The following is a 112372-nucleotide window of genomic DNA, read 5'->3' on the forward strand; positions in this document are numbered from 1 at the left end:
GAACACGACGATGGCGGGAACGCCGACCTGACGGGCGAGCAGGATGTGCTCGCGGGTCTGCGGCATCGGGCCGTCGGCGGCCGAAACCACCAGGATCGCGCCGTCCATCTGGGCGGCGCCGGTGATCATGTTCTTCACGTAGTCGGCGTGGCCTGGGCAGTCGACGTGCGCGTAGTGACGGTTCTCCGTCTCGTACTCGACGTGCGCCGTGTTGATCGTGATGCCGCGCGCCTTCTCTTCCGGAGCCGCGTCGATCTGGTCATAGGCCTTGAACGTCGCGCCACCGGTCTCGGCGAGCACCTTGGTGATCGCCGCAGTCAGCGACGTCTTGCCGTGGTCAACGTGACCGATCGTGCCGATGTTGCAGTGCGGCTTCGTCCGCGAAAACTTTTCCTTGGCCATCGCTTCGTCTCTCTCGAAAGGTTTGATGGGGCCTTTTCGTGCGCTGCCCCCGAACCGGGGCGGCCGGTCGGCGGGTCGAATAGTGCCTTTTAACGCAAGGTTCAAGCCCTGATTAGCGCCGCTCTCCCCGCAAAGAGCAATCGGCGCCAAGGCTGAGCCATATGGACCGCTTTCCTTGAAATTTCAAGCTCGCCACAGGGCTAAAGTCTTGCTCGCCGCACGCCCGCCGCTCGCTCACCGACGCGGCGGCGAAAACCGATCCTTGAAAGGGCTCGCCGGCTCCGGGAAATCGAGGCCGCGGGCGGCATCTCCCATGCGCGCCGTGCCGAATGCCGGAGGAACGCGCGCGTGCCGTTGCTTGAACATGTTCAGCATTCGCAAGGGGAAATAACCGGTTCTTAATGGGCATGGCGTTTAGGTGGGCAAGAAGAGAGCCGGTGCGCAGGGCGGACAAGCACGCCAACCGGGATTTCGGACGCCTCGATGAACCAGCAGTTCTCTCTATTCCTGTCCCGCGTCGTCGCTTCCCTGTTGGCAATGGTTCTCGCCCTGTCCGCAATGGGGGCGTTCCTGGTGTGGGTCGCCCGCTCGGTCGACAACGAGGACATCCGGCGACAGGGCGAAATCGCCGGCTATGCCCTGCGGGAAATTCGCACCAACCTCGCGCACAACCAGGAAAGCTCCACCTTCTGGGACGAAGCGGTCGAGAGAACCGCCACGAGCGGCAACGAGGAGTGGATCGACGGCAATCTCGGCACGTGGATGCATTCGTTCTTCGGCTTCGACGAAGCCTATGTCCTCGACGGGCAGGAGCGTCCGATCTATGCCTTTGCCGAGGAGCAGGTGAAGCCGGCCGCCTTCTTCGAGTTGCGCCGCGACCTTTTGAAGCCATACCTGCAAGCGTTGCGGTCGAAGCTCGCCGCCGCCGAGACCCCACCCGAGGGAAGCCAGGAACAGTCCATCGGCGTCACCGACTATGTCTACATCGCCGGTCGTCCGGCGGTCGTCAGCGTCAAGCCGATCCTCTCCGACTCGGGAGAGCTGGAACAGCCCCTTTCGTCAATTCGGGTTCACGTCGCCGTGCAGTATCTGGATGGCTCCATCATCGACAGGGTTGGGCAGGCGCACGTCCTTGAGGATCTGAAGTTCGTTCCGTCGGATCAGCAAGATCCCCGCCATGTGTCGATATCCCTGTCCAGCGACGGCGGAGACGTCGTCGTCGCGTTCCAGTGGCTGCCCTTCCGGCCAGGCCAGCGTCTTCTCGCCTCGCTCTCGCCGGTACTGGCCCTGGTGGGATCGGTGTTGCTGGTCGGCACGCTGATCATCTCGTCGGCGTCCTACCGGCGCAAGCTGGACCGGCTCAGGAACGACGCCCATATCCGCTACCTTGCCTCCCACGATCCTCTCACCGGCCTGCTCAATCGCTCGGCCTACGAACGGGCGGCGGACGAAATGATCGAGCAGTTCTCCAACCGCCAGCAGCCCGATCCCCTCGCCTTCCTGTTCATGGATCTCGACCGGTTCAAGCAGGTCAACGACATCCTGGGGCATCAGGTCGGCGACGCCGTGCTGGTGGAATTTGCCCGGCGAACGTCCGAGATCCTGCCGGCCAATGCACCGATCTACCGCGTCGGTGGCGACGAGTTCGCCGCCCTGATCCCCAACAGGACCCGGCGCGAGATCGAGCAGCTCTGCGGCCGGCTCGTCGAAAGTCTGGCCGAACCGATGGACATCGACGGCCGGCGCGCCTTCGTCGGCGTTTCCATCGGCGTGTCGATGGCGCCCTACGACGGAACCGACCGGGCGGAGCTGAACCGCAAGGCCGACGTCGCCCTCTACCACGCCAAGACGGCCGGGCGCCGGCGCTTCTCGATCTTCGGCACGCAGATGGACGATGCCATCCAGAACCGAGCGGCCCTGGAGACAGAGCTTCGCGAGGCGCTTCGGACCAAGGCGCCCCTGTCCGTCGTCTACCAGCCGAAATTTGCCGGCCATGGCGGCCACATGCTGGGCGTGGAAGCGCTCGTCCGCTGGCAACATCCGGACCGCGGGGCGATTTCACCCGCGCAGTTCATTCCGATCGCCGAGGAAGCGGGCCTCATCGCCGACCTGGGCCTGTGGGTGCTGGAGACCGCCTGCCGGGACGCGATCGCCTGGCCCGTCGAGCATCTGGCCGTCAACGTGTCGCCCGTCCAGTTACGCGCCGCCGGCTTCGCCGAGACCGTGCTGGGCACCCTGGAGAAGATCGGATTCCCGCCCGACCGGCTCGAACTGGAGATCACGGAAACGGATTTTGCCGGCACCGAGGAAGTCGGCATGCTGAACATCAGGACGCTGAACGCGGCCGGCATCGCCATCGCCATCGACGACTTCGGTACGGGATCGTCGACCTTCGAGCGGCTGAGGAACATCGACTTCGATCGCATCAAGATCGACCGGAGCTTCGTGACGAGCATCACCGAATCCGAGGGCGATGCGGAAATCGTCAAGGCCATGATCTCCATGGCGCACGCCAAGGGCCTCAAGACGACGGCGGAGGGCGTCGAGACGGCCGAACAGCGGGAGATCCTGCGCGCCTTCGGCTGCGACGAGCTTCAGGGCTACCTCCTCGGAAAGCCTATGCCGCCGCAGCAACTGTCGGCGATCCTGAGCGGCGCCGAGACCATCACCCCCTAGAGGCGCCCCTTCCCCTACCCGCGCCGCGCGCCCGGACGACCGGCGCTCACCGAAATCTCCTCCGAACGTGATCGCACGGGCCATTTACTCCCGGCCTAGGTAATATACTTATTCGGTTGCAACGGACTGGCAGTTCGGCAGCGATGCACCGCCCCGGGCCCGGAGCGTTCGTCGACCAGATCGAGACATTTGGTCACCAGGCGAAGGTTCACGGTTGACCTGGCAGAGCAGCCGCCAATCCACGAGGGCTTTCCGGAGAATGACAATGCAGATCGGAATGATGGGACTGGGCCGGATGGGCTACAACATGGCGCGGCGGTTGATGGCCAGCGGCCACGAGGTGGTCGCCTACGACCTCAACCGCGACAGCGTCGCCGCCCTCGAAAAGGAAGGCGCCGTCGCCGCCGCCTCGGTCGACGATCTGGTGGCGAAGCTGAAGCCGCCGCGCGCCGTCTGGCTCATGCTGCCCGCCGCCGTCACCGAGAGCGCCGTGCGCGACCTGTCGACTCGGCTTTCGCCCGACGACACGATCATCGACGGCGGCAACTCCAACTATCGCAAGGCCGTCGATCTGGCCGGCGAACTCGCCACCGCCCGGATCCACTTCCTCGACGTCGGCACGTCGGGCGGCGTCTGGGGCGCCGAGCGCGGCTACTGCCTGATGATTGGTGGCGACACCGACGCTGTGGCCCGGCTGGACCCGATCTTCGCTTCGCTCGCCCCCGGCGGCGATCCGTCGTTCGGCACGGCCGAGCGCGGCTATCTCCACTGCGGCCCTGCCGGCGCCGGCCACTTCGTCAAGATGATCCACAACGGCATCGAATACGGCATGATGGCGGCCTATGCCGAGGGGCTGAACGTGCTGAAATCGGCCAATGCCGGCGCCGTGGCGCGCAAGGCCGACGCCGAGACCAGCCCGCTCGAGGAGCCGCAATACTACCGCTACGACTTCGACGTGGCCGCCATCACCGAGGTGTGGCGACACGCCAGCGTCATCAGTTCGTGGTTGCTCGACCTGACGGCGTCGGCGCTGGCAGCCGACCCGAACCTGACGTCCTACCAGGGGCACGTCTCCGACTCCGGCGAGGGGCGCTGGACGCTGAGGGCTGCCATCGACACCAGCGTACCGGTTCCGGTGCTGTCGTCGGCGCTCTACAGCCGCTTCGCCTCGCGCGGCAACGACGAGTTTGCCAACAAGGTGCTGTCGGCCATGCGCCAGGCCTTCGGCGGCCACATCGAAAAATCTGGGGAGGGCCACTGACATGCCGAGAGCCATCAAGGAAACCCGTAACGGCCGGTCGGACGCGCTGGTCATCTTCGGTGCCACCGGCGACCTCGCCCGCAAGATGATCTACCCCTCGCTCTACCAGATGGTGCGGCGCGGCAATCTCAATGAGCCGATCGTCGGCGTCGCCCGCGACGGGTGGAGTGTCGAAAAGCTGCTGGAGCGGGCGCGGGAAAGCATCGCCGCCAGTTGCGGCGACATCGACGAGGCGACCTTCGCCAAGTTCGCCGGCCTCATGCGCTTCGTCCCGGGCGACTACCAGGATCCCTCGACCTTCACCCGCCTCGGCGAGGCGCTGTCGGACCGTCGACGCGTGCTCTACTACCTCGCCATTCCCCCGTCGATGTTCGTCTCGGTGACCGCCGGCCTCAAGCAGGCCAATCTCTCGGCCGGCGCGCGGCTGATGGTGGAGAAGCCGTTCGGCCGCGACCTTGCCTCGGCGCAGGAGCTCAACCGTGTCCTGCACACGGTCTTCAGGGAAGACGAGATCTTCCGCATCGACCACTATCTCGGCAAGGAAGCGATCCAGAACCTTCTCTATTTCCGCTTCGCCAACTCGTTCCTGGAACCGCTGTGGAATCGCAACTACATCGACAGCGTCCAGATCACCATGGCCGAGAACTTCGGCGTCGAGGGGCGTGGCCGCTTCTATGAGGAGGTGGGGGCGCTGCGCGACGTGGTGCAGAACCACCTCATCAACATCCTGCTGCTGCTCGCCACGGAGCCGCCGGTCAACGCGCTGTCGGACGACCTGATCGACGAGAAGGTGCAGGTGCTGAAAGCCATCCGCCCGCTGGAAGAGCGCGACGTGGTCAGGGGGCAGTTCGAAGGCTATCGCGACGAGCCGGGCGTCGCTCCCAACTCGCGCGTCGAGACCTTCGTGGCGGTGCGCCTCTTCGTCGACACCTGGCGCTGGCAGGGCGTGCCCTTCTACATCCGCGCCGGCAAGAACCTGCCGGTGCGCGCCACCGAGGTGGTGGTCCGCTTCAAGCGCCCGCCGCTGGAAGTGTTCGACCCGATCCGGCCGGGCGAAGCCAACTCCATGCGCTTCCGTCTGGGGCCGGAGGTGTCGATCGGCATCGGCGCCCGCCGCAAGGCCAACGGTGGCGACATGGTCGGCGAGGCGGTGGAGCTCACCGCCGTCAGCGACGGCATGGACAACGTGCTGCCCTACGAGCGGCTGATCGGCGACGCGATGAACGGCCGCCGCCAGCTGTTCACCCGCGAGGACATGGCCGAACTCGCCTGGCAGATCGTCGAGCCGGTGCTGGAAGCGAGCACCGCCCCGTCGCTCTACAAGCCCGGCACCTGGGGCCCGAGGGAGGCCATGGCTGGCTTCGAGCCCGTCGGCGGATGGGTCGATCCCAAGAGCTGATCAAGGCGCATCGTCCGGTCCGTTGAACAGCCGGAGAGAGAGAACCAACGACTGCGGCAGCGGGGTCCACAGCCCCGACCGCAGGCCGGCCGTCCGCAAGGCGGCGGCCGTCCAGGTGTTGCAGCCGATCAGAACATTGAAGAAGCCCCTGGCCTCGAAGAAGCGGTCATAGCGCCCGTAGCCGGCGTCCGGGATCGCTACCGTACCAGTCTCCAGGGCGAAACTGCCGGCAACGAAAGCGATCAGCCGCGCAAGGCTTTCCGGGGCTACATCGAATGCCGCAACGCCGGGCTGGGCTGCAAGAGCGCTTCCCGCGACATCGACATGCAGCACCGACCTGTCGACGGTCAGGGCGCGCAACACCGGCAGCGGCTTCAAGTCGGCCCAGGTCGGCGTTTCCAGATAGAAGGCACGGCCGCCCCAACCGACGATCAGCCATCGCGCCTCCGGGTGCCCGACGGGAATGCCCGCCGGGGCGAGAAACGGGAAAGCCGAGCGCGTCGCGTCGTCGAGCGGAATGGCGATGTCGGAATGGATCGGCCCGGAGAGCACGAGAATGCGTCGAAGGTCGTCGGAACCGGACGATGCCTTCACCGGTGCAAGAAACGGCCGCGGAATGACGGCGCCACAGACCAGCAAGAGCAAAAGCAGCAGCACGCCGCTCAAGGCAAAACGTACGGATCTCATGGCGTCTCGTCTTGTGCCTTCCGATATCGAAGCCAAACCTCAAGCCGAAAGGCCAAGGCGCCCAGGGCGTACGAGGCGGCTCTGTCAGGCGAGTTCCACCCGATTGCGGCCATTGGCCTTGGCGCGGTAGAGCGCGGCGTCGATGCGCCTGAAGAAGTCGCCGGCGTCTTCGCCTTGGGCGGCCTCGCCCACGCCGATGCTGACCGACAACCCATCCACGGACAGCCCGGCCTCGGCGACGGCGCCGCGGATATCGTTGGCAAGCGCCGACGCCAGACCCAGCGCCGTGCCCGGCAGCAGGAGCGCGAACTCCTCGCCACCCCAGCGCGCGACGCAGTCGGACTGGCGGGACCGGAGCCGAAGGGTATCGGCCACGCGGCGCAGCACGTCGTCACCGGCGTCATGGCCATGCCGATCGTTGAGCTGCTTGAAGTGGTCGATGTCGATCACCATCAGCGAGTAGGGACTGCTGGCGGCGGCTTGGCGCTTTTCCGCCTCCTTCAAGGCGATCTCGAAATGGCGCCGGTTGCGGAGACCGGTCAGCGGATCGGTCAGGGCGGCATCCTCCAGGCGGGCCTCCAGCAGCTTGCGGTCGGTGATGTCCAGGAGCACGCCGTTGAACACGACGTCGCCGTTGGGCTGGCGGCGCGTGCTTGCCCGACCGAGCAGCCATCTGCCCTCGTCGGCGCCCTTGATCGGGAACTCGCGCTCCCAGGCCTGGAGCCGACCGGCGGATCGCCTGAGGCTGCGCAGCAGATCGACCCAGCCGGACCGCGTCAGCAGCGGCGAAAGCACGGCGGCCGACGTCGGATCGTCACCATCGGCAAGACCGAGGAAGCTCTTGGCGGCGCCGTTGAAATAGGTGATCTCGAAGTGTTTCCCCGGCTTCATCACGGCCTGAAAGACGGCGCCGGGTATGGCGTTCATGAGGTCGGCGACCTCGTCCTCGCGCTCTCTCTCCCGCGTCAGATCGGTGAAGCTGATGACTGCCCCCTTCACCTGATCACCGACGCGGATCGGGCTCGCGACGAGTCGGACGGGAAAGGGCGTGCCGTCTTCCCGCCGCATCATGCATTCCAGCCCCTGCACGGCCGTTCCCGTCGCCACGGCCTCGAGAACGCGATGCGCCTCGCCGTCCAGAGGCCGGTCGGCCTCGCCGAGAAAGCGATGAATGCCGAGCTTGATGACTTCGCTTTCGTGAAGGAAGCCGAAGGCCCTGACCGCCTCGGGATTGACGAAGGTGAACATCCCCCCGCCATCGATGCCGCAGACGCCGATGTTGACGCTTTCGAGCAGCAGACGATTGAACTGCTCGGCCTCGATCACCTGGGTGATGTCCTGAATGACGCAGAGCAGCAGCTTCCGGTCGATCAGATCGACGGGGCCGGCATAGACCTGCACGTCGCGCACCGTTCCGTCGGCCAGCCTGTGGCGGAAGCGCTGCGGATAATGCCCGCCCGACCAGGAGGAGATCTCGCGCATCACCGGCAGCACCGACCGGCCGAGCGTGTTGATGTCATAGACGTGAAGTTCCCGGAACTCTTCCCGGCTGTAGCCGTAGAACTCCAGCGCCTTCCTGTTGGCATCGACGATGGCGCCGTCGCTCGCGGGGTCGATCAGAACGATGGGCGCCGAGTTGGTTCCGAACAGCGTGTCGAAGAGGATGCAGCGGGTATCGTTCATCGTCGGGCAGCGCAACAGCATCCGAGTGCATTCGGATGTGGCGCAGGCGGAGGCCGGATCCCGTGTTTCCGCCCGAGAGAAATGCCGCTCGTCCATCGCCGAACCTCGTGATCACAGGCCGCCGTCGCACAGCCCTGATACCTCTCCCTGGACATTAAGCTAACCGAGAAACTCTTAAATTTCCATATGTTGGATATCACTTCGCCGTTTGGCGACGGCCGCGCCGGCATCGCCGCCTCGGCCCCGGAAACACGCCGCTTCCCCGGCGTCGGAGGCCCCCAGACGCCGCTCCTGGCGGCGCATGCCGGACCTGTCCCGGCGCTCGGGCGACCTGCGCCTATTCCAAACCGCGCCGTTCACCTTTCGAACACGGCTTCGCGACCAGCGATCAAATCGACCGCCCGCAAGTGTCATCCAAGGGCCATTTGAGCGTGAACGGAAGCCACCTAAATGACGGTCATCGGGCAGCGATAAAGACCTCCCCGCTGCCAGACACGAAACAAGACATATACGGAAACTGGAGTTTTGAAATGAAGACCTCCCTGATTGCCTCGCTCGCCTTCGCCGCCGTCCTGGTTCCCTCCCTCGCCAGCGCCGGCTCGCTTTCCTTCGACCCGGCGGCCGGCACCAACGATCCCAACTTCGTTGCGGCCCCCGCCAACGTCAACAGCGCCAACGCGCTTGCCGCCAAGGCCGACGCGGCCCGCTATGCCGAAGCCGCGCAGGCTGCGAAGTCCGGCGCCGTCATCGGCACCCATGGCTCGGCCACCGGCGCCCGCGTGGTGACCACGTTCGATCCGGCCGCCCGCGACAACGACCCGCAGTTCAGCAGCACCGTCGTGATCGACAACCCGGCCAACGCCGAGGCTGCCAAGGCCGATGCCGCCCGTTATCCGAAGCCCGTCTTCTACCGCAACGCCAGCGAAGAATGGGAACACAACCTCCGCGGCTGATCTCGATCTAGGAGATCGCCCGGTTGAGGGAGGGGCCGGCCGTCGACTCCAGCGGCCGGCCAGCCCCCGATCCACTTCGAGTAGCACTGGAGTCACAGCAAATCGGTCGTCCGCGAGGGCGGCCGATTTCGCGTTTCGGGGCGGCGCTTTCGGATACCATCGTCCGGATACGACAAAGCGCCCGAACCGGTCAGGTGTCGAGCGCTGGACGTCATCGTGATCGATGGCGGCGACAGGGCCGCCGTGCCATCAGAAGCCGAGGGTGCGATTGCGGCGGATGAGGTTGCGCTCGCGGGCCTCGAGATCGTAGCGGTCGCCGGCTTCGTAGATGTAGGCCAGTTCCATCTCTTCGGTGGTCGGAACGCGGAGGGCTTTGGCGGCACGCTTCAGGGTGGCGAACAATTCGTTTTTCCTTTCCTGACCGGAGGTTTCCGGCCTCTTTCTCTCATTTCTTTCGACGCCCAAAACATAGCTCCAAAAGTCTCTGCGACCTAATCGCAAGTTCTGAAAGCCACGTTCAGATTCTCTGTCGGTCGGCCGTGGGGCGATGACTGTCGCTCGCCGGTCAGGCAAGAACCTTGGTATGGGCAATTTTACTTAGAAAGCCATTGCCAATGTTGAGCTTTCCGTGCAGATGATGAGGTGTCGACAAGAGCCCCGGGGAAGGCCGATCATGAAGCGATATCTATTTGGTGCCGTTGTTTTCTCGATGGTTGCCGTTCAGGCATCCCTTGCGTCCGCCGGCGGATGCGGAGACATGAAGCCGCCATCGCCCGAAACGAACATTCCAACCGGCGTCCGGTTCACCAACGACACCAACTCCATGGTTCGCATCTATTGGTCGGACTTCGACGGCCAGCTGAAGGACTACGGCCTGGTTCAGCCGCAAGAGACGGTCGGCTTCCAGACCTATGTGCATCATCGCTGGTATGCGGAACTCTACATGTCGGACGAGGCCCTCTGCGCCGGGCCGATTTCCGCTCCCGACACGGAAACCTGCGACATGCGTCTCATGTTCGATGGAGAACGGGGGATGATCGACATGGATGGGGGCTACTGCGATTACTGACGGAGGGTAAGGCGGCTCCATCGGCTTCCGGCTCGCAATGCCTCGCGTACGACAAAGCGCCCGAACCGGCCAGGTTTCGAGCGCTCGATGTCGGTTTGCGTGCCGGCGTGGCCGGTCGATCCTCAGAGACCGAGGGTCCGGTTGAGGTTGCGGCGGCTGAGGTTCCGCTCGCGAGCCTCGAGGTCGTAACGGTCACCGGCCTCGTTCAGGTAGGCCAGATCGCGCTCGGCCTGGGTGGGAACGCGGAGGGCCTTGGCGGTACGCTTGAGGGTGGCGAACATCTCGGTTTTCCTTCTCTCAGACCGGAGGTTTCCGGCCTCTTTTCTCTCATCTCTTTGACGCCCTCAATATAGGCGAGGAAAGGCTTGCAACCTAATCGCAACTTCTGAAGGACGGCTTCAGATTCTCTTTGGCGAAGCGCTGTCGTCGGGGCCGGTCGGCCTGGCCGCGTCGGGCCACCGGCCGAACGCCCCGAGGCCGAGTGCCCCGAGAATGTCGGCCGGCACCTCCCGCCGCGGCTCCGGCGGCACCACGCGCTCCGGTTTGCCCGCCAGGAGCCGCCGGTAGCGCCATAGCGCGCCGCGCATCTTGGCCAGTTCATCGAGCGCCAGCGCGCGGAGCTGGGGCGGCGATGGCGGGAAGGAGAGGTTCGGCTTGTCGCCAAGGGGAGCCACGTCGCCCTTGATCCAGCGCTTGGCCGCCACCTCGACCGCCCAGGCCGGCACGTCTTCGAGGGCGATGTCGTAGGCTTCCGAGCGGGCATCGATGACCGCGTCGCTCATGTTGCCGGCGGGGAACGCGGCGAGGAGCTTGGCGACGTGCCTCAGCGCACTGAACGCGTCGGGCTTGGCCTCGGCATAAGGGGCAACTTCATCCACCAACTGCGACAAGATCGATCGTTCGTCCGGCGTGAGAGCCCGGCTCAGGGTCGGGGTTCGGCTCGCTGCCTCCGTGGGCTGCAAGGTGCGCTCCAGCTCGGCGAGCGAAGGCGGCAAGGAGAGCGTCGTGGGGCGATGCTGGAGAAGGTTGGCAAGGGCTGCGGGAAGTGCGGGAGGATTGGGCACGGTTCGGCTCCGGTGCGGGTTTCAGACGATTGTCGCGGGCCTGGTAGACGGCTTCGGTGAAGTAGCTCCAGGAACGGATGCTCGACGGTCCGGCCCGACTGCAGCGGGCCCGGATGGTCGGGAGAATGTCGGCGCGAAGGTCGCAGCCGTTGCGGATCCAGTTCATCGGCTCGGAGAGGACGAGGAGCCCCGGCGCCGAGGCGGGCTTGGCAAGCGCCCCTCCCCCGGCTTCCGCCAGTTCATCGCCCAGCGTATCGCCATCCGGCTTCGAAATCGGTCGCGGTTCGGGCTCCGGCCCTGACCGACGTTCGGAAACCGGGTCGCGTGCCTCGTCCGGTGTAGTCTGGGGGGATATAGGGGGGTGTTTGGGGGTGTGGGGGAAAGAGGGGGGATGGGGGGAGCCCTGAGACCGTCCGGTGACCGTCGCGTGACCGTCACGCTGCCTGTCACGCTGCCGGCGCTTGCGCTCGGTCGCCCTGGCGCGACGTTCCGTCTCGACGGCATTGCCCTCCTCCACCGCCCGGACGGCGATGACGATGGCATCGATGGGCGCGCCGGCGGCGGCCATCTGTTCGATCAGGCCGGCAATGCTCATCGATCGCCCCCGCTTGCCCGCATCCGCATGCCCACCTCCCGTTCCAAGAAGGAAACTGTCCATTGCAAGGCGTGGTGCGCTTGCGATGTGGCTGATTCATACGGGAGAAGGGGTTGTCATACTCAAGCGAGGACCGACGCCACTTGTGAACCGCACCGGCAAGACGTATTTATATGCGCATCGGGAGAGCACTCGGTGGAAACCAACAGCAGGGACATCATCAAGCGTCTGGAGACGGACGGCTTCGACTTGGTGAAAGTCACCGGTTCCCACCACAAGTTCAGGAAAGGCGACAAGATCGTCACCGTTCCTCATCCCAAGAAGGATCTACCTGTCGGCACGGTCCGGAACATCTACAAGCAAGCCGGATGGCTGTAGGAGGCCTCTCATGCGCCACTATATCGGCGTTGTGCATAAGGACGCGGACAGCGCCTTCGGTATTCACTTCCCCGACGTTCCCGGCTGCTTCTCGGCGGCCGATGAGATGGACGACCTCTTGAGCAATGCCAGCGAAGCGCTATCGTTGCATCTTGAGGGGGAGCCCCTGCCCGAGGCCCGTCCGTTGGACGTCATTCGCGAGGACGAAGAGGTCAAAGAGGATCTGGCGGCAGGCGCCTTTCTGCTGGCCGTTCCGCTGATCAGCCTGACCGGGCGAACGACAAAGGCCAACATCACCATGGACGCCGGCTTGCTGGCCGCCATCGACCAGATCGCCAAGGCGCGCGGACTGACGCGGTCAGCCTTTATCGCCGATCTCGCGCGCCGCGAAATCGAAGGAAAGCGCGCCTCGGCGGCGTGACGGGCAGACAGCTCCCGCTTACTTCGACGCCGTCTCAATGAAGTCGGCCGTCTTGTCGATCAGTTCGTCGACCGTGACGTGGTCCTGGAAGGAGTTGAAGGAGTGATCCATCGGCCGGGTCCAGAGCTCCCCCGGCCCCTGATGATAATAGAGGAAGACCTGGGCGGACTCCGGCTGGGGGAAGACGATGGCGTCGTTGAGGCCTGCGGTCACCAGCAACGGGCCGTGATAGGCAACGCTCTCCGCCACCGGATCGATCTGCGTCAAACTCCTGAAGAAGGGCTCCTTGAGGCTGACGGTCGAGCCCCAGGGCAGCTTGGCTTCCAGCGGAACATCCCCTGTCGCCAACCCCTTGCTCACGGCATCCGTGCCCATCAGGAAAGCCATGGCGTTTGCCGGGTTGTTGGCGGGCTGCCAAAGCGAGACGGAGGCGATCGGCGTCTTGCTGCGTCCGGCAACGACGGCGCTGACCGTGCCGCCTAGGCTCCACCCGACAAGCGAGATCTTCCTCGGGTCGATGTCGGTGCGCGCGCCAAGAAAATCCACGGCGGCCATGGCGTCGGCGACCTGCCCCTGAAGCGTCGTATCGGCGTAATCGCCCTCGCTGTCACCGCTGCCCAGGAAGTCGATTCGCAGGCTGGCGATCCCCCGGTCGGCAAACATGCGAGCGGTGCGCCGGAAGATGCCCTCGTTGTCGGCCGAGGGGATGGCGAGTTCGTCGCGGCTGCCGGTGAATCCATGCAGCAGAAGGGCCACCGGCGGCGTCTCGACGTCGTCGGGAATGTTCAGCGTTCCGACAATCTTCCTTCCGTCGACCTGGAGCGTGACGGTCTGCTCGGCGGCGAGCGCGCTGGGGACTGAAAGAACGCAAGCCAAAGCCAAGGCAGTAACGGTTGCAAACGCAGTCTTGCTCATGAGCGGCTCCTCGTGGCGACCTTGCCGGATGAATCCGTCGCGTTCACCGACGCCCGGCAAGGGCTTATGAAATACTAAAATGCAATGAATTAAGCGCTTTGCAGCGGAGATGCTTGTCATTTTCACCGAGCCTAGCTCAGACCATTTCCGTTGGCGATAGCCAAATTGCGGGCAGGCGTGGTCAACGCCCGAACGCACCCTCGCGCCCTTCCCTGCGCTCCGGGATTGCCCCCGAGGCGGCACGGGTCGTCCCCCCGCATCGCCCTTCGGGGAGCCTTACGCTCATCCCTTGCTCTTGATGGCCTTCATGAGTTCGCCGAAATGCGGGCGAAATTCCTTGAGGAGCGGATCGTCCCGGCGGGCGAGCAGCGCCTCGCCGAACAGCTTGAGGCCAACGAAGAACAGAAGATCGTCGTCGCCGGATTTGCCAATGCGGTCGGCGAGCGCGATCAGATCGTCGTGACTGTCGAACTCGAAAACAAGCGGTCGCCCTGAAGCCTCGGGAGTGGCGTCGACGGTGACGCGGAAGCGATGTTTGGCCAAGATCTTCCCTTTCGGCAATCGGCGCTCACCCTTCCGGCGAGCGGCGTTGTTCGGGGAACAACTGTAAATCCGGCGCAGAGCCAAACAAGCCCGCCTAACGCCATTGTGATGGCCGTCGGGTGTAGCGCGCAAGAACAAATGGCACTTTTAGCTTATTGGGCTTTCTGGATATTTTCCAAAGCGTTGGTAGCTTTTGTTTGTGATTTCGCGCAAGAACAAATGGCATTGCCGTTTGCGTCTGAAAAAGACTCTAATTCACTGAATAATATAGACTATAATTATCGCCATTTGATCTTGCGCGCGCTGCCATTTGATTTTGCGCGCTACAGTACGCAACTGGCGATCTAAAATGCTCGAATCGGGCTGTATGAAAGCGCCCTCGCACGGAACGTCGCACGAAATGAGCTAAGTGCTGGAGCGGGTGAAGGGAATCGAACCCTCGTATTCAGCTTGGAAGGCTGCTGCTCTACCATTGAGCTACACCCGCTTCGAGGACCGGATGTTTAGGGAGGTGCGGCCGCCTTGTCAACGTCAGGGACGCAGGGCGGCGGCGATGGCCGAGATCATGGCGTGAACCACGACGGAATCGGCGCGGCGGCCGGTGTGGTTGAGGCGGATGAGACGGTCGGCCCCGGCGCCGACGCCGAAGGAGAACTCGGGATCGGCGGCCTTGAGGCTTTCGAGAAGGGCGGTGGCATCGACGCCGGGGGGCGGCGCGAAGGCGGTGATAAGGTGGGAGGCCTCCTCCGGCACGGCCCACGCCACAAGGCCCAGGGCCTTGAGGCCGTCGCGCGCGGCGAGCGCCGCCTCGGCGTGGCGATGGACGATCTGCGCGATACCCTCGGCCTCGACGCGATCGAGCGCGGCTTCCAGCGCCCAGAGTTCCAGCGGCGACGGCGTGCCCGGCAGCGCGCCGCGCCCGGCGTCCAGCCACAGGCGCTTCTGGTCGACCAGCGACAGGGTGGACGTCACCGGCGCGTCCGGCCGGTCGATTTCGGCCCAGGCCCGTTTGGAGACGGCGACCGCGGAGATGCCGGCTGGCCCGCCGAGCGCCTTCTGCGGTCCAGTGACGACGATGTCCGCCCCCAGCTTGTCGGCGGCGAAGACATGCCCGCCCAGCGAGGCGACGGCGTCGACGACGCTGATGATGCCGCGTTCGCGGGCGAGCCGAAGGATGGCCTCCAGCGGATTGCGGATGCCGCTCGCCGATTCCGCGTGAACCACCGCCAGCAGCTTGGCGTCTGGGTGGGCATCGAGCGCCGCCGCCACCGCCCGCGCGCTGACCGGCCGCGCCGCCTCGGCGCGAATCTCGACGACGCTGGCGCCAGCCCGGCGCAGCCAACGGCCGAACCAGACACCGTAGGGGCTGGTGACGACGTTGACCGCCTTGAAACCCGGACGACCGAGGCTGGCAGCCACCGCCTCGAGCGCCACCACCGCCTCGGCCTGCACCAGCAGCACGTCGCCCGACGTGCCCATCAGCCGGGCGAGGCGATCGGCTAGGCCGGCCACGCGCTCTGCCGGGAACGGCGGCGGATCGAGAAGGCTGGCGGAATCGAAGTCGCTCATGATCGCGGGTTCCGGTTCAGGCGCGGCACCGCGCCGATCAGGTCGATGAGAACGTCGGAAGACGGCGCGGCGATGACGCGGGCCGCCGGCCCCTCCTCGACGATGCGGCCCGCCGCCATCACCGCGATGCGGTGCGAGACGGCGCGCACCACCGCGAGGTCGTGCGAAACGAAGAGATAGCCGACACCGGTCTCCCGCTGCAGGCCGACCAACAGCTCCAGTATACGGCCGCGCACCGAAACGTCGAGCGCCGATACCGCCTCGTCGAGAATGACGAGGCGCGGCCGGACGGAAATGGCGCGAGCGATGGCCACCCGCTGGCGCTGGCCGCCGGAAATCTCGCGGATCGACCGCCCCAGAAGGTCGGATGGCAGGCCGACGCGCTCGACCAGGCGCGCCACCTCCTTCGGCCGCTCGGCCCTGGGCACCACGGCGTGAATGCGCAGGGCATCGGCGATGACGCCGCCGACCGTGGCGCGCGGGTTGAAGGCGGCGAGCGGGTCCTGGAACACCATCTGCATCTGTCGGCGGGCGGCCCGCAGGCGGGCGCCATCCAGCGCCAGCCAGTCTTCGCCCATGAAAGCGATGGAGCCAGCCTCCGGCGCCATGAGACGGGTCAGCACGCGCGCCAGCGTCGACTTGCCGCAGCCGGAGCCGCCGACGAGCCCCAGCGTTTCGCCGGGCGCGATGGTCAGCGACACACCGTCGAGCGCCAGAACGTGGCGGCCGCCGCTCGTGAAGCTACGGCGAAGGTCGCGGGCGACGAGGAGCTGTTCGGTCACGACGCCTCCCCGATCAACGGTGGCGTTGCGAGGTCGATGTGGGCGGCGACCAGCGCCGCCGTCTCGGCCGCCTTGGGCATGCCGACCACCTCGGAGGTCGGGCCGAGTTCGACGAGGCGACCTCCGGCCATCATGGCGACGCGGTCGGCGATGCCGGAGGCCAGCGCCAGATCGTGGGTGACGAAGACCAGCGTCATGCCGTCGGCCCGCACCAGCTCGACCAGCAGCTCGACGATGGCCGCCTGCACCAGCACGTCCAGCGCCGAGGTCACCTCGTCGGCGATGAGGAGGCGCGGCCGGGCGGCGATGGCGGCGGCGATGGCCACTCGCTGGCGCTGTCCGCCGGACAGTTGGTGCGGATAGGCGCGGGCGATGCGCTCCGGCTCGGGCAGGTGAACTCGGGCGAGAAGGCGGACGGCTTCGGCATCGGCGGCGCGGCGGTCGAGGCCGAGATGGCGGCGGGCGCCCTCCCCCGCCTGTTCGCCGATGGCGAGCACCGGATTGAGGCTGGAGCCGGGATCCTGGAACACGTAGCCGATGTCGCGGCCGGCGCGCGGGGCGCCGTCGAGGCCGGGCCAGGCGAGATGGCCCGCGACGCTCGTCCGCTCCGGCAGCAGGCCGGCGATGGCGCGGGCCAATGTCGACTTGCCCGAGCCGCTTTCGCCGATGATCGCCAGGATCTCGCCTGCCTCGATGTCGAGCGACACGCCCGTGAGCGCCGGCTGCGGGGCGCGGCGATAGGTGACGGCGAGATCGGCGATGCTGGCGAGCACGGTCATGGCCGCCCTCCCCGCCCGAGCGCTTCGCCGGCCGCCTCGCTGACGAGGTAGACGCCGAGCACGGCGGCGACGAGGCCGATGCCGGGGATCACCGACAGGAAGGGCGCGGCGCGCAGCACGTTGCGCCCCTCCGAGATCATCGAGCCCCAGGTGACGACGTTGGGGTCGCCGAGACCGAGGAAGGACAGCGCCGCTTCGGTGAGGATGGCGGCGGCGACGATGACGGCGGCGAGCGCCAGCACCGGCGGCAGGGCGTTGGGCAGGATCTCCTTGAAGGCGATTTCCAGCGGATGCATGCCGATGACGCGGGCAGCCGCCACATAGTCCCGTTCGCGGATCGACAGCACCTCGGCGCGCACGAGGCGGGCCGGCTGTGCCCAGGCGCTGAGCGCGATGGCGAGGATGACCGTGCCGAGCGAGCCGCCGGCCACCGACACGAAGGCCAGCGCCAACAGGAAGCCGGGCACGATCTGGAAGGCATCGACGACGCGCATCAAGGCCTCGTCGACGAGCCTGCCGGCGAAACCGGCGACGGTGCCGACGATGGAGCCGATCAGCACGGCGGCGGCGGCGGCGGCGAGGCCGACGATCAGCGAGGTGCGGGCACCGTGCAGCAGGCCGGCCAGCACGTCGCGGCCGAGGCGATCCGTGCCGAAGGGCAACGCCGGATCGGTAAAGGGCGGCAACAGCGCCGGGCCGGCGATGCGCAGGGGATCGCCGGGCGACAGCCACGGGGCGAGCAGCGCCGTGGCGGCGATGACGCCGAGCAGGGCCATGCCGAGGGCGCCGGTGGGGCTGGAAACGAGGCGGCGGAAGAAACTCATCCCCTGGCCTCCGAGGCGCCGATGCGCGGGTCGAGCACGGCGTAGACGAGATCCACTGCAAGGTTGACCAGGATCACCAGCACCGCCGACGTCAGGATGATGCCGATGAGGAGCGGCGCGTCGCGTCCTGCCACCGCCTCCTGGGCGAGGCGCCCGAAGCCGGGAATGGCGAACACGCTCTCGATCACCACCGATCCCCCCAGCATGCCGGCCGATTGCAGGCCGAGCACGGTGACGAGCGGCAGCAGCGCCGCGCGCGCCACGTGCCGCCAGACGATGCGGTGGCGCGTCAGCCCTTTGGCGCGGGCCGCCAGCACGAAGTCCTGCCGCCAGATCTCGGCCATGGCCGAGCGCATCACCCTGAGGAACAGAGCTAGATAGATGAAGCCGAGGGCCGCCACCGGCAGCGCCAGATGGCGGGCGATGTCGACGGCGCGGGCAAGGCCGTGCTTGCCGGAGGCGATGGTCTCGATGCCGGCGATGGGCAGCCACCTCAGCGACACCGAGAAGGCCAGCACCAGCACGAGCCCCAGCCAGAAGCCGGGAATGGCGTAGAGCGTCAGCGCGCCGATGGAGAGCGCCCGGTCGCGGAAGGAACCGGGGCGGCTGCCGGCGACGACGCCGAGCAGCGAACCGAGCCCGAAGGACAGCGCCGTGGCCGAGCCCATCAGCATCAGCGTCGTCGGCAGCCGTTCGGCGATGAGCGCCAAGACCGGCCGCTCGAAGGCGACGGACCAGCCAAGATCGAGCCGGCCGAGGGCCGTGATGTAGAGAATGAGGCGCGAGAGAAGCGACTGATCGAGGCCGTATTGGGCGCGCAGGCCGGCGGCCAGGGCCGCGTCGCCGCCACCGGCGGAGAGCAGGTAGGCGTCGACCGCGTCGCCCGGCGCCGCCTCAAGCATCAGAAATGTGGCGACCACGACGATCAGCAGCACGGGAATGGCGCTGATGGCCCGCCGCCTGACAAGGGTCAAGGCGCGACGCAAACTTCAAGTCTCCCGGCTCGATCCGGCCCGGATATCTGGAACATCATCCTTGAAGAGCATCGGGCCGTATCAAGGCAAGGTAAAATATTCTCCCGCTCGGCCTTGGCAGGCGTCTGCCGTTGCGTCACCTCGCAAAAACGGACATCGTCCACTGCCAACGGAAGGAGACGATCCGACATGACGTGCGACTATACCGTGACCGTCGAGACACCTGGCGTCGAGGATTACTGCCGCCTGCGCCGGGTCGCCGGCCTGACGCCGAGAAGCGAGAAAGCGGCGGCGGCCGGCCTGCCGAACACGGTGGTGGCGGTGCTCGTCCGGCATGATGCCGAGGTCGTGGGCATGGGGCGCGTGATGGGCGACGGACTCTGCTACCAGGTCGTCGACATCGCCGTGGAACCGGCCCACCAGGGGCGCGGCCTCGGCAAGGCGATCATGTCGACCCTGATGAAGGAACTGCGGCAACTCGCCCCGGCAGAAGCCTATGTCAGCCTGATCGCCGACGGAGACGCCAAGCACCTCTACGCCCAATACGGCTTCGAGCCGACGGCACCCGCGTCCATCGGCATGGCGCAGTGGATTGGGAAATAAGTACGTCTGGATTGATGGTGCCGGCGGAGAGGATCGAACTCCCGACCTTCGGTTTACAAAACCGCTGCACTACCGCTGTGCTACGCCGGCGCGGAGTTTCGAATAGCCGAAGGCACGGTCAGGTGCAACCCTGGACGCATCTTCATCAGCCGCCTCAGAGCTCGACTCGAAACTCGCTGGGGCGAGGCAGATGGCGATGGTTTCGAGAACCGGAGCGCAGCGGACTTAAAGGTCCGTGAGCACCGGAAGCGCAGAAAGCGAAGCTAGATGCCCATCCCAGTAGAGTTTCCACGTCGGGCTCTCAGCCGAGCGCCTTGCGGACCATGTAGAGCGACAGCACGGCGGCGTTGGAGACGTTGAGGCTCTTGATCTCGCCGGGCATGTCGATGCGGGCCAGCACGTCGCAGAGTTCGCGGGTGCGCTGGCGCAGCCCCTTGCCCTCGGCGCCGAGCACCAGACACACCGGCGCTGAAAGGCGGACCTCGTCGAGCGATTCCGGCGCTTCCGAATCGAGGCCGACCACCGTGAAGCCGGCCGCCTTCATTTCCTCCAGCGTGTCGCCGAGGTTGCGGACGGAGGTCACCGGCACGACATCGAGCGCGCCGGAGGCCGATTTCGCCAGCACGCCCGACTCGGCGGCGCTGTGGCGCGTCGTCGTCAGCACGGCATCGACAGCGAAGGCGGTGGCCGAGCGCAGGATGGCGCCGACGTTGTGCGGATCGGTGACCTGGTCGAGCGCCAGCACAACACGGGCGCCGGCCATTTCCAGCGTGGTCAGCGGCTTGAGCGGCTGGACCTCCAGCGCACAGCCCTGGTGCACGGCCTCGGAACCCAGCAGCCGGTCGAGCACGTAGGGAGACGCCTCCTCGGCGGCGATCGGCAGCTTGCCCTCGGGGAAGCGCTCGGCAAGGCGCGCCTGGGCGTTGCGCGTGGCGAGCAGGCGCAGGGCGGCGCGGCGCGGATTCTTCAGCGCGAACTCCACCGTGTGCAGGCCGTAGAGCCACAGCGCCTCGCCGGCCTCGCGCTCGCGCTTGGGACGGGGGCGGAAGTCGCGCGGGCCGGATTTGCCGTCTGGCCGGCCCTGCGGGCGGCCGGGCTTCCTGAGGGGGCGCTTCTGAGAGGGTGTATCGTCGGACATGCGGCGCTTATAGCCGTGGCGCCCGGCCGGCGCCAGTGGCGCGGCTTTTTCTTGCGCTTCCGCTATCGGCGTGCCCGAGCGTTTCCGCCTTCCTACGCGGGACAATCGCATTGTCGACAAAACAATCGGGCCATGGGGTTGACAGCGCCCGGCATGGTCGCCATAAGAGCGCCCGTTCGGCCGACGCCTTCGGGCACCGGCGGAGCGGGATGGGAGAATGTCCCGAGCGGCAAAGGGGGCGGACTGTAAATCCGCTGGCTAGGCCTTCGTAGGTTCGAGTCCTACTTCTCCCACCATTTCCCCCGCAGCTCCTTGTGAGCATCGAACTGTGACGCCGGGTTGACGGGTGCTTCGCGTACGCCTGCACCTTGATGCCAGGCGGCAAAGTGCCAGCTAGCGGACAGGCATTGTCAAAGGCCTCAATACCCGACGCTTCGATAAAGCAACGACACCAGCTCGCCTTGTCTGTGAACTCCAGCCTTCTGAAAGATCGCCCGAAGGCGGAAGCGGGCCGTCTCGAACGTGATGCCCGTCGCAACAGCGATGTCCTTGACGGCGATACCCATCATCAGGTGGCGGCAGAACAGCTCCTCCGCCGGTGTGAGCATGAGCATGCGGGCTGCGTCGGTAAGCGGCTGGACCGGCGACACCGCTGACAGGTTTCGCGCTTGCAGCAGAATGAGAGGCCGGGAAAATACAAGAGGATTCGCTCTCGACCCAGCCACCAGCGAGAAGTGGACAATCCAGTGTCCGCTGTCCAAATGGGCCCCCACGGACGCGACTTCGGAACTCGCCGACGCCGCGATGCTCCTGACAGCCGCTGGGATCGCTTCGGCCAACCTGCGGTCGCGAAACGTCAGCTTGCCCTGCCTGTCCCACATAACATCGGACCTGACCAAAGCACTCACCGCTGCCTTGTTGGCTTCGATGATCTTCATCTCGTTGTTCACGACGATGGCCAGATCGTTCGCCCTGTTGGCCAGCGCAGCTCGTGCAATCTGCAGGTTGTTCTCATCCTCTCTGGTGAGAATGCCATTGGCAGTTCGTCTCAGGACACCTTTCAACCTCGAGAGCGTCCATTCTGCCCACGGATCGTAGCGTTCGGCATAGGCTTTCGAATAATGAATCGGAATTCGAAACGTCGTATATGGGTCAACATCCAGGGACAGCCCAGTGGATGCTTCGAAATTTGGAATACGTTTGACAAAATCATTATAAAATTCTGTATTCTCGATGAGTTTTACAGGAAAATCCCTTTCCGATACAGCACAAGCGCCATCAGGGAGGAAATCCCACACCTTCAGCCAAGGATTGCGGAAGGCAAAGTGCTGCGCGTATGCGTCAACATAACGCTGCTCTATGTTGATCGCCTCTGATTGCCTTAGTGTCTTCGTTACCTGGTCTTCGCTTAATATAAAGCAGGATGCCCCAGGGAATCCCTCCGAAAGACGCAATGCGACATCGGCCCATGAAGAAAGACCGAACGCAGCCCTTTCTATTTCCTCGGACACGACAGCCAGAACTCTGCTCGCATCGGCCTGGTTCATTTATCGGCACCCTACGGTACTCGGATTCCTTCTGCTTCCGCCTCAGTCCAACGGCGTGTAGGAGATGGTAGCGAACTCTGCATACTTGGGTATCTATTCACCCATGGAAATCACGAAGTTCATTCCAAGTAAATTCAACATTCCCCTATCTGCAGGATTCACTACCAAAGTCGTTACTTTCCTCTCCTCCACCTCGTTGGCTTGACATTTCCGCGCGACTACCAACGTCGTCGGTCGCCCTGCTTCTGGCCACTGATTTTTACATGCCGCGGCGGCGCTCCGGACGACTGGAGATCGTCTTCGACTCCGGATCACCGAGATCACTGCTCGATTAAACTGCAGGACGAATGAACACATCCCCCATTTGGGAGATGCGCCGCTGCAACGTTGTTCACTAGAAAGTGCAAGTCATCGCAGGGAGGAGGCAACGGCTCGGATGAGAAGCACGATGCCGCCTCCCTGCCACATCTCTGGAAGCCGCCACCACCATTGCGCGTGAAGGGATAATCATGAGTGCCGTATCCGCACTTATTGCCGGAGTCATGGCTGCCTATACGATAGGTCCCGCAGGGTTTTACCGCATGTGCCTGGACAGCCCATCCGACTGCCGCCCAGTCGTACAGACGCGCGTTCTGTCGGTGGAGGAGGTTCAGGACGTCAACAGAATCGTCAACGCATCCATCCATCCCAAGGCTGAATCTCCTGGCAAGGACGACTGGCGGATGGGTCCAAAGGATGGCGACTGCGAGGACTATGCAATCACCAAACGACGCCTTCTCATTGCCAGGGGCGTCGGCAGTGCCAATGCCCGCATTGCCGTGGCGGAGTTCAAGGGCGGCGACCACGCCATCCTCTTGGTCACGCTCTCCGGTCAGACCTATGTCCTCGACAACTTGACCGACGCCGTGCAGCCCGCCGAACAGTCGACCATGCGGTTTACCTCGATCCAGTCGGCCAAAAACCCCCGCATGTGGCTAAGACCGAAGTGACATGGACATCTTCGGTATCTGTTCAAACTCGTCGCCTTTTCTCCGACATCACGCCGCAGATCGAAATCTAGCGGGCCGAAGTACATCGAAAGGGTCTGGCATGACGATCCTGACTATTATCGCCGTCAGTACGGTCTTCTCGCTTGGCTTTCTGCTGGGAGTGGCCGTGGGCGCCCATAAAAAGGGGATCGGGTAGCGGGACCCCGTCTTGCCGCCTACGCCCCCAATCCGGCAATCACCGATTCCAGCTCCGGGCGGGTGGAAAGAGCGGCGGCGGCTTCCCAGACGGCCGAGAGGCGGTCGGGCGGGGTTTGTTTGAGGTCGGCGACGATGCGGGCCGGGCGGCCGGCCAGGACGACGATGCGATCGGCGAGGCTGACGGCTTCGGTGAGGTCGTGGGTGACGAAGAGGACCGCCACGCCGGTTTCGCTGGCAAGGCGCCGCACCTCGACCTGAAGGTTGCGCCGGAGGCCCAGGTCGAGCGAGGCGAAAGGTTCGTCCATCAGCACCAGATCGGCCCCGGTGGCGAAGGCGCGGGCGATGGCGACGCGGGCGCGCATGCCACCCGACAGCTGCCGCGGCCGCTTGCCCATGTCGCCCTCGCCGAACCCGAGGCGCCTCAGCCAGGCAGCGGCGATTTCGGCGCGGCGGGAGGGTTCCTCGCCTTCCAGCACCAGCGCGACGTTGCCGAGGGCGGTCGCCCAGGGCATCAGGCGCGGCTCCTGGAACACCATGGCGGTGCTGGCAAAGCCATTGACCACCCTGCCCGACCAAGGCTGGGAGAGGCCGGCGGAGAGGCGCAGCACCGAGGTCTTTCCGACGCCGGAGGCGCCGAGCATGACGACCAGCTGACCGGGCGGAATGGTGAGGTCGAGCTCTTCGAGAACCGACTGATGTCCGGCCTGCCAGGTGGCTTTCTCGAACCGCAGCATCAGCCTCGTTCCTTGGCGTAGCCGATGCCGACGCAGGTCGGGCCGGCGGCGCGGGCGGCGGCGTCGGTGGCCCGGTTGCCGCGAATCCAGCGCCGGAGCGGGCCGAGCAGCAGGCCGTCGGTCACCAGCAGGAAGACCACGACGAGCCAGATCCACGCCATCGCCTCGGCGAGGTCGAGATGGGCGCGGGCGGTGGCGAAGGCGCCGCCGACGCCGCTGCCGTCGCCCAGCACCTCGGCCGTCAGGGCCACCTTCCAGGCGAGGGCGAAGGTGGTGGAGAGGGCGGGCGCCACGTGGACCGCCAGCTCCGGCAGCAGCAGGCGGAACAGCCTCGTGCGGCGCGACAGCCTAAAGACGTCGGCCATCTCGACGAGGCCCCGGTCGCGCGCCTCGACGCCTTGCAGGGTGGAGGCGAACAGGATCGGCGCGGTCGTCACAGTCACGGTGAATAGCGGACTGAAGAGGCCCGGGCCGAACCACAGGAGCGCCAGCACCACCCAGGCGACCGGCGGGATGCCCAGAACCGTGACGGCCATCGGCCGCAGGGTGGCGCCGACGGAGGGCCGCAGGCCGCCCGCAAGCCCGAGACCGAAGCCGATCGTCGTGCCCAGGGCGGCACCGCCCACGGCGTGAAGCAACGTGGTTCCAAGCTCGCGGCCGACGCTGCCGGAGGCGAACAGGGCGAGGAAGGCCCCGGCCGTATCGCCCAGCGACGGCAGCACGAACGGGCCGGACACCCGATTGACGACGCTCCAGCCGACGGCCAGCAGCAGCAGGCCGAGGCCGCCGAACAGTCCGTCACCGGCCAGGAAGCTTCGGGGGTTCATCCCGGCAGGTCCATGTAGAAGTCGTCGGGCGGCAGTTTGCCGCCGAGCGAGGCCGGCTCAAGCTCCAGAAGCGCCTCGTAGAAGGCGATGAGCTCGCCCTTGACCGAGGCAGCGGAGACGACGTCGATGTTGAAGTGGTCGAACGCCTTCTCGAACAGCTGCGGCTTCATGTCCATGGACTTCTCGGCCAGGGAGGCGGCGGCCTTTCGGTCGGCGAACACGCGATCCCTGGAAGCGCGAAGCCCGCTGCCAAGGGCGGCGACCACCTCGGGCGCGGTATCGATCAGCTTCTGGTGCAGTGCGACGGCGACCATTGGAATGCGCGCCTTTCCCTTGTGGGCGCCCCAGAGGTCGTTGAGGTTGAGCACCCGCTTCAGCACCCGCCCCTTCTGCCCGGCCATCATGATGGCGGCGGTGGCCGGCGGCTCGGACAGCACGGCGACGTCGACCTTGCCGGCGGCCAGCATCTGCGCCGCCTCGGCGGGTGTCTGGACGTATTGCAGATCGAAGTCCCTGTCCGGGTCCATGCCCTCCAGGCGGGCGATGGCGCGAAACACCAGGTCGGGCATGTCGTGGCGGAAGAAGCTCAGCACGGTGCGGCCGGCAAGATCGTGCATCGACGTGATGCCCTCGTCGGCGGCGACCACCGACAGGTGGCCCATGCCGATGATGGCGGCGAGCTTCAGCGGCATGCCGCGATTGACGAGGTTGGCCGGCACATGGCTGGGCGTCGAGTAAAGCAGGCTGCTTTCGGAGACGATGGCCGCCCTGAGGTCGTCGGTGGTGCGCCACAGGCGAAAGCCGGCGTCGGGTGCTACCTCGTCGAGGCCGCCGTTGGCCACGAGGTCGGAGAGCACGATCGTCGCTCCGTTCGGCGCGCCGAGCACCTGCAAACCGGCAAGCGGACCGGCAAGGGAGAGGCGGCTTGCGCCGACCGCCGTGAGCGTCAGTCCAGCGCCGACAAAGGCGCGTCGCGTCAAGAAAGCCATTCCGATCCCCTTCTCGCGGAAGCGGCTCGGCGCGCCGTCCCCGGACCTGCGTCCGTCGTCGAAATCCAGTGGCGGGAGCGGCCGCCGAACCGCCGAATACGTTATATCATGAAGTATATAACGATAGGTCGAATGGGGCGTCAATTGCAACAAGACCTCCGGATTGCCCATTTTCCCGGCGCTTTCCCGCTCCCGGTGCAACCCGGCGGGCGGTTTCCGCGTTGAGGGTAAAGGCGACCTTCAAGGAGACGACGATGAGAATCCGCATCATGCTCACATTGCTGATCTACCTGATCGTGCAAGGTGTCCTGTTCGGCATCGGCATGGTCATCGTCATGGCGACCCCGCTGGAAGAGCAGGCGGACGTGCTGGTGCCATGGGTGGTCGGCCTGACCTTCATCATCGCCGTGCCCGTCGCCATGGGCATCGCCCCGAGGATGAAGGCCTGGCGCGAAATGCGCAGCCGCAGACGCACCGAGGAAACAAGGCTTTAGGGGCCTTCCAGCCGAGACGCTATCGCGCCGGTCAGATGTTCGCCCCCGTTTCGAGGCTGCCGTAGCTTGCCTTGGCGAGCTTCATCAGCGTGTCGCGCGGCAGGCTGCCCACCAGCACGCAGCCCAGCGCTTCAACCTGCCAGGAGACCGCCGTGAGGTCGCCCTTCGTGGTGAAGCGCATCGCCGTCTCTCCGCCCGCCTGGGGCACGACGTAGAGCGTGACGCGGGCTCCTTCGACGTTCTCGTACATCAGGAGCGCCGCCGCGCCGCGCGCCGCCGGCAACAGCCGGCCGCCGACGAGGGAGAAGCCTTCCGGCGCGAGATCGGGAATGATCAGGCTGCGATCGAGGCGCTTGGACAGCCACTTGGTGAGATGTGCGCCCTCCTCGCCGCCCACTTCCACCGGGTGCAGCACTTCGGGCGTGTAGAGGGTGTGGGCGGCTTCCGCCTCGCTCACCAGCGTCATCTCGGTCGCATCGGGCATGACGAGGCCACGGCCGACCCAGCCACCGCCGGCACCGACAACGACAAGCACCAGCGCCGCCGCCGTTGCCATCGCAACGCGCCGCAGGTTTCGGCGTCGTTCGGCGGCCAGGCGCCAGGGCGACAGCCGCAGCGGCGGCGTTTCCTCGGCCAGGTGCCCGTAAAGGGAGCGCAAGGTCGCGGTCTGGGCCTGCCAGGCGGCGACGCGCTCGCGATCGCTCGGATGATCGGCGAGGTGGGCTTCGATCGCCGCCAGCCGCTCGGGCGTCAGTTCGCCGTCGACATAGGCGTTGAGATCGGCCTCGGTGATGGTGGTCTTGCTGTTCATTTCACCGACCTCAGTCTCGGTCCCGGTCCGTCCACCATGGCTCGCAAGGCCTCACGCGCCCTCGATATGCGCGACATCAGGGTGCCCACGGGTATGTCCAGCGCGCCGGCCGCCTCGGCGTAGCTCAGTCCTTCCAGCGCGACAAGCAGCAGCGCCTCGCGCTGTTCGGCCGGCAGACGATCGAGCGCCGCCGCCGTCTCGGCGAGGGCGAGGCGCGCGCCTTGCGTGGCCGGGCTTGCCGGCTCGACGGACAGAAGCTCCAGCGCTTCCGGCTCGGGGGAGCCGCGCCGCCGGCGGTGGTCGTTTCGGTGGAGGTTGATCATGATCCTGTAGAGCCACGGGCGGACCGGGCCGATGGGCCGCCACAGGCTTTGTTTGGCAATCGCGCGCTCAAGGCAATCCTGGACGAGATCGTCGGCCCGGTCGGCATTGCCGGTGAGCGCCCGCGCATAACGTCGCAAGGCGGGCACCAGCGTTTCGATATCGTCCAGGAAGCCCGGCATGATCGACCTTATAACAACTCGCGAAGATGCTGACGCATCCGCTCATTGAGGCCATTGCGGATTTCTCATTTGCATCAGGTGCATGAGAAATCCGCAAGCGGAGTACCAAGAGTCATTTTCAATGCGTCTTGGTATTACTCCTTGGCGAGGTGCCAGACGCCACCCACGCCGTCGCCGCTGACGTCGCCCGGCTTCTTGTCACCCTGCCAGAGGTAGAGCGGCATGTCCTTGAAGGCCCACTGCTGCGAGCCGTCCTTGCGCGTCACCAGCGAGAAGTCGTCAGCGGCCATGGCGCCGGCGGCGGCCGTCACCGGCGGCCACTTCACGGCGCAACCGTCATAGCAGTTGGAAACGCCCGCGGCATCCTTGTCGAAAGTGTAGAGCGACATGCCATTGGCGTCGGTCAGGACCTCGCCCTTGGCCGTCTCCATGGTCTTGATGGCGCCGGAGACATAGTCCTCGGCGAAGGCCGGAGCGGTGGCGGCGGCAAGGCCGGCGAGCAAAGCGGAGACGATCAGTTTGTTCATGGGGTAACCCTCCTCGGGAGACGCTAAGGATCCAGCTCCCGAAGACAACAACACCGCCCGCTACGTTTTATTCCGTATGCCCTCGTCTTTTTCGGGACGGCCGATCCGGTGCGCGTCCGCGTCTCAAACGGCGGGCCGCCAGCCGTCGCCCGCGCGCTCCAGAAGCGGCGTCGCGAACGATCCGACAACACGCTCCGGCCATGTCGGCGAGAGGTCGGCAAGGGCCGCCCGCCAGCGGTTCGTCTGAAGCATGGCGGCGCCGATCGCCACCGGCTCGACGCCGACGGTTGCCATCAGGCGAAGGCCGGCGACGATCGAGGTGCCGGAGGAAATCACATCGTCGACCAGCGCCACCCGCCTCCCTTCGAGGAGCGGCAGCATGCGCGGGTCGACATAGAGACGCTTCACATGGTGTGTGGTGACCGAACTCATCGGCACCGACAGTTCCTCGACGTACCAGAATTTTCGTGATGTGCCGCAGGGAACGTAGCGCGAATGGCCGAGCCGCTCGGCAACGGCGGCGGCCAGCGTCAGCCCCAGCGTCGGCAAGCCGACCACCACCTCGGGCGCAAAGGGCCGCAGCCGGGCGGCGAGATCGTCGGCCAGTGCCGACAGCACCTGGAAGCTCGCCTGGTTGACGATCAGCGAGGCCAGCCCGTGCCGGCCATCGGCGAGCGTGCGTATGGGCAACAGCAGTTGCCGGCCATCGGCGAGGCGGGCGGCATAAGCGTCCGAGAAGGGTTCTCGGCCGGCATCGGCGCCGGCCGGAAGGATGGTCTGCCAGAAATCGTGCGGCTGCATGGAAGGCCCCGGTTGTCGCTCCGGTGTACAGGCAAGTTACTGCCATGAAAAGCGGAAGGAATTCGCGTGGGAAAGGGTCGGCACGGCCTCTTGCAGAGCGTGCGCCGCCATAAATCCGCTTCAAGCGAAAAATAGTTCTCGGCACCGTTGCCGCCCGCAAATTCATCCCTGTAACATCCACGCAGGCGGATCGACAGTGTCACCACGATCGCATCCGCGACCGTCCGATCGCCGAAGCTTTCGCCGGAGTCCCCCATGACCCTTGCCGCCCTTTCCCGCCGTGGCCTCATCAAGGCTTCCCTGCTCCTCGCCGCTTCGACGGCTCTGTCCACCACCCGCCTGCTGGCACAGGAGAAGACGCGCCTGGTGGTGGCCGCCGACAGCGAGCCGAAGAACCTCAACCCTGCGGTCGTCGCCTCCAACGGCGTGTTCTTCCTGTCGAGCAAGGTGATCGAGCCCTTGGCCGAGGCCTCCTTCGACGGCGAGAACGGCCTTGCGCCGCGCCTTGCGCTCTCCTGGACGGGCAGCGATGACGGCCTCTCCATCACCTTCAAGCTGCGCGAGGGCGTCACCTGGCACGACGGCCAGCCCTTCACCTCCGAGGACGTCGCCTTCTCGGCACTGGAAGTTTGGAAGCCGCTGCAGAACCTCGGGCGTTCGGTGTTCGCCAACCTCGAAGCCGTCGATACGCCCGATGCGTACACCGCCGTGTTCAAGTTCTCCAAGCCGACGCCGATCCAGCTGATCCGTAATGCGCTGCCGGCCGTCACCGCCGTGCTGCCCAAGCACGTCTTCGCCGGGACCGACCTCAAGGCAGCGCCGGGGATCGACAAGCTGATCGGCACCGGCCCGTTCAAGTTCACCGACTACAAGCCCGGCGAGTATTACCTCCTCTCCAAAAACGAGAGTTACTGGGAGACGGGCGAACCCAAGGTGGACGAGATCGTCTTCCGCGTGCTGCCCGACCGGGCCGGCGCCGGCGCGGCGCTGGAGGCCGAGGAAGTCCACCTCGCCGCCTTCTCGGCGGTGCCGCTCGCCGACCTCGATCGCATTTCCAAGGTTCCGGGCATCCAGGTGATCTCCAAGGGGTATGAGGCGCTGACCTACCAGCTCGTCGTCGAGATCAATCACCGCCGCAAGGAGCTTTCCGATCTCAAGGTGCGGCAGGCCATCGCCCACGCCATTGACCGCGATTTCGTGGTCAACACCATTTTCCTCGGCTATGCGGCGGCTTCCACTGGCCCTGTGCCCAAGAACGCGCCCGAGTTCTACACCGGGGACGTGCCGACCTACGAGTTCAGCGTCGACAAGGCCAACGCGCTGCTCGACGAGGCCGGCTACAAGCGCGGCGAGGACGGCACCCGCTTCCAGTTGAAGCTCTTGCCGGCGCCCTATTTCAACGAGACTCGCCAGTTCGGCGACTATCTCCGGCAGGCGCTGGCCGCCGTCGGCATCGACGCGGTGATCGTCAATAACGACGCGGCCGGCCATCAGAAGGCGGTCTATACCGACCACGCCTTCGATCTCGCCGTGGCGCCGCCGGTATTCCGTGGCGACCCGGCCATCTCGACCACCATCCTGGTGCGCTCGGGCACCCCTGATGGAGTGCCCTTCTCCAACCAGGGCGGCTATGCCAACGCCGAGCTCGACGCGCTGATCGACAAGGCGGCGGAAACGGTGGATACCGCCGCCCGCACCGAGCTCTACAAGCAGTTCCAGAAGGACGTCGCCGCCGACCTGCCGCTGATCAACGTCGCCGAGTGGGGCTTCATCACCGTGGCGCGCGACAGCGTCGAGAACGTCGCCAGCAACCCACGCTGGGCGGTCTCCAACTGGGCCGACGTTGCCTTGAAGAGCTGACGCGAGAAAGGGAGCCTCGCAAATGAGGCTCCCCTACCCGCCGGTCGTGTTCATGTGCCGCCCCTTGACCGAGGGGATGCCGGTGCGGTCGATGACGAAGTCATGGCCGCGCGGCTTGTGGGCGATGGCCTTGAGGATCGCTGCGTCGAGCAGATCGTCAGCCTCCGAGGCGCGGAGCGGCGCGCGGAGATCCACCTTGTCGTCCTGTCCCAGGCACATGTAGACGGTGCCGGTGCAGGTGACGCGCACGCGGTTGCAGCTTTCGCAGAAATTGTGGGTCATCGGCGTGATGAAGCCGAGGCGGCCGCCCGTTTCACGGACGGTGACGTAACGCGCCGGGCCGCCGGTGCGATAGGTCGTATCGTCCAGCGTGAAGCGACGGGCGAGATTGGCCCGCACCTCGGTCAGCGGCAGATATTGCGACAGGCGATCGCCGTCGATCTCGCCGAGCGGCATGGTCTCGATCACCGTCATGTCGAAGCCGCGCCCGTGCGCCCAGGCGAGCATGTCGGCCAGTTCGAACTCGTTGACGTCTCTCAACGCCACCGTATTGATCTTGACCTTGAGCCCGGCGCGCACCGCCGCGTCGATGCCGGCGAGCACCTTGTCGAGGCTGCCGGTGCGGGTGATCGCCCGGAACTTGTCGGCGTCGAGACTGTCGAGCGACACGTTGATGCGGCGGACGCCGCAGGCGGCGAGTTCGTCGGCAAAGCGGATGAGCTGCGAGCCGTTGGTGGTCAACGTCACTTCGTCGAGGCTGCCGTCGTCGAGATAGGCCTTCAGCGAGCGGAACAGCGCCATGATGCCGCGCCGGACCAGCGGTTCGCCGCCGGAGACGCGGATGCGGCGGACGCCACGGCGGATGAAGGCGCCACACAGTCGATCGAGCTCTTCCAGCGTCAGAAGGTCGCCGTGCGGCAGGAACGTCATGTCGGTGGACATGCAATAGACGCAACGGAAGTCGCAGCGATCGGTCACGGAGACGCGCAGATAGTCGACGCGACGGCCGAAGGGATCGATCAGGTTGGATGCCTGCTGCATGGGGCTGCGCTCACCTTAAACCCGGACTGACCGGGGCAGTCACGATAGCCCAAGCGGCCGGTCGAGAAAACCTCCAACCGACGCTCATCTTTGAGCGCGTCGGAGCTAGACCTGCTTGTCCTTGTCGAGCGGTATGTAGGACAGTGGCATGGCCGTGGTGTACTTGATCTGCTCCATGGCGAAGGCCGAGGAGACGTCGGAAATGTCGATCTTGGCGATCAGCCGCTTGTAGAAGGCGTCGTAGGCCTCGATGTCCGGCACCACCACGCGCAACAGGTAATCGACCTGCCCGCTCATGCGGTAGAACTCGACCACCTCGGGGAACTCGCGGATCAGCTCGGCGAAACGGCGCAGCCATTCCTCCGAATGCTGGTTGGTGACGATGGAGACGAACACCGTCACCTTGGTGTTGACCGACTTGGGATCAAGCAGCGCCACCCGGCGCAGGATGACGCCGTCCTCCTCGAGCTTCTGGATGCGCCGCCAGCAAGGCGTGGTCGACAGGCCGACCCTCTTGGCCACCTCGGCCACGGGAATGGTGGCGTCCTCCTGGAGGATCGAGAGAATTTTCCTGTCCAACCGGTCCAGCATGATCGTGCGCCCCACCTTCGTCCGAAATGACTTTCTATTTTGCAAGAAAATGTAACGTTAAATAAGAATTTTTTTCCCATCCTTGTCAAGCCCCGCCTGACTCGACGAGCTCCTTCCCGGCTCCGAATACCAATCATTAACCATAAGAACGAACCGGGCGTTAGGGAAAATGGGGCTTAAGTGTGGCCGAACAATTGGCTGGAAGTTGGCATCACGCATGATCCTGGGCTCGGACCAGTCGCAGACCGCTCGCCTGGAGCAGAACAGGCAACGATCGATGCGTCGGCGCGACGTGACGCGTGCGGTGCGGGACGTTCGCGAACGCCTGTCATCGGAGTCCGGCACGCGACCGGCCTTCGACTACGAGATCCTGCTGGAGTATGCCCGCAACCGCCTGTCGAGCTGGCTGCCGGTCGGTCTGCTGATCCTGGCGCTCGGCGGCACCGCCGCCTACTGGATGGCCTACCGGTATGTGGCTATCTGGGCCGGCGCGGTGTTCATCGCCCACACGCTCATCGGCCTCACCGCGCGACGCTTCAGCCAGACGCCGGCAGGGGCGGTAAGTCTCAAGTACTGGCGCCGGCAGTTCATGATTGCCGAGGGGCTATTCGGCCTCGTCTTCTCGTCCCTGTTTTTCCTGCCCGGCGCGATCATCGGCGGCACCGGCACCTTCGCCTTCGGCGCGCTGCTCACCGCCATCGCCGTGCTGGCCATGGTGGCGAGCAACCTGCCGCGCGCCGTCGTCCTGAGCACGCTGCCGATCGCCATCGGCGGCGCGCTGAAACTCGCCATGGGCCGAGGCTTCGTCGACTACTCGATGGCCAGCTTCCTGGTGCTGGCGGAAGTCTTCTTCGTGCTGCTCGCCTATCGTCTCTACGAGTCGACGCTGACGATGATGGAGTTCCGCGTCGAGAAGGACGCGCTGATCGTCGAACTCGAACAGGCCAAGGTGATCTCCGACGACAGCCGCCGCCGGGCCGAGGAAGCCAACCTCGCCAAGTCGCGCTTCCTCGCCACCATGAGCCATGAGCTCCGCACCCCGCTCAACGCCATTCTCGGTTTCTCCGAGATCATGATGAACGAGGTATTCGGGCCGGTCGGCAACGACCATTACAAGGGATATGCCGCCGACATTCATACCTCCGGCCAGCATCTCCTCAAGCTGATCAACGAGATCCTCGACCTGTCGCGCATCGAGGCCGGCCGCTACCAGATCAACGAGGAAGCGGTAAACCTCTCCTTCCTCGCCGAGGAATGCCACCACCTTCTGAAGCTCAAGGCCAAGTCGAAGAACCAGACGATCATCGAGCAGTTCGAGCCGGACCTGCCGAAGATCTGGGCCGACGAGCGGGCGGTGCGCCAGATCATTCTCAATCTGCTCTCCAACGCGGTAAAGTTTACCCAGCCCGGCGGCGAGATCCTCATCCGTCTCGGCTGGACGGCCGGCGGCGGCCAGTATGTGTCGGTGCGCGACAACGGCCCCGGCATTCCCGAGAACGAAATCCCCATCGTGCTCCAGGCCTTCGGCCAGGGCTCGCTGGCCATCCAGACCGCCGAACAGGGCACCGGTCTCGGCCTTCCCATCTGCGTGGCGCTGATGCAGATGCACGACGGCACGCTCGATCTTCAGTCCAAGCTTCGCGAGGGCACCGAGGTGACCATCACCTTCCCGCCGTCGCGCGTCATGGAAGTGATGCCGCCCATCGAGGAAGGCTCTTCCGGGCGTGGGAAGCGGGCCGGACAACGCCGCTACGCCTGAGCGCCATTTCGTCCTTTCCAACAATAGGCTATCACTGACACCCGAACCGGAGCCGGTGACGCCATGGATGAGCTTCTGCTTTTCGCCGCCCTCATCGTCCTGACGATCTTCGTCGGCTCGGTGCTCGGCATCATCGCCTTCTCGCGGACCCGGGAACTGCGGCAGCGCGTCGAGCACCTGGAAGCGGCATTGCGCGCGGCGAGACCGCCGGCGCCGCAGGCGGAACCGACCTCCGCGCCCCTCCCCGCCCAATCCGTCGTCGCCGAGGAACCGGAAGCGGCGCCCGAACAGGTCGAAGCCATCGCCGAGCCCGAGCCGTCGGAAGAGCAAGAGGCCGCAAGCGAGCCCTCCCCACCGAACGAGGAAGAAACGCCGGCCGCCGCTCGCACCTCGCTCGAAGAAAAGATCGGCAGCCGCTGGGCCGTCTGGGTCGGCGGGCTGGCGCTCGGCCTCGGCGGCATCTTCCTCGTCCGCTATTCGATCGAAGCCGGGTTGCTCGGCCCGGCGGCGCGCGTATTGCTCGGCCTCGTCTTCTCCGGCCTGCTGCTGGCCGGTGGTGAGTGGCTGCGCCGCTCCGGTTTTGCCGAGGACTCCGGTCCGGCGCGACGCGCCTATGTTCCCGGCGTGCTGGCCGCCGCGGGCGCCGTGTCGGCCTTCGCGTCGGTCTATGCCGCCTACGGCCTCTATGGCCTGATCGGCCCGGCCTTCGCCTTCGTCGCGCTTGGCGCCGTCGGCGTCGCCACATTGGTGCTGGCGCTGCGGCACGGACCGGCGCTGGCGGCGCTCGGTCTCCTCGCCGCTTATGCGACGCCGCTTCTCGTCTCCAGCAACGAACCGGCATTGTTGCCGCTGGTGATCTACCTCGCCGTGGTCTCCGCCGCCACCTATGGCGTCGCGCGCCTGCGCCTGTGGCGCTGGCTGGCTGTGTCGGTGACGGTCGCCAACATCCTGTGGTCACTGCTGCTGTCGGCCACCGTCGTGACCGTCAGCCACGCCGCCGACCAGCTCTATGTCGCCGCCCATTTCCTGATATCGCTGCTCCTCGCCGCCGTGGTCTTCGTGACCAGCCACGCGCCGCGCGATCGTACGGCGGATACTGCCTTCGACAGGACGGCCCTCGTCGTCCTCAGCCTGTTCGCGCTGCCGCTCATCGCCTTCGTGGCCGCCGCCGGAACGGGAACGCTCACCGTCACGCTCATTGCCATTCTGGCGCTCTTGCTGATGGCGCTCGCCTCGGAATGGCCGGCGGCGCGCGGTCTCGCGGTGACGGCTCTCGTCGTCACCCTCCTCGCCTACGGCCTTCTCAACGTGACGGTGTCCAACATCGTCATCGATCCGGTCACCGGTGAGCCGACCGTAGCCGACTTTGCCGACCTTCTGGCCTCGCCTTCCAGCAGCGACTATCTCGGCATCGGCATCCTGCTCGGGCTGATCCTGACGGTGGCGGGCCTTGCCGGCGCCATCGCCGCGCGCGGCCGACCGCAACTTTCCGTGGCCGGCGCCTTCGCGTCACCGGGGCTGATCGCCTTCGCCTACCTCAACACCAGCCGCGACCTCACGGCCTCGCCCGCCTTCGCCGTCGCGGCGCTGGCGGCAGCCATCTATCTCGCCTCCGTGACCGAGTATCTCGGCCGCCGCCTCGCCTCGGACGCCAAGGGGCGCGACGGCGCCATCGCCGCCTATGCCGTGGGCTGCATCACCGCGCTGGGCGCGGCGCTGACCATCGCCTTCGAGCGAGGCATGCTGACCGTCTCTCTGGCGCTGCTCGTCGCCGCCATCGCCTGGGTCGAGACGCGACGCCCGGTGGCCGCGCTGCGCCCGACCGCACTGGCCGTCGCCGTCGTGGTGGTCGCCAGGATCGCCTGGGACCCGCGCATCGTCGGCGACGATCTCGGCACGACCGTGCTGTTCAACCCGTTACTCTATGGCTATGGCGTGCCGACGCTGGCCTTCGCCTACGCCGCCTGGCGCTTCGGCCGCACGCCCGGCGACCCGCGAACCGTTCCGGTGTTCGAGGCGCTTGCCGTCGTCTTCACGGCGCTGACGGCAACGGTCGAGGTCCATCATGCCATGAATGGCGGCGACCTGTTCGCCCCGGTGTCCAGCCTTGCCGAGCAAAGCCTGCTGACCATGGTGATGCTGGCGATCTCGCTCGGCCTCAACTGGCTCGGCGCCCGCCGGCCATCGCCGGTGATGATCTGGGGCGTTCCGCTGTTCGGCGGCTTCGGTCTGGTGATGGCGGCCATCGGCCTTCTCATCGTCAACAACCCCGTGCTGACGGGCGAGCGGATCGACGGCGGCGCCTTCGACGGCACGCTGCTTCTCGGCTATCTCGGCCCGGCGGTGCTCGCCCTCCTGATCGCCGGGGTGGCGCGTCGTCGCACCGACCTGCCGGGCTATGCCGTCGCCATCGCCGCCACGGTCGGCGGCCTGCTGATCGCCATGTGGGCGACGCTCGCCGTACGCGCCGCTTGGCACGGCGGCAACCTCGGCTGGGGCGGCGTGGAGGAAGGCGAACTCTACGCCTATTCGGCCGTCTGGCTGGTGCTGGGCCTCGTCGTGCTCACCGCCGGTTTCGTCACCGCCAGCCGGACGGTGCGCACGGTGGCGGCGGTGATCGTCGCCGGCGTGGTGGCCAAGGTGTTCCTGATCGACACCGCCGGTCTCACCGGTGCGCTCAGGGCCCTCTCCTTCATCGGCCTCGGCGGCGTGCTGGTGGCCATCGGCCTCGCCTACCAGACGATACTGCGTCGCCAGCGAGGTGGCTTGCCGAAGAGCTGAGGCGGACGTACCCTCTCGGCCCGTTCATCAAGGCCCTCGCCATGGTTCCCACCCTGCCGCTCAGGCACCTGCGCCGCCTCGCCGGCATGAAGCAGTCGCACCTCGCCGACCTGATGGGCGTCACACAGTCCACCGTGTCGCGCTGGGAGAGCGGCAGCCTGTCGCTGACGGTGGAACAGGCGCGCGCCTTGCAGGCCATTTTCGCGGCGCGGCCCGATCCGGCGCAGGACGCGGCGCTGAAACGGCTGGTCGAGACGTCGATGAGCCCGGTTCATCTCATCTGCGACCGCACGCACCGCCTGCTGGCGGCGTCACCGGCTCGCGCCGCAGACTGGCGGGCCAACATCGACGACTATCTGGGACGGTCGCTGCTGGTCTATGCCTCGGACGAGATCCTGGCGGCGGAGGCCCGCCTCAAGGACATTGGCTGGTACGACGGAGAGCTCGGATCGCTCGCCTTCGACACCAGCGCCAACGGCGACCCCGACATTCCCATCCGGCCCGGCCCGATGCTGTGGGAACGGGTGCGGCTGTCCGACGGTTCGGCCGGGCGGCTCGTCACATCCTTCTATGAACGGCCCGCATAAAACATGCGTGGAATCTGACTGAAGGCGTTGCTAGCCGTCGTCCAAAAGGACTGACGATGATGACCGGACGCTGGCCGACCATTCTTCTCCTCTGGTTCGCGGGGGTGCTTGCCGCCGCCCAACTCGGCAAGATGGCGGCACTGATACCGGCCATTCGCGCCGATCTCGGCCTCTCCCTGACGAGCGCCGGACTGATGGTGTCGCTGATCGAAGCCGGCGGCGCCAGCCTCGGGGCCGTCGCCGGCATCCTGGCCGCCCGCTTCTCCGGCCGCGCCGTGCTCGCGTTTGGCGCGATCCTCGTGGCGACGGCCGGCATCGCGGCGGCCCTGGCGCCCGATGCGACGCTGCTTTACGCCGCCCGCCTGATCGAAAGCATCGGTTACCTGATGGTGGTCATCGCCGCGCCGAGCCTGATCGCCATGACGGCCGGCCGTGACAGCGGCGCGGCGCTGGCCCTCTGGAGCACCTTCGTGCCCATCGGCATTGCCTCGGGCACCATCCTGTCCGGAGTTGCCGCCAGCTGGGTCGACTGGCGTCTGATGCTGGTGTTCTGGGCGCTGGCCATGCTGACAACGCTGCCGGGCACCCTCCGCCTGCCGGCCATGGCCGAGCATCGCCAGACCGGGTTCGCGGTGCCGCCGCTGGCAATCTGGGCGCTCGCCCTCGGCTTCGGCTTCTACACCACGCTGGAGGTGGGCGTCCTCGGCATGTTGCCGGCCTATCTGTCGGACGCCTGGGGCCTGTCGATCGGCACGGCCGGCGTCATGACCGGCATCGCGTCGGCCGCGACGATCGCCGGCAGTTTCGCAGCGGCGCGCCTGATCGGAAACGGCGATGACGCGCAACGTCCGCTGGCGCTGGTCGCCATCGGTCTCGTGGTGCCGGCAGCGCTGTTCTTCGTCGGCTTTCCCGGCGAAGGTCTTGCGTCGGCGTTGTCGGGTTCGGCCGTCGCGGCGGCGGTGATCGCCGCCAACGCCGTCTCCGGCCTCGTCGCCGCCGTCGCCTTCGCCCGTCTGCCGATGCTGTTGCGCAGAAGCGGCGCGGCCCTGTCGCTGATCACCGCCTCGAACGGCGTGTTCGCCCAGTTCGGCGCGGCGGGGTCGCTGATCGGTCCGCCGCTCGTCGGCTACGTTGCGAGCCGCTGGGGATGGTCGACGGTGGCGCCGGTGGTGGCCGGCCTGTCGATCCTGTCGCTCGCGGGCTTCGCGTTCGGAGAGCGGCTCGCAGCCAGGAGGTGAGGACCGTCACGCCATCAGATGCTCGCGGAGAATCAGGCAGCCCAAGCCGATCAGCACCAGGCCGCCGACCACCTCGGCCGACCGCCCGAACCTGTTGCCGATCAGCCGGCCCATCATCACGCCGCCGGCCGACATCAGGAAGGTGGTGGCACCGATGGCGGCCACGATGACAAGGATATTGGCCTTCACGAAGGCAAGCGAAACGCCGACGGCCATGGCGTCGATGGAGGTGCCGACGGCGGTCAGCACCAGCGTCACCGGGGTGCCGATGAAGCTCGCCTCCGGAGCCCCCTCCTCTTCCTCGCGGAAGGCGAGGAGCACCATGCGGCCGCCGACCAGCGTCAGCAGGCCGAAGGCCAGCCAGTGGTCGAAACTTGCCACGTAGGAACTGGCGGCGGCGCCCGCCGCCCAGCCGAGCAGCGGCGTGATCATCTGCACGATGGCGAAGACTGCGCCGACCAGCAGGGCATCGCAGAAGCGGCACTGGCGCCGCAGGCTGGCGCCACCACCGACGGAGGCGAGCAGGCTGTCGATGGACATGCCTACGGCGAGCACGGCGATGGAGATCGGAGACATCGGCGGGTACCAGTCGAGCGCAGAACCGGATGGCGTCGTCACATCTCGCCCGTAGATGGCGCCACCACGGTCTTGCCGGACCTTTCGGCCGACCGCGCCACGCAATGAGTGCGAGCATGTTGACGCGATCCCGTCTCAATCGACGGTGGCTACTCCCCGATGGGGTTCGGATACCGGCCACCGTCCTCAAAATCAAGCAATTTCAAATACTTATATGAAAATGACATTCATTTGCAAGTAGTGCTCCACATGAGAACAGGTGACCCCAGTCGCTATCGCCCTGACAAAACTGTCCTTCTCGATTCATCTATCCATCCCCCGGATACGATTGGGGGACAGCCCTGCGGCAGGTGAATGGCACCCATGCCTGAAGCGGCCAGCGACACCAAGGCACCGCTGACCGATTCGATTCTTCGAGATCACTTCTCCAGTCGGGAAATGAGGCTCGACGTGTCCCACCGGTTCCCGCCGGAAGCCTGGACATCGGCATAGAACTGATCGACCAGGGCGGTGAGCGGCAGGCGGGCGCCGGTCCGGCGCGCCTCGTCGAGCACGATGCCGAGGTCCTTGCGCATCCAGTCGACGGCGAAGCCGAAGTCGAACTTGCCGGCCGTCATGGTCTGCCAGCGATTCTCCATCTGCCAGCTCTGGGCGGCGCCCTTGGAAATGGCGGAAATGGTCTTCTCGACGTCGAGGCCGGCCGACTTGGCGAAATGGATGGCCTCGGCAAGGCCCTGCACCACGCCGGCGATGCAGATCTGGTTGACCATCTTGGCGAGCTGTCCCGAGCCGGATGGCCCCAGATGAACGATCATCTTGGCATAGGCGTTCATCACCGGTTCGGCCGCCGCGAAGCTTTTGTCATCGCCACCGACCATGATCGTCAGCGCGCCGTTCTCGGCACCGGCCTGACCACCGGACACCGGCGCGTCGAGGAAGTCGAGGCCCAGGGCGGCGGCCTTTTCCTGAAGCTCGCGGGCGACGCCGGCCGAGGCGGTGGTGTGATCGACGAAGACGGCGCCGGGCTTCATGCCGGCGAATGCACCGTCGGGGCCGAGCACGACCGAGCGGAGATCGTCGTCATTGCCCACGCAGGCGAACACGAAATCGGCGTCGGCCGCCGCTTCGCGCGGCGTCGGCGCGGCCCGCCCGCCGAAGGCCTCGACCCAGGCCTGCGCCTTGGCGGCGGTCCGGTTGTAGACCGTCACCTCGTGCCCACCCCGCGTCCGGAGGTGACCGGCCATCGGGTAGCCCATCACGCCGAGCCCGAGAAATACGACCTTTGCCATCATGAACCTCATCTATTCATTTGCAGTGTTTTCGCTTATTGTCGCAGGCGCTTGTTCTTGCCGCATCTAGCAAATGACGCGGTGGCAAACCAGATGGCGGCGATGCCGCGGCGCGGGGAACCCTTTCGCCGCTGACGCGTTGAAGTCACCGACAGGACCAGATTTGGAGGCAATCATGAAAGTTCTCGCTACAGCAGTTACCGTGCTGGCACTCGGCCTTGGCGCCTGCGCCAACCAGACGCCCACCCAGCAGCGCGTCACCACGGGCGCGGCCGTCGGCGCGCTGGGCGGCGCGGCGGTTGGTGCCATTGCCGGCGGCGGCAAGGGAGCCCTGATCGGCACTGCCATCGGCGGCATCGGCGGAGCTGCCATTGCCGGCGCCACCGCGCCGCGCGAGGACTGCATCGCCTACGACCGCTACGGCAAGCCCTACCGCACCGCCTGCCGCTAAACGATCCGGCGCTCTTCCCGACGTCTGCAAGGCCCGAGGCACCCGCTTCGGGCCTTGTCGTTTGTAGCCTTCAGCGCCTGAGGTGGCGGGTCAGGCGACGCTCCATCATCTCCCACAGGCGTCGCAGCACCTCCACCGTGATGAGGTAGATCACCGCCGCCCAGATGTAGATCTGCAGGTCGTAGCTCTTGGAGAAGGCGTAGCGGGTCTGTCCCATCAGGTCGAGAACGGTGATGATCGAGGCGATGGCCGATCCCTTGATCATCAGGATCACTTCGTTGCCGTAGGGGCGCAGGGCGGTGATCAGGGCCTGGGGCAGGATGACCTTGAACATGGTGGTGAAGGGCCGCAACCCGAGCGCGTCGGCCGCCTGCCACTGGCCGGACGGCACCGCCCGGATGGCGCCGGCGAGAATTTCCGCCTGATAGGCCGCCGTATTGAGCGAGAAGGTGAAGATGGCGCAGAAGTAGGCGTCCCGGAAGAACACCCAGAGACCGGCGGCTTTCAGCACGTCGGTGAACTGGCCGGCGCCGTAATAGACGAGGAAGGTCTGGGCCAGAAGCGGCGTGCCACGGAAGAAATAGGAATAGCCGAAGGCGATGCCGCCGATGATCGGATTGTGCGACAGCCGACCGATGACGACGGGGATGGAGATCAGCGCGCCGAGCACGATGGACATCGCCACCAGCTTCACGGTTACCCAGATTCCGCTCAGGATGCGCGGACCGTACTTGGTCACCTTCTCCGGGTCGTAGCCGGAGACGAGCATGTAGACGATCGAGAGGCCGAGGGCCGCCCACAGCATCATCAGGAGCAGCCCAGTGATCCGGGCGCTCGTCCATGTGCGGCGCTTTGCCGCCGGGGGCCGCTCGGTGGAGGGGGCGTCGATATAGGTCATCAATGCCTCCCCTGCCCGCGCTCCGCCCAGGCCGAGACGCGGCGCAGCCCGACGGACGAGATGATCGACATGACGAGGTAGAGCGAGCAGGCCACGAAGAAGAAGAAGAAGGCCTGCTTGGTGACGCCGACGGCGATATTGGTGTTGCGCAGCAGATCGGTGAGGCCGATCACCGACACCAGCGACGTGTCCTTCAGCAGGATGAGCCACAGGTTGGACAGCCCCGGCAGGGCCAACCGGACAAGCTGCGGCAGGATGATGAGCAGCATGGTGCGAAAGCGCGACAGACCAAGGGCGTAGGCGCCCTCGTATTGACCGACGGTGATGCCCTTGAAGGCCGACAGGAAGACCTCGCTGGCATAGGACGAGAACATCAGGGCCAGCGCGATCATGCCGGCGAGATAGCTGTTCACCTCGAAGGGATGTCCGAACAGCAGGCGCCAGAGCGCCGACATGGCCATCTGGCCGCCGTAGTAGATCAGGAACAGCGTGAGCAGTTCGGGAAGGCCGCGAAAGATGGTCGTGTAGACGTGGGCGGCGTTGCGCAGGAGCGGTTCGGACGAGTTCTTGGCGACCGCGATCAGGAAGCCGATCAGCAGGCCGAGCGGCAAGGTCGCCAGCGCCAGCGTCACCGTCACCAGCACACCATGCGCCAGTTCGTCGCCCCATCCGCTGTCGCCGAAGGCCAGCAGTTCCATGTAATTGGCCATCCGGCCGGTCTCCCCGTCCACACCCCTGCCATGATGGCCCGTTCCGCCACCACGTTTTCCCGTCGTTGCGGGACTCTCGCCTTACAACAAGCGCGGGACTGCCGTCAAAAAGCAAATCCCGCGCCGTTTCAATCGGTGATTATGAGTACTCGTAATCAGCCGCCGTAGACGTCGAAGTCGAAGTACTTCTTGTTGATCTCCTGGTACTTGCCGTTGGCGCGGATGGCCTTGATGGCGGCGGAGAACATGTCGCGCAGGTCGGTGTCTTCCTTGCGCACGCCGACGCCGGCGCCGGGGCCATGGATCTCGAGGACCGGGGTGACCATGCCGACCAGCTTGCAGCAGGCGCCGGCCTCGGTCTTCAGCCACTCGGAAAGGACGACGCTGTCGTCGTTGGCGGCGTCGAGGCGGCCGTTGGCGAGGTCGAGCTTGTACTCGTCGGCGGTCGGATAGGTCTTGAGCTCGCTCTCGGTCAGCTTCTTCTCGACATAGTCGGCGTGCATGGTCGACACCTGCGCGCCCACCGTCTTGCCGGCGAGATCCTCAGGCGTGACGCCCTTGATGTCGGTGTCCTTCGGGGCGACGATGGCCGGCGGCGTGTTGTAATACTTCTCGGAGAAGTCGATGACCTTCTTGCGCTCCGGCGTGATCGACATGGAGGCGATGATGCCGTCGAACTTGCCGGCGAGCAGTGCGGGAATCATGCCGTCCCAGTCCTGGGCGACGATTTCGCACTCCACCTTCATCTCCTCGCAAAGGGCGAGCGCGATGTCGACGTCGAAGCCCTTGAGCTTGCCGTCGGTGTCGACGTAGTTGAAGGGCGGATAGGCGCCCTCGGTGCCGATGACGACCTTCTTCCACTCCTTGGCCGACGCGCCGCCGAGCGACAGCGCGAGCAAGGCGGCGGCGGTGACGAGTGTCTTGGCAAACTTCATGATTGTCCCCTCTGAACCTGTTTGATCGACCGCCCCATCCGGCACAAGCGATCGCCCCGACGATCGTTGCGGCCGACAGGCGGCTCCCTGTTCGTTCTCGGCGCGGCCATCGGAGGAACTGGTGTCCTTCCTTGACGTGACCTGCACTGCCAAACCTTCGGCGAACCGACGCTCTGCCTAAACCTTGGGCTGACGGCGATCCGCCTGCATCTTCATCTCATTCCGCGATCGGATGCAACGGGAGACATTATTGCGGCTGCCCAGATTCTGCACGCCGGGAGGATCACGGACGACCCGAGCCGATCAGTTCGGCGGCGAAGGAAAGGTCGTCGGGCGTGTTGATGTTGAAGAACGGATCGACCGTCCCGGCGCCGATGCGGATGGGCGCGAACGGAACGCCGCGCGCGCCCTCGGCGGCGAGAAACGCCCCAACGCGCCGCTCCGTCCCGCCGTCGAGGAACGCCCGAAGCCTAGGCGCCACCGATAGCGGCCACAGCGCGCAGAGCCGCGCCTTCCCGCTCGGCCCCTCGGCGAACAGGATGGTGTCCGACCCATCGGCGCCGGCCGCGAGCGCGTCGGCCAGCCCGGTGGGCAGGAACGGCAGATCGACCGGGACGGTCAGGAGATGGGTGGGAGATGACGGCAGGGTCATCGCGCGAACCAGGCCGGCGAGAACGCCGGCAAGTGGTCCGTCGAAGGTGGTGCTCTCGTCATGGACGACGGGAAGCGCCAGATCGGGCAAGCCGAGGCCGGGCGGCAGGTTGATGGCGAGATCGCCGACCTGCGGCGCCAGCGCCGCCACAGCGCGCGCCAGCAGCGTCGTGCCGGCGAGTTCGATCAGGGCCTTGGGCATCTCCCCGCCCATGCGACTCGAGCGCCCCCCGGCGAGGATGAGACCGGCAAATCTGTTCATCGGGCGATAGAACGGCATAGGAGGAAAACCGGCAAGCCCTCCGGAGTCATCCGCATGATTGCCCTGTCGCAAATACACTCCCGATCGCTCGCTTTATGGATTAGGTAAGAGCCAAACAAATCGGAGCACGCCATGCCAAGCCTCAAGGAACAGGTCGCCGCCGCCCTCAGCAAGCTCTCCATGCCCGGAACCGGCAAGGATATCGTCTCAGCCGGCGCCGTGTCCGACATCTACGAGAAGGACGGCAAGGTGATGCTGTCGATCTCGGTGCCCGCCGACAAGGCAGCTCGGTTCGAGCCCATCCGCGCCGCGGCGGAAGCGGCGGTGAAGGCCATCCCCGGCGTCGTCAAGGCAACGGTGGCGCTGACCGCCGAGGTGGCGCCCGGCAGCACGCCGCCCAAGGCGCCCGCGCAGGACCACGGCCATTCCCACGCCATGCCGGCCAAGAACGGCATCCCCGGCGTCAAGTCGATCATCGCCGTCGCCTCCGGCAAGGGCGGCGTCGGCAAGTCGACCACGGCGGTGAACTTCGCGCTGGCCCTTTCGGCGCGCGGCCTCAAGGTCGGCATTCTCGACGCCGACATCTACGGCCCGTCCGTGCCGCGCCTGATGGGCCTTTCCGGCGACAAGCCCGAGGTCAACGAGGACCGCACGCTGGCGCCGCTCGAAAACTACGGCCTCAAGGTGATGTCGATCGGCTTCCTGGTCGACGAGGAAACGCCGATGATCTGGCGGGCGCCGATGGCGGTTTCCGCCCTGACGCAGATGCTGCGCGAGAGCGCCTGGGGCGATCTCGACGTGCTGGTGGTCGACATGCCGCCGGGCACCGGCGACGTGCAGCTGACCATGGCCCAGCAGGTGCCGCTCACCGGCGCGGTCATCGTCTCCACGCCGCAGGATCTGGCGCTGCTCGACGCGCGGCGCGGCGTCGCCATGTTCCAGAAGGTCGAGGTGCCCGTGCTCGGCATTGTCGAGAACATGGCCTATTTCATCTGCCCCAATTGCGGCACCCACCACGACATCTTCGGCCATGGCGGCGCCGCGCAGGAAGCCCGCCGCATCGGCGTGCCCTTCCTCGGCGAGGTGCCGCTGGAGATGAAGATCCGCGAGACGTCGGACGCCGGCCTGCCGGTGGTGGCGACCGAACCGAGCGGCCCGCACGCCGAATCCTACCTCGCGATCGCCGACCGGGTCCTCGACACGCTGGCCGGCAAGCCCGAGCGGGCGGCGCCGCGCATCGTCATCGAGTAAGGGCAAACGAAACCCCGGCAAGAAAGGGGCGCTTCCGCCAATCGGCGGGGCGCCCTTTTCCTTTCTAGACCGCAGGATCGGCCCGGCTGGCGAGCGTCTGGTGGCGGACCCGCTCGCGGTAGAAGATGTAGATGCCGGAGCCGACGACGATGGAGATGCCGACAAGCGTCAGGAGGTCGGGCACGTCGCCCCAGATGATCCAGCCGAGCACGATGGCGAAAGGAATGGTCGAATAGCGGAACTGGGCGACCAGCGAAATGTCGCCATGCCGCATGGCGTCGACCGAGAACTGAACGCCGAAGATGCAGGTGAGGCCGGCGATCACGATCAGCCCGAATTGCATCATCGTCATCGCCTGCCAGACCTCGGTCGCCGACAGCAGGCCGCAGGCGATGGTGACCATGATCTGGGTGGTCAGCGTCACCACCGCCGAGTTGGTGTCCGGCGCGATAAAGCGGGTGGAGAGCTCGCGGACGGTGACGAAGGCCACCGACAACAGCGGCAGCAGCGCCCAGCTGTTGAAGCCCTCGGGACCGGGGCGAACGATGATGAGGATGCCGAAAAAGCCGACGACCACCGACATCCAGCGCCGCCAGCCGACGAACTCGCCGAGAACGAGGGCGCCGGCAGCCGTGATGGCCAGCGGTGCCCCTTGCGAGATGGCCGACGCGTTGGCGATCGGCAGGTGAACGAGGCCCGAGAGGTAGACCACCGTCGCAAAGCCCTCGCAGATCGAGCGCGTCACCACGAAGCGCGACATCTGCGTCCGCATGCTGGGCAGGAGGCCCATGCGCCAGACGGCGGCGAACACGATGGCCGTCGCAATCAGCGACCGGATGAAGAGCACCTCGCCGATCGGCAGGTCGTCCGCCACGGCTTTGACGATGGTGTCGTTGATGAGAAAGAAAAGGCAGCAGAGCAGCATCGCAACGATGCCGCGCAACGTGTCGCGAAAGTCGGTCATTTGGTGGGAGGCGCCTTCAAAGCGGTCGATTCGGCGCACTATCGTTCATGGAACGATTCACGGCAAGCCGATCGTTCTCACGACGTCTCGGAGACGGATCTCATCGGTCGCCGATCGCCACCACCGTCCGCCCGGCGATGCCGCCGTCGGCGATGCGTCGGGCGGCGTCGATCGCTTCAGGCAATCCGATCACCCGCGTCATCGCCGCGAGGCGGTCACGATCGACGATATCGGCAAGCCGGCTCCAGATCGCCTCACGCCGCGCCGTCGGCACATGGACGCTGTCGACGCCGACAAGGCTGACGCCGCGAAGGATGAAGGGGGCGACGCTGGTCGGAAGATCCATGCCGGCGGCGTTGCCGCAGGCGATGGCCGCGCCGCCCGCCTTCAGCATCGACAGCACATGCGCCAGCACGGTCGAACCGACCGTGTCGAGGGCGACAGTCCAGCGCTCGTGGGCAAGCGGCTTCACCGCCCCGGCGAACGCCTCGCGGCCGATCACCTCGGCGGCGCCGAGCCGGCGCAACCGTTCAGCCTGTTCGGGACGCCCGGTCACCGCCGTGACACTCCATCCTGCCCGCGCCAGCAGCATGACCGCCAGGGAGCCGACGCCGCCGGCCGCGCCGGTCACGACCGCCGGGCCGTCGGCAGGCGCAAGACCGAAACGGCCGAGCCTGTCGAGCCCCTCGGCAACGGTAAGGCCGGCTGTGCCCAGCGCCATTGCCTGCACCGGCGACAGCGTCGGAGGACGACGGACCAGCCAGTCACCCGAAACGCGCATCCGCTCGCTCCAGCCGCCGAGATGCGTCTCGCCGACGCCCCAGCCGGTCAGGATCACCTCGTCGCCCGGCCGCCAGCGCGCGTCTTCCGAGGTCGTCACCGTAGCGGCGACGTCTACGCCGGGTACCATCGGCCAGCGGCGCACCACAGGAAGGCGGCCTGTCATGGCGAGGCCATCCTTGAAGTTCACCGCGGAGGCACGGACGGCAAGCGTGACGTTTCCGTCCATCAGGTCGCTGTCGGAAAGACGGCCGAACCGCGCCTCAGTCTTCCCTTCCCCATCCTGTTCAAGCACCACCGCAGCAAAACCCGTCATACTCAGTCCTTTCAAAGTCATCCGGTCATTTACCACGATGACCTGTCTGCCGATATCCTCAAACCATTAGGCGGTCGGCGTTTATCGCGGAAACCCGCCGCGGCCGTCCCATCGGCCAGAGCGCATTAACGGCTTTTCAAGGTTAATCCGGCAACGTCAGCGCAGGGAGCAGTTTCGTTTCCGTCGTCGTTTGTCCCAGTCCTGTTCCCGCCGGAGGCCGTCAGTCCATGCGTCGCGTTCCTCGTACCAGAGTCCGGCCCGGACACGGGCGCGTCGGGCTCGCCGCCGCAGGCGCATTGTTCGTCGTCGCGGTCGCCTTCCCCACGTCCGTCGCCTATCAGGACATTGCCAGTCTCGTCGTCAACTCCATCAGCCCCGAGACCCGCTGGGCCGTAACGCTCGGCGTCGGCCCCGGCGGAGAAAGCAAGGTGGTCGCTCCCCGCCTCGGCGAGGTCGACGGTTCATCGGCACGACTGGAGATGAACGACGGCTCCATCGTCATCGAAGGCATGGGCGACGTCATCACCGGCGCGGTAAGCAACTCGGCCTTCGTCCCCGACGAGGACCGCATCGACCGCAGCTGGAAGGGCGATCTGCCGATGAGCGTCACCACGCCGCCAACGGCGCGGGGCTTTTCCGCCGGCTCGCTCACGCTCGGCGACGCCAGCCGCCTGACGCCGCCGTCCGTGCTGCCGACCATGGCCTTTTCGGCGTCGTCGGCGCCGCTGTCGGTTCTGGCGGTGTCGCGCTTCATCGGCCCCAAGCCGACGACCGCCGTCGCCGATCTCGCACCGACCACCCTGCCGCAGCCCAAGCCCGACCAGACGTTTCTTGTGGCCGCGAGCTATCCGTCCCGCGCCTATGCGCCCGCCGAAACCGGCGCCGCCGCTTCGGCGCTGCTCGCCGCCTACGCGCCGGACAGCTCGGTAGTCAGCCAGGACATGTTCGCCTCGCTGTTCGCCATGCCGGGCGACAAGCCCGAGCCGCCGCCACCGGTGGTTCGCCCGGGCGATCACTGGTGGGCGGCCAATCCGCTGCCGGCCAACGTCTGGGACGACGCCCAGCAGAAGTGCCTGGCCGAGGCGATCTATTTCGAGTCCCGCTCCGAACCGCGCAAGGGCCAGATCGCCGTGGCGCAGGTGGTGCTCAACCGCGTCAAGAACCCGGCCTATCCCGAAACCATCTGCAAGGTGGTCTACCAGAACCGCGACATGCGCAACGAGTGCCAGTTCTCGTTCGCCTGCGACGGCCGACGCGACGTCATCTTCGACAAGGCATCCTGGCGGCGGGCCAAGCAGCTGGCCGGCGAGGTGACGAGCGGCGCGGCCTGGCTGGACGACGTCGGCACCGCCACCCACTATCACGCGACCTACGTGCGCCCGAACTGGGCCAGCGTCTTCAAGAAGAAGGCCAAGATCGGCCTGCACGTCTTCTACCAGACGATCAATGGTGGCTGGAGCTGAGCCGAGAGGCTCGGCCGGCCGGTTTTGGTGACGATCCATCGGGTTTCTTGTCCATTCGCGCGTCTATTCGGGGATGACATTTTTCCTCGAACCGACTAATCAGACGCAGCATTGCAAGACGACCGGCGACAGGCCGGGAGGACCCGAGGACCACCATGCCCGATCTTCTCATTGAGCTCTTCTCCGAAGAGATTCCCGCCAGCATGCAGGCGAAGGCCGCCGACGATCTCAAGGGTCTGGTGACGAACGGTCTGGTGAATGCCGGTCTGACCTATGAGAGCGCCGGCGCCTTTGCGACGCCGCGCCGGCTTGCCCTCACCGTTCACGGCCTCAACACCCGCTCGCCCGACATTCGCGAAGAGAAGAAGGGCCCGCGCACCGACGCGCCGGCCGGCGCCATCCAGGGCTTCCTGCGCGGGGCCGGCCTCGACGACATTGCCAAGGCGCGCGTCGTCTCCGATCCGAAGAAGGGCGACTTCTACGTCGCCGACCTCGTCAAGCCCGGCCGCGCCGCCGAGACGATCATCGCCGAGCTGATGCCGCAGGTCATCCGCAGCTTCCCCTGGCCGAAGTCGCAGCGCTGGGGTTCGGGCAGCCTGACCTGGGTGCGGCCGCTGCACTCCATCGTCTGCACCTTCGGCCCCGAGACCGAAGAGCCCGTGGTCATCGACTTCGAGGTCGAGGGCATCCGCTCGGGCAACGTCACCTACGGCCATCGCTTCCTCGCCCCCGAGGCGATCAAGGTGAAGCGCTTTGCCGACTATGTCGAAAAGCTCGAGAAGGCCAACGTGGTGCTCGATCCGGCCCGCCGGCGCGAGATCATCCTCGCCGACGCCCGCAACCTCGCCTTCGCCGCCGGTCTTGAGCTGGTCGAGGACGAGGGGCTGCTCAACGAGGTCGCCGGTCTCGTCGAATGGCCGGTCGTGCTGATGGGCGCCTTCGATGCCGCCTTCCTCGACGTGCCCGACGAGGTGATCCGCGCCACCATCCGCGCCAATCAGAAGTGCTTCGTGCTGCGCGACCCCAAGACGGGCCGTCTCGCCAATCGCTTCATCCTGACATCGAACATGGCCGCCACCGATGGTGGCGCCACCATCATCGCCGGCAACGAGCGCGTCATCCGCGCCCGCCTGTCGGACGCCAAGTTCTTCTGGGATGGCGATCTCGCCATTCCGCTCGAAACGCTGGTACCCAAGCTGGAAGGCATCACCTTCCACGAGAAACTCGGCAGCCAGGGCGACCGGGTACGCCGCGTCGTGGCGCTTGCCCGCGACATCGCGCCGCTGGTCGGCGCCGACGCCGACAAGGCCGCCCGCGCCGCCCTGCTCGCCAAGGCGGATCTGCTCACCGGCGTCGTCGGCGAGTTCCCCGAAGTGCAGGGCCTGATGGGTCGCTACTACGCCACCCATGCCGGCGAGGATGCCGCCGTGGCCGCCGCCATCGAAGAGCACTGGAAGCCGCAAGGACCGTCCGACCGCGTTCCGGCGGCGCCGGTCTCCATCGCCGTGGCGCTGGCCGACAAGCTCGACACGCTCACGGGCTTCTGGGCGATCGACGAAAAGCCCACGGGCAGCAAGGACCCGTTCGCGCTGCGCCGCGCGGCGCTCGGCGTCATCCGCATCATCCTCGACAACGGGGTGCGCCTGCCGCTCTCCGCCTATGCCAGCAAGACGCCCGATCTCCTCAACTTCTTCGCCGACCGGCTGAAGGTGCAGTTGCGCGAACAGGGCACCCGCTTCGATCTGGTCGACGCGGTTTTCGCGCTCGGCGGTCAGGACGACCTGCTGCTCATCGTCAAGCGCGTCGAGGCTTTGGGAGCGCTCCTCGCCACCGACGATGGCAAGAACCTCCTGGCCGGCTACAAGCGCGCCGCCAACATTCTCAAGGCCGAGGAGAAGAAGGGCACCACCGTCGCGGACGCCGTCGACGCGAGCCTGTTCAAGGAAGCCGAGGAGAAGACCCTCGCCGCCGCCATCGAGACGGCCGCGCAGGCCGCCCACGATGCCGTCGACGCCGAGAACTTCGAAGGCGCCATGAAGGCGCTCGCCACGTTGCGCGCACCGGTCGATGCCTTCTTCGACAAGGTCCTGGTCAACGACGCCGACGAACGCGTGCGCGCCAACCGCCTCGCCCTCCTGACGGTGCTGCGCAACGCCTGCCACCAGGTGGCCGACTTCTCGAAGATCGAAGGCTGATCTCGATTACGTCAGACAATTCAAGCCGCTTGCCCCTGTGGGCGGGCGGCCTTTTTTGTTCGTCCGCAGAACCAAATCAACTTGAAATCGTTACAAATTCGGCTTTGCTTTTTTTGCGCGCATATTTTGCGAAAACACTTGGCATATACGACTTTCGGCGTATTCTGATTTCAACATCTATCGCCAACCGGATGAGCGCTGTTGACCTTTTCGCTGTTCTCTCCGCACGACCGCCTCGCTTCCATCCTCCTGCCGCATTCCGGCGCCTGCGTCTGTTCCACAGATGGCAGCCATGACATGTCCCACCTGTTGCGGGTGTGGAAGAACGCGACCGTCATCTCCGACAATGAAGGCGGCGATACGGAGGTGCTGGCGGCGGCCGTGCTGCTCCACGACTGCGTCGCCGTCGAAAAGAACTCGCCCGAGCGCCCGCTGGCCTCGCGAATGTCGGCGGACAGGGCGCGCGAGATCCTGACCGGGATCGGCTGGCCGGAGGACAGGCGCGAGAAGGTGGCGCATGCCATCGAGGCGCACAGCTTCTCCGGCGGCATCGAGCCGGTGACGCTTGAGGCACGCATCGTTCAGGATGCCGACCGGCTCGACGCCATCGGCATGATCGGGGCCGCGCGCTGCTTCTACGTCGCAGGCCGCCTCAACAACCATCTCTACGACGCCGGCGACCCTTCCGCCGAGGAGCGGCCCCTCAACGACAGCCGCTTCGCGCTCGATCACTTCATGACCAAGCTGTTCAAGCTGTGCGAGGGCTTCAAGACGGCAACCGGTCGTCGCCTCGCGGCCGAGCGGCACGCGCGGCTGCAACGTTTCTACAACGACCTGCTCGAAGAGATCTGACAGCGGCCTACAGCAGGCCTTTGAGCCGCATCAGCCCCAGCGCGGCGACCGTCGTCGCGTCGCGAATGGTGCCGTCCGCGATCATCGTCTCGACCTCGGCCAGGGAGAAGGCGCGCGAGACCAGATCGGCCTCTTCGGCTTCCAGGGCCGTCGCGCCTCGCACGAGCTCCTCGGCCAGGAAGATGTGATAGCGTTGCGACGAGTAGCCATAGGCGAGGAACAGCTCGCCGACCCTGGTCATCTTCCCGGCGACGATGCCGGTCTCCTCGGAGAGTTCGGCCCGGGCGACTTCCTCTGGTGGCACATCCGGTCGTGTTTCCCAGGAGCCTTGCGGCAGCTCCCAGTAGCGACCGGCGACGGGATAGCGATACTGCTCCACGAGGTGGATCAGGCCGCGCGCCCGGTCGACGGCGGCAATGACCACGAAGTCGGGCTTCTCCACCACGCCATAGATGCCGCGCGAACCATCGGGCCGCTCGATGGCGTCCTCGCGGACGCGCATCCATCGGTTCTCGTAGACGAGGCGGCTTTCAAGGGGGCGAATGTCCACCATCGCTGGAGCCTGTTCGGCGAACTCTGGTTCGCCAACATGCTCCAGCCCTTTGTCGTCAGGCAGTTTCGACCGCAAAACCGGTTCCCACTTTTGCTGAAACTGCTCTAGATCAACCCGTGCTCGGCCATCCAGGCGGAAGTGATCGCGGCCTGGCTGCGCGAGGTGATCTTCAGCGTTTCCAGGATCTTGCCGACGTGCGCCTTGACGGTCGCCTCGGAAATCCCGAGCTGATAGGCGATCTGCTTGTTGAGGAGACCGTCGCCAAGCAGCTGGAACACCTTGAGCTGCTGCGGCGACAGTTCCGCCACCAGCGCCGAACGCTCCAGCACCGCCTGGGACACGGCCGAATTGTCGGCGCCCACTTCGATGATGGTGCCGCCGTCGAGCACGGTCTCGATGGCCGCCGCCAGCATGTCCTCGGACGAACGCTTGCCGATGAAGGCGCGACAGCCGAGATCGAGGCAGCCCTGCGCCAGTTCCTCGCCGGAATTGGAAGAGTAGACCGCGACGAAGGCCTTGGGCGCCAGGGAACGGATGTGCTTGATGGTGTCGAGGCCGCGCATGCCGGGCATGACGAGGTCGGTGATGACCAGCGTGTTGTCCCCGGTATCGAGCACGGCGTCGGCGAGTTCGTCATAGCTGGTTGCCAGGATCGGCTGCCTGAAGCCGAAGCGTTTCTTCAGGATGCGCACCACAGCCGACTGGATGATCGGATGGTCCTCGGCAACGATCGCCGTCCAATTCTGGCCGACGTCGGCCGGCTGTGCGTCTTCTACCCGCTCGTTCATCAATCCACCCTACCCGCTGGAACGAAATGACCATTACATGTTCGGATAATTGGGTCCCCCCGCTCCCTCCGGGACCGCCCAATCGATGTTCTGGTTGGGGTCCTTGATATCACAAGTTTTGCAGTGAACACAGTTTGTGGCATTGATTACATAACGCGGTCCGGTATTTGGCTCGCTTATCCACTCGTACACGCCGGCGGGACAGTAGCGGGCGGACGGACCGGCGAAAACATCGAGTTCGGACATCTTCTGAAGGTCTGGATCGAGCAGCCGCAAATGCACTGGCTGGTTCTCTTCGTGGGCCGTGCCCGACAGGAAGACCGAGGACAGCCTGTCGAAGGTGAGCTTGCCGTCCGGCCGGGGATAGTCGATCGGCTTGAAGCCCGCCGCCGGCTTCAGGCAGTCGGCATCGGTCTTGCCGTGGCGCAGCGTGCCGAAGGGCGAAACGCCGAGCAACGTTTCCAGCCACATGTCCAGGCCGCCGAGAGCGATTCCGAACAACGTGCCGAACCGTGACCACAGCGGCTTGACGTTGCGTACGCGCCTCAGATCCTTGCCGATGGCGGACGCCCGCCAGCCGGCCTCGTAGGATGCCAGTTCGTCAGCGGATCGGCCGGCGGCCAAGGCTTCGACGACCGAGTCGGCGGCGAGGATGCCGGAGTGGACCGCATTGTGGCTGCCCTTGATGCGCGGCACGTTCATGAAGCCGGCCGAACAGCCGACCAGCGCTCCGCCGGGGAAGACGAGCTTGGGCACCGACTGCCAGCCGCCTTCCGTGAGGGCCCGTGCGCCGTAGGAGATGCGCTTGCCGCCCTCGAACGTACCCCGGATGAGCGGGTGCGTCTTGAAGCGCTGGAACTCCTCGAAGGGCGAGAGGTAGGGGTTCTCGTAGTTGAGATGGACGACGAAGCCCACCGTCACCTGATTGTTGTCGAGGTGGTAGAGGAACGAACCGCCGCCGGTACCGCTACCGAGCGGCCAGCCGAAGGAGTGCTGGACAAGGCCCGGCTTCGCCTTGTCGGGCGCGACCTCCCACAGCTCCTTGATGCCGAGGCCGAACTTCTGCGGCTCCCGGCCCTCATCCAACCGATAGCGCTCGATCACCTTCTTGGACAGCGATCCGCGCGCGCCCTCGGCGAACAGCGTGTATTTGGCGAGAAGAGCCATGCCCCTCTGGTAGGTGGGGCCGGGCTCTCCGTCCTTCTTCACGCCCATGTCGCCGGTAGCGACGCCGATCACCTTATTGTCGTCGTCGTAAAGCACCTCGGCGGCGGCGAAGCCCGGATAGATCTCGACGCCGAGCGCCTCGGCCTTTTGCGCCAGCCAGCGGCAGACGTTGCCCAACGACACGGCATAGGCGCCGTGATTGCTCATCAGCGGCGGCATCAGGACATTCGGCAGGCGGATGCCGAACGTCTTGAACAGGAAGAAGAACCGGTCGTCCGTGACCGGCGTCTTGAACGGGTTGTCCGGATCGTCGCGCCAGTCGGGCAGAAGCGCCGAGATGCCGGCGGTATCGACCACAGCGCCGGAGAGAATGTGGGCCCCGACCTCCGAGCCTTTCTCCAGCACCAGCACCGAAACATCCTGCCCGCTCACGGCAGCCTGCTGCTTGATGCGGATGGCGGCGGCAAGTCCGGCCGGGCCGGCACCGACGATCACGACGTCGAATTCCATGGACTCGCGCTCGGGCAGCTCGGTGATCATGAGTGTCTCTCTGTTCGGGTAGCGGATCGCCATGGCGCGTGCATCATCCGCGCCAAGGTCGCCCGGCGGCACCTGGGTGGAAACACGGATGGTGCGCACGGCAGCCCTTCAACCACGATCCGGTGATGCGATCAAACGCTTTCGGGACGGGCTTTGTCGCCTTGGGTGGGGTGCGACGTTTCCTCGCCGGCCATCCTGCTCTATAGAAGGGCCATGCCGTCCGATCCGACGCCCCTCCCCCCCGGCTTCGATGCCGCCGCGACCCTTCTCGAATGGTACGCGGCGATGGGCGTCGACGTGACCTTGGCCGACGCGCCGGTCGACCGGTTCGCGGAAAGCGCCAAGGCCAAGGAGGCGGCGGAAAGCCGGGCGGCCCGCCGGCAGCAGGCGGTCGCCCCGCGAGGCCCTGCTCCGACCGTCGATCTTGCTCCGCAGGGTGCTGGTGTCCGTCCGTTGAGCCCGATGGGTCAGACGGCGCAAGTGCCGACCGAGGCGACGGTGATGGAGGCGCGCGCGGCCGCCCAGTCGGCCAAGACGCTCGACGAACTCAAGGCGCTGATTCAGGCGTTCGACGGCTGCAACCTCAAGCTTACCGCCAAGAACACGGTGTTCGCCGACGGCAACCCCGCGGCGAAGCTGATGCTGATCGGCGAAGCGCCCGGCCGCGACGAGGATATCGAAGGGCGCCCCTTCGTCGGCCGCTCCGGCCAGTTGCTCGACCGGATGCTGCACGCCATCGGCTACGGCCGCGCCGAAAACGCCTATATCGCCAACGTCATCTACTGGCGTCCACCGGGCAACCGCGACCCGTCCGACGTAGAGGTCGCCATCTGCCGGCCGTTCATCCTCAGGCAGATCGAGCTGGTCGACCCGGAGCTGATCGTCTTTCTCGGCGCACAGCCGGCCAAGGCGCTTCTGGGCGGAGACGCCGTGAAGCAAGGCATCAACAAGCTGCGCGGGCGCTGGTGCGAGCTGGAAGTCGGAACCAAGCGCTTCAAGGCGTTGCCGACGTTCCATCCCGCCTATCTCTTGCGGACGCCGATCAAGAAGCGCGAAGCCTGGCGCGATTTCCTGACGGCCAAGGTCTTCCTTGAAAACGGCGGCATGCTACCGCCGGCCTGAGACGAGAAAAAGGGCGGCAACCCCATGGAGGCCACCGCCCTTCTTGTCGATATCGCAGAAAACTCAGTGCAGCAGCTTGCCCGCGACCGAGGCGACGCGCGCGCCATAGGCACGAGCCGTTTCCAGGTCGCCGGTCGGGATCTCGTTGGTTCCGGCATCGGACGGCGCCGAAACCAGCAACCCCACCGAACCGCCGAGGTTGTTGACGTCGTCGCGCGTCGACGCCTTGGTGTTGGCCGGCATCAGGCCGAGGCTGACCCAGATGCCGCCATGCTGAGAAGCAAGCGTCTGCAGGCCGATCAGCGTCACCTGCTTGTCGCCGTTGAGGCTGGCCGAGTTGGTGAAGCCGCCGAACACCTTGTCCTGCCACTTGCGGGTGAACCAGGCCTTGGAGGTGGCATCGGCGAATTTCTTGAACTGCCAGCTCGAGTTGCCCATGTAGGTCGGCGTGCCGAAGATGATGGCGTCGGCCGCATCCAGCTTGGCCCAGCCCGCTTCGCTGACGTTGCCCTCGGCATCGATGGGGATCAGTTCTGCCCCGGCGCCGGCGGCGACTTCCTTGGCGACGACTTCCGTGTGCCCATATCCCGAATGATAAACGATTGCGACCTTGGCCATATCAAACCTGTTCCTTGTCGGGGTGACGACCCCGTCATTCGATGAGCGCCCATGGGCGCGAGACTGGTGCAATCCGGACGGTTCGCGGCGCCAATCGCGCAACGCAACGCCATGAAGCGCCCTGTAAAAAGTGCTTAATCCGAATTGCGAATATAGGAATAGTTTCACGATCGTCGGGCTTCAAGAGAAGCCACGTTCCGGCGCAGTCAACACATTGTCAATGTGACGTGAACAAAACCTTCGACTACCTGTCGATGCTCGGCGCGGAATGCGGACGTGAGGGAAAAGGCCAGTCGGTCTGTAAGCCGGGTTCTGTGAGCGGTTTCCCGCCCGACGACCATTCATCTGGGACGCCCGTCGCCGAACGCCTCTTGCAACCAACCCGGACGACTGACCCGGAAACAGGCTGGGCCGAGGCCCGCGTCATCCCTATTCGGTCTTGCTCCCGGTGGGGTTTGCCCTGCCGGTCCCGTTACCGGGCCCGCGGTGGTCTCTTACACCACCTTTTCACCCTTACCCCGGCGCACCGGGGCGGTCCGATCTCTGTGGCACTTTCCCTGAGGTCGCCCTCGCCGGGCGTTACCCGGCACCGTGTTTCCGTGGAGCCCGGACTTTCCTCCCGGACGGGCTTTCGCCCCTTGTCCGCGCGGTCGTCCAACCGACTGGCGGGAGCCGTGTGGCATGCCCCCGCCGGAAGGTCAAGATCTCAGCCTCAGTCGCCGGCGCGCCTCCGGCGCTTGGCTTTCGCTCCGCTTCCGTCTTTCGGGAGGCTGCGCACCGAAAGACTCGCTTCGCGCGGCGCCGCTTGGCGCCGGAAGCCGCTGGAGGCGGCTTCGGGATGGCGGCTTCAGAGCGAGGCGACGTAGGTGGTCACTTCGGAGCAGTAGGCGCGAGACGTGCGGTTCATGCGGGTCGCGCCGTGGCCGGCGTTGTAGCGGAGAATGGTGCCGCAGGTGTCGCCACCAGCCAGCTTGTAGGCGCCGGCCAGGTAGGCCATGCCCCACTTGAGGTTGGTTTCGACGTCGTAGAGGCCGGCAGCTGAGCCGGAATAGCCGAGACCGCGCGCCGTCTGCGGCTTGATCTGCATGAGGCCGATTTCGCCGTGGCGACCACGCGCCTTCGGATTGAACCGGCTCTCGTGGCGAACCACCGCCTCGGCCAGTTCGGCCGGCAGGCCGGCGGCCTTGGCATGGGCCGCGATGCGAGCACGGAGAGCGGCACTGGCCCCTCCCTTAGGGACGGAGGTATCGAAATTCTCGGTCGTGACGGTGTCGGCCTTGGACTTGGTGCCGAACCACAGTTCGAAAAGGCTGTCCGGCTTGTCGGCGTCGGCGACGGCAGTGGGCACGTCGGCCTTGTCGGAAAGGGTGGCATCGGCCATGGCGGGCACCACGAAGGCACCGACAAGAATGGTGGTGGCTGCAAACGTCTTGATCAGGGTCATGCGGTCTCTGTTCCATTGCCCTCCCAGCGGTGGGCAAGGAACTGCCGGACAAATCGGGCCATGCAGGGCCGTCAATGTGGCACATGACAGCCATGCAGCCCCGGAATCGTCCCGATCTTCGCCGCATTGATCGCGCAGCCGGCGAAGGATCAGAGCCCGCGAGACGCCTCGAAGGCGGCCGCGACGCGTTCGAGCGTATCGAGCGTCGAAAGGTCCGCTCGACCGTCGATATGGGTCGGCCGCCAATGGCGCTGGAAGGCGCGGACGACGATTTCCGTACGCTCGTCGAAGATGCCACTTGGTGGGACATCAAACCCGACGGCCGACAAAAGACGTTGCAGATCCAGTACCTTGTCGCCCTCGTCGCCGAAGCCCAGACTGTCGCCATGATCGAGCGGCGCCGATGGCACCCACAGGCCGATGCCGAAGGCGGCGCACCATTCCCAGGGGAACAGCTCGCCCGGATCCTCCTTGCGATCGGGCGCTATGTCGGAATGGGCCACCACCTGATGCGGCGGAATGAAGTGGCGGGCGAAGATCGAGCGGCACAGCCCGATTACCGCCTCAATCTGCCGGTCGGGAAACGGACGATAACCGAACTCGTGGCCGGGATTGGCGATCTCGATGCCGATGGATCGCGAGTTGAGGTCGGTGACGCCCCGCCAGAACGAGCGGCCGGCGTGCCAGGCGCGGCGGTGTTCGTCGACCAGCTGGAAGACGCGGCCGTCCTCGAAGACGACATAGTGGCTCGATACCTGCGAGCGAGGGTCGCACAGCCAGTCGCGGGCGCCCTCTTCGGAGCGCATGCCGGTGTAGTGCAGAACCAGATGATCGATGGCGTTGCCGGGCGGCCGATGCCCCGAGTTGGGCGAAGACCAAGCGCGATCGATGTCATGGGGGGTCATTGCGGCGGCTGCAGCTTCTTCCACGAGAGCGTCGGAAAGTCGTAGAGCGCGCCGGTCCGCCCGTCGGTCGCCTCGAGGATCGAGACGATGTGGGGCGCGAGATCGGCCGGGGTAGCGAGCGTGTCCGGGTCCTCGCCGGGCATGGCCTGGGCGCGCATGCGCGTCCGGAGCGGTCCGGGGTTGAGAAGGTTGACGGAGATGCCGAAGTTCCTGACTTCCTCGGCATAGGCCATGGCGAGCGCGTTGAGCGCCGCCTTCGTCGAGGCGTAGAGGCCCCAGAAGGGGGCGCCCTTCCAGGCGGCCGCCGACGAAACGAACAGGCAGCGGCCAGCCGACGACTGACGGAGAAGCGGATCGAAGGAACGGATCAGGCGGTAATTGGCCGTCACGTTGATGGAGAAGGCCTGATCCCACTTCTTCGGATCGATATGGCCGACTGGCGCCAGGCCGCCGAGAAGGCCGGCGTTGCCGACCAGCGCGTCGATGCGGCCGAAGCGCTGGTTGAGCGCGGCGCCAAGTTCATCGATGCGGGCGGGATCGGCGAGATCGAGCGGCACCAGCGAGGCAGAGCCGCCGGCGTCGCGGATGGAGTCGTCCAGTTCCTCAAGCCCACCTTGCGTACGGGCGACGGCGACGACGTGCCAACCGGCGCGTCCGAGCGCCAAGGCCGCCTCGTAACCGATGCCGCGCGAGGCGCCGGTCACTACCACGATGCGTTTTTCGGTCACCTCACCCCTCCCGGTTCGCGATCAGCCGGCATCGGCCAGAAGCGACAGCTGCCGCACGGGACCGGAGCCGGAGGCATCGGTCAGCGCGGTCGGATAGTCGCCGGTGAAACAAGCGTCGCAGTACTGCGGGAGTTCGTTGTTCCGGGCGGCGGAACCGACGGCGCGATAGAGGCCGTCGATCGACAGGAAGCCGAGGCTGTCCACCTGGATATAACGCGTCATCTCCTCGATCGACATACGCGAGGCCAGGAGCTTGCCCTTTTCCGGCGTGTCGACGCCGTAGAAACACGAGTCGGTTGTCGGCGGCGAAGCAATGCGCATGTGCACCTCGGACGCGCCGGCTTCGCGCATCATCTGCACGATCTTCAGCGACGTGGTGCCGCGCACGATGCTGTCGTCCACCAGGACGATGCGCTTGCCCTCGATGACCGTACGATTGGCATTGTGCTTCAGCTTGACGCCCATGTGACGAATGGTGTCGGTCGGCGAGATGAAGGTGCGGCCGACGTAGTGATTGCGGATGATGCCGAAATCGAACGGGATGCCCGACGCCTCGGCAAACCCGATGGCCGCCGGCGTGCCGCTATCGGGCACCGGGATTACCACGTCGGCGTCGGCCGGCGTCTCGCGCGCCAGCTCGGCGCCGATGCGCTTCCTGACCTGATAGACCGACGTGCCGGCGTAGACCGAATCCGGCCGGGCGAAGTAGACATACTCGAAGATGCAGAAGCGGGACGGCCGGCGGTCGAAGGGGCGAAGGCTCTCGATGCCGCGCTCGGTGACGACCACCATCTCGCCCGGTTCGATCTCGCGGACGAAATGGGCGCCGATGATGTCGAGCGCACAGGTTTCGGAAGCGAGGATGACCGCGCCATCGAGATCGCCCAGGATCAGGGGACGGATGCCGAAGGGATCGCGGCAGCCGATCATCTTCTCCTGGCTCATGCAGACGATGGAATAGGCGCCTTCGACGGTGCGAAGCGCGTCGACCACCTTGTCGACCAGCGCCGCCTTCTGGCTGGTGGCGACGAGATGGAGAATGGTCTCGGTGTCGGAGGTCGACTGGAAGATGGCCCCCCGGCGCTGCAGATCGCGCTGGATGGTCATGGCATTGGTCAGGTTGCCGTTGTGGGCCAGCGCGAAGCCGCCGGCCGACAGTTCGGCGTAGAGCGGCTGGACGTTGCGGAGGCCGGAGCCGCCGGTGGTCGAGTAGCGCGTGTGGCCGATCGCCCGGTTGCCCGGCAGGCGGGCCAACACCTTGGCCTTGGTGAAGTTGTCGCCGACGAGGCCAATATGCCGCTCGGTGTAGAACTCCTTGCCATCGAAGGTGGTGATGCCGGCCGCCTCCTGTCCGCGATGCTGCAGGGCGTGCAGGCCCAGCGCGGCGAGAGCGGAGGCATTTTCCACGCCGAACACGCCGAAAACGCCGCATTCCTCGTGGAATCGGTCGTCATCGTCGGCGGCGGAGAATGGGCTGAGGGTGAAATCGTCCATGGTCGGCCTACCCACTTTCGAGATTTCATCTGATCCCGGCTGGTTGCCTCGCAAGGCCGGGGATGCCGAAAAATCCGAGGCGTCTCGCCGGACTTTCCGAAAGGCAAACATCAAAAGCCGGCCTTGGCCGGATTTCACATCGGCGGCACGCACGTCCCGCAAGCGCTCCGAGCGCCAGAGTCCTTCGCGCAGGCAGGCATATAAAGCATTCGGCCCAGTCTTCAAAACGTCAAATGCGCCGGACGGATCCGACGCATTCGCATATCGCGGCCTGAAGCCGGCTCACGGCTTGGGCGAAGAGGTCGACTGGATGAGCTGATCGAGGCCGTTCTGCTCGCCCTGCCGGTAGGCGCCGTCATTGGGCGCGACGGCCGGCGGAGCGGTTCCGGGAGCGGCGTCATCGACGGGCGGCGGCGCATCGTCGCCATCCGGCATGGGCGTGCCGTCATCGATGCTCGGATTCTGGAACTGATCGAGGATCTGCTTTTCGGGATCTTCGGGCAGGGCCGCCATCAATTGGGCGCCAAGGGCATTGAGCAGGGGCCGCGACTTGGCCTCAGCCACCCATGACGGCTGCGAGGCCTCGTCATGAATGAACCAGTTGAAGAACAGCATGCCGACGACGACCAGCAGCAGGCCGCGCGCGGCGCCGAACACGAAGCCGAGCGTCCGGTCGAGCGGGCCGATGCGGCTGTCGAGCACGTAATCGGAGATGCGCATGGTGATGAAGCTGACGATGATCAGCGTGATCACGAAAACGCCGCCGGCCGACGCCACCAACGCCAGCTGCTTCTGCGAGATGTGCGGCTGAACAAAGGGAAGGACGTCGTCATAGAGCAGGAACGCAGCCACCGCCGCTGCGACCCAGGCAGCAATCGACAGGACCTCGCGCACGAAACCGCGGATCATGGCGAGCAACGCCGAGATCAACATGACAACAATGAGGATCCCGTCGAGTAGAGTAATCGACATCTCTGCCCCTTTGGCGGCTGAAGCCCGGCCCCTGATTCCTTCACGCCGTTACCGAATTAACGGTAATGGCCCGAAGTGGCAAATTCAATCAATGACAGCAACGACATGTATCCTCGTTTGGATTATCCACGCTGCTCGCGGCGAGGCGCGCCCGTGCCGTCGGCGGCGATGCGCGTGACGAGATCGACGAGTTGGGCGACCGCTGCCCGCTTCAATCCGTTCGGCGCCTCGCCGCTTGTCAGCTTCGGCCCCACGGCGCGAACGAAGCCCAGCTTTTCGGCCTCCTTGAGGCGGGCGGCGGCGTGGGCAACGGGGCGGACCGCCCCCGACAGGCTGACCTCACCGAAATAGACGCAGTCGTGCCCGAGCGGCGTGCCGGCCAGCGAGGAGACCAGCGCCGCGGCGACGGCGAGATCGGCCGCCGGCTCCTGGATGCGGAGCCCGCCCGCCACCGCCAGGTAGACGTCGTGCTGACCGAATCGTACGCCGCAATGCGCCTCCAGAACGGCCAGGATCATGGCGAGGCGGCTGCCGTCCCAGCCGACGACGGCGCGGCGCGGCGTGCCCAGCGACGTGGGCGCCACCAGCGCCTGGATCTCGACCAGCATCGGGCGCGTGCCTTCCATGCCGGCAAAGACGGCGGCGCCGGCCGACGAGCCGTCGCGCTCGCCCATGAACAGTTCGGACGGGTTCGGCACCTCGCGCAAGCCACCGCCGGTCATCTCGAACACACCGATCTCGTCGGTGGGGCCGAAGCGGTTCTTGACCGAGCGCAGCACGCGGAAATGACGGGCGCCGTCGCCCTCGAAGTAGAGGACGGCGTCGACCATGTGTTCGACGACCCGCGGACCGGCGATCGAGCCGTCCTTGGTGACATGGCCGACGAGCACGACCGTGGCGCCGCTTTCCTTGGCGTAGCGGACCATCGCCTGGGCGGCGGTGCGCACCTGCGTCACGGTGCCCGGCCCGGATTCGACCACTTCCGTCCACAACGTCTGGATGGAATCGATGACGACCAGATCCGGGACAGGGCCATCGGTAAGCGTCGTCAGGATGTCCTCGACGGAGGTTTCGGCGGCGAGCGCCACCGGCGCGTCGGACAGCCCCAGTCGTTCGGCCCTGAGGCGCACCTGGGCCACCGCCTCTTCTCCCGAGACGTAGACGACGCGCGCGCCCTTGCGGGCCAGCGTCGCCGCCGCCTGGATGAGTAGCGTCGACTTGCCGATGCCGGGATCGCCGCCGACCAGCAAGGCCGACCCGCGCACGAAGCCGCCGCCGGTGACGCGATCGAGTTCGGCGATGCCGGATTCGAGGCGCGGCGTCTGCGCAATCTCGCCGGAAAGCTCCACCAGAGGCACGACGCGCCCCTTGCGCATCGGTCTGCCCTTCTGGCCGAAGACGGCCGAGCCGATGCTGCCGCCGCCGCCCACTTCCTCGACGAACGAGTTCCAGGCGCCGCAGGCCTCGCACTTGCCCACCCAGCGCGGACTGACGGCGCCGCAGGACTGGCAGACGAATTGGGTGGTGCGCTTGGCCATGACAACTCCGGCTGATGATAGCGGTCGTCCAACAAATCTTGGGACAGGGTTGACGGAACATGACCGAATGTTCCCGTTTTGTCCATGGAAAAACATGGGCCGCTGCCATGCGCCCAGGGAAAAGCATCTTCGCTGCAATGGTTTGGAACATTCCGCACTTCAGAGGAGTTCCAAAGGTCTAGGGCGCGCCGAACGCCTTAGTTTTGTCGTCATTAGCCAACAAACAACGCTTCTAGCGTATGTGTTCTCCCGTAGCGGGAGCCAAGGACCTACCATGAACCCGACCAAGACCATGATCGCCGATGCCCTTCGTCGCTTCCAGATCGAAGCCACGCCGGCCTGGACCAGCATTGCTGCCGGCGGCGATGCGCCCGAGCTCGATCACATCGAGCCGCATTCCAACACGATCAGCACCGTCGACTGCCTGTTCGACGGCAATGCGACTATCATCCTGAAGGGCGAGCGCTCTCTCCCCGCGCGCATCTTCGGTCGGTTCGATTCCCGTCGTGCCGAGGTCGAGCGGATCATCATCGCCGCCTGAGAGCCCCATGAAAAAGCCGACCGGCGGGCCTCCACCGATCGGCTTCTCAAGGGCTGGACTGCGCGCTCAGATCACGCCGGCCACAATGGCGACGACGAATAGAAATGCCGCGCAGACGACGAGGGTGTTGAGACTACGGGTTAGGCTCATCGCGGGTCTCCTTCGTGCTTTCGCGACCGTTCCATTGCCTGTGCGGCATCTCCCTGGCGGTCGCCAAAACAGTACGTTTCAACCTGTTCATGAGCTCCGCCGACGGCGGAACCGTTTTTTCACGCGGCCGCCGCACCATGCGAGGCCGCCCACCCAAGCGATCGGGCTTGAGCAGATTCTTAACCAGCTCTTGACGAAGCGCAACCAATTTCGGCCTCGCGGCCATGGGCAATAAGGCGATGGTGTTCTAACCGTCTGCCATAAAACCGGAATTTCTTTCCACACGCCCCGGTTCCACGCCGCAAGCCGTGGAAAACCCTGCCCGGATCTGTCCGAAACGGCGGACTCAGGTCGTGAAAAGGTAGTTCCGTATCTCGGACGCCTGATGCTCGATGTCGGCCACCCGATGCTTGACGACGTCGCCGATCGACACCATTCCGACCAGCTTTCCGTCCTCGACCACCGGCAGGTGGCGGAAGCGGCCGGCCGTCATCATGTCCATGAGATCCTCGACGATGTCGTCGCGCGTGCAGGTGCTGACCTTGCGCGTCATGTGCGCGGTCGCGAGCTCTTCCAGCACCCGTGCGCCATGCAGCGCCAGCGACGCCACGATGTCTCGTTCCGACAGGATGCCTATGACGCGGCGGTCGTCATCGACGAAAATCAACGCGCCGATCTTGTTGCCCGCGAGGCGCGCCACCGCCTGCCCGAGCGTCATCGAGCGGTCGCCCGTGACCACGTCATCGCCCTTGACGGATAGAATCTGTCTGACAGTCGTCATGTCCATCCCTCCAGCTCGTTCCATGACAAGGAGGCCGCCCGTTTTTCGGCGGTCCTGTCCCGTCGCCCCGTTCACAGAATGGAGTGAAACGCGGAATCTGGCAAGGCCGACCTAGGGATTTTCCCTTAGCTGGCCCGATCTATGGCCGACGGCCTGGGATCGAACAGGGAAAACAGGAGGATACCGACGATGTATCCGAGCGCGTTCTGCAGAAGCGCACGGCCGTCGAGGCCGGACGAGGCATAGAGTATGGCAAAAAGCGCGTTGGCGGCGAAGATGAAGCCGAGCAGTTGCAGCACGCGAACGTTCGACCACATCTCGATGATGCCGAGGGCCGGTTGGCGCCAGGCGTCGCCGCCCATGGTCATGATGCCGCCGAGCCCGGCCGCGTAGATGAAGCGGATGGCGGCGCCGAGCAGGGCCGCGACCACGAAGTTAGGCCCGAGCAGGACCGTTTCGCCGCTTCCCGCCAACAGCCAGAACAAGGCGGCGCCGATCGCGGATGCCGCGGCGGAGAAGCCGACGAAGCGCCAGGGTCCGAACCGCCGCGCCACCGCCGTGCCGAAGGCGGTCAGCCAAAGCATGTCGAAGATGAGGCTCTGCAGCGAAGGACTGATGAAAGAGTAGGTGAAGGGGCTCCAGATGCCGGCCGGCCAGCCACCCGGGAAGCCATCCCCGGACAGCAGATACTGGTAGCGCATCGGCGTGAAGCAGAAGGTGAGCAGAAAGGTCGCCGCCCCGTCCCCACCAAGGTACCAGGTGCGACCGATGAATATGCCCGCCGACAACAGGATGAAGGCCAGGATCACCCGCGGCAGGTTGAACATCGGCTCGTGGTTGTCGTTGTCACCCTGCATCGCGGCTTCCTCAACGCCCGCCTTGCCGCGAGCCACGACAGCGCTTTATCGCAAAGGCGGGAGCCGTGCCAGTGCGTCTTCAAAAAGAGACAGTAGGGGCCAGCGAGTGCCGCGATGACGCAGATGGAAGAATCACTCAAAACGCAACAATCGCGATAACCGATTGTAAACCCTTATTGGGCCCTGAGGCCCGATCGCGGTAACCAAGACGCTCCGGCGGAGTTACCCCCGCGTCATGGCCCGTTTTTACCCTCAAAAGGCCGGGAAACGGCCATCCGAGGGTCCATCGCTTTTCAACCGCCGGTCCCCGCCCATCCGAGAAGATTGGGGACAACGGGCGTCTCCTGGCACGAGGCCTGCTCGGGAATCGCCAGGTTGGGTTAGGACGGGGTGCCCCTGTGCCGAAATGGCATGGCGCTTCGTCCGCCACAGGCAACATGAGCCTTGTCGGTCTGGTCTTGCGGGGATTTCGATGAAAAGCGTCGTCGCGCGTTCTCTTTACGATTATTGGACGAGCCTGCGCGGTCAGCGGGCGGCGCCGGAGCGAAACGAGGTGGACCCGGCGGCCATTCGCGGTATTCTTGGCGACACGTTCATTCTCGAGGCGCTCGATCGCCACAACTATTCCTTCCGCCTCGCGGGCACGCGCATCTGCGCTGCCTATGGCCGCGAACTGAAGGGGCGCAATGTGCTCGACTTCTGGTCGGGCAAGGACCGGGAATCCATCGCCTGCCTGCTGGCGGCTGTGGTCGAGGACGGCGCCGCCGCCGTGTTCGGCCTCAACGCGACCAACGATCGCGGTCAACTGATGCCGGTGGAGGTGATGTTCCTGCCGCTTCGTCATCAGGGACCGAACCACACCCGCATTCTCGGCTGCTTCGCCCCCATGGACCAGCCCTACTGGCTCGGCCTCTATCCGGTGGTCCGCCAGCCCCTGCAGAGCCTCCGGCTGATCTGGCCGGACGAGAAGCCGGCCTTCCTGCTCACCAGCGAGAAGGTCGACGGCACCCACGCCCGGGCGCCCATGCGCCACGAGCCGCCGCCGATCAGCATCGATCGCCGCCGTCCGGCGCCGCATATGTTGCCGGGCCGGACCTTCCGCCACTTCCGGGTGATCGAAGGCGGCCGGGCCGACTGAACAGGTCGCCGGGGCCGACCACTAAACTCAATCTTAAGGTTGCGTGCTTAGCTTTGCAGGCTGAGCGGCCGCGTTTGGCCGACCAGTGGAAAGCGGCATGGCAACCCTCGCGGCTCCGACGCCTCCTCGTGCGAGCAAATTCCCCAAGCCGGAACGTCGGCGGTTTCAACGCGTCAAGATCGACGTGTTGGGCCGCTTCATGCTGCCCAACCGCACCGAGTATCCCTGCCAGGTTCAGGACATGTCGCCCGGCGGCGCCGCGCTGATCACGCCGGTGGCCGGCGAACTGGGCCAGAGGGTCGTCGCCTATATCGACCACGTTGGCCGCATCGAAGGGCAGATCACGCGCCTGTTCGAAGGTGGTTTCGCCATGACGGTGAACGCCACGGCCGGCAAACGCGAGAAGCTGGCCGCGCAGCTGACTTGGCTCGCCAACCGCGACACCCTGAGCCTGCCCGAGGATCGTCGCCACGAGCGCATCACGCCGCAGCGCCCCTTCTCCAATCTGGTGCTGCCCGACGGCCAGGAAAGCCGGTGCAAGATCATCGACGTGTCCCTGTCCGGTGCGGCCATCGCCACCACCGCCAAGCCGCCGCTCGGTACCTCGATCACGCTCGGTCGCATGCGGGCGCGCGTCGTCCGCCACTTCGGCGACGGCATCGCCGTTGAGTTTGCGATGCTGCAGTCCGAGGACATGCTGAAGAACAATCTCTGACGGACCTGGCAACTAGCCCTCGTCCGGCGTTTCCTTTTCGATAACCACACCGCCATTCCGACACTGTCCGGCCGCCTTTTCGGCAGGGCGATGACGGCGAAGCCGCGCAAAGAGCCCGCTTCGTAGTGTCCCTCTTTTCCCACCCGTCACTCGAGCGACCTGTGCCAATGGCGAACACATCCGCCTGGCAGGGTTAATGCACCGTCCTTGATCGGCCGTGCCGAAGTCGGACAGGTCCAGAGAGTCCGGCCCGGCAGGGCAACCCATCGGGCGCTGATGCGTTAACACCTGTGCTGGAGCGTAGATCCATGGTGCATAGAAAGTAAATTTCTCCACGGAGAACAATATAAACAAACCATAAAACAAGATCAAAATTTTCGTAAACAGATCATTTCCTCGATACGTCCGTTTTGATTTTGCGATTTCACGCGACCGAAAAACAAATGTGCCATTCTCCTGACAACAACAGGGAGACGTCACGACGATGAAAAAGATCGCGACGCTAAAGAGAACGGCTCTATTGGCTTTTGCCTTGCTTGTTACCGACACTGCGATGGCGGCGGAAAGGCTGATGAGCACCCATGGCGCCGCGGCTCCGCCAGTCGGCTACGTACAGTTCTGCGCGACCTACCCCGCGGACTGTCGTACCGCGACGGATGTCGACCAGGTCGTCACCCTCACCCAGGCGGTGTGGAACCAGCTGAACCAGATCAACACGGCGGTCAACACGGCCGTTCTGCCGGCGACGGACATGGAGATCTACGGCGTTCTGGAGCATTGGGACTACCCCAAGCTTGCCGGCGATTGCGAGGACTACGTTCTTGAGAAGCGTCGGGAGCTGATGCGCCTGGGGTGGCCGGAAAGCGCGCTGCTGATCACGGTGGTGCGCGACGAGACCGGCTCGGGCCACGCGGTCCTGACCGCCCGCACCAACCGGGGCGACGTGGTGCTCGACAACAAGACCGACAAGATCCTCGTCTGGGCCGATACGACCTACACCTATCTGAAACGCCAATCGACACGCGATCCCAATGCCTGGGACCTCATCGAGGACGCTCGCGCATCGCTCGTTGGTTCTTTGAAGTGATCTGATCCATCCCTGACGTCGCCGTGTCATCCAAGACACGGCGACGTTGCGATTCCATGCGAACGGCAACCGAGACCGGATCGACCGAGGCGCTTGCTGACGACGCGCCTTCAACCGGCCGCAACGATTTCCTCAAGAAAATTTACTAGAGGAAAAACAACCATGAGTTTATGTATTGTGGACCTGCGGATTGGGCTTTTCCCTCATCGGCCGAGGCCATCTTTCGGCGCCGCGTCCTACGCAGTTGAAATCCCCGGCAAAAAACATCGTTTCTAAAATCCTACCACTTGCTTCCAGAAGCGATATTTTGTTCACCATATTCCAGTTTTTATTTCTCTTCGTTACTTTTACTCGCTAAAATTACCACTTGCGATCGGACTACCCCACCGTAGCCGAGCGAACCGCTCTGACTCGCCTTGTGTTTCCGTACGGTTGACGATTTATTGTCAGGGAAGGCACCTCTTTCGTTGAGGTGAACTGAGCCATGCACAACACAAGTCAGAACGATACAGTCGACGACGGAAGGGCTGTGATCCCATTGTTGGTTCATGACCTCTGCCGAACGGTCAGGGCGCTTTCGCACGAACAGCGCCTGACCATTCTGGTGCATCTTTCCCGCAAGGAGTGTTCGGTCGGCGAGCTCGAGCGGAAGCTGGACCTTCCGCAACCTGCGGTATCCCAACAGCTCGCCCGCCTCAGGTCCGACGGTCTCGTCCTGACCCGTCGCGAGGGACGGACCATCTATTATTGCGCGCATCGTCAGCGCATCGGCGATTTTCTCGCCGGACTGAACCGCCTGCTCGTTTGAGCCGGTTCCGGCCGACACCGTCTTGCACAGCCGAGCCCTCCACGCGATCCCGCATATGAAGAACCGCGCGAAGTCTCCCTCGCGCGGCTCGGCAGTCCGGCTATGGACGAGCCGTCACTTCAGCGCGGCGTCGGTGATCTCGTGCGTCCAGGCGCCTTCCGGCTTCTTGGTGATGATCTTCTGATCGAGCACTGCCTTCTCGGTGCGGGCATAGGCTGCCTCGTCGAGCACGCCATCGGAGTCGCCCAGGAGCTTGGCGACTTCCTTGATCATGTAGAGCTGGTGCTCTTTGGTCTGGGCGCCGGTAGTGTCGTTCTCCAGCACGATATCGGCGGCCTCTTCCGGGTTGTCCTTGGCGTAGGACCAGCCCTTCATCGACGCGCGGACGAAGCGGACGAGCTTGTCCTTGAAGGCGTCGTCCTTGAGACTCGGCTCCAGAACGTAAAGGCCGTCCTCAAGCAGGTTGTCGCCCATCTCCGTGTAGGAGAAGACGGTCAGCTTGTCGGGCGTATAGCCGGCGTCGTAGGCCTGACCGAGTTCGTTGTAGGTCATGACATGGATGCAGTCGGCCTGCTTCTGGATGAGCGGCTGCACGTCGAAGCTCTGCTGCAGAACCTTGACGCCGTCGACGCCGCCCTCGGTCGACAAACCATACTTGTTCATCAGCGCGAAGAAGGGCACCTCGTTGCCGTAGAACCAGACGCCGATGGTGTGCCCCTTGAAGTCCTCGACCTTCTTGATCGGGCTGTCGGCCGGGCAGATGATTTCCAGGCCGGCGTTCTTGTAGGGCTGGGCGATGTTGACGAGCGGCACGCCCTTTTCGCGGGCGGCGAGCGCCGCGCCCATCCAGTCGACGATCACGTCGGCGCCGCCGCCGGCGATGATCTGCTCGGGGGCGATGTTCGGGCCGCCGGGCTTGATTTCGACGTCGAGCCCTTCGGCCTCGTAGTAGCCCTTGTCCTTGGCGACGAAGTAGCCGGCGAACTGGGCCTGCGTCACCCACTTCAGCTGCAGCGTCAGCTTGTCAGCGGCTTCGGCGCCGAATGCCGTCAGCGCCAGGGCGCTGGCCAGCGCCAGCTTGGTCATGGTGTTGGTCATGTCGTTCCCCTTTTTTGATTGCCGGCGGCGGTTGCCGTCGCCGGATTCACCTCTGCCCTTTGCGGACAGACGGATGCCAGAAGGTCACGCGCCGCTCGATCAGCGCGATGACGCCATAGAAGACCGAGCCGAGGATGGCCGCGACGCCGATTTCCGCCCAGACCATGGCGGTGTTCATGCGGCCCATTTCGGTGGAGATGCGGAAGCCAACGCCATAGGTCGGCGCGCCGAAGAACTCGGCCACGATGGCGCCGATCAGCGCCAGGGTGGAGTTGATCTTGAGGGCGTTGAAGATGAAGGGCCAGGCGGCCGGCAGACGCAGGCGGCGCATCTCGTCGCCCCAGGTGGCGGCGTAGGTGCGCATCAGGTCGCGTTCCATGTGGCCGGCGGCAGTCAGTCCGGCCTCGGTGTTGACCAGCATCGGGAAGAAGGTCATCAGCACGATCACCGCCGCCTTGGACTGCCAGTCGAAGCCGAACCACATGACGGCGATCGGCGCCACGCCGACGATCGGCAGGGCCGACACGAAGTTGCCGAGCGGCAAGAGGCCACGCTTCAGGAAGCCCGAACGGTTGATGAGGAGCGCGGCGAGGAAGCCGAGACCGCAGCCGACGACATAGCCGGACAACACGGATTTCACGAAGGTCTGAACCACATCCTCCCGGAGGGTTGGCAGCGCGTTCGCAGCAGCTGCCACGATGATCGACGGCGCTGGCAACAGGATTTCCGGAATGCCGAAGCCACGGGTCACCAGTTCCCATTCGGCCACGAGCATGACGCCGAACAGAAGCGGCACAGCGAGATCGACGAAGCGCCGCGCCGCCGGCTGTCTGTCCCCGAGGTGGACGAGATAGACACAGAGCCAGGAAATGCCGAGGGCCACGCCGAGGATGGCGATGAGCAGGAGCGGGAGCATCAACCGGCCCTCCGTTCGGGACGGGCACCCATCAGGTGCATGACGAGACGCTCGGACCAGCCGACCACGAGAACCAGCAGCCCAGCCAGGAAGGCCGCCGCGAACAGCGCCGCCCAGATCTGGATGGTCTGGCCGTAGTAGGAGCCGAACAGGAGACGCGCACCCAGTCCGGCAATGGCACCGGTGGGCAACTCGCCGACGATGGCGCCGATCAGGGAAATGGCGATGCCGACCTTGAGAGAAGCGAACAGGAAGGGCACCGACGCCGGCCAGCGCAGCTTGGTGAACACCTGGAAATCGTCGGCGTTATAGGTGCGCATGAGGTCGAGGTGGATGGCTTCCGGCGACCGAAGACCCTTCACCATGCCGACCGCCACCGGGAAGAAGGACAGATAGGTGGAGATCAGCGCCTTGGGCAGCAGGCCGGAGATGCCGATGGCGTTGAGCACGACGATCAGCATCGGCGCCACGGCAAGGATCGGCACCGTCTGGCTGGCGATGATCCAGGGCATCAGCGACTTGTCCATCACCTTCTGGTGGACGATGCCGATGGCGAGCAGGATGCCGAGCAGCGTTCCGAGCAGGAAGCCCAAGAGCGTCGCCGACAGCGTCACCCAACCGTGGTAGACGAGGCTGCGCTTGGAGGTGACCGACAGGCCGGCCGTGCTCCGCCAGAGTTCGGCGATGACCTGATGCGGCGCCGGCAGCAGCGGCTTGTCGAGCGCCCAGGAGCGTAGCCAGGTCTCGGAGGGCGTGAAGGCGAGACCCTTGAGCTGGGCCTCGGCGACGACCATCGAATGGTTCATGAACAGGGCGGCGACGTACCAGAACGCAACGAGGACGGCGAGGACCGTCAGCACCGGAACGACGCTTTCGCGCAGGAAGGACGGCTTCGTCATGCGGCGCCCCTCCGCCTCGGGTCCAGCTCAGTCGTCATAGCTGTGCCCCGCTCTCAGGCCGTCGCGCACGCGCTGGGCGAGCTTCAGGAACTCCGGCGTCTCGCGAATGTCGAGCGGCCGGGGCCCACGCGGCAGATCGCTTTCGACGATGTCGTGGATGCGGCCGGGGCGTGGGCTCATGACCACGATCTTGGTGGAGAGATAGACCGCCTCGGGAATGGAGTGGGTGACGAAGACCACCGTCTTCTTGGTCTTGGCCCAGAGCTGCAGCAGTTGCTCGTTGAGATGGTCGCGGACGATTTCGTCGAGGGCGCCAAAGGGCTCGTCCATCAGAAGAAGGTCGGGCTCGACGGCCAGCGCGCGGGCGATCGATGCGCGCTGCTGCATGCCGCCCGACAGCTGCCAAGGATACTTCTTTTCGAAGCCAGTGAGGTTGACCAGGGCGAGGTTGCGCGCGATGCGCTCCTCCTGCTGGGCGCGGGTGAGACTCATGATCTCCAGCGGCAGCGCCACGTTCCGGGCGATGGTGCGCCAGGGATAGAGGGCCGGCGCCTGGAACACGTAGCCATAGGCACGGTCGAGGCGGGCCAGCTCCGGCGTGGTGCCATTGACCGAAATCGAGCCGCCGGTCGGCTGTTCGAGGTCGGCGATGACGCGAAGCAGCGTCGTCTTGCCGCAGCCCGACGGCCCGATGAAGGAAACGAAGTCGCCCTTGGCGATCTTGAGGTCGATGTTGGAGAGCGCCTGGACCGGCCCGTCGCCGGTCTCGAAAGTCAGGGATAGCGCCTCGATGTCGATGACGTTCATGCTTGCCGGCACCCCGGTTGTGAAGACACAGCCGCTCGCTTGGCCGGCCGCCATGCGCGACCACCTCGTCCGCCGTCCCGACTGAACGGGGCGGCACGGCCAGATATGCAAACTCCTGTCCCGGCCGACGTCCGCTCGCTCACCACATCGGCCGGTATCCGGCCAAAATCCAAGCAAGAAGCGGGCCGGGCAGACCGATCTCAGATGCCGGTGACCGGAATGCCGGCGCGCTCGACCCGGCGCGGCGACACGATTTCCTTCCACTGGCTCAGCGCCTTGGCGACGGCCGTGAAGGGCTTGCGCGGCACGAACTTGCCGTGGCCTTCTTCGGTCTTCATCGTCGCCTCTTCGACCACCACCTTGCCGCGCGACAGCGTGAAGCGCGGCAGGCCGATCACCTCGTAGCCGTCGAACACGTTGTATTCGATCACCGACTGCTGGGTCTTCGGAGAGATGACCTTGGACCGCTTGGGATCCCAGACGACGAGGTCGGCATCGGCGCCCACCAGCACCGCCCCCTTTTTCGGGTACATGTTGAGGATCTTGGCGCTGTTGGTGGAGGTGACGGCGACGAACTCGTTCATCGTCAGGCGGCCGGTGCGCACGCCATAGGTCCACAGCAGCGGCATGCGGTCTTCAAGGCCGCCGGTGCCGTTGGGGATCTTGCGGAAGTCGCCGAGGCCGTTGCGCTTCTGGGCAATGGTAAAGGTGCAGTGGTCGGTGGCGACGCAGCTCAGCGAACCGGCGGCGAGGCCGGCCCAAAGGCTGTCCTGATGTAGCTTGTTGCGGAACGGCGGGCTCATGACGCGGGCGGCCGAATGGTCCCAGTCGGGATTGCCGTACTCGCTGTCGTCGAGCAGCAGATGCTGGATCAGCGGCTCGCCATAAACGCGCATGCCCTTCTGACGGGCGCGGCGGATCGCCTCGTGCGCCTGCTCGCAGGACGTATGGACGACATAGAGCGGCGCGCCAGCCATGTCGGCCAGCATGATGGCGCGGTTCGTCGCCTCACCCTCGACTTCCGGCGGGCGGGAGTAGGCATGCGCCTCGGGACCGGTGTTGCCCTCGGCGAACAGCTTGGCCTGCATCTGGGCAACCACATCACCATTCTCGGCATGCACCATCGGCAGACCGCCGAGCTCGGCCAGACGCTGGAACGACTGGAACATCTCGTCGTCGTCCACCATCAACGAGCCCTTGTAGGCCATGAAGTGCTTGAAGGAGTTGATCCCCTTCTCCTCGATGACCACCTTCATCTCGTCGAAGACGGTCTTGTTCCACGACGTCACGCACATGTGGAAGGAGTAGTCGCTGTTGGCGCGGCTCGCCCGGTTGTGCCAGCTCTGAAGCGCGCTCAGCATCGACTCGTCGGGGCGTGGCGTGATGAAGTCCACCACCATGGTGGTGCCGCCGGAAAGGCCGGCCCGGGTGCCGCTGTCGAAATCGTCGGCCGAGTAGGTCCCCATGAAGGGCATTTCGAGGTGGGTATGGGGATCGATGCCGCCGGGCATGACGTAGCAGCCGGTCGCGTCGAGAACCTCGTCGCCCTTGAGATCGGGACCGATCGCGACGATGCGTTCGCCCTCGATGAGGACGTCGGCTTCATACGTCAGATCGGCTGTGACGATGGTTCCACCCTTGATGACCTTCGACATGGTTCAACCCTCGTTGGACGGTTCATCCGTCAGTTTTCTTGTCATGAACAGACTGTAGGGGTTCGCGGCGTAATCGGCAAAAGGCCCGCATTCGACGTAACCGAGCCGACGATACATCGTGACGGCCTCGGTGTTGAGCGGGCCGGTCTCGAGATAGAGCGTTTTTGCGCCACGCTCGGCGGCGATCGCCTCGAGCCGCGCCATGATGCGACGACCGAGCCCCAGGCCGCGCGCCGCCTCCGACACGAAGATGCGCTTCAGTTCGGCAGTGGCGTCGTCGAACCACTTCACCGCGCCGCACCCTTCAGCCACTCCATCTCGCCGCGCGACGACGAAGCTGATATCGGGCGACTTCAGACCGGCGATGTCGGTGCCGAAATGCCCTTCCGGCGGATAGCGCTCCAGCGAGTAGGCGTCGGATGCCTCGATCAGGGCCACGACGTCGGGCCGATCGGGAGCTTCCACCGCTATGTCGTGCAGCGCAGCCGTCATCAGGCGACGATCTCCGCGGTTTCCAGCACGGCGTGCAGCAGCACGTCGGCGCCCGCCGCCGCCCACTCCGGCGTGATCTTCTCGTCCTCGTTATGGGAGAGGCCATCGACGCAGGGGCACATGATCATGGTGGCAGGCGCCACCTTGGCAGCCCAGCAAGCGTCGTGGCCGGCGCCGGACACGATGTTCATGTGGCTGTAGCCGAGCTTCTCGGTCACCGAACGAACGCGGGAGACCAGCGTCGGATCGAAGGTGACCGGATCGAAGTGACCGACAACCTCGACAGCGCACTTGACGCCCAAGGGATCGCAGAGCTTGGGCGCCTCGGCCTCGATGATCGCCCGCATGCGGTCCAGCTTTACCTGATCGGGCGAGCGGATATCGACGGTGAAGACCACCGTGCCGGGCAGAACGTTGCGCGAGTTGGGCGAGAACTTCACCTGCCCGACGCCGCCCACGGCATTGGGCTGGCTGTCCATGGCCACCTTCTGCACCAGTTCGAAGATGCGCGACATGGCAAGACCGGCGTTGACGCGCATGTCCATCGGCGTCGAGCCGGTGTGCGCTTCCTTGCCGGTCAGCGTGAACTCCAGCCACCACAGACCCTGGCAGTGGGTGACGACGCCGATCTGCTTGTCCTCGGCCTCCAGAATGGGGCCTTGCTCGATGTGATACTCGAAATAGGCGTGCATCTTGCGCGCGCCCACCTCTTCTTCGCCGAGCCAGCCGATGCGCTTCAGTTCGTCGCCGAACACCTTGCCGTCGAGATCCTTGCGCGAATAGGCGTAGTCGAGGGTGTGGACGCCGGCGAAGACGCCCGAGGCCAGCATGGCCGGCGCGAACCGGCCGCCCTCCTCGTTGGTCCAGTTGACCACGACGATCGGGTGCTTGGTCTTGACGCCGAGATCGTTGAGCGAACGCACGACTTCGAGGGCACCCAGCACGCCGAGCACACCGTCATACTTGCCGCCGGTCGGCTGGGTGTCGAGATGACTGCCGACATAGACCGGCAAGGCATCGGGATCGGTACCGGGCCGCGTGAAGAACATGGTGCCGATCTTGTCGATGCCGAGCGTCATGCCGGCCGCCTCGCCCCAGGCCTTGAACAGCGCCCTGCCCTTGGCATCGGCATCGGTCAGCGTCTGCCTGTTGCAGCCACCCCTCAGGCCCGGTCCGGTCGTCGCCATCTCCTCGAGGCTGTCCCACAGCCGCGCCCCGTTGACCCGCAAATTATCGGTCGGCGTCGTCATTGTGTTCCCCTGCTCGCGAGGGCGAAGCCGATTGAGCTGCCCCCGGCATCTCCGGCCATCCTGCCGTCAGTCAGAACGGCGGATCGGCAAAACTTTTACCAATTGATAAAGGCATAGTCCGATTTGCCCCTGAATTGGTCAAGGGCGATTTTTGGGCAACGATACAGACAAAAGCCTCAGTTTTCAGCGATTCCGGAAATCCTGCCGCCTGACTCGGCACCTGCTGGGCGCGAGGCTCAGGCACTCGCCTGCAAAACTCTCACAATACCAGCGCAGCAACGAGCGCAAACGCGGCGTAGGTGGCGTTGAACACCAGAAGCAGGTGGAACCCATGCAGCAGAATGTGATGGACCGACATCGGCTGTCGAGCCATCACATGGGCAACACCGATCATGACCAGCATGAACGCTCCGGCGAGCGAAGCGACGAACCGACGAGACAGCCCACAAAATGACGCCAAGAGCATGGTTATGACGGTCACCTGTGACATGATCCGTTCCTCGTTCCCGATCGACGCCGACAGGCTTGTTCCGGTGTCAGGCCGAAAAATGGCGGGCAACGATCAAACCCCAAGGCTGCGATCAACTTGCCGCGACCATACAGGAAGCCGGCTCGCCGGAACGGATCGACGAGCCGGTACCGTCGAGGGTGTCTTCCGGTCACATCGGCTCGGCTTCAAGGTAGCCGATGGCACTTCCGGCGGCATCAAGCACGATGGCGACTTTGCCCACACCGGGGATGGTCCAGGGTCCACGCATGACCTTGCCACCGGCGTGCTCCACCTTGCCGACTGCCTCGTCAATGTCGTCGACGGTGACGTAGGGGAACCAGTCGCGCGTGCCGGGCTGGCTTTCCGGCCACTCGAAGATGCCGGCAACCGGCTTCTCCTGACCGGCGGCGAAGGCCAGTGTGTAGAGACCATTCTCCCCCATGTCCTCCTCGGTGAAGGTCCACCCCAGGGCGGCGCCGTAGAAAGCCTTGGCGGCGGCGACATCCGGGGTCATCAACTCGTTCCAGCAAAAACTGCCGTGCATGGTCATGGCACTCTCCTCTCAATGGGCCAATACGGAACATATCGTGAACCAAGTGTTCGGCCGGCGCAATGACAATAATCGGTCTTAATGACAAAACGCCGGTCGGGGAGCCCGGCCGGCGTCGTCTGGTTCCCTGTCGTGCTCGTGCTTCAGGGCAGCGTCTTCAGCACGTCGGCGATCACCGAGACCAGGAAGTCGATCTGTTCCTTGGTCACGATCAGCGGCGGCGACAGGGCGATGATGTCGCCGGTGGTGCGCATCATGACGCCCTTCTCGTAGGCGCTGAGGAAAGCGGCGAAGGCGCGCTTGGTCGGCTCGCCTTCCATCGGCTGCAGCTCGATGGCGCCGACGAGACCAATGTTGCGGATGTCGATGACGTGCGGCAGCCCCTTCAGCGAATGCAGCGCATCCTCGAAATACTGCGCGAGTTCCGGGCCGCGATTGAGCAGCCCCTCGTTGGCGTAGATGTCGAGCGTCGCCATCGAGGCGGCGCAGGCCACCGGGTGCGCCGAGTAGGTGTAGCCGTGGAACAGCTCGATGGCATGCTCCGGCCCGGTCATGAAGGCGTCGTAGATCTCCGAGGAGCAGAACACGCCGCCCATGGGAATGACGCCGTTGGTGATGCCCTTGGCCGTGGTGACCATGTCCGGCACTACGCCGAAATGGTCAACGGCGAACGGCGATCCGAGACGACCGAAGCCGGTAATGACCTCGTCGAAGATCAGCAGGATGTCGTGCTTGGTGCAGATCTCGCGAAGGCGTTCGAGGTAGCCCTTGGGCGGCACGAGCACGCCGGTCGACCCCGACATCGGCTCGACGATGACGGCGGCGATGTTCGAGGCGTCGTGCAGGTAGATGATGCGTTCGAGCTCGTCGGCGAACTCGGCGCCATATTCCGGCTGCCCGCGCGAGTAGGCGTTGCGCTCGATATCGTGGGTGTGGCGCATGTGGTCGACGCCGGTGAGCAGCGAGCCGAAGAACTTGCGGTTGGTCGGGATGCCACCCACCGAAATGCCGCCGAAGTTGACGCCATGATAGCCACGCTCGCGGCCGATCAGGCGGGTCTTGCTGGCCTTGCCGCGCGCGCGCTGATAGGCGACGGCGATCTTCAGGGCCGTTTCCACCGACTCCGAACCGGAGTTGGTGAAGAACACGTGGTCGAGCGGCTTCGGCATCATCGAAGTCAGCCGCGCCGCCAGCTCGAAGGCCTTGGGGTGGCCCATCTGGAAGGCCGGGGCATAATCCAGCTCACCGACCTGGGACGCCACCGCCTCGACGATTTCACGACGGCCATGACCGGCGTTGACGCACCAGAGACCGGCGGCCGCGTCGAGCAGCTTCCGCCCGTCGACGGTGGTGTAATACATGCCGGAGGCCGAGGCGAGCAGGCGCGGCGCCTTCTTGAACTGCCGGTTGGCGGTGAACGGCATCCAGAAGGCTTCAAGGTTGTTGGGAACGGGAACGTTCATGAAAATCTCCGAGCGAAGCGGACGGCGAAGCCTGAATAGCGGTCGAGCAGCGTCCGGATCGACACGTAGATAACGACATGCCCGTTTCCTGAACAAGCAGTTATCTTGTGCAGATCGCGCCCCTTGCAAATGCAGGCCGTTTGTGCGGACCTGTTCGGGAAAGTGAACAACTAAACAGCGGAGAACGTCATGGCACTCGATCTCGGCGGCAAGCTCAGGCGGTTTCGCGAAGCGCGCGGCCTGTCGCAACGCGAGCTGGCGCGGCGGGCCGGCATCTCGAACGCCACTGTCAGCCAGATCGAATCCAACACCATCAGCCCGTCTGTCGGCGCCTTGAAGCGCATCCTCGACGCCCTGCCGGTGGCGATGGCCGACTTCTTCGCAGAGGATGAGCCGACAGCCGAGCAGATCTTCTTCAAGGCGGAAGACCTGATGGAGATCGGGCGCGGCGGCGTTTCCTATCGGCAGGTGGGGCGCGACCTCTCGGGAAAGGCGCTGCAGATCCTGTCGGAGCGCTACGAGGTCGGCGGCAGCTCGGGCCGCATTCACCTTCGCCACGAAGGCGAGGAAGGCGGCATCGTGCTGAAGGGTCAGCTTGAGGTGATCGTGGGAGACAAGCGCCAGGTCCTCGGCCCCGGCGAGGCCTATTACTTCAAGAGCCAGGAACCCCACCGCTTCCGCAACGTCGGCGACGACATCTGCGAGGTCATCTCGGTCTGCACACCGCCGAGCTTCTGAGAAGAGTTGACCTCATAACGTTAAGCGTTATAACCAGCAATCAATCATGATCCTGAGCTTCGCGGACGGAGAGACCGAACTGATCTGGAGGGGGCGTCGCAGTCGCAAGCTGCCGTCCGACATTCAGTCCGTCGCGCTTCGCAAGTTGCGCATGCTCAACCAGGCCAAGCTGCTCGATGATCTTCGTGTCCCGCCTGGCAACCGCCTGGAGGCTCTCAAAGGCGACCGCACCGGCACGCAATCCATCAGGATCAACGACCAGTGGCGGATATGCTTCATCTGGGCCGAAGGAGGACCATCCGATGTCTCAATCGTCGACTATCACGCCTGATCTTCTCGACAACCCCACGCCGGGCACGATCCTTCTGGAAGAGTTCCTGATCCCAATGGGCATCAGCCAGAACGCCCTCGCCAGAGCCATCTTGGTGCCTCCGCGTCGCATCAACGAGATTGTCCTGGGCAAGAGGTCAATTACCGCCGATACGGACTTGCGACTTGCCCGTTACTTCGGCCTGTCGGAAGGATTTTTCCTCGGCCTTCAGGCAGACTACGACCTGATGGAAAAACGCCGGGAGATTGGCGACGATCTTCACCGGATCGCACCACGGGCTGCCTGACCCGGAACTTCTGACCATCCGGACAAATTCTTCCACCGCGACCGGCGTTTTGCCACCGATCCGGGCTTGCCGAACTGCTCGATAGCGTGGACATTCGCTTCATGAGTTACGAAACAGCGATTGAAGGTCAGGATCTCGCCCGCGCGCGCGGCTCCAAGAAGCGGACGCGCATTCAGGCGGAAAACGAGGAGCGAATCCTCGACGCGGCGCTGGAGGTGTTCTCGCGCTATGGCTTCCGTGGCGCCACCGTCGACCAGATCGCCGAGAAGGCCGGCATGTCCAAGCCGAACCTTCTCTACTACTTCCGCCGCAAGCACGATCTCTATACGGCGGTGCTGACGCGCACGCTCGACATGTGGCTGGCCCCCTTCGGCGAGATGGCCGAAGATGGCGACCCGGAGGCCGAACTCACCGGCTACATTCGCCAGAAACTCGAACAATCGCGCGACTTTCCCCACGAAAGCCGGCTGTTCATTGGCGAGATTCTGCTGGGCGCCCCGCATCTCGACGCCGTTCTGAAGACTGACCTCAAGTCGATCGTCGAAGAGAAGGCCGAAGTCATCCGCCGCTGGATCGGCGACGGCAAGCTTCTCGACGTCGACCCCGTGCATCTCATCTTCATGATCTGGGCGACGACGCAGCACTACGCCGACTTCGACGCGCAGATCCGCTCGGTGCTGGGGCGCGGCATTGAGGATCCGGCGACCTTCCGCGCCGCCTCCGACACGGTGATCGGTGTCCTGATGCGCGGCATCCTACCGGCGCACGGTTAGCCCGGATCGGGGCCTTACGGCTTCCTGAACACGGCGGCGTGGCTTCGCCAGACGGCCGGACGATCGGCGGCGACAAGACCGGCTGCTTCCGCCATCGCGCACTCCTCGGCAAACGATGCTTCGGAAACGTGGCCGGCCGGCTCGGCGAGAAGCAGCTTTGCGCCGGACTTCATGGCCGCCGCCGCCTCGTTGAAGAAAGCGGCGACATCGCCGAGCTCATGAACGACGGCAAAGGCGAGAACGAAATCGATCTCGCCGGGAAGATCGGCAACGCCGAGGCTGTTGTCGCGCCCGAGGCGCATGTCGACCCTCGTCTCCAGCCCCGCCGATCTGGCGCGACGCCCCAGCGCGGCCAGCATGCGCGGCTCGATGTCGACCACATGAACCTTGCCGGTCGGTCCGGCGAGACGCGCCAACTCCAGCGTGAAGTAGCCCATGCCGGGGCCGGGCTCCAACACACGGAATCCTGGCTTGACATAAGGCTCCAGCAGTCGAGCCGGATGCTGGACCAGCCTTCGCAACGGATTGAGCAAAAAATAGCCCAGATACCAAGGACAGCGATGCGGCATTCGTTTCTCCCCCCACTTGGCCGCGAGCCCGAGGCTCGTCCGCCAGCGCCCTTCAAATGGGGGGAGTCTCACGGCGCCACCATGTCGTTGTCGCTCCGGATCAATGCTTAGAGCCTGACCCTGCTTCACTCGGCCGCGACGGCCGAAGGATTGTTGGGATGGGTCGTCCAGTTGGCATACTGGGGCGACACCACCTTGCCGGTGCGCGGATCGACCGAACCCGGCGCCATCGGCTGCATGGTGATGCAACCGTCGACCGGACAGACGTTGACGCAGAGATTGCAGCCGACGCACTCCTCGTCCTTCACCTCGAAGTGCCTGACACCGTCGACCATGTGGGTGATCGCCTGATGCGAGGTGTCCTCGCAGGCGATGTGGCAGCGGCCGCACTTGATGCAGAGATCCTGGTCGATCTTGGCCTTGGCGATGTAGTTGAGGTTGAGATACTTCCAGTCGGAGATGTTCTTGACCGCGAGGCCGCGGAAATCCTCGATGGTGGAGAAGCCATGGCTATCCATGTACTTCTTCATGCCGTCGATCATTTCCTCGACGATCTTGAAGCCGTAGGTCATCACCGCCGTGCAAACCTGCACGGTGCCGCAGCCAAGCGCGATGTACTCCGCCGCGTCGCGCCAGGTCTCGATGCCGCCGATACCGGAGATCGGCAGGCCGTAGGTTTCCGGGTCGCGGGCGATCTCGCCCACCATGTTGAGGGCGATCGGCTTGACGGCCGGTCCGCAATAACCGCCGTGGCTGCCCTTGCCGTCGATGGTCGGCACCGGCGCGAAGCTGTCGAGATCGACGGCAACGATGGAGTTGATGGTGTTGATGAGCGAGACCGCGTCGGCTCCGCCCTTCTTGGCAGCGCGGGCCGGATAGCGGATGTCGGTGATGTTGGGCGTCAGCTTGACGATCACCGGCATGCGGGTCGCTTCCTTGCACCAGCGGGCGACCATCTCGATGTATTCGGGCACCTGCCCCACCGCCGAGCCCATGCCGCGTTCGCTCATGCCATGCGGGCAGCCGAAGTTGAGCTCCAGGCCGTCGGCGCCGGTTTCCTCGACGCGGGCGATGATCGATTTCCAGTTTCGTTCCTCGCAAGGCACCATCAGCGAGACGACCAGCGCCCTGTCCGGCCAGGCCTTCTTCACCTCGGCGATTTCGCGCAGATTCAGTTCCAGGGGACGATCGGTGATCAACTCGATGTTGTTGAGGCCGGCGAGGCGGCGGTCACCGGCGTGGATCGCGCCGTAGCGCGGCCCATTGACGTTGACGACGGCGGGGTCCTCGCCGAGCGTCTTCCAGACGACGCCGCCCCAACCGGCACGGAAGGCGCGCTCGACATTATACTTCTTGTCGGTGGGCGGCGCCGAGGCCAGCCAGAAGGGGTTCGGCGACTTGATGCCAAGGAAATTGCTACGGAGATCGGCCATATCGGAACTCCTTCAGGCGGAAAGGGCGGCGTGGATGGACAGGGCGGCGCGCTTGCCGTGGTCGACGGCCTGAACGGTGAGATCCTCTCCGCCGCGAACGCAGTCGCCACCGGCCCAGACCTTGGCAAGCGAGGTGCGCATCTCCTCATCGACCGCGATCCGCCCACCATCGAGGGCAACCGTCTCCACCGGTCCGGAAACGAAGGTCTGGCCGATCGCCTTCATCACCTGGTCGGCGGCGAGGCGGAGGGTTCGGCCGGTTCCGGTCAGTCGGCCGGAAGCATCCAGCGCCGTCCGCTCGAAGTCGACGGCAGCGACGGCATTGCCTTCGGACACCACCTGCCGGGGCGCCACCCAATGCAGGATGCGGACCCCGTTGACCTGCGCCAGCTCCTGCTCGTAACGGCTGGCGCCCATTTCGGCCGGGCCGCGCCGATAAGCGATGGTGACTTCGTCGGCGCCGAGCTTCTTGGCTTGCACGGCGGCGTCCACCGCCGTCATGCCGCCGCCGATGACGACGACGCGCGAGCCGACCTCGATGGTCGACTTGTCCGGCGATTGGCGGAGATCCTCGATCCAGCGGACCGCGTCGACGACGCCCGCCGTTTCCTCGCCTTCGACACCGAGGGCGTTGACGGCCTGAAGGCCGAGGCCGAGGAAAACGGCATCGTACTTGGCCCGAAGATCGGCCAGCGAATAGTCACGACCGAGCGCCTTTCCAGCCTCGATGGTAATGCCGCCGATGCCGAGCACGAAGTCCACCTCGCGCTGGGCAAAGCCGTCCGTGGCCTTGTAGGCGGCGATGCCGAACTCGTTGAGCCCGCCCGCCTTGCCGCGCGCTTCGACGATGGTGACGTCGTGGCCCTTCAGCGCCAGTTCGTGGGCGCAGGCGAGGCCCGCCGGGCCGGCGCCGACCACGGCAACCTTGCGACCGGTGGCAGGCGCGCGGATGCCGTAGGTCGAATGACTTTCGAGATAGCGGTCAGTGGCGTGGCGCTGAAGAAGGCCGATGCGCACCGGCTTTTCCTCGGCGACGTTGCGGACGCAGGCTTCCTCGCACAGCGTCTCCGTCGGGCAAACGCGCGCGCACATGCCACCGAGAATGTTGGACGCAAATATCGTCTCGGCGGCGCCCTCGACGTTGCCTGTTCCGATCTTCCGGATGAATAGTGGTATGTCGATCGACGTCGGACAAGCATTGGTGCATGGCGCATCGAAGCAGAAATAGCATCGGTCGCTTTCGACGACCGCCTCGTGTGCGCCGAGCGGCGGATGAACGTCCGAGAAATTCTTACCGTAATCGTCCGCCGCGAGGCGTCCCGCAGAAATGTCCGGCATGGATGTTGGTCCCGTGGCTGGTGCACAGTAACGACGAAGACAAAGCGCTCCCGTTCATCGGATCAGCCGATTTGGCGTACCCGATGTCCTTGATCCGAACGTGATTCAGAACCGTCAAAACCGGCTCGAACCAGATCTTCCGATTGCTTTGTCCGCTATTCCCCGGCGGTTTTTCTCCGCCCTTCTGTTTCCTTGATCTTTCGGTAAAAAAAACGAAGGGTCAAGGCGCAAATTTGAGCAGAAACACCGGGATCGAGCCTTTTCCCTGAGCGGCAGGCAGAGGATCGACCTCGGCCGTGGAGGCAGAGCCCGTCAGAGATCGGACAGGTGCAATCGTCGGAAGTGTTTGGCTTGGAGGCAGGACAAAAAAAGAGGGCTTGCGCCCTCTAGTTGTTTGGACCGCTAGTCCGCGAAACCGCGGAAAGGGGCTGCTAAACCCCGCGACGAGTTGAGCCAGCAACGTTGTCGCAATTTTTATGATAGCGCGTCGTTCGCAATCTTCCAGCGCCAAAAGCCGCCAGGCGCCGATTTTCGCTCACAACATAGCAGAAACATTCAAAACACCATTCGAGTGCGACATCCTTGCAACAGGCCGCATGACAGGAATCGGCGCATGCCTCTTCCATCTATACGATTGATACATAATACAAAAATCGATCATCCAGTCCCATCTGACGCGAAGGTCGAGCCCTCGGCGCACGTTGGCACCGCAGGATACGGACCGCGCCCACCGCCACGGATCAACGGTTGTGATGGTCCGTGGCGACAAATGCTCGATTGGTTGCTAGCCGATGGACGATTGCCAGTCGCATCGTCTCTATTGTCCGCCCCTCTTGAACCGAACTAAACCCTGGATAGCATTCTCGATGATCACATGGCCGGCGTCTGCCGACAGGGACATGATCGACTCGGGGTGGAACTGGACGGCGGCGAAGGGTTCGCTTTGATGTTCGATGGCCATGACCACCCGGTCCTCGGTGTCCGCCGTCACGCGGAATGCGTCGGGCAGATGAGCCCGATCGGCATGGAGCGAGTGGTAGCGGCCGATGACGATCTCGGACGGCAGGCCCTTGAACAGCAGCGAATTGCCCGACACCGCGATCTTCGACGGCTTGCCGTGATAGGGAACCGCGAGCTGCGCCAGCTTGCCGCCGAAAGCCTCGACCATCGCCTGCAAGCCCAGACAGACGCCGAACACGGGCAAGCCAAGCTGCCGCGTCGCCGCGATGGTCCGCGAACACTGGAAGTCGGAGGGGTTTCCCGGCCCCGGCGACATGACGAGCAGGTCCGGCTTCTCGGCGGCGATCAAAGCCGTGTCGATGCCCTTCCCCTTCGAGGCGCGCAGCGTCTTCACCTCGGCGCCGGTCTGGCGGAAATAGTTGGCCAGCGTGTGGACGAAGCTGTCCTCATGATCGACCAGCACGATCCGCAAGCCCGCACCGACGGCCTCACGCTCCACCGACGCGGCGGCGACCGGCGCGGTGCCAGCCTCGCGAATGGCGGCGATCAGCGCCGAAGCCTTCAGCTCGGTCTCCTTCTCCTCATCCTCCGGCACCGAGTCGTAGAGCAGCGTCGCGCCGGCGCGCACCTCGGCGATGCCGTCCTTGAGGCGGATCGTCCGGAGCGTGAGACCGGTGTTGACATCGCCGTTCATCAGGAAGGCGCCAACGGCCCCGCCGTACCAGGCGCGGCAGCTCTTCTCGTTGTCCTCGATGAACTGCATCGCCCACAGCTTGGGCGCGCCCGTCACCGTCACCGCCCAGGCGTGGCTCAGGAAGGCATCGAGCCCATCCATGCCGTCGCGCAACCGCCCCTCGATGTGGTCGACGGTGTGAATGAGGCGCGAATACATCTCGATCTGGCGGCGACCGATGACGCGGACGGACCCCGGCTCGCAGATGCGGCTCTTGTCGTTGCGGTCGACGTCCGAGCACATGGTGAGCTCGGCCTCGTCCTTCTTGGAGTTGAGCAGGATGCGGATCTGCTCCTCGTCCTCGATGGCGTTGCGGCCACGCCGGATGGTGCCCGAGATCGGGCAGGTTTCGACGCGCTTGCCGTTGGTGACGCGCACGAACATCTCGGGGCTGGCGCCGATCAGATATTCGGAAGAGCCAAGGTTGAACATGAAGCCAAAGGGCGCCGGATTGATGTGCTGAAGCCGGCGAGCGATGGCCGACGGCGGCGAGGACGGCTTCTCATAGAACACCTGCCCCGGCACCACTTCGAAGAGGTCGCCGCGCTTGAAATACTCCACCGCCTTGCTGACCGACGCCGCGTATTCGCCGGGCTGGTGGTCGCCCCGCCCCGGATCGCGATCGGTCACCTTGAACGGCTGCTCCTGGCCATCGCGCGGCAGGCCGACGGTGAGGCGACCCTCGACGACGAAATCGTAGGAATAGATGGTGGCGGCGGCGCGGTGATGATCGACGACGACGATCTCGTCGGGGAAATAGAGCACGAGGTCGCGCTGGTCGTCGGGACGCGGCAGCTTGAAATCGACGCTGTCAAACTGGAAGGCGAGATCGTAGCCGAAGGCGCCCCAGAGGCCGAGCTTGTCGTCCTCGGGCGTTGCGAACTTGGCGATGATGCGGCGAAGCACGGAGAAGACCGACGGCTGACGCGAGCGGTCCTCCTCGGCAAAGCCGCCCCCGGGCGTCTTCACCTCAAGCGAGATCAGCGCGTCATCGACGGCAAGGGAGGCGAGATCGGGACCGCGCACGGCGGCGACGAAAGCGGGGAGCAGGATACGGCCGCGTGCGTTGAGCGCCTCGATCGTCACCTTTCGACCACGGGCCGTGATCGCAACCGGCGGATCGACGAAAGCGATGTCCCAGCGCGAGTAGCGGCCCGGATACTCGTAGTTGGATGACAGCACGGCGCCACGACGCGTATCGAGCTTGTCGAAATAGCCAGAAATGGCCGTCTTGTAGTGGTCGGGCCGCGCGCTGCGCGCCACCTCCACGCCACCGGCGGTGACGAATGACTCTCTCTTGCCTGAAAATCCGGTTTCGGCGTCGCTCTTGACCATCGCAATCTCCCCTGTCGCCACCCGGAGAGACCGCCTGGACACCTCAACAAAAAGGGCCGGTCCGGTCTCCCGGAGCAGCCCTCGCTCATTTCGTCCACCTGGACACACCGCGTCGGCCGCTCTCCTTAAGAGAAGCGCCACCACCACGAAGCGTTCAGGGCGACAAAACCGTTCATGGCTTCTCCCATAGGCGAAGCGCGTCGGGTTGTAAAGAAGATCAACATCGCGACACATTCGCAAAGAGGAGTTTGCATTTCCCCCGTTCGATCTTACAACCCTTGCATCGCCGGCCATCGTCGGCCACCCGATTTCGGCGCCTTGCGCCGCATGCTTTGACAATAGGTTGCGCCCGTGTCCCAGGAATCCTCCCCCGTCATCCGCCTCGCCGACTACAAGCCCACTCCTTACGCCATCGACAAGGTCGACCTCGATTTCGATCTGACGCCCGAGGCGACTCTCGTGGCTGCGACGCTGGCCATTTCGCCGCGCGATGGTACATTCGGCGAGCCGCTCGTCCTCAACGGAGACGAGCTGACGCTCGTTCGCGTCGCGATCGACGGGCGGGACCTGTCGGAGGACGAGTACGAGGCCAGCCCCAGCCAGCTGACCATCAAGGTGCCGCCCAACGGCGCCTTCCGCCTCGAGATGACGACACGCCTCGACCCGGCCGCCAACACCAAGCTGATGGGCCTTTACCGCTCGTCCGGCACCTGGTGCACGCAGTGCGAGGCGGAGGGCTTCCGCCGCATCACCTATTATTACGACCGGCCGGACGTGCTCAGCGTGTTCACGGTCAAGATCACCGCGCCGAAGACCGAGGCGCCGATCCTGCTCTCCAACGGCAATCCGGTGTCGGTCGGAGACCTCGGGGACGGACGTCACTTCGCCATCTGGCACGATCCGTGGCCCAAGCCGAGCTACCTGTTCGCGCTGGTCGCCGGCGACCTCGACGCCCTGGAGGACGAGTTCACGACGATGAGCGGCCGCAAGGTGATGCTTGCCGTCTATGTCGAGAAGGGCAACGCGCCGAAGGCGGCCTATGCCATGGACTCGCTGAAGCGTTCCATGAAGTGGGACGAAGAGGTGTTCGGCCGCGAGTATGACCTCGACGTCTTCAACGTGGTGGCGGTGTCCGACTTCAACATGGGCGCCATGGAGAACAAGGGCCTCAACGTCTTCAACGACAAATACGTGCTGGCCGATCCGGAGATCGCCACCGACGCCGACTATGCCGGCATCGAGGCGGTGATCGCCCACGAGTATTTCCACAACTGGACCGGCGACCGCATCACCTGTCGAGACTGGTTCCAGCTGTGTCTCAAGGAAGGTCTCACCGTCTTCCGCGACCAGGAGTTCTCCTCGGACATGCGCTCGCGGGCGGTCAAGCGCATTTCCGATGCCCGCCTGCTCAGGAGCCAGCAGTTCCCCGAGGACGGTGGCCCGCTCGCCCATCCGGTGCGCCCCGAGCAGTACAAGGAAATCAACAACTTCTATACGGCGACCGTCTACGAGAAGGGCGCCGAGGTCATTCGCATGCTGAAGACGCTGATCGGCGACGACGCCTTCGCGCGCGGCATGGATCTCTATTTCACCCGGCATGACGGCGAAGCGGCCACGATCGAGCAGTTCATCGCCTGCTTCGCCGAAGCGTCCGGACGCGACCTCGAACCCTTCATGGTCTGGTATCGCGAGGCGGGAACGCCCGTCGTCACCATTGAGGAAACCTGGGACGAGGCGGCGAAGCGCTTCACGCTGACGCTCACGCAGGAGACGCCGGCCACGCCCGGCCAGCAGACGAAAAAGCCGCGCGTCATTCCGGTGCGCTTCGGCCTCGTCGGCCCCGATGGCGGGGACATGCAGCCGTCCGGGATCGCCGGTGCCGAAGTGAACGGCGACACGCTGATCCTGACACAGCCGTCGCACACCGTCACCTTCGACGGACTGCCGTCACGACCGGTCGCATCGCTGTTCCGGGGCTTCTCGGCGCCGGTCAAGGTGCGGCAATCGCTGTCGTCGTCCGACCTCATCTTCCTGCTGGCCAACGACACGGACAGCTTCAACCGGTGGCAGGCCGGCACCACGCTGGCCATGACGGCGCTGGTCAAGGCAACGCAACAGGTGCGCGCCGGCCAGGCGCCCAGCTTCGAGACGGCGCCGATCGACGCTCTCGCCGCCCTCATCGACGACCCGGGCCTGGACGCCGCCTTCAAGGCGCTGCTCATCTCCGTGCCCAGCGAGAACGACGTCGCCCGCGAGGTGGCCGAGAATGTCGATCCGGATGCCGTGGCGACCGCGCATCAGGCCTATCGGCGCGCCATCGCCGACCGGCTCGGGGCACGCCTCAAGGCGATCGTCGAGGCCGACGGCGCCGCGTCAGGACAGCCTTACGTGCCGGATGCGGCCGGCGCCGGCCGACGGTCGCTCGCCAACACCGCGCTCGATCTCCTGTCGATCACGGGATCGGACGAAGCGATGGCGCTGGTGCGCAAGCGGTTCGAGACGGCGACCAACATGACCGACCGCATGGCGGCGCTGACCATTCTGGTCCATCGTGGAGATGCGGGCGCGGAAGCGGCGCTTGCCGCCTTCTTCGAGCGCTTCGGAACGGTGCCGCTGGTCGTCGACAAGTGGCTGTCGGCCCAGGCATCCGCACCACTGCCCGGCACGCTCGACAAGATCACGGCACTGACGGAGCATCCCGCCTTCTCCTTCGGCAATCCGAACCGCGTGCGGGCGCTGGTCGGCGCCTTCGCCACCTCCAACCCGACCCAGTTCGGACGGGCGGATGGCAAGGGCTTCGGCTTCGTCGCCGGCATCATCTCGCGGCTCGATGCGACGAACCCGCAGCTTGCCGCGCGTTTGCTCGTCACCTTCCGATCCTGGCGCTCCTACGAACCCAAGCGCCGGGCCCAGGCGGAAACGGCGCTGCGCTCGATCCAGACCAAGCCGCAACTGTCGCGCGACGTCGCCGACATTCTGGAGCGGACGCTGGCCTGATCGGCTGATTTTGCGAGATATCCCCTCCCCCACATCTTCTGTGGAGGATGGCCGGGAGGGGATGACAAATCGAAAAAGCTCTTCATTTCCAGTCCGAATCCCACCTGCGGATTCGGCAGGAATGTCACACATACCCCCATTCGCCCGCGGCGATTCAAAAAGAAGATTCAACGCTCTTTAACCTATGGACAGAGCGATTCCCGATGATTCAAACTGCCCGTGATTCGGGGGTTGTTTCGCGTTCCCCAATAACATGCGGCGGCGGGGCAACGACATGGCGGGCAACGACCTCAGTCGAGGGTCGGGAACGTGGAAGGCACGCCTTTTCGGCGATGCCGAAACGGAGAGGCTTCTCAAGGGACATGCCGGCCTTCTCGTGCGCCCGTCCTATCTGCGCCTCCTGCAGGCCGAGCCGCTGTTTCGGCGCTCGATCCCGGTTCTGATCTGCGCCTTCCTGTTGATGGGCGGCATCTTCCACGTCTCCAATCTTCTGCAGCAGCGGACCGACACCTATCGTGCGGCCTCCGACATGGTGGCGCTCCTGGCCGAAGCGCTCGACGCCGATCTTTCGATTCATCCCTCGCTCGAAAAGGTCGATGGCGGCTACTCGGGCGTGATGCGCGCCGCCCTGCGCGACAGCCTGCCGCCGTCGGCGACGAGCGACGGCCGCGTCATCCTGTTCGCCGATGCCGACGGCACCATCCGGGCGACGGCGCCGGAGGGAGCGTTCGTCGGCAAAGGCACCGTCGCGGATCTGTTCGGCGCCGACCAGCCGATGCTGGTGTTCGGCAAGCGCGCCGGCGTACTGGACGTGACGCTGTCCGGCGGCACCGAAGCGCTCGCCACCGTGCGCAACCTCGCCGGTGACCGCGGAACGATCGCCGTTTATCAGCCGCTGGCGCAGGTCTATGTCAGCTGGCGGCACGACGTCACCATGACGGCCGTCCTGTTCGTCGGCACATCCCTGATCCTGATCGCGGTGGTCTATGCCTTTTTCGCCCAGATGAGCCGGGCCCGCGAGGCCGACCGCATCTACAACGCCACGCAGGCGCGCGTCGACACGGCGCTCCGGCGCGGCCGCTGCGGCCTCTGGGACTGGGATCTCGCCCGGGGTCGGTTGTTCTGGTCACCGTCCATGTACGTCATCCTGGGCATGGAGCCCAACTCTGACCTGATGGGCTTCAACGACCTGCAGGGCATGATCCACCCCGACGACGTCGACCTCTACGAGCTTGCCAAGGAGGTGCTGGAAACCGGCCAGCCCTCCGTCGACCTGGAGTTCCGCATCCGCCACGCCAGCAGCGAGTGGGTGTGGCTGAGGATGCGTGCCGAGGTGGTTCGCGACCATGACGGCTCCCATCACCTCATCGGCATCACCGTCGACGTGACCGAGCAGAAGACGCTCGCCCAGGAAAACGCCACCGCCGCCATCCGCCTGCGCGACGGTATCGACACCATCTCCGAAGCCTTCGTCATCTGGGACTCGGAAAACCGTCTGGTCATGTGCAACTCGAAGTACCAGAGCTTGCACCAGTTGCCCGACAGCGTCGCCCGGCCGGGCACGCCCTATGCCGAAGTCATGGCGGCGGCCCGCCAGCCCAAGGTATCGAGCGAGGGGCTGCGCTACTCGATGACCGGCGGCGAGCGCTCCTATGAGGCGCGCCTCGACGACGGCCGCTGGCTGCAGATCAACGAGCGGCGCACCAAGGACGGCGGCTTCGTGTCGGTCGGAACCGACATCACCCAGCTGAAGCGCCACGAGGAGAACCTCCTCGAAAGCGAGCGGCAACTGATGGCGACCGTCGCCGACCTTCGCCAGCACCGCCACAAGATGCAGCTTCAGACGACCCAGCTGGTCGAGCTGGCCGAGAAGTACGCCGAGGAGAAGGCGCGCGCCGAGGCGGCCAACCGGGCCAAGTCGGAATTCCTGGCCTCGATGAGCCACGAGCTCAGGACGCCGCTCAATGCCATCATCGGCTTCTCGGACATCATGATGTCCGGCATGTTCGGCGATCTCGGCTCGGAGAAGTACACCGACTACTGCCGCGACATTCACGACAGCGGCATCTACCTGCTCAACGTCATCTCCGACATCCTCGACATGTCCAAGATCGAGGCCGGCCGTGTCAACCTCACGCTGGAGTCGGTGGTGGTCGACGAGGTGCTCGGCGAGTGCGTACGCATCATGTCGTCGCAGGCCGAGACGCGGCAGATCATCCTCGCCACCGACTTCGAGGCGGCGGAGCCGATGGTGGCCGATCGCCGCGCCGTCAAGCAGGTGGCGCTCAACCTTCTGTCCAATGCACTGAAGTTTACCCCGGCATCCGGCACCGTGACGGTGCGGACCCGGCAGGTGGGCGACAACGTCCTGTTCTCGGTGAGCGACACCGGCATCGGCATCCCTGCCGCCTCGCTGGACCAGATCGCCAAGCCCTTCGTGCAGGTGGAAAACCAGCTGACGCGCAAGCACCCCGGCTCCGGTCTCGGTCTCGCCATCGCCCAGTCGCTGGTGGCCCTGCATGGCGGCCAGATGACGATCGAGTCGGTGGAAGGGGCGGGCACGACCGTCACCATCTCGATGCCGCGCATCGCCGCGCCGACCGCGAGCGACGGCACCGCCGCCGTGGCGACGTCGCAGGCCGGCTCGGCCGTGGCAACCGCCTATCCGCGCGTGGTCGCCGCGCCCGACGCGTTCACCGAGCCACGGCGCACCGTCCACTGACGATCAACCGGCGCGCCGAACCACCGGTCCGACGATCTCGACGAAGGCCTCGCGCACTGCCGCCTGACGCTCGCGAAGCTCGGCTTCGAGCTGGGCAAGCGAGGGCGCCGACGCGACGCGGCAGAGAACGTCGTGAACGCCACGCGGTGCCTCGACCACCGCTGCCTTCACAGGCAGCGTGAGACGCTGGGCCTGCGTCAGGTCGCCGAACAGACGAATGGCCGGCAGCAACACGTCGCGATGGGCGGGTGAAAGCAGGCCGTGGGTCGCCGCCGACAGCAGGATCGCCTCGGTGTTGCGCAGGCGGATCGCCGGCTCGCGCCAATCGTTGACGAGGCGCAGCGTCTGGGCGACGAATTCCAGATCGACAAGCCCGCCGGGCGCCCGCTTGAGATTCCAGGGGTCGGAAGAGCCCTTTTCCTGTTCGAGTCGGGCCCGCATGTCCGAGGCGTCGGCGAGCACCTTTTCGGGGTCTCGCTGCCGGCACAGCGTCTCGGCGATCACGCGCTCCGCTTCCTGCCCGAGCCCGCCGGTGGAGGCGACGACACGGGCGCGGGTCAGCGCCATGTGCTCCCAGGTCCACGCTTCCTCCAGCTGGTAGCGCTCGAAGGCGTCGATGCGGGTGGCGAGCGGCCCGGCATTCCCCGAGGGACGCAGGCGGAAGTCCACGTCGTAGAGCGTGCCCTCGGCCGTCGGCGCGGTAATCGCCGTCACCAGGCGCTGTGTCAGCCGGGCGTAATACTGGTTCGGAGAGATCGGCCGGCGCCCGTCGCTCTGCACGGCGTCGCGGTCGTGATCGTAGAGCAGGATGAGGTCGAGGTCCGAAGCAGCGGTCAACTCCTCGCTGCCAAGCTTGCCCATGGCGAGCAGCGCCACCCTCCCGCCCGGCACGAGGCCATGCTGGGCCTCAAGCTCGGCCGCCGTTGCCGAGAGCACGCGTTCGAGCAGCAGGTCGGCGAGACGGGAAAAGCTCCGGCCGAGCTGTCGGGCCGCCGCCGTGCCGGTGATGACGCGGACGCCGATCAGAAATTTCTGCTCCTGGGCGAAGATTCGGGCGCGATCGAGCACATCCTCGTAGCCGCGCGCCTCACCGAAGAACGCATCGAGCCTGCGCGTCAACTCCTCCCGGCCCGGCAGAGTGCCGAAGAACTGGGGTTCGAGCAGTGCGTCCACCACATGCGGCCGCCGGGCGACGGTGTCGGCGAGATAGGGCGAGTTACCCATCACCATGGCGAGCAGCGTCACAAGCGACTGGTTGGAGGAGAGCAGCGAGAACAGCTGGACGCCGGCAGGCAGGCGGGCGAGGAAGTGGTCGAAGGCGATCAGCGCCGCATCCGGCGCTTCGGTCTCGGAGAAGGCGACGATGAGGCGCGGCGTGATTTCGGTGAGAAGCTCGCGGGCGCGCGACGACCGCATGGCCGGGTAACGGCCGAAATGCCAGGAGGCGACGATGCGGATGGCGTCTTCGGGCCGGGCGAAGCCGAGCTGGGTGAAGGTATCGAGTGTGCCGGGGTCGATGTCGTTGCCGGTGAACACCATGTTGCCATGCTGCGAGGAGAGGTCGGCCTCCTCCTCGAACAGCTCGGAATACTGGTCGCTGACGACGATCAGCCATTCCCTCGTCGTTGCCGCGAAGGCATCGAGATCCTCGTAGCCCATCAGGTGGGCGACGCGGGCGAGCCCCTCGGGCTCGTCGGGCAGCGTGTGGGTCTGCTCGTCGTTGAGCATCTGGACGCGGTGTTCGACGCGGCGCAGGAAACGGTAGGCCTCGGCCAGAAGATCGCGCGCCGGTTCGCCGAGCCAGCCCTGAACCACCAGCGCGTCCAGCATGGCGAGAGTCTGGCGACCGCGCAGGTCGACGTTGCGGCCGCCGGCGATGAGCTGCTGCGTCTGGACGAAAAACTCGATCTCGCGGATGCCGCCGCGTCCCAATTTGATGTTGTGGCCGGCAACAGCGATCTCGCCATGCCCCTTATGGGCGTGAATCTGTCGCTTGATCGAGTGGATGTCGCGGATGGCGGCGTAATCCAGATACTTGCGCCAGACATAGGGCTTGAGTTCGGCCAGGAAATGCTCGCCCGCCACGATATCGCCGGCCGCCGGGCGCGCCTTGATCATGGCCGCCCGTTCCCAGTTCTGGCCGGCGCTCTCGTAGTAGATCAGCGCCGCGGTCGTTGACATGGCGACCGGCGTCGCGCCGGCGTCGGGCCTGAGCCGCAGGTCGGTGCGGAACACGTAGCCGTCGGCGGTGCGCTCCTGCAGGATGGCGACGAGACGGCGCGTCAGCCGGACGAACAGCGTCGTCAGATCGTCCTTGTCGGCCGCCGGCACCACGGCCGGATCGAAGAAGACGATAAGGTCGATATCCGAGGAATAGTTGAGTTCGAAGGCGCCCTGCTTTCCCATGGCGAGCACGATCCAGCCCGAGCCCTTTTCGGGATCGGAACGGTCCGGCAGGCTCAGCTTGCCGGCCGCGTCGGCTTCGAGCAGGAGAAAGCGGATGGCGGCAGACAGAGAGGCATCGGCCAGGCGCGTGAGAGCGCCGGTCACCTCCATGACGTCCCAGAGATCGGCGATGTCGGCCAGGGCGATGGCGAGCGCCGCTTCCGCCTTGACACGCCGCAGACGCCGCCGCAGCGACGCCTCGTCGGCGACGGGTTCGGACAGGGAGGCGATCAGGCCGTCGACGTGCGCCGCCGGATCGCTCGCGAGAATGCGGTGGAGACGTTGGCCGTCGCGCAGCGCCGCGTCCCGCAAGTGGGCGCTGTTGGACGCGACCGCGAGCACCAGATCGCGGGCAACAGGCATGTTCGCAAACAACGACGACAGCGCTTCGCCCCCCGGTCCTGCCAGGCAGTCGTCGAGAAGGGAAGCCGCGATTGCCGAATCCGGTCCGGTTGGGGGAACGATGGCGATGCGGTCCTTGAGGGCGCCTTCAGTCCGCTGCGTCATGCCTTCTCCATCCCCCATTGCCCGCTCCGCCCTGATATCATGCGCCTCTTGGTCGAACGCACCTTATCGCCCTGTTCTGGCATAAATCCTAACGGCGCCGCGATACGCCATAGAGCGCTATTCTGAGTCGGAACTGGGCTTCATTCAGGACGGACGCGCTAGCCGGGGTTGCCTTCGGCTTTCGGCAGGCGAAGGCTGGCCTTGAGGCCGGGTTCGGCATCGCCGAGCGTCACACTGCCCCCATGCAGGTGTGCAACGGCCGCCACCAGCGACAGGCCGAGTCCCGACCCCTGCCGACTGCGCGCGGCATCGAGCCGGCCGAAGCGCGACAACGCCTTCTGCCGGTCGCCTTCGGCAATACCGGGGCCATCGTCGGTGACGATCAGGCAGAGGTCACCGCCCTCGACGGTGCCGGTCAGCTTGATCGTCGGCCCCTCCCCGCCCTCGTGACGGCCATACTTGATGGCGTTGTCGATCAGGTTGGACAGGGCCTGGCTCAGGAGCGTGCGATTTCCCCTCAGCGGCAATGGCCGCTCCGTTTCGAGCGTCAGCCGACCGCCGACGTCCTCCAGCACCGGCTCGTAGAGTTCGACGATTTCGTCGAGAATGCCGGCGGCGTCGAGCTGCTCGAAGCTGTCGCCCGAAGAACCGGCCTCCATGCGGGCGATCTTGAGGAGCGCGTCGAAAATGCGGATGAGGCTGTCGGCCTCCTCCATCGCCGAGGTGATCGCCTCGCGATAGTCCTCCACCTCGCCACCGCGCCGCAAGGTTTCCTCCAGGCGGCCGCGAAGCCGGTTGAGCGGCGTCTTGAGGTCGTGGGCGATATTGTCGGACACCTCCTGCAGGCCGGTCATCAGCGCCTCGATACGATCGAGCATCTCGTTGAGGCTGAGAGCGAGATTGTCGAACTCGTCGTTCGATCCCTTGACGGCCAGGCGATGGGTAAGGTCGCCGGACATGAAACGACGCGACGTCTCGGCCATGTTCTCGACGCGCTTGAGAACGGAGCGCCCGACGAAAAACCAGGAGACGAAGCCCGTCACCACGATGACGATGATGGCGTAGCGGGACGCCTCGAAGATCAGGGAGCGGAGCTGTCCGATCTCGCTGATGTCGCGGCCGACCAGAAGCTTGAATCCACCCGGCAGGGCAAACACCCGCACGATCGCCTGGTAACTGCGGCTGGTATCGCCATCGAGTCGCTGATAGGTGACCGAGGTGGTGTCGCCATCCGACAGCCCGAGGATGGAAAGTGGCGGGTCGGCGACATTGCCGACCACCGTGCGGCCCGAGGAATCGGCGACGAGATAGAGGCTGGCGCCGGGACGGCGGCTGCGCAGGTCGACGGCGCTGACGAGCTGGCGAAGGCCGCCACGTTCGTACTGGTCGGACAGCGAGTTGATTTCGCTGTCGATGGTATCGCTGATCTGGGAATCGAGAAGCTCGGCCGTGTTGTTGGAGATGTAGGCGGTCAGGAACAGCGTCAGCCCGGAGAAGACGACGAGGTAGACCAGCGACAGCTTGAACGCGGTCGTCCGGATCAGCCGCCCGAGCGCGCCCATGTGGCCTCCCCGCCCCTGTCGGGACCGGCCTCGCGGATCATGTAGCCGGCGCCGCGCACGGTGTGCAGCAGCGGCTTGTCGAAGCCCTTGTCGATCTTGCCGCGCAGACGGGAGACGTGAACGTCGATGACGTTGGTCTGCGGATCGAAATGGTAGTCCCAGACATTTTCCAGCAGCATGGTGCGCGTGACCACCTGCCCGGCATTGCGCATCAGATACTCGAGCAGGCGAAACTCGCGCGGCTGCAAGGGAATTTCGGTATCGGCACGCGTCACGGTATGCGACAGGCGGTCGAGCACCAGATCGCCGACGCGATAGGTGGTTTCGACCTCGGCCGGCCGGTTGCGGCGGGCCAGCGCCTCGACGCGGGCGAGGAGCTCGGTAAAGGCGTAGGGCTTGGTGAGATAGTCGTCGCCGCCGGCCTTGAGACCGCGAACACGGTCGTCGACCTGACCGAGCGCCGACAGCACCAACACCGGCGTCTGGTCGCCGGCCCGGCGCATGCCCTCGATGATGGCAAGACCGTCGCGCTTGGGCAGCATGCGATCAACGATCAGCACGTCGAAACCGCCTTCCTCGGCCATGAAGGCGCCGGCCTCGCCATCGGCCGCGTGCTCGGCGACGTGCCCGACCTCGGCCAGCGCCTTGACGAGATAGGCGGCCGCTTCCCTGTCGTCTTCGATCACCAGAATGCGCATGTCGCCCTGCCTCGCAAAGGTGGTCGCTGACAGTTGTTTAGCGCCGACACGGGCCGGCGCAAGGAAAAAGAGTACCGGCGGGCGCCGAGCCCGCTCGCCGGTACCAGGTGGAGATCAGCGCCTTACTTCCCCAAGGGGAGGGCAAGGAAGCGAACGCTGTCTCCAGACTTCACGCGGAGCAGGATGGCCGTCTTGCCGGCCTTCTCGGCTCCGGAAATCGCCTTCGAGACGTCACGGGGACCCTCGACGGTCTGGCCGCCGGCCTGGAGGATGATGTCGCCCTGGCGCAGACCGCGCTCGGAGGCCTTGCCGGCCGGATCGACGTCGGTAATGACGGCACCGCTGTCGCCGGCGCCCACGGCGTCGGCGGGGGCGAGCGTCAATCCATAGTCGCCAAGCGAGGTGTGTTCCTCGGAACCGTCGCTCTTCTGCGCCGAAGCCACCTGCTCATTGGGCAGCTCGCCGAGATCCACCTTGACGGTCACCTCCTTGCCGTCACGCCACAGGGTGACGTCGACCACCGTCTTCGGTGGGAAGGCTGCGATCTTGCGAGCCAGATCCTTGGCGTCTTCCACCTCGAGACCGTTGATCGAGAGGATGGTGTCGCCGGCCTCGATGCCCGCCTTGCTGGCCGGCGAGTTGTCCTGCGGCTCCGTCACGAGGGCGCCGTGGGCCTTGTCGAGACCGAGGGAGTTGGCAATCTCCTCGGTGACCGGCTGGATCTGCACGCCGAGCCAGCCGCGAACGACCTTGCCGTGCTCCATCAGGGAGGCGACCACCTGCTGCGCCGTCCGCGCCGGGATGGCGAAGCCGATACCGACCGAACCGCCCGACGGCGAGTAGATCGCGGTGTTGACGCCGATCACCTCACCACCGGCATTGAACGCCGGACCACCGGAGTTGCCCTTGTTGATCGGCGCGTCGATCTGCAGGAAGTCGTCGTAGGGACCGGCGCCGATGTCACGACCACGGGCCGAGATGATGCCCGCCGTCACGCTGCCGCCGAGGCCGAACGGGTTGCCGACGGCCACCACCCAGTCGCCGACGCGCGACTCGTTGGCCGCGAAGGTGACATGCGGGAAGTCCTTGCCGTCCGTCACCTTGATCAAGGCCAGGTCGGTCTTGGGGTCGGTGCCGATCACCTTGGCGGCGTGCTCGGTGCCATCGTCGGTCACCACCTTCACGTCGGTGGCATTCTCCACCACGTGATTGTTGGTGACCACGTAGCCGTCGGCCGAAATGAAGAAGCCCGAGCCCTGGGCAAGGCCGTAGCGATGCTGCGGACCACGGTCGCGGCCACCGGGCATGCCCGGCATGCCGAAACGCTTGAAGAAGTCGTAGAAGGGACTGTCGGGCGTCAGGCCGGGAGGCAGGCCTTCATTGTCGCTGTCGCCCTGCCCGACGGTCTCGTCCGTCTTGACGCGGATGGAGACGACGGCCGGCTGGACGCGCTGCACCATGTCGGCAAAGCTGAACACCGCCTGGGTCTGGGGCTGCGACAGGTTCTGAGCCTGAGCCGTGTTGTCGAAGATGAAGGCCGTTTCGCCGGCGACGATGCCGCCGAGAGCCAGGGCGAAAACTGAACCCATCAAGAGAGCCTTGACGCGGGATTTGGTCGGCTTGTCGGAAGTCCTGTGCATGGGAGAAACTCCAGGGTATGAACTCTGCACCGGCTGTCGATCCGGTTTCCATGGCGTCATATAGCCACCCCGAGCCTAACCTGAAGATTGCGACGGCATTAAACTTTCGTAAGAAAAACTGCCAAAAACTCGCCTTATTTCAATAATTTGGCGTCCCTTCCTCTTCTCGGGACAGCGCTTTCAGCGCCGCTTCTTCCTCGGCGGACAGTCTTTCCGTCCCCCGGGCATCGGGACGCCTGCGGAAGGCGAGAAACAGCCCTGCCCCGGCGATGAGCAGCAAGGCGGGCGGCAGAACCCAGAGCAGAAGACCGACCCCGTGGGCACGCGGCCTCAGCAGCACGAACTCGCCGTAGCGGGCAACCAGGAAGTCGCGAACTTCGTCGTCGCTGTCGCCGGCGGCGATGCGCTCTCGAACGACGAGTCTCAGATCCTTGGCGAGCTGGGCATCGGAAGCGTCGATCGACTGGTTCTGGCAAACGAGGCAGCGCAGCTCCTCGGAGATGGCGCGCGCGCGTCCTTCGAGAGCCGGATCGGCCAGCCGTTCGGATGGATCGACGGCGGCGGCGGGTACGGTCAGCGCAACCAGAAGGGCCAAGGCAGCAAGAAGACGCATCGGTTTTCCTCCGTCACTCGGCGGTGACCATGGGCGCTGCGCGCCGAGCAGGCTTCGGCGCTCCGACGCGCAGGCGACGATCGGTGAGAGACAAGGCGCCGCCGGCCATCATGACAAGCGCGCCCAGCCAGATCAGCGTCACCAGCGGCTTGTCCCACATGCGCACCACCACCGATCCGCTGTCGCGACCTTCGCTGCCGAGCGTCACGTAGAACTGCGACAGGCCATGCGTGCGGATGCCGGCTTCCGTGGTCGGCATCTGGCGCACCGCGTAGAAGCGCCGCGACGGCTCGACGACGAAGCGCACAACGCCGCCTTCCCGGACCGTCATGGACGCGACGACCCCGGAATAGTTGGGGCCGGCCGTGTTGCGGAGCCCGTCGAAGGTCACCGAATAGGTGCCAACAGTCGCCGTATCGCCCGGCTTCATCTCCAGGATCGCTTCACTCTGGAAGGTCGATGTCGCGACGATCCCGAGCAGCGTCACGCCGAGACCGGCATGGGCGAGCGCCGTGCCGAAGGCCGAACGCGGCAAGCCTGCGAGACGCCTGAGACCGACCGAAAGCCCGGCTTCCCGAAGGCGGGCGCGGGTCCATAACTCGGCAAAGGCGCCGACCAGCACCCAGACGGCAACGCCGAGGCCGAAGAGGGCGACGATGTGGGTCTCGCCGCTCATCCAGGCGACGATGATGGCGACCAGCGCGGCGATGGCGAATACCGCCCACAGCCGTTCGAGGGCACCGAGCAGGTCGCCGCGCTTCCAGGCGAGCAACGGCCCGAGCGGCACCACCAGCAGCGTGGCGCCGAACAGCGGCCCGAACACGGTGTTGAAATAGGGGGCGCCCACCGAAATGGCGCCGCCGAAGGCCGACACGATGAGCGGCACCAGCGTGCCGAACAGCACGACACCGGCCGCCACGGTCAGGAACACGTTGTTGAGGACGAGCGCGCCTTCGCGGCTGACCGGTGCGAACAGACCGCCCTGCCTGAGCGTGCCGGCGCGGAAAGCGAACAGGCCTAGTCCGCCACCGATGAACAGGCAGAGGATGGCGAGGATGAAGACGCCGCGCGTCGGGTCGGTGGCGAAGGCGTGAACGGACGTCAGCACGCCCGACCGCACCAGGAAGGTGCCGAGCAGCGACAGCGAGAAGGCGAGGATGGCCAGCAACACGGTCCAGACCTTCAGCGCTTCGCGTTTCTCCATCACGGCGGCCGAATGCAGCAACGCCGTTCCCACCAGCCAGGGCATCAGCGAGGCGTTTTCCACCGGGTCCCAGAACCAGAAGCCGCCCCAGCCGAGTTCGTAATAGGCCCAGTAGGACCCCATGGCGATGCCGGCAGTCAGGAAGATCCAGGCGGCGAGAACCCAGGGCCGGACCCAGCGCGCCCAGGCGGCGTCGATCCGCCCTTCGATCAGCGCCGCGATGGCGAAGGCGAAGGCGATGGAGAAGCCGACATAGCCGAGATAGAGGAGCGGCGGATGGATGGCGAGGCCGATATCCTGCAGGATCGGGTTGAGATCCTTGCCCTCGATCGGCGGTTCGGCAAGGCGCAGAAACGGGTTCGATGTCGTCAGGATGAAGGCGAGAAAGGCCGTGCTGATCCAGCCCTGCACGGCCAGCACGTTGGCCTTGAGCGTCTGCGGCAGATTGCCGCCAAAGGCCGCGACGGCCGCGCCGAACAGCGCCAGAATCAGCGCCCAGAGCAGCATGGAGCCTTCGTGATTGCCCCAGACGCCGGAGAACTTGTAGATCAGCGGCTTTTCCGAGTGCGAGTTCTCGACCACGTTGAGAAGCGAGAAGTCGGAGACGAGATAGGCATAGGTGAGCGCCGAAAAGGCGATGGCGACGAGCAGGAACTGCATCATCGAAGCGCGCGGCGCCACCGCCATCAGCGCCGGGTCACGGCGGAGGAACCCCACAACCGGCAGGACCGATTGGGCGAGGGCGACCGCCAGGGCCAGAATCAGGGCAAAGTGGCCGAATTCTACGATCATGCCGCCCTCGTCTAGTTCTTCGCCGCAGGCGGCATCAGCCCACCCGGCTGGCCTTCTTCCCAAACGCCCTGAGCCTTCAGCGCGTCCACGACTTCCTTCGGCATGTAGCGTTCGTCATGCTTGGCCAGAACGGTATCGGCCAGGAACAGGCCGCGCTGGTCGAGCTTTCCCTCGGCGACCACGCCCTGCCCCTCCTGGAACAGATCGGGCAGCAAGCCACGGTAGGTCACCGTCACCGCATTCACCGTGTCGGTCACCTTGAACTCGACCTGACCGCCGTCCTTTCGCGCCACGCTACCGACCTCGACGAGGCCGCCGATGCGGAGACGACGCCCTTCCGTGATGGGAGTCTCGACGATTTCGGTCGGCGTCTTGTAAAGGGTGATCTCGCCCGAGAGCGCAAAGAGAACGAGGCCGACGGCTGCGGCGAGAACCGCGCCGACAGTGCCGATCAGAATGAGGCGCCGCGTCTTGCGCGTCATGGCCATCGTCATCGTCCCTCCGGTTTGGCGATGCCGAGTTCGGCCGCCGCGGCATCGATCGCCGCCAATGCCTCGGCGTTGCCGGCGAAGGCTTTCCGGGCGTCGGCGAACGCCGCGCTGGCCTTGTCGCTCCGGCCGAGCACCACGTTGGAACGCATCAGCCGGATCCAGCCATCGCGATCGTCGGGCTCGGCGGCGAGCCGGGCGGCGAGACCGTCGACCATGCCTTCGATCGCCGCGCTGTTCACTCCCGATGCCGGCAGGGTCGGTGGTTCCGGCGTATCGGCAGGCCTCTTGAGCGCAGTCAGGATTTCGCCGCGCTTTCCGCGTGCGGTCTCCAGCCAGGGCGCGTCGGCCGGCGAGCGGCGGATCAGTTCGTCGACCTGCCGCAGAGCTTCTTCGAAGGCGCCCGTCTGACGCAGCCCCTCCGCATAATAGAAGCGCGCGCGCACACGTTCCGGATCGGCGGCGACGGCGCGGGCCAGGACCGACTGCGCCTCGGGAGAGACGATGCCGTCGTTCGTGTCGACGAGGCCGGCGCCATAGTTCTCAAGCGTCGCGGCATCCGCCTCGCCGGCCGCGACCAGCCGCCCCCATGCCTTCACGGCATCGTCCAGCCGGCCCAGACGGGCATAGACGGGCGCAATGACGCGCCAACCCGAGAGATCGTCTGGGTTGGCAGCGAGGTGTTTCTCGACGCGGCCGACCAGATCGGCGACATTGCCGGCGGCGGGCGCCGAGGTCAGGCGCTCCGCCAGCGGCGCGTCGGGCATGTCCGGCTGACCGATGAGGAGGTAAAGCGGCAGGGCGATGGCCGGGACGGCGACGACGGTCATCAGCGCGACCAGCCGATTGGCAGCGGGCCGGGGCTTGCCGGTGTCAGCCGGAACATGCGCGGCGGCCAGCAGACGACGACCGATCTCGGCGCGGGCAGCGTCCGCCTCTTCGCCGCCGATCAGGCCGCGTTCGCGATCGCGGTCGAGTTCGCTCAACTGATCGCGATAGACGCGGGCTTCTTCGCCGCTGGGGACCGAAAAGGCGCCTGCCGGCCGCGCCATGGGAGCGATGACGACAAGAACGACCGCCGCCGTCAGCAATGCCAGCAATATCCAGAAGACCATTCGCCGCTCTTTCCCGAACCGCCGGCACAGACCAACACCCCATGCCGAATAGGGCAATGCCGGCGCTTTCTCAATCGACTTCTGGGCGAATTTGAGAAGGATTCCAGAAAAGGCGATCCGGCCTCAAGCCGCGGGCCGCGATGCCTTGAGCTGCTGCTCCTTGCTTCGGCGAAGATGGGACGCATAGTCCTCGCCGTAGAGGAAGCCGGCGGCCTTGATCAGATGGTCGACAGCCGACAGCGCCGCCAACCGCGCCTCGCCATCGAGATCCCGCAGCTTGGTCGGCAGATCGAGGGCATAGAGCTCAATTGCCTGATCGACCAGAGGCGTCAGGCGACCGACGAGGCCATTGACCGCGAGGATGTCGCGAGATTTGCCGGTCGCCGCGAACAGGGCGCACAGGAACGCCGCCTCGGCGCCATCGGCCGGCCCCGGATAGGGAGTCTCTTGGACCCGGAAGGCGCGACGCATGGCCGGGAGCAGCTTGTCGAACTCGACGAACAGCATGTCCGAGAACCGTCGCTTGATGGCGACCATGCGAGGCTGCCAACCCCCGTCGTTGTCGATGTCCAGGCCGGTGGTGAGTTCACCGAGGGTCGAACGGAACACCCCGATCTGCGCAGTGGCGTCAGCGGCGTTGCGGCTGCCGCGAAGGATGGTCTGAAAGCGCGACGCGGAGCGATCAGCCACGGCGAGGCCGAGATCGACGAAGGCCGCCGCCGCCGGCGTGGCCCGGACGCGTCGGGCCGTTTCGCCACGAGCCAGCAGCTTGGCAAAGGCGATGAGCGGCGTCACGGCGCCCTGACGGCGGAACACGCCGCCGGCGACCCAGCCGGCGGTATTGGGATAGGTCGCGAGATAGGTGGCGATCTGTTCGAGGAGCCCCATGTCGACCGACCTCGTCTCGAGCAGATGCACGATGGCGGCGCTCAGCGTCGGCAGATCCTGGAGGCGATCACGTACGGCGATCATTTCGTCGATTTCGCGGCGGGCCACCTCGCCGCCGATGCGCGACATGAAGCGTTGCTGCAGCTTCGGCTCGTCGGCTATCGCCGCGATGTGCCGCGCCAAGGTATCGAACAACCGCGCTTCCAGCTTCGCGGCCTCTTCCCGGAAAGCGGCCTCGTTGGGCAGCTTGGGGGCGGTCTCGGGGGTGTTCCAGGCCGCCACTTCGGCGGACCGCAGCTCGTTGGCCGCATAGGACCAAACGTGGGAGAGCGTGGCGGCCGAGACGAAGCCACGGACGGGGAAGACCAGCCTCTCCTCGATGACGTAGGGCTCGAAGGCGGAGAAGACCAGCCTGCGCATATCCGGCGGCGCGCCGGTCGCCGCCTGCCGGGCTGCACCCCGGCTTTCGGCAATCGCGCGGGCGGCCTCCAGAATGAGCCGGCGGCGGGCTTCGAGTTCGGAGGGAACGGAACGGTCACTTTCCAGCCGGCGAACCAGCATGCCGCGCGCCCGCGGGGTCAGCCCCCGCAGGAAGGTCTCGGCCTTGTCGGTCACCACCGCCCGTCCGTCCATGACGAATCCCGTAAACTGCTTCTTTACCAAACGATCCTGCCGCAAGATGGTTGATGACTGGTAACGAAGGGGAACGAGAAGGGCGCAGATACGAGCAGATACGAGCAGATACGAAAAGGCCGGCTCTTACGAGCCGGCCCATCGAAGATTTGACCCGGAAATGACAGACCAGGATCAGCCGACCACCTGCCAGCTACCGTCCGGATTGCGGCAGGCGGTGCCACGGACCACCTGCTGCTGGCCGTCGATGAAGACGGTGTTGGTATAGGGACGGCAGGTGCGGTTGTTGACATAGGCGACCGGACCCGGCTGAACCGTGCCGTAGGTGCCGGTCTGCGGGTTCTGCCACTGCTGCGGATAGCCGCTGTCGAGCGCCTGAACGCTGGCATTGTAGTTGTAGCGCTGCGAGTCGGCGTCGAGCGTGGCGCCGATCTGGTTGCCCAGGAAACCGCCGACAAGGGCGCCAGCGGCGATCGCCGCCACCTTGCCGCTGCCCTGGCCAAAGGCCGAACCGATGGCCGCGCCACCGACAGCGCCGGCCAGCGTGCCGAGCGTCTGGTTCTGGTTGGGGCCCGTCGCGCAGCCCGCCAGCATGGAGGCCGCCAGGCCGACGATCACAAGTTTCTTCAACAACATCTCACCGGGTCTCCGAGATTGGAACCAATCGTTTGGGCGAATCGCCTTTTGCTACTCGTAATGACCTGAAACCATGGCCGAATTTTGGTTACAACTTATTCTTGTCACAAACGCCCTCCCCCTTGAGTTTACTGCTCCGATCGCTCGGCTTCCTGTCAATGAAAATCAACTCATCGGAATACGAAAGGTAACCGACAAGCCACCGAGCCCACCCCGACCGAGAACCAGCGATCCACCATAGGTTTCGGCGATTTCCGCCGCGATGGCGAGCCCGAAGCCTGATCCGGGCTGCGTCTCGTCCAGCCGCTTTCCACGACTGAGCACCTCGGCGTAGGCGGACGGCGGCAGGCCCGGCCCATCGTCCTCGACACGGATTTCCACCATCGGCCTGTCACGGTCGGAGTGGTCGATCGCCAGCTCGATGCGGACCTGCTCGCGGCCGTACTTGCAGGCGTTGTCCATCAGGTTGCCGACCAGTTCCTCGAGATCGCGCCGCTCGATGCGGGCTTTCGGCTGTCCGGCACCCGCATCCTCCAGAAACAGGCTACGGTCCGGATAGGCCCGGCTCAGGACGCGGATCAGGCCTTCCAGCGACCGGCGAACATCGGCCACCGCGCCGACCACCTTGCGATCGGCGGCGAGCCGTGCCCGATCGAGATAGCGATCGACTTCGGCCCGCATGACCGTCACCTGCTCGACGACCTTGTCGGCCAGTGGTCCGCCCTCGGCACGGGCTTCGTTCAAGATCACGGCGAGGGGCGTCTTCAGCGCGTGAGCCAGGTTGCCAACCTGCGTCCGTGACCGCTCGACGATGGACGTATTGGTCTCGATCAGCGCGTTGAGTTCCTTGCCAAGGGCGGCAATCTCGCGCGGCAGTCGACCTTCGAGGCGATTGGCACGGCCCTCGCGGATGTCGGCGAGGCGCCGGCTCATGGCCGCGAGAGGACGCAATCCGAAGCTCACCTGCAGGCCGGCGGCGGCGACAAGGCCGAGGGCGAAGGCCGCCAGCGTGGCGAACACCTGAAAACGGAAGGTGGAGATCTCGTCGGCGAGCTCGGCAATGTTGCCGGTGACATGAAGATCGTACATGCGGCCGTTGCTGAGAAAGATGCGCTGCGCGACATGGCGAAGGGCGAAGCCGGCCGGATCGCGGGCGTCGTTGGTCACCGCCACACCGTTGTTGGGTGGCGGCGGCAGCGCCAGCACTTCGCCGAAGAGGGACTGGCTGGTAGCCACGGTCAGCTGCGACTTGGCGTCGACCACCACCCAGTACCAGCCGGACTGATAACGTCCGAAGCGCGGATCGCCCATGGTTCCGGGATCGGGCACGTTGCCGTCGGGTGTCGAAGCGACCACGCCGGCCAGCGTCTTCTCATAGACGATGATGCGCTCGTCGAAGGAACGGATGAGGCTGGCGCGGTAGAGCTCGGTCAGCAGCCAGCCGAACGCGGCCAGAGCAATCGTCGCCCAGAGCGCCGAGGCGAGCATAAGGCGCAGCGCCAACGAACTCTTCAGCCATTCGCCCAGTGTTCTGAGGCGAGCGTTCATTTTCCGGACGCTATTCGATAGCCGAGGCCTCGCACCGTCTCGATGAGATCGATGCCCATCTTCTTGCGCAGACGCCCGACGAACACCTCGATGGTGTTGGAGTCGCGATCGAAGTCCTGATCGTAGAGATGCTCGACCAACTCGGTGCGCGACACCACCTTGTCCATGTGCAGCATGAGATACTGCATCAGGCGGAACTCGTGCGAGGTCAGCTTGATCGGGTTGCCGTCGACGGTGAGGCGCCCGGCCTTGACATCGAGCCGGACACGCCCGACCTCCAGTTCGTTGGACGCACGTCCGGCGGCGCGGCGCGTCAGAGCCCTGAGGCGCGCCAGCACTTCCTCCATGTGGAAGGGCTTGGCGACGTAGTCGTCGGCGCCGGCGTCGATGCCGGCCACCTTGTCGCTCCACCGATCGCGGGCAGTCAGGAGCAGCACCGGGACCAGCCGGCCATCCCGCCGCCAGGCCTCCAGAACGCTAAGACCGTCCATCTTGGGCAGGCCGATATCCAGGATGACGGCGTCATAGGGTTCCGTGTCCCCCAGGAAATGCCCCTCTTCGCCATCGAAGGCGGCGTCCACGGCATAACCGGCGTCACGACAGGCGGTGACGAGCTGACGATTGAGGTCCTGGTCGTCCTCGACCACAAGAATCCGCATGCTCTGGTTCCCGATTCAGCGCAGTCTTTGACCCGATCGGGCATCGACGATGACGTTTTCCACCCGTCCGCCCTCGCGCATGACGGCGAGCCGGTAGACCAGCCCTCCGCCCCCCTCGCAGAGCTGCGCATCGACGATCTCGCCGCCAACGGCACGGGCAATGACGCCCAGCCTCTGGACGCCCCCTCCGCCAACGACGGCCTGCGCCTCGGCGGGCGTCAGGCAGCGCGCCTCGACGGCGTATCCCGAGACGATCGGCACCGCCAGAAAACACGCCAGGGCGAAAGTGAATCGCTTGCGATTGGTGTTCATGAGCAGAAGATTAGTCACCCGAGCCTGAATGGTCCATGAACACCGATAGTGCCCGGCGTTCATCCGCAAACCGGCGCGGCGCTCCTGCACCAGAAGCTTCCGCTCGAGGCCGCCCGTGCCAAGTGGCTTCATAGGAAAACTCCTGTTGGTGTAAGGCACGCATACGACTTTTGATCCACCTCAAGGCCTTGTTGCGACAAGGAGGTTAGCCTTGGCACGATAAACAGAGGGGGCAGTGACATGAGCATCCCGAACGAGCTTTCCGTGGAATTCCCCGAGACTTGGGACGCCATCGAACAGCTCATGCTGTTCGATGCAGCATTCTGCGACCTCGCCAGTGCCTATCAGGAGATCAACCGGCGCATTTACCGCATCGAGTCGCTTGAGGAGCCGGCCGAGCCGGATGTTCTCGCCGACCTCAAACGTCACCGGTCCCTGCTCAAGGATGAAATCGCGGCCGCCGTTGCCGCGTCCAGACGCGCCGTGGCTTGACACCCCTCCTCGTTGGGCCCCTGCGCTATAGCCCGCGCCGTCCCCGTCCGACGGCGCGGGCTAGCTTCGTCATCTTCTCATTCTCATGATCGGACCGGGGGCAGCGCTGACGCGCACACCGCGCGTCACCGAGGGTTCCAGGGCATGCAGCCATGTTGGTCTGCCCAGCCCACCTGAGCGCAACCGTTCATCTTTCCGAACACAAGCACGGCAGACCACTGTCTCTCATCGATCCTCGGCACCAGCGCCACTCGGTGCCTCCACCGTCCATTCGGGCGGCGCTCGCTTGAGAGAAGCCCTCCCGAACGAGCGCCAAGCCGGGAGCTCGCCCCCGAGCAGCGCCCAGCGCAGCTCCACAAGGCAACCGCTTCGCCTCGGCCTCGACCCGCCGCGCCCAGGACACGGTGGCATCCGTCGCCCCCGGATGGCTGCAAGCTGTCGAGAGGAACTCGCAGGCAGGCGACCGATTACAACCTGTGATTAAGGCCACGATCACCCATTGGCTTGGAGTTCGAGACCTCACCACGCCCACTCGCGCTCCCCCTGCTCGACCGGTCGAGCGGCGGTGAGCCGGCCGCAGCCACATGTCGGGAGAGGCCCCTTCGCGCCTCCCAGACAAGCATTGACGAAAGTGCGCCATGGGTCGGCTCGAACCGCTTGGGTGCTGAAAGGACTCGTACCCAGCGGCGTTGACGCTCGGTTCAGATGAAGATTCAACGCGGCCAGCGAGCGAGCGTTCAGAGGTTCTTGCGCGGGCAGACTCCAAACTGCGGCCTGCACGAGCAAGACCAGATCGTTCCTCGACAAAACAAGGGAAGCGACGCCCCAACCAGCCACTTCGCAAAGTGATTCAGCAAGCTCGCATGGTGATTCCGACGTCTGATGTCCTGATTCAGAAAAGCCGCCCAAAACGCCCGCTCGCCGTTCAGGCTTTGATTCAAGTTGAAGCGGAAACATTGAGTCTCCTGAGTCACTTGCGAGGGGTTCTTGATGCCTTGTTTCGGCAGTTCATGCTGTGATTCAGGTGATTGACCTGTCCGCTCGCAGCCTCGCCCCAAGCCGCCAAACGCCGCCATTTTCGGCCAAGTTCACGGCCAGCCACCAGCGCATGACGCCGGATATTCTCAGGGCATCAACCACGTCCCGCCGGCAAGAAGAACCGACTTTGTGGGTCGTCCATCTCCGCCCTCGCCCGCGTCACCGCACCGACCGCCGGCATGGCGAACAGACACGCTCACCTCACAACAGACACCGCCTTGCCGCGACGACAGGCACCTTAGAGAAGAGACGCCGATCTTGAAGCGTCGCCGTACATCTCTCGATCAGATCCCCGACAAAACCATCGCTTCACCGCCGCCAGGCACGAGACGTGGACAGGCCGCAAGCAAGCCGTACGAGAGCCGGGTGAAGCATGTCAGGCACAGGACGGACACTACCTCAAGATGCAGCCAGCGGGCGGCTGGAACTGCCAGCCTCACCGGAGAGAACCGGGCACTTCAATCAATCGGGAACTGGCGTGCGCCACCATCAGGAGCCGCGACGATTTGCCAATTGGGTCTCGCGCCTCGTTCTGAAGGCGAGCCCGCGTCGGAAACCAGATCGTCTATCGGTCAACGACCGCCACTGGGCGGGGGTAGCGTCGCCCCGTACCGCGGAGGTCCACACGCCCCGCTTCCGAGCCAACCCTGGTCGCCACGGGCAACTGAAAGTGTCGGCAGTAAACACAGACTGATCAATATTCCAAACACGCCTGCGACACGAAGCCGCCCTCAAG

At 65.4% G+C, this 112372-nt stretch carries 106 protein-coding genes, 3 tRNA genes, 1 other RNA gene and 1 riboswitch; of the genes, 35 read left to right on the forward strand and 75 right to left on the reverse strand.

Annotated elements, in window-relative coordinates:
• Nucleotides 1–402 (reverse strand): GTP-binding protein (locus M4J39_RS19490; protein WP_251730160.1); only part of this gene is annotated, 402 nt, incomplete at its 3' end.
• Nucleotides 403–885: 483 nt separating this feature from the next.
• Between M4J39_RS19490 and M4J39_RS19495 the strand changes: the two genes are divergently transcribed.
• The 3 genes from M4J39_RS19495 (at nucleotide 886) to zwf (ending at nucleotide 5738) form a co-directional block, all read left to right on the forward strand.
• Nucleotides 886–3078: a bifunctional diguanylate cyclase/phosphodiesterase gene (locus M4J39_RS19495; protein ID WP_251730161.1), complete on the forward strand. Its 2193-nt coding sequence runs from the start codon at nucleotides 886–888 to the stop codon at nucleotides 3076–3078.
• Between the two features lie 214 nt (nucleotides 3079–3292).
• On the forward strand, nucleotides 3293–4339 hold the full coding sequence (gene gnd, locus M4J39_RS19500; RefSeq protein ID WP_256469825.1) for a phosphogluconate dehydrogenase (NAD(+)-dependent, decarboxylating): 1047 nt from the start codon (nucleotides 3293–3295) through the stop codon (nucleotides 4337–4339).
• Between the two features lies 1 nt (nucleotide 4340).
• On the forward strand, nucleotides 4341–5738 hold the full coding sequence (zwf, locus tag M4J39_RS19505) for a glucose-6-phosphate dehydrogenase (RefSeq protein ID WP_251730163.1): 1398 nt from the start codon (nucleotides 4341–4343) through the stop codon (nucleotides 5736–5738).
• On the opposite strand, the gene M4J39_RS19510 is transcribed toward zwf, so the two are convergent.
• Together M4J39_RS19510 and M4J39_RS19515 are read right to left on the reverse strand one after the other, a co-directional pair.
• Nucleotides 5739–6425 carry a TIGR02117 family protein gene (locus tag M4J39_RS19510; protein WP_251730164.1) on the reverse strand — a complete coding sequence of 229 codons (687 nt, stop codon included), beginning with the start codon at nucleotides 6423–6425 and terminating at the stop codon, nucleotides 5739–5741. It abuts the gene before it with no gap.
• An 84-nt stretch (nucleotides 6426–6509) separates the two neighbouring features.
• The gene (locus M4J39_RS19515) at nucleotides 6510–8129 is read right to left on the reverse strand and encodes a diguanylate cyclase (protein WP_251730165.1); all 1620 of its coding nucleotides are present in this window, start codon (nucleotides 8127–8129) and stop codon (nucleotides 6510–6512) included.
• A gap of 509 nt (nucleotides 8130–8638) precedes the next feature.
• On the opposite strand from M4J39_RS19515, the gene M4J39_RS19520 reads away from it, so the two are divergent.
• Nucleotides 8639–9061 carry a hypothetical protein gene (locus M4J39_RS19520; protein ID WP_251730166.1) on the forward strand — a complete coding sequence of 141 codons (423 nt, stop codon included), beginning with the start codon at nucleotides 8639–8641 and terminating at the stop codon, nucleotides 9059–9061.
• Between the two features lie 249 nt (nucleotides 9062–9310).
• On the opposite strand, the gene M4J39_RS19525 is transcribed toward M4J39_RS19520, so the two are convergent.
• Nucleotides 9311–9463 (reverse strand): DUF3563 domain-containing protein, encoded by a 153-nt coding sequence (locus M4J39_RS19525; protein WP_251730167.1) that lies wholly within the window; start codon nucleotides 9461–9463, stop codon nucleotides 9311–9313.
• Nucleotides 9464–9818: 355 nt separating this feature from the next.
• Between M4J39_RS19525 and M4J39_RS19530 the strand changes: the two genes are divergently transcribed.
• Nucleotides 9819–10130 (forward strand): hypothetical protein, encoded by a 312-nt coding sequence (locus tag M4J39_RS19530; protein ID WP_251730168.1) that lies wholly within the window; start codon nucleotides 9819–9821, stop codon nucleotides 10128–10130.
• 122 nt (nucleotides 10131–10252) lie between these two features.
• Here M4J39_RS19530 and M4J39_RS19535 read toward each other — a convergent pair whose 3' ends face one another.
• Together M4J39_RS19535 and M4J39_RS19540 are read right to left on the reverse strand one after the other, a co-directional pair.
• Nucleotides 10253–10411, reverse strand: coding sequence for a DUF3563 domain-containing protein (locus tag M4J39_RS19535; RefSeq protein ID WP_251730169.1), 159 nt, complete (start codon nucleotides 10409–10411; stop codon nucleotides 10253–10255).
• 117 nt (nucleotides 10412–10528) lie between these two features.
• A complete protein-coding gene (locus M4J39_RS19540) occupies nucleotides 10529–11194 on the reverse strand; it encodes a hypothetical protein (protein WP_251730170.1) in 666 nt (221 codons plus the stop codon).
• Between the two features lie 790 nt (nucleotides 11195–11984).
• On the opposite strand from M4J39_RS19540, the gene M4J39_RS19545 reads away from it, so the two are divergent.
• Both M4J39_RS19545 and M4J39_RS19550 read left to right on the forward strand, forming a co-directional pair.
• Complete coding sequence (locus M4J39_RS19545) at nucleotides 11985–12167, forward strand: type II toxin-antitoxin system HicA family toxin (protein ID WP_251730336.1); 183 nt, start codon at nucleotides 11985–11987, stop codon at nucleotides 12165–12167.
• Between the two features lie 10 nt (nucleotides 12168–12177).
• The gene (locus tag M4J39_RS19550; protein ID WP_251730171.1) at nucleotides 12178–12588 is read left to right on the forward strand and encodes a type II toxin-antitoxin system HicB family antitoxin; all 411 of its coding nucleotides are present in this window, start codon (nucleotides 12178–12180) and stop codon (nucleotides 12586–12588) included.
• Nucleotides 12589–12606: 18 nt separating this feature from the next.
• On the opposite strand, the gene M4J39_RS19555 is transcribed toward M4J39_RS19550, so the two are convergent.
• Both M4J39_RS19555 and M4J39_RS19560 read right to left on the reverse strand, forming a co-directional pair.
• Nucleotides 12607–13503, reverse strand: a complete 897-nt coding sequence (locus M4J39_RS19555) for a S9 family peptidase (protein ID WP_251730172.1) — start codon at nucleotides 13501–13503, stop codon at nucleotides 12607–12609.
• 282 nt (nucleotides 13504–13785) lie between these two features.
• On the reverse strand, nucleotides 13786–14046 hold the full coding sequence (locus M4J39_RS19560) for a DUF3861 family protein (RefSeq protein WP_251730173.1): 261 nt from the start codon (nucleotides 14044–14046) through the stop codon (nucleotides 13786–13788).
• Here M4J39_RS19560 and M4J39_RS19565 point away from each other — a divergent pair.
• Nucleotides 14035–14394, forward strand: coding sequence for a hypothetical protein (locus tag M4J39_RS19565; protein WP_251730174.1), 360 nt, complete (start codon nucleotides 14035–14037; stop codon nucleotides 14392–14394). The genes M4J39_RS19560 and M4J39_RS19565 overlap by 12 nt on opposite strands.
• Nucleotides 14395–14459: 65 nt before the next feature.
• Here M4J39_RS19565 and M4J39_RS19570 read toward each other — a convergent pair.
• The 6 genes from M4J39_RS19570 to M4J39_RS19595 form a co-directional block, all read right to left on the reverse strand.
• Nucleotides 14460–14533 (reverse strand) — tRNA-Gly (locus tag M4J39_RS19570).
• A 44-nt stretch (nucleotides 14534–14577) separates the two neighbouring features.
• Entirely contained in the window at nucleotides 14578–15615 is a 1038-nt protein-coding gene (locus tag M4J39_RS19575) for an alanine--glyoxylate aminotransferase family protein (protein ID WP_251730175.1), read from the reverse strand.
• Nucleotides 15612–16397: an ATP-binding cassette domain-containing protein gene (locus tag M4J39_RS19580; protein ID WP_251730176.1), complete on the reverse strand. Its 786-nt coding sequence runs from the start codon at nucleotides 16395–16397 to the stop codon at nucleotides 15612–15614. The genes M4J39_RS19575 and M4J39_RS19580 overlap by 4 nt, the downstream gene beginning before the upstream one ends.
• Nucleotides 16394–17176 carry an ABC transporter ATP-binding protein gene (locus M4J39_RS19585; RefSeq protein ID WP_251730177.1) on the reverse strand — a complete coding sequence of 261 codons (783 nt, stop codon included), beginning with the start codon at nucleotides 17174–17176 and terminating at the stop codon, nucleotides 16394–16396. Before M4J39_RS19585 ends, M4J39_RS19580 begins: the two co-directional genes overlap by 4 nt.
• On the reverse strand, nucleotides 17173–18000 hold the full coding sequence (locus M4J39_RS19590) for an ABC transporter permease (RefSeq protein WP_251730178.1): 828 nt from the start codon (nucleotides 17998–18000) through the stop codon (nucleotides 17173–17175). Before M4J39_RS19590 ends, M4J39_RS19585 begins: the two co-directional genes overlap by 4 nt.
• Nucleotides 17997–18986: an ABC transporter permease gene (locus tag M4J39_RS19595; protein WP_251730179.1), complete on the reverse strand. Its 990-nt coding sequence runs from the start codon at nucleotides 18984–18986 to the stop codon at nucleotides 17997–17999. The genes M4J39_RS19590 and M4J39_RS19595 overlap by 4 nt, the downstream gene beginning before the upstream one ends.
• Before the next feature lie 177 nt (nucleotides 18987–19163).
• Between M4J39_RS19595 and M4J39_RS19600 the strand changes: the two genes are divergently transcribed.
• The gene (locus M4J39_RS19600; protein WP_251730180.1) at nucleotides 19164–19577 is read left to right on the forward strand and encodes a GNAT family N-acetyltransferase; all 414 of its coding nucleotides are present in this window, start codon (nucleotides 19164–19166) and stop codon (nucleotides 19575–19577) included.
• Between the two features lie 15 nt (nucleotides 19578–19592).
• On the opposite strand, the gene M4J39_RS19605 is transcribed toward M4J39_RS19600, so the two are convergent.
• Nucleotides 19593–19667 (reverse strand) — tRNA-Thr (locus M4J39_RS19605).
• A gap of 211 nt (nucleotides 19668–19878) precedes the next feature.
• Nucleotides 19879–20715, reverse strand: a complete 837-nt coding sequence (locus M4J39_RS19610; protein ID WP_251730181.1) for an RNA methyltransferase — start codon at nucleotides 20713–20715, stop codon at nucleotides 19879–19881.
• Nucleotides 20716–20926: 211 nt separating this feature from the next.
• Between M4J39_RS19610 and M4J39_RS19615 the strand changes: the two genes are divergently transcribed.
• Nucleotides 20927–21011 (forward strand) — tRNA-Tyr (locus M4J39_RS19615).
• A 123-nt stretch (nucleotides 21012–21134) separates the two neighbouring features.
• Here M4J39_RS19615 and M4J39_RS19620 read toward each other — a convergent pair.
• Nucleotides 21135–22262: a hypothetical protein gene (locus M4J39_RS19620; RefSeq protein ID WP_251730182.1), complete on the reverse strand. Its 1128-nt coding sequence runs from the start codon at nucleotides 22260–22262 to the stop codon at nucleotides 21135–21137.
• 509 nt (nucleotides 22263–22771) lie between these two features.
• Here M4J39_RS19620 and M4J39_RS19625 point away from each other — a divergent pair.
• Nucleotides 22772–23251, forward strand: a complete 480-nt coding sequence (locus M4J39_RS19625) for a transglutaminase-like cysteine peptidase (protein ID WP_251730183.1) — start codon at nucleotides 22772–22774, stop codon at nucleotides 23249–23251.
• Between the two features lie 215 nt (nucleotides 23252–23466).
• Here M4J39_RS19625 and M4J39_RS19630 read toward each other — a convergent pair whose 3' ends face one another.
• The 3 genes from M4J39_RS19630 to M4J39_RS19640 are packed head-to-tail and all read right to left on the reverse strand — an operon-like array spanning nucleotide 23467 to nucleotide 25999.
• Nucleotides 23467–24183, reverse strand: a complete 717-nt coding sequence (locus M4J39_RS19630) for an ABC transporter ATP-binding protein (protein WP_251730184.1) — start codon at nucleotides 24181–24183, stop codon at nucleotides 23467–23469.
• A complete protein-coding gene (locus M4J39_RS19635; protein WP_251730185.1) occupies nucleotides 24183–25010 on the reverse strand; it encodes an ABC transporter permease in 828 nt (275 codons plus the stop codon). The genes M4J39_RS19630 and M4J39_RS19635 overlap by 1 nt, the downstream gene beginning before the upstream one ends.
• The gene (locus M4J39_RS19640) at nucleotides 25007–25999 is read right to left on the reverse strand and encodes an ABC transporter substrate-binding protein (RefSeq protein ID WP_251730186.1); all 993 of its coding nucleotides are present in this window, start codon (nucleotides 25997–25999) and stop codon (nucleotides 25007–25009) included. Before M4J39_RS19640 ends, M4J39_RS19635 begins: the two co-directional genes overlap by 4 nt.
• Nucleotides 26000–26253: 254 nt before the next feature.
• Between M4J39_RS19640 and M4J39_RS19645 the strand changes: the two genes are divergently transcribed.
• On the forward strand, nucleotides 26254–26493 hold the full coding sequence (locus M4J39_RS19645; RefSeq protein WP_251730187.1) for a hypothetical protein: 240 nt from the start codon (nucleotides 26254–26256) through the stop codon (nucleotides 26491–26493).
• A gap of 31 nt (nucleotides 26494–26524) precedes the next feature.
• Here M4J39_RS19645 and M4J39_RS19650 read toward each other — a convergent pair whose 3' ends face one another.
• The 4 genes from M4J39_RS19650 to M4J39_RS19665 form a co-directional block, all read right to left on the reverse strand.
• Nucleotides 26525–27304, reverse strand: coding sequence for an anti-sigma factor (locus tag M4J39_RS19650; protein WP_251730188.1), 780 nt, complete (start codon nucleotides 27302–27304; stop codon nucleotides 26525–26527).
• Nucleotides 27301–27807 carry a sigma-70 family RNA polymerase sigma factor gene (locus M4J39_RS19655; protein WP_251730189.1) on the reverse strand — a complete coding sequence of 169 codons (507 nt, stop codon included), beginning with the start codon at nucleotides 27805–27807 and terminating at the stop codon, nucleotides 27301–27303. The genes M4J39_RS19650 and M4J39_RS19655 overlap by 4 nt, the downstream gene beginning before the upstream one ends.
• 134 nt (nucleotides 27808–27941) lie before the next feature.
• Entirely contained in the window at nucleotides 27942–28334 is a 393-nt protein-coding gene (locus tag M4J39_RS19660) for a hypothetical protein (RefSeq protein ID WP_251730190.1), read from the reverse strand.
• A gap of 123 nt (nucleotides 28335–28457) precedes the next feature.
• A complete protein-coding gene (locus tag M4J39_RS19665; protein WP_251730191.1) occupies nucleotides 28458–29135 on the reverse strand; it encodes a phosphoribosyltransferase in 678 nt (225 codons plus the stop codon).
• Between the two features lie 255 nt (nucleotides 29136–29390).
• On the opposite strand from M4J39_RS19665, the gene M4J39_RS19670 reads away from it, so the two are divergent.
• Nucleotides 29391–30995, forward strand: coding sequence for an ABC transporter substrate-binding protein (locus tag M4J39_RS19670; protein ID WP_251730192.1), 1605 nt, complete (start codon nucleotides 29391–29393; stop codon nucleotides 30993–30995).
• A 33-nt stretch (nucleotides 30996–31028) separates the two neighbouring features.
• Here M4J39_RS19670 and moaA read toward each other — a convergent pair whose 3' ends face one another.
• A complete protein-coding gene (moaA, locus tag M4J39_RS19675; protein ID WP_251730193.1) occupies nucleotides 31029–32036 on the reverse strand; it encodes a GTP 3',8-cyclase MoaA in 1008 nt (335 codons plus the stop codon).
• Nucleotides 32037–32141: 105 nt separating this feature from the next.
• A complete protein-coding gene (locus M4J39_RS19680; RefSeq protein ID WP_251730194.1) occupies nucleotides 32142–32627 on the reverse strand; it encodes an Lrp/AsnC family transcriptional regulator in 486 nt (161 codons plus the stop codon).
• A 217-nt stretch (nucleotides 32628–32844) separates the two neighbouring features.
• Between M4J39_RS19680 and M4J39_RS19685 the strand changes: the two genes are divergently transcribed.
• The 4 genes from M4J39_RS19685 (at nucleotide 32845) to M4J39_RS19700 (ending at nucleotide 38992) form a co-directional block, all read left to right on the forward strand.
• A complete protein-coding gene (locus M4J39_RS19685) occupies nucleotides 32845–34386 on the forward strand; it encodes an MFS domain-containing histidine kinase (RefSeq protein WP_251730195.1) in 1542 nt (513 codons plus the stop codon).
• 63 nt (nucleotides 34387–34449) lie between these two features.
• Complete coding sequence (locus M4J39_RS19690) at nucleotides 34450–37167, forward strand: DUF2339 domain-containing protein (RefSeq protein WP_251730196.1); 2718 nt, start codon at nucleotides 34450–34452, stop codon at nucleotides 37165–37167.
• Between the two features lie 41 nt (nucleotides 37168–37208).
• Nucleotides 37209–37754 carry a helix-turn-helix transcriptional regulator gene (locus M4J39_RS19695; protein ID WP_251730197.1) on the forward strand — a complete coding sequence of 182 codons (546 nt, stop codon included), beginning with the start codon at nucleotides 37209–37211 and terminating at the stop codon, nucleotides 37752–37754.
• Between the two features lie 56 nt (nucleotides 37755–37810).
• Nucleotides 37811–38992: a CynX/NimT family MFS transporter gene (locus tag M4J39_RS19700; RefSeq protein WP_251730198.1), complete on the forward strand. Its 1182-nt coding sequence runs from the start codon at nucleotides 37811–37813 to the stop codon at nucleotides 38990–38992.
• Between the two features lie 6 nt (nucleotides 38993–38998).
• On the opposite strand, the gene M4J39_RS19705 is transcribed toward M4J39_RS19700, so the two are convergent.
• Together M4J39_RS19705 and M4J39_RS19710 are read right to left on the reverse strand one after the other, a co-directional pair.
• Nucleotides 38999–39610, reverse strand: coding sequence for a manganese efflux pump MntP family protein (locus tag M4J39_RS19705; protein ID WP_371875485.1), 612 nt, complete (start codon nucleotides 39608–39610; stop codon nucleotides 38999–39001).
• Nucleotides 39567–39738, reverse strand: a riboswitch (yybP-ykoY riboswitch). (Overlaps the previous gene by 44 nt.)
• Before the next feature lie 249 nt (nucleotides 39739–39987).
• Nucleotides 39988–40857 carry an NAD(P)-dependent oxidoreductase gene (locus M4J39_RS19710; protein WP_251730338.1) on the reverse strand — a complete coding sequence of 290 codons (870 nt, stop codon included), beginning with the start codon at nucleotides 40855–40857 and terminating at the stop codon, nucleotides 39988–39990.
• A gap of 175 nt (nucleotides 40858–41032) precedes the next feature.
• Between M4J39_RS19710 and M4J39_RS19715 the strand changes: the two genes are divergently transcribed.
• Nucleotides 41033–41308, forward strand: a complete 276-nt coding sequence (locus M4J39_RS19715) for a glycine zipper domain-containing protein (RefSeq protein ID WP_251730199.1) — start codon at nucleotides 41033–41035, stop codon at nucleotides 41306–41308.
• Between the two features lie 70 nt (nucleotides 41309–41378).
• On the opposite strand, the gene M4J39_RS19720 is transcribed toward M4J39_RS19715, so the two are convergent.
• From M4J39_RS19720 to M4J39_RS19735, 4 genes are all read right to left on the reverse strand, one after another.
• Nucleotides 41379–42206, reverse strand: a complete 828-nt coding sequence (locus M4J39_RS19720; RefSeq protein WP_251730200.1) for an ABC transporter permease — start codon at nucleotides 42204–42206, stop codon at nucleotides 41379–41381.
• Nucleotides 42206–42916 (reverse strand): ABC transporter permease, encoded by a 711-nt coding sequence (locus tag M4J39_RS19725; RefSeq protein ID WP_251730201.1) that lies wholly within the window; start codon nucleotides 42914–42916, stop codon nucleotides 42206–42208. The genes M4J39_RS19720 and M4J39_RS19725 overlap by 1 nt, the downstream gene beginning before the upstream one ends.
• A gap of 155 nt (nucleotides 42917–43071) precedes the next feature.
• Nucleotides 43072–43851, reverse strand: coding sequence for an ABC transporter substrate-binding protein (locus M4J39_RS19730; RefSeq protein ID WP_251730202.1), 780 nt, complete (start codon nucleotides 43849–43851; stop codon nucleotides 43072–43074).
• A 283-nt stretch (nucleotides 43852–44134) separates the two neighbouring features.
• Nucleotides 44135–44782, reverse strand: coding sequence for an NTP transferase domain-containing protein (locus tag M4J39_RS19735; protein WP_251730203.1), 648 nt, complete (start codon nucleotides 44780–44782; stop codon nucleotides 44135–44137).
• Between the two features lie 114 nt (nucleotides 44783–44896).
• On the opposite strand from M4J39_RS19735, the gene apbC reads away from it, so the two are divergent.
• Nucleotides 44897–46015: an iron-sulfur cluster carrier protein ApbC gene (gene apbC / locus M4J39_RS19740; protein WP_251730204.1), complete on the forward strand. Its 1119-nt coding sequence runs from the start codon at nucleotides 44897–44899 to the stop codon at nucleotides 46013–46015.
• 64 nt (nucleotides 46016–46079) lie between these two features.
• Here apbC and M4J39_RS19745 read toward each other — a convergent pair whose 3' ends face one another.
• Together M4J39_RS19745 and M4J39_RS19750 are read right to left on the reverse strand one after the other, a co-directional pair.
• Nucleotides 46080–46979 (reverse strand): DMT family transporter, encoded by a 900-nt coding sequence (locus tag M4J39_RS19745; RefSeq protein ID WP_251730205.1) that lies wholly within the window; start codon nucleotides 46977–46979, stop codon nucleotides 46080–46082.
• 100 nt (nucleotides 46980–47079) lie between these two features.
• Nucleotides 47080–48075, reverse strand: a complete 996-nt coding sequence (locus M4J39_RS19750; RefSeq protein ID WP_251730206.1) for an MDR family oxidoreductase — start codon at nucleotides 48073–48075, stop codon at nucleotides 47080–47082.
• A gap of 227 nt (nucleotides 48076–48302) precedes the next feature.
• On the opposite strand from M4J39_RS19750, the gene M4J39_RS19755 reads away from it, so the two are divergent.
• The 3 genes from M4J39_RS19755 (at nucleotide 48303) to M4J39_RS19765 (ending at nucleotide 52585) form a co-directional block, all read left to right on the forward strand.
• A complete protein-coding gene (locus M4J39_RS19755; protein ID WP_251730207.1) occupies nucleotides 48303–49538 on the forward strand; it encodes a cell wall hydrolase in 1236 nt (411 codons plus the stop codon).
• A 155-nt stretch (nucleotides 49539–49693) separates the two neighbouring features.
• Nucleotides 49694–51733 carry a glycine--tRNA ligase subunit beta gene (gene glyS, locus M4J39_RS19760; RefSeq protein ID WP_251730208.1) on the forward strand — a complete coding sequence of 680 codons (2040 nt, stop codon included), beginning with the start codon at nucleotides 49694–49696 and terminating at the stop codon, nucleotides 51731–51733.
• A 201-nt stretch (nucleotides 51734–51934) separates the two neighbouring features.
• The gene (locus M4J39_RS19765; RefSeq protein WP_251730209.1) at nucleotides 51935–52585 is read left to right on the forward strand and encodes an HD domain-containing protein; all 651 of its coding nucleotides are present in this window, start codon (nucleotides 51935–51937) and stop codon (nucleotides 52583–52585) included.
• Between the two features lie 7 nt (nucleotides 52586–52592).
• Here M4J39_RS19765 and M4J39_RS19770 read toward each other — a convergent pair whose 3' ends face one another.
• The 3 genes from M4J39_RS19770 to M4J39_RS19780 all read right to left on the reverse strand — a co-directional run bounded on the left by M4J39_RS19770 (nucleotide 52593) and on the right by M4J39_RS19780 (nucleotide 55633).
• Nucleotides 52593–53138, reverse strand: coding sequence for an NUDIX hydrolase (locus M4J39_RS19770; RefSeq protein WP_251730210.1), 546 nt, complete (start codon nucleotides 53136–53138; stop codon nucleotides 52593–52595).
• A 104-nt stretch (nucleotides 53139–53242) separates the two neighbouring features.
• A complete protein-coding gene (locus tag M4J39_RS19775) occupies nucleotides 53243–53926 on the reverse strand; it encodes a response regulator transcription factor (RefSeq protein ID WP_251730211.1) in 684 nt (227 codons plus the stop codon).
• Nucleotides 53927–53959: 33 nt separating this feature from the next.
• Nucleotides 53960–55633: an electron transfer flavoprotein-ubiquinone oxidoreductase gene (locus M4J39_RS19780; protein ID WP_251730339.1), complete on the reverse strand. Its 1674-nt coding sequence runs from the start codon at nucleotides 55631–55633 to the stop codon at nucleotides 53960–53962.
• A 213-nt stretch (nucleotides 55634–55846) separates the two neighbouring features.
• On the opposite strand from M4J39_RS19780, the gene M4J39_RS19785 reads away from it, so the two are divergent.
• Nucleotides 55847–56755 (forward strand): uracil-DNA glycosylase family protein, encoded by a 909-nt coding sequence (locus M4J39_RS19785; protein WP_251730212.1) that lies wholly within the window; start codon nucleotides 55847–55849, stop codon nucleotides 56753–56755.
• Nucleotides 56756–56818: 63 nt separating this feature from the next.
• On the opposite strand, the gene M4J39_RS19790 is transcribed toward M4J39_RS19785, so the two are convergent.
• The 8 genes from M4J39_RS19790 to radA form a co-directional block, all read right to left on the reverse strand.
• Nucleotides 56819–57373: a flavodoxin family protein gene (locus M4J39_RS19790; RefSeq protein ID WP_251730213.1), complete on the reverse strand. Its 555-nt coding sequence runs from the start codon at nucleotides 57371–57373 to the stop codon at nucleotides 56819–56821.
• 285 nt (nucleotides 57374–57658) lie between these two features.
• Nucleotides 57659–58039, reverse strand: an RNA gene (rnpB, locus tag M4J39_RS19795) — RNase P RNA component class A.
• Nucleotides 58040–58220: 181 nt separating this feature from the next.
• On the reverse strand, nucleotides 58221–58817 hold the full coding sequence (locus M4J39_RS19800; RefSeq protein WP_251730214.1) for a lytic transglycosylase domain-containing protein: 597 nt from the start codon (nucleotides 58815–58817) through the stop codon (nucleotides 58221–58223).
• A 149-nt stretch (nucleotides 58818–58966) separates the two neighbouring features.
• Nucleotides 58967–59722 carry an N-acetylmuramoyl-L-alanine amidase gene (locus tag M4J39_RS19805; RefSeq protein WP_251730215.1) on the reverse strand — a complete coding sequence of 252 codons (756 nt, stop codon included), beginning with the start codon at nucleotides 59720–59722 and terminating at the stop codon, nucleotides 58967–58969.
• Nucleotides 59719–60450: an SDR family NAD(P)-dependent oxidoreductase gene (locus M4J39_RS19810; protein ID WP_251730216.1), complete on the reverse strand. Its 732-nt coding sequence runs from the start codon at nucleotides 60448–60450 to the stop codon at nucleotides 59719–59721. The genes M4J39_RS19805 and M4J39_RS19810 overlap by 4 nt, the downstream gene beginning before the upstream one ends.
• A 21-nt stretch (nucleotides 60451–60471) precedes the next feature.
• Nucleotides 60472–61944: an amidophosphoribosyltransferase gene (gene purF / locus M4J39_RS19815; protein WP_251730217.1), complete on the reverse strand. Its 1473-nt coding sequence runs from the start codon at nucleotides 61942–61944 to the stop codon at nucleotides 60472–60474.
• Nucleotides 61945–62226: 282 nt separating this feature from the next.
• Nucleotides 62227–62916 (reverse strand): CvpA family protein, encoded by a 690-nt coding sequence (locus tag M4J39_RS19820; protein ID WP_251730218.1) that lies wholly within the window; start codon nucleotides 62914–62916, stop codon nucleotides 62227–62229.
• A 122-nt stretch (nucleotides 62917–63038) separates the two neighbouring features.
• A complete protein-coding gene (radA, locus tag M4J39_RS19825) occupies nucleotides 63039–64454 on the reverse strand; it encodes a DNA repair protein RadA (RefSeq protein WP_251730219.1) in 1416 nt (471 codons plus the stop codon).
• Nucleotides 64455–64728: 274 nt separating this feature from the next.
• On the opposite strand from radA, the gene M4J39_RS19830 reads away from it, so the two are divergent.
• Nucleotides 64729–64995 (forward strand): hypothetical protein, encoded by a 267-nt coding sequence (locus tag M4J39_RS19830; protein ID WP_251730220.1) that lies wholly within the window; start codon nucleotides 64729–64731, stop codon nucleotides 64993–64995.
• Nucleotides 64996–65491: 496 nt separating this feature from the next.
• Here M4J39_RS19830 and M4J39_RS19835 read toward each other — a convergent pair whose 3' ends face one another.
• Nucleotides 65492–65926 carry a CBS domain-containing protein gene (locus tag M4J39_RS19835; RefSeq protein WP_251730221.1) on the reverse strand — a complete coding sequence of 145 codons (435 nt, stop codon included), beginning with the start codon at nucleotides 65924–65926 and terminating at the stop codon, nucleotides 65492–65494.
• 125 nt (nucleotides 65927–66051) lie between these two features.
• Entirely contained in the window at nucleotides 66052–66783 is a 732-nt protein-coding gene (locus M4J39_RS19840) for a rhomboid family intramembrane serine protease (protein WP_251730222.1), read from the reverse strand.
• Nucleotides 66784–67255: 472 nt separating this feature from the next.
• Between M4J39_RS19840 and M4J39_RS19845 the strand changes: the two genes are divergently transcribed.
• Both M4J39_RS19845 and M4J39_RS19850 read left to right on the forward strand, forming a co-directional pair.
• Nucleotides 67256–67921, forward strand: coding sequence for a PAS domain-containing protein (locus M4J39_RS19845; RefSeq protein WP_251730223.1), 666 nt, complete (start codon nucleotides 67256–67258; stop codon nucleotides 67919–67921).
• Between the two features lie 97 nt (nucleotides 67922–68018).
• Nucleotides 68019–68636 (forward strand): PilZ domain-containing protein, encoded by a 618-nt coding sequence (locus M4J39_RS19850; RefSeq protein WP_251730224.1) that lies wholly within the window; start codon nucleotides 68019–68021, stop codon nucleotides 68634–68636.
• A 12-nt stretch (nucleotides 68637–68648) separates the two neighbouring features.
• On the opposite strand, the gene M4J39_RS19855 is transcribed toward M4J39_RS19850, so the two are convergent.
• Nucleotides 68649–69215: a hypothetical protein gene (locus M4J39_RS19855; RefSeq protein ID WP_251730225.1), complete on the reverse strand. Its 567-nt coding sequence runs from the start codon at nucleotides 69213–69215 to the stop codon at nucleotides 68649–68651.
• Between M4J39_RS19855 and M4J39_RS19860 the strand changes: the two genes are divergently transcribed.
• Both M4J39_RS19860 and M4J39_RS19865 read left to right on the forward strand, forming a co-directional pair.
• Nucleotides 69208–69723 (forward strand): transglutaminase-like cysteine peptidase, encoded by a 516-nt coding sequence (locus tag M4J39_RS19860; protein ID WP_251730226.1) that lies wholly within the window; start codon nucleotides 69208–69210, stop codon nucleotides 69721–69723. The two genes, M4J39_RS19855 and M4J39_RS19860, sit on opposite strands and share 8 nt — an antisense overlap.
• A gap of 529 nt (nucleotides 69724–70252) precedes the next feature.
• Nucleotides 70253–70531 carry a metalloregulator ArsR/SmtB family transcription factor gene (locus M4J39_RS19865; RefSeq protein ID WP_251730227.1) on the forward strand — a complete coding sequence of 93 codons (279 nt, stop codon included), beginning with the start codon at nucleotides 70253–70255 and terminating at the stop codon, nucleotides 70529–70531.
• A 114-nt stretch (nucleotides 70532–70645) separates the two neighbouring features.
• On the opposite strand, the gene M4J39_RS19870 is transcribed toward M4J39_RS19865, so the two are convergent.
• From M4J39_RS19870 to M4J39_RS19915, 10 genes are all read right to left on the reverse strand, one after another.
• On the reverse strand, nucleotides 70646–71629 hold the full coding sequence (locus tag M4J39_RS19870; RefSeq protein ID WP_371875486.1) for an ABC transporter substrate-binding protein: 984 nt from the start codon (nucleotides 71627–71629) through the stop codon (nucleotides 70646–70648).
• A 46-nt stretch (nucleotides 71630–71675) separates the two neighbouring features.
• Nucleotides 71676–72545 (reverse strand): ABC transporter permease, encoded by an 870-nt coding sequence (locus M4J39_RS19875; RefSeq protein WP_251730228.1) that lies wholly within the window; start codon nucleotides 72543–72545, stop codon nucleotides 71676–71678.
• Nucleotides 72545–73444 carry an ABC transporter permease gene (locus tag M4J39_RS19880; RefSeq protein ID WP_251730229.1) on the reverse strand — a complete coding sequence of 300 codons (900 nt, stop codon included), beginning with the start codon at nucleotides 73442–73444 and terminating at the stop codon, nucleotides 72545–72547. Before M4J39_RS19880 ends, M4J39_RS19875 begins: the two co-directional genes overlap by 1 nt.
• Nucleotides 73445–73471: 27 nt before the next feature.
• Entirely contained in the window at nucleotides 73472–74251 is a 780-nt protein-coding gene (locus tag M4J39_RS19885) for an ABC transporter ATP-binding protein (protein WP_251730230.1), read from the reverse strand.
• 200 nt (nucleotides 74252–74451) lie between these two features.
• Nucleotides 74452–75906, reverse strand: coding sequence for a dihydropyrimidinase (hydA, locus tag M4J39_RS19890; protein WP_251730231.1), 1455 nt, complete (start codon nucleotides 75904–75906; stop codon nucleotides 74452–74454).
• 3 nt (nucleotides 75907–75909) lie between these two features.
• Entirely contained in the window at nucleotides 75910–76398 is a 489-nt protein-coding gene (locus tag M4J39_RS19895) for a GNAT family N-acetyltransferase (RefSeq protein ID WP_251730232.1), read from the reverse strand.
• On the reverse strand, nucleotides 76398–77648 hold the full coding sequence (locus M4J39_RS19900; RefSeq protein WP_251730233.1) for a Zn-dependent hydrolase: 1251 nt from the start codon (nucleotides 77646–77648) through the stop codon (nucleotides 76398–76400). The genes M4J39_RS19895 and M4J39_RS19900 overlap by 1 nt, the downstream gene beginning before the upstream one ends.
• A gap of 259 nt (nucleotides 77649–77907) precedes the next feature.
• Nucleotides 77908–78138 (reverse strand): hypothetical protein, encoded by a 231-nt coding sequence (locus tag M4J39_RS19905; protein ID WP_251730234.1) that lies wholly within the window; start codon nucleotides 78136–78138, stop codon nucleotides 77908–77910.
• Between the two features lie 169 nt (nucleotides 78139–78307).
• Nucleotides 78308–78688: a VOC family protein gene (locus M4J39_RS19910; protein ID WP_251730235.1), complete on the reverse strand. Its 381-nt coding sequence runs from the start codon at nucleotides 78686–78688 to the stop codon at nucleotides 78308–78310.
• A 143-nt stretch (nucleotides 78689–78831) separates the two neighbouring features.
• Nucleotides 78832–80151: an aspartate aminotransferase family protein gene (locus M4J39_RS19915; protein WP_251730236.1), complete on the reverse strand. Its 1320-nt coding sequence runs from the start codon at nucleotides 80149–80151 to the stop codon at nucleotides 78832–78834.
• Nucleotides 80152–80340: 189 nt separating this feature from the next.
• Here M4J39_RS19915 and M4J39_RS19920 point away from each other — a divergent pair, with 189 nt between their 5' ends.
• The 4 genes from M4J39_RS19920 to M4J39_RS19935 all read left to right on the forward strand — a co-directional run bounded on the left by M4J39_RS19920 (nucleotide 80341) and on the right by M4J39_RS19935 (nucleotide 82279).
• Nucleotides 80341–80889 (forward strand): cupin domain-containing protein, encoded by a 549-nt coding sequence (locus M4J39_RS19920; protein ID WP_251730237.1) that lies wholly within the window; start codon nucleotides 80341–80343, stop codon nucleotides 80887–80889.
• 46 nt (nucleotides 80890–80935) lie between these two features.
• On the forward strand, nucleotides 80936–81220 hold the full coding sequence (locus M4J39_RS19925) for a type II toxin-antitoxin system RelE/ParE family toxin (protein ID WP_251730238.1): 285 nt from the start codon (nucleotides 80936–80938) through the stop codon (nucleotides 81218–81220).
• Entirely contained in the window at nucleotides 81192–81506 is a 315-nt protein-coding gene (locus tag M4J39_RS19930; protein ID WP_251730239.1) for a HigA family addiction module antitoxin, read from the forward strand. Before M4J39_RS19925 ends, M4J39_RS19930 begins: the two co-directional genes overlap by 29 nt.
• Nucleotides 81507–81607: 101 nt before the next feature.
• Nucleotides 81608–82279 (forward strand): TetR family transcriptional regulator C-terminal domain-containing protein, encoded by a 672-nt coding sequence (locus tag M4J39_RS19935; RefSeq protein ID WP_251730240.1) that lies wholly within the window; start codon nucleotides 81608–81610, stop codon nucleotides 82277–82279.
• 14 nt (nucleotides 82280–82293) lie between these two features.
• On the opposite strand, the gene M4J39_RS19940 is transcribed toward M4J39_RS19935, so the two are convergent.
• The 4 genes from M4J39_RS19940 to M4J39_RS19955 form a co-directional block, all read right to left on the reverse strand.
• The gene (locus M4J39_RS19940) at nucleotides 82294–82848 is read right to left on the reverse strand and encodes a class I SAM-dependent methyltransferase (RefSeq protein ID WP_256469828.1); all 555 of its coding nucleotides are present in this window, start codon (nucleotides 82846–82848) and stop codon (nucleotides 82294–82296) included.
• 125 nt (nucleotides 82849–82973) lie between these two features.
• A complete protein-coding gene (gene preA / locus M4J39_RS19945) occupies nucleotides 82974–84281 on the reverse strand; it encodes an NAD-dependent dihydropyrimidine dehydrogenase subunit PreA (RefSeq protein WP_251730242.1) in 1308 nt (435 codons plus the stop codon).
• Between the two features lie 12 nt (nucleotides 84282–84293).
• Complete coding sequence (locus tag M4J39_RS19950) at nucleotides 84294–85619, reverse strand: NAD(P)-dependent oxidoreductase (RefSeq protein WP_251730243.1); 1326 nt, start codon at nucleotides 85617–85619, stop codon at nucleotides 84294–84296.
• A gap of 817 nt (nucleotides 85620–86436) precedes the next feature.
• A complete protein-coding gene (locus M4J39_RS19955) occupies nucleotides 86437–88647 on the reverse strand; it encodes an anthranilate synthase component I (protein WP_251730244.1) in 2211 nt (736 codons plus the stop codon).
• A 351-nt stretch (nucleotides 88648–88998) separates the two neighbouring features.
• Between M4J39_RS19955 and pepN the strand changes: the two genes are divergently transcribed.
• Nucleotides 88999–91644, forward strand: a complete 2646-nt coding sequence (pepN, locus tag M4J39_RS19960) for an aminopeptidase N (RefSeq protein WP_251730245.1) — start codon at nucleotides 88999–89001, stop codon at nucleotides 91642–91644.
• Nucleotides 91645–91918: 274 nt separating this feature from the next.
• Nucleotides 91919–94366 carry an ATP-binding protein gene (locus tag M4J39_RS19965; protein WP_251730246.1) on the forward strand — a complete coding sequence of 816 codons (2448 nt, stop codon included), beginning with the start codon at nucleotides 91919–91921 and terminating at the stop codon, nucleotides 94364–94366.
• A 3-nt stretch (nucleotides 94367–94369) separates the two neighbouring features.
• On the opposite strand, the gene M4J39_RS19970 is transcribed toward M4J39_RS19965, so the two are convergent.
• The 13 genes from M4J39_RS19970 to M4J39_RS20030 all read right to left on the reverse strand — a co-directional run bounded on the left by M4J39_RS19970 (nucleotide 94370) and on the right by M4J39_RS20030 (nucleotide 110238).
• Nucleotides 94370–97318 (reverse strand): bifunctional [glutamine synthetase] adenylyltransferase/[glutamine synthetase]-adenylyl-L-tyrosine phosphorylase, encoded by a 2949-nt coding sequence (locus tag M4J39_RS19970; RefSeq protein WP_251730247.1) that lies wholly within the window; start codon nucleotides 97316–97318, stop codon nucleotides 94370–94372.
• 158 nt (nucleotides 97319–97476) lie between these two features.
• The gene (locus M4J39_RS19975) at nucleotides 97477–98880 is read right to left on the reverse strand and encodes an ATP-binding protein (protein WP_251730248.1); all 1404 of its coding nucleotides are present in this window, start codon (nucleotides 98878–98880) and stop codon (nucleotides 97477–97479) included.
• Complete coding sequence (locus M4J39_RS19980; RefSeq protein WP_251730249.1) at nucleotides 98859–99578, reverse strand: response regulator transcription factor; 720 nt, start codon at nucleotides 99576–99578, stop codon at nucleotides 98859–98861. Before M4J39_RS19980 ends, M4J39_RS19975 begins: the two co-directional genes overlap by 22 nt.
• A gap of 122 nt (nucleotides 99579–99700) precedes the next feature.
• Nucleotides 99701–101218: a Do family serine endopeptidase gene (locus M4J39_RS19985; RefSeq protein WP_251730250.1), complete on the reverse strand. Its 1518-nt coding sequence runs from the start codon at nucleotides 101216–101218 to the stop codon at nucleotides 99701–99703.
• 139 nt (nucleotides 101219–101357) lie between these two features.
• Nucleotides 101358–101831, reverse strand: coding sequence for a cytochrome c-type biogenesis protein (locus tag M4J39_RS19990; RefSeq protein ID WP_251730251.1), 474 nt, complete (start codon nucleotides 101829–101831; stop codon nucleotides 101358–101360).
• 13 nt (nucleotides 101832–101844) lie between these two features.
• Nucleotides 101845–103827 (reverse strand): heme lyase CcmF/NrfE family subunit, encoded by a 1983-nt coding sequence (locus M4J39_RS19995; RefSeq protein WP_251730252.1) that lies wholly within the window; start codon nucleotides 103825–103827, stop codon nucleotides 101845–101847.
• Between the two features lie 11 nt (nucleotides 103828–103838).
• Nucleotides 103839–104309: a cytochrome c maturation protein CcmE gene (gene ccmE / locus M4J39_RS20000; RefSeq protein WP_251730341.1), complete on the reverse strand. Its 471-nt coding sequence runs from the start codon at nucleotides 104307–104309 to the stop codon at nucleotides 103839–103841.
• Nucleotides 104310–104317: 8 nt separating this feature from the next.
• The gene (gene ccmI, locus M4J39_RS20005; RefSeq protein ID WP_251730253.1) at nucleotides 104318–105430 is read right to left on the reverse strand and encodes a c-type cytochrome biogenesis protein CcmI; all 1113 of its coding nucleotides are present in this window, start codon (nucleotides 105428–105430) and stop codon (nucleotides 104318–104320) included.
• A 123-nt stretch (nucleotides 105431–105553) separates the two neighbouring features.
• Nucleotides 105554–106951 carry a hypothetical protein gene (locus M4J39_RS20010; protein WP_251730254.1) on the reverse strand — a complete coding sequence of 466 codons (1398 nt, stop codon included), beginning with the start codon at nucleotides 106949–106951 and terminating at the stop codon, nucleotides 105554–105556.
• 174 nt (nucleotides 106952–107125) lie between these two features.
• Nucleotides 107126–107587, reverse strand: a complete 462-nt coding sequence (locus tag M4J39_RS20015) for an RT0821/Lpp0805 family surface protein (RefSeq protein ID WP_251730255.1) — start codon at nucleotides 107585–107587, stop codon at nucleotides 107126–107128.
• A gap of 165 nt (nucleotides 107588–107752) precedes the next feature.
• On the reverse strand, nucleotides 107753–109135 hold the full coding sequence (locus M4J39_RS20020; protein ID WP_251730256.1) for a HAMP domain-containing sensor histidine kinase: 1383 nt from the start codon (nucleotides 109133–109135) through the stop codon (nucleotides 107753–107755).
• Entirely contained in the window at nucleotides 109132–109794 is a 663-nt protein-coding gene (locus M4J39_RS20025; RefSeq protein ID WP_251730257.1) for a response regulator transcription factor, read from the reverse strand. The genes M4J39_RS20020 and M4J39_RS20025 overlap by 4 nt, the downstream gene beginning before the upstream one ends.
• A gap of 15 nt (nucleotides 109795–109809) precedes the next feature.
• On the reverse strand, nucleotides 109810–110238 hold the full coding sequence (locus M4J39_RS20030; RefSeq protein WP_251730258.1) for a PepSY domain-containing protein: 429 nt from the start codon (nucleotides 110236–110238) through the stop codon (nucleotides 109810–109812).
• A 108-nt stretch (nucleotides 110239–110346) separates the two neighbouring features.
• On the opposite strand from M4J39_RS20030, the gene M4J39_RS20035 reads away from it, so the two are divergent.
• Entirely contained in the window at nucleotides 110347–110598 is a 252-nt protein-coding gene (locus M4J39_RS20035) for a YdcH family protein (RefSeq protein WP_251730259.1), read from the forward strand.
• Nucleotides 110599–112372 lie beyond the last annotated feature (1774 nt).

The sequence above is a fragment of the Pleomorphomonas sp. NRK KF1 genome (genome assembly GCF_023721755.1).
Lineage (GTDB): Bacteria > Pseudomonadota > Alphaproteobacteria > Rhizobiales > Pleomorphomonadaceae > Pleomorphomonas.

Coding starts and splice junctions, on each gene's coding strand:
- M4J39_RS19845 (WP_251730223.1), top strand. CDS start 67,256: ATGAAAAGCGTCGTCGCGCGTTCTCTTTACGATTATTGGACGAGCCTG.
- M4J39_RS19745 (WP_251730205.1), bottom strand. CDS start 46,979: ATGACCGACTTTCGCGACACGTTGCGCGGCATCGTTGCGATGCTGCTC.
- M4J39_RS19895 (WP_251730232.1), bottom strand. CDS start 76,398: ATGACGGCTGCGCTGCACGACATAGCGGTGGAAGCTCCCGATCGGCCC.
- M4J39_RS19565 (WP_251730174.1), top strand. CDS start 14,035: ATGTTTGGCCAAGATCTTCCCTTTCGGCAATCGGCGCTCACCCTTCCG.
- M4J39_RS19710 (WP_251730338.1), bottom strand. CDS start 40,857: ATGGCAAAGGTCGTATTTCTCGGGCTCGGCGTGATGGGCTACCCGATG.
- M4J39_RS19620 (WP_251730182.1), bottom strand. CDS start 22,262: ATGAACCAGGCCGATGCGAGCAGAGTTCTGGCTGTCGTGTCCGAGGAA.
- M4J39_RS19905 (WP_251730234.1), bottom strand. CDS start 78,138: ATGTCACAGGTGACCGTCATAACCATGCTCTTGGCGTCATTTTGTGGG.
- M4J39_RS20020 (WP_251730256.1), bottom strand. CDS start 109,135: ATGAACGCTCGCCTCAGAACACTGGGCGAATGGCTGAAGAGTTCGTTG.
- M4J39_RS19870 (WP_371875486.1), bottom strand. CDS start 71,629: ATGACCAACACCATGACCAAGCTGGCGCTGGCCAGCGCCCTGGCGCTG.
- M4J39_RS19700 (WP_251730198.1), top strand. CDS start 37,811: ATGATGACCGGACGCTGGCCGACCATTCTTCTCCTCTGGTTCGCGGGG.
- M4J39_RS20010 (WP_251730254.1), bottom strand. CDS start 106,951: ATGGACGGACGGGCGGTGGTGACCGACAAGGCCGAGACCTTCCTGCGG.
- M4J39_RS19555 (WP_251730172.1), bottom strand. CDS start 13,503: ATGAGCAAGACTGCGTTTGCAACCGTTACTGCCTTGGCTTTGGCTTGC.
- M4J39_RS19640 (WP_251730186.1), bottom strand. CDS start 25,999: ATGGCTTTCTTGACGCGACGCGCCTTTGTCGGCGCTGGACTGACGCTC.
- M4J39_RS19515 (WP_251730165.1), bottom strand. CDS start 8,129: ATGCTGTTGCGCTGCCCGACGATGAACGATACCCGCTGCATCCTCTTC.
- ccmI (WP_251730253.1), bottom strand. CDS start 105,430: ATGGTCTTCTGGATATTGCTGGCATTGCTGACGGCGGCGGTCGTTCTT.
- moaA (WP_251730193.1), bottom strand. CDS start 32,036: ATGCAGCAGGCATCCAACCTGATCGATCCCTTCGGCCGTCGCGTCGAC.
- zwf (WP_251730163.1), top strand. CDS start 4,341: ATGCCGAGAGCCATCAAGGAAACCCGTAACGGCCGGTCGGACGCGCTG.
- M4J39_RS19885 (WP_251730230.1), bottom strand. CDS start 74,251: ATGAACGTCATCGACATCGAGGCGCTATCCCTGACTTTCGAGACCGGC.
- M4J39_RS19820 (WP_251730218.1), bottom strand. CDS start 62,916: ATGTCGATTACTCTACTCGACGGGATCCTCATTGTTGTCATGTTGATC.
- M4J39_RS19670 (WP_251730192.1), top strand. CDS start 29,391: ATGACCCTTGCCGCCCTTTCCCGCCGTGGCCTCATCAAGGCTTCCCTG.
- M4J39_RS19955 (WP_251730244.1), bottom strand. CDS start 88,647: ATGGTCAAGAGCGACGCCGAAACCGGATTTTCAGGCAAGAGAGAGTCA.
- M4J39_RS20025 (WP_251730257.1), bottom strand. CDS start 109,794: ATGCGGATTCTTGTGGTCGAGGACGACCAGGACCTCAATCGTCAGCTC.
- M4J39_RS20015 (WP_251730255.1), bottom strand. CDS start 107,587: ATGTTGTTGAAGAAACTTGTGATCGTCGGCCTGGCGGCCTCCATGCTG.
- M4J39_RS19975 (WP_251730248.1), bottom strand. CDS start 98,880: ATGGGCGCGCTCGGGCGGCTGATCCGGACGACCGCGTTCAAGCTGTCG.
- M4J39_RS19645 (WP_251730187.1), top strand. CDS start 26,254: ATGAGAATCCGCATCATGCTCACATTGCTGATCTACCTGATCGTGCAA.
- M4J39_RS19790 (WP_251730213.1), bottom strand. CDS start 57,373: ATGGCCAAGGTCGCAATCGTTTATCATTCGGGATATGGGCACACGGAA.
- M4J39_RS19695 (WP_251730197.1), top strand. CDS start 37,209: ATGGTTCCCACCCTGCCGCTCAGGCACCTGCGCCGCCTCGCCGGCATG.
- M4J39_RS19935 (WP_251730240.1), top strand. CDS start 81,608: ATGAGTTACGAAACAGCGATTGAAGGTCAGGATCTCGCCCGCGCGCGC.
- M4J39_RS19590 (WP_251730178.1), bottom strand. CDS start 18,000: ATGAGTTTCTTCCGCCGCCTCGTTTCCAGCCCCACCGGCGCCCTCGGC.
- M4J39_RS19630 (WP_251730184.1), bottom strand. CDS start 24,183: ATGCTGCGGTTCGAGAAAGCCACCTGGCAGGCCGGACATCAGTCGGTT.
- M4J39_RS19735 (WP_251730203.1), bottom strand. CDS start 44,782: ATGCCGTTCTATCGCCCGATGAACAGATTTGCCGGTCTCATCCTCGCC.
- M4J39_RS20030 (WP_251730258.1), bottom strand. CDS start 110,238: ATGAAGCCACTTGGCACGGGCGGCCTCGAGCGGAAGCTTCTGGTGCAG.
- M4J39_RS19850 (WP_251730224.1), top strand. CDS start 68,019: ATGGCAACCCTCGCGGCTCCGACGCCTCCTCGTGCGAGCAAATTCCCC.
- M4J39_RS19770 (WP_251730210.1), bottom strand. CDS start 53,138: ATGGTGGACATTCGCCCCCTTGAAAGCCGCCTCGTCTACGAGAACCGA.
- M4J39_RS19575 (WP_251730175.1), bottom strand. CDS start 15,615: ATGAGCGACTTCGATTCCGCCAGCCTTCTCGATCCGCCGCCGTTCCCG.
- M4J39_RS19860 (WP_251730226.1), top strand. CDS start 69,208: ATGAGCACCCATGGCGCCGCGGCTCCGCCAGTCGGCTACGTACAGTTC.
- M4J39_RS19925 (WP_251730238.1), top strand. CDS start 80,936: ATGATCCTGAGCTTCGCGGACGGAGAGACCGAACTGATCTGGAGGGGG.
- preA (WP_251730242.1), bottom strand. CDS start 84,281: ATGGCCGATCTCCGTAGCAATTTCCTTGGCATCAAGTCGCCGAACCCC.
- M4J39_RS19970 (WP_251730247.1), bottom strand. CDS start 97,318: ATGACGCAGCGGACTGAAGGCGCCCTCAAGGACCGCATCGCCATCGTT.
- M4J39_RS19805 (WP_251730215.1), bottom strand. CDS start 59,722: ATGACCCCCCATGACATCGATCGCGCTTGGTCTTCGCCCAACTCGGGG.
- hydA (WP_251730231.1), bottom strand. CDS start 75,906: ATGTCGAAGGTCATCAAGGGTGGAACCATCGTCACAGCCGATCTGACG.
- M4J39_RS19750 (WP_251730206.1), bottom strand. CDS start 48,075: ATGACGGGTTTTGCTGCGGTGGTGCTTGAACAGGATGGGGAAGGGAAG.
- M4J39_RS19780 (WP_251730339.1), bottom strand. CDS start 55,633: ATGATCACCGAGCTGCCCGAGCGCGAGTCCATGGAATTCGACGTCGTG.
- M4J39_RS19720 (WP_251730200.1), bottom strand. CDS start 42,206: ATGACCTATATCGACGCCCCCTCCACCGAGCGGCCCCCGGCGGCAAAG.
- M4J39_RS19625 (WP_251730183.1), top strand. CDS start 22,772: ATGAGTGCCGTATCCGCACTTATTGCCGGAGTCATGGCTGCCTATACG.
- M4J39_RS19660 (WP_251730190.1), bottom strand. CDS start 28,334: ATGAACAAACTGATCGTCTCCGCTTTGCTCGCCGGCCTTGCCGCCGCC.
- M4J39_RS19550 (WP_251730171.1), top strand. CDS start 12,178: ATGCGCCACTATATCGGCGTTGTGCATAAGGACGCGGACAGCGCCTTC.
- M4J39_RS19535 (WP_251730169.1), bottom strand. CDS start 10,411: ATGTTCGCCACCCTCAAGCGTACCGCCAAGGCCCTCCGCGTTCCCACC.
- radA (WP_251730219.1), bottom strand. CDS start 64,454: ATGGCCAAGCGCACCACCCAATTCGTCTGCCAGTCCTGCGGCGCCGTC.
- M4J39_RS19980 (WP_251730249.1), bottom strand. CDS start 99,578: ATGCGCATTCTGGTGATCGAAGACGACAGGGAAGCGGCCGCCTATCTC.
- M4J39_RS19940 (WP_256469828.1), bottom strand. CDS start 82,848: ATGCCGCATCGCTGTCCTTGGTATCTGGGCTATTTTTTGCTCAATCCG.
- M4J39_RS19650 (WP_251730188.1), bottom strand. CDS start 27,304: ATGAACAGCAAGACCACCATCACCGAGGCCGATCTCAACGCCTATGTC.
- M4J39_RS19920 (WP_251730237.1), top strand. CDS start 80,341: ATGGCACTCGATCTCGGCGGCAAGCTCAGGCGGTTTCGCGAAGCGCGC.
- M4J39_RS19775 (WP_251730211.1), bottom strand. CDS start 53,926: ATGAACGAGCGGGTAGAAGACGCACAGCCGGCCGACGTCGGCCAGAAT.
- M4J39_RS19930 (WP_251730239.1), top strand. CDS start 81,192: ATGTCTCAATCGTCGACTATCACGCCTGATCTTCTCGACAACCCCACG.
- M4J39_RS19510 (WP_251730164.1), bottom strand. CDS start 6,425: ATGAGATCCGTACGTTTTGCCTTGAGCGGCGTGCTGCTGCTTTTGCTC.
- M4J39_RS19835 (WP_251730221.1), bottom strand. CDS start 65,926: ATGACGACTGTCAGACAGATTCTATCCGTCAAGGGCGATGACGTGGTC.
- M4J39_RS19495 (WP_251730161.1), top strand. CDS start 886: ATGAACCAGCAGTTCTCTCTATTCCTGTCCCGCGTCGTCGCTTCCCTG.
- M4J39_RS19655 (WP_251730189.1), bottom strand. CDS start 27,807: ATGCCGGGCTTCCTGGACGATATCGAAACGCTGGTGCCCGCCTTGCGA.
- M4J39_RS19600 (WP_251730180.1), top strand. CDS start 19,164: ATGACGTGCGACTATACCGTGACCGTCGAGACACCTGGCGTCGAGGAT.
- M4J39_RS19785 (WP_251730212.1), top strand. CDS start 55,847: ATGCCGTCCGATCCGACGCCCCTCCCCCCCGGCTTCGATGCCGCCGCG.
- M4J39_RS19665 (WP_251730191.1), bottom strand. CDS start 29,135: ATGCAGCCGCACGATTTCTGGCAGACCATCCTTCCGGCCGGCGCCGAT.
- ccmE (WP_251730341.1), bottom strand. CDS start 104,309: ATGACGCGCAAGACGCGGCGCCTCATTCTGATCGGCACTGTCGGCGCG.
- M4J39_RS19995 (WP_251730252.1), bottom strand. CDS start 103,827: ATGATCGTAGAATTCGGCCACTTTGCCCTGATTCTGGCCCTGGCGGTC.
- M4J39_RS19965 (WP_251730246.1), top strand. CDS start 91,919: ATGGCGGGCAACGACCTCAGTCGAGGGTCGGGAACGTGGAAGGCACGC.
- M4J39_RS19685 (WP_251730195.1), top strand. CDS start 32,845: ATGATCCTGGGCTCGGACCAGTCGCAGACCGCTCGCCTGGAGCAGAAC.
- purF (WP_251730217.1), bottom strand. CDS start 61,944: ATGGACGATTTCACCCTCAGCCCATTCTCCGCCGCCGACGATGACGAC.
- glyS (WP_251730208.1), top strand. CDS start 49,694: ATGCCCGATCTTCTCATTGAGCTCTTCTCCGAAGAGATTCCCGCCAGC.
- M4J39_RS19910 (WP_251730235.1), bottom strand. CDS start 78,688: ATGACCATGCACGGCAGTTTTTGCTGGAACGAGTTGATGACCCCGGAT.
- M4J39_RS19880 (WP_251730229.1), bottom strand. CDS start 73,444: ATGACGAAGCCGTCCTTCCTGCGCGAAAGCGTCGTTCCGGTGCTGACG.
- M4J39_RS19530 (WP_251730168.1), top strand. CDS start 9,819: ATGAAGCCGCCATCGCCCGAAACGAACATTCCAACCGGCGTCCGGTTC.
- M4J39_RS19900 (WP_251730233.1), bottom strand. CDS start 77,648: ATGACGACGCCGACCGATAATTTGCGGGTCAACGGGGCGCGGCTGTGG.
- M4J39_RS19680 (WP_251730194.1), bottom strand. CDS start 32,627: ATGCTGGACCGGTTGGACAGGAAAATTCTCTCGATCCTCCAGGAGGAC.
- M4J39_RS19985 (WP_251730250.1), bottom strand. CDS start 101,218: ATGCACAGGACTTCCGACAAGCCGACCAAATCCCGCGTCAAGGCTCTC.
- M4J39_RS19520 (WP_251730166.1), top strand. CDS start 8,639: ATGAAGACCTCCCTGATTGCCTCGCTCGCCTTCGCCGCCGTCCTGGTT.
- M4J39_RS19800 (WP_251730214.1), bottom strand. CDS start 58,817: ATGACCCTGATCAAGACGTTTGCAGCCACCACCATTCTTGTCGGTGCC.
- M4J39_RS19915 (WP_251730236.1), bottom strand. CDS start 80,151: ATGAACGTTCCCGTTCCCAACAACCTTGAAGCCTTCTGGATGCCGTTC.
- M4J39_RS19950 (WP_251730243.1), bottom strand. CDS start 85,619: ATGCCGGACATTTCTGCGGGACGCCTCGCGGCGGACGATTACGGTAAG.
- M4J39_RS19635 (WP_251730185.1), bottom strand. CDS start 25,010: ATGAACCCCCGAAGCTTCCTGGCCGGTGACGGACTGTTCGGCGGCCTC.
- M4J39_RS20035 (WP_251730259.1), top strand. CDS start 110,347: ATGAGCATCCCGAACGAGCTTTCCGTGGAATTCCCCGAGACTTGGGAC.
- M4J39_RS19875 (WP_251730228.1), bottom strand. CDS start 72,545: ATGCTCCCGCTCCTGCTCATCGCCATCCTCGGCGTGGCCCTCGGCATT.
- M4J39_RS19990 (WP_251730251.1), bottom strand. CDS start 101,831: ATGCGTCTTCTTGCTGCCTTGGCCCTTCTGGTTGCGCTGACCGTACCC.
- M4J39_RS19610 (WP_251730181.1), bottom strand. CDS start 20,715: ATGTCCGACGATACACCCTCTCAGAAGCGCCCCCTCAGGAAGCCCGGC.
- M4J39_RS19725 (WP_251730201.1), bottom strand. CDS start 42,916: ATGGCCAATTACATGGAACTGCTGGCCTTCGGCGACAGCGGATGGGGC.
- M4J39_RS19755 (WP_251730207.1), top strand. CDS start 48,303: ATGCGTCGCGTTCCTCGTACCAGAGTCCGGCCCGGACACGGGCGCGTC.
- M4J39_RS19690 (WP_251730196.1), top strand. CDS start 34,450: ATGGATGAGCTTCTGCTTTTCGCCGCCCTCATCGTCCTGACGATCTTC.
- M4J39_RS19830 (WP_251730220.1), top strand. CDS start 64,729: ATGAACCCGACCAAGACCATGATCGCCGATGCCCTTCGTCGCTTCCAG.
- apbC (WP_251730204.1), top strand. CDS start 44,897: ATGCCAAGCCTCAAGGAACAGGTCGCCGCCGCCCTCAGCAAGCTCTCC.
- M4J39_RS19730 (WP_251730202.1), bottom strand. CDS start 43,851: ATGAAGTTTGCCAAGACACTCGTCACCGCCGCCGCCTTGCTCGCGCTG.
- M4J39_RS19585 (WP_251730177.1), bottom strand. CDS start 17,176: ATGACCGTGCTCGCCAGCATCGCCGATCTCGCCGTCACCTATCGCCGC.
- M4J39_RS19715 (WP_251730199.1), top strand. CDS start 41,033: ATGAAAGTTCTCGCTACAGCAGTTACCGTGCTGGCACTCGGCCTTGGC.
- M4J39_RS19840 (WP_251730222.1), bottom strand. CDS start 66,783: ATGCAGGGTGACAACGACAACCACGAGCCGATGTTCAACCTGCCGCGG.